Source organism: Pseudomonas sp. Leaf15 (genome assembly GCF_001421425.1).
GTDB classification, from domain to species: Bacteria; Pseudomonadota; Gammaproteobacteria; order Pseudomonadales; family Pseudomonadaceae; genus Aquipseudomonas; species Aquipseudomonas salomonii.
In genome coordinates this window covers 57,672-172,214 of the sequence record NZ_LMKI01000035.1, presented here as the reverse complement: position 1 = coordinate 172,214, position 114,543 = coordinate 57,672, and the positions used below count along the sequence as shown (strand labels likewise).

Genomic DNA, 114,543 nt, shown 5'->3' with positions numbered 1-114,543 from the left:
GATCATTGCCACTGACTTGCGGGGGGTGATCAACACCTTCAATGCCGGTGCCGAGAAAATGCTCGGGTTCAAATCCGAGGCGGTGGTGGGGCGACTGACCCTGGAAAGCCTGCATCTGGCCCATGAACTCGAAGCGCGCGCGGCCAGTTTGAGTGTGGCCCTGGGCAAGCGTATTCCGGCGAGCCAGGCGATGCTGGTGGAAAGCCCGGACAACCTGCACGAGGCGCGCGAGTGGACAGTATTGCGCGAGGATGGCAGCTACCTGACGGTGAATATGCTTACCACCGTGTTGCTGGATGACTACGGCCTGTGGATCGGGCACTTGGCGATCTACCTGGATGTGACCGAACAAAAACGCGCCTACGAGGCGTTGGCCGCGCGCGACCGCCTGCTCAAGAAACTCAGTGCCCACGTGCCAGGCGGGATCTTTCAGTTCACCCTTGAACCCAAGGGGAAGGGGCGTTTCATCTATGCCAGCGATGGTATGCGCGATATCTATGAAATCGACACGGGCGTATTGCAGCAAAACGCGGACAAGGTGTTCGAACGCATTCATCCGCAAGACGTGGAACGGGTGCGCCTGTCGATCCGGCTGTCGGCGCTGCAGTTAAGCCATTGGCGCGAAGAGTACCGGGTGGTGTTGCCGCAGCGCGGCCTGCGCTGGATTCGCGGCGAGGCCACGCCGGAGGAGTTAACCGGCGGTGGCACGTTGTGGCATGGCTATGTGTCGGATATCTCCGATCTGAAGCGGGTCGAAGAGGAGCTGCGCGCGCTGTCGATTACCGACTCGCTGACGGGCATTCATAACCGCCGTTATTTTCAGGACCGCCTCAAGGCCGAGATGCTCCGGCTCAACCGAACCAAGGGCACATTGTCGTTGATCATGCTCGATATTGATCACTTCAAACGCATCAATGATCAGCACGGGCATGCGGTGGGCGATGGGGTGTTGCAGGAAGTGTGCAAACGCATCGGCCGGCGCCTGCGCCGCACGGATGTGTTTTGTCGTTTGGGCGGCGAAGAGTTTGTGGTGCTGTGCCCGCATACCGATGCCGAGCAGGCTTATCGCCTGGCGATGGAGTTGTGGCAGTCGCTGCGCACCGAACCGATGGAGGTGGTGGGCGTGGTGACCGCCAGCTTCGGTGTGGCCAGCCGGCGGATCGATGAAGGGATTGACGGGCTGCTGCTGCGCGTGGACTCGGCGGTGTATGTGGCCAAGCAGGCGGGCCGCGACCGGGTGGAGGCCGAGCGCTTGCGCGCCTGATCGTTCCCACGCTCTGCGTGGGAATGCCTCTTGTGACGCTCTGCGTCACGCTTTGGGACGCAGAGCGTCCCAGGCTGCGTTCCCACGCGGAGCGTGGGAACGATCAGTTACAAGACGGGCGCTGCGGCTGTCAGCTTCGGCTGGCGATACAGGTCCAGCAGCACCTGATCGAGCACCGACGACGCACCCCATGGCTTCGAGTCGTTGAGGATTGCCACCACCACCCAGGTGTTGCCGTTGTTATCGCGGCTGAACCCGGCAATGGCGCGCACGGTGTTCAAAGTGCCGGTCTTGACGTGAGCCTCACCGCGCAAGGCCGTGGTTTTCAGGCGTTTGCGCATGGTGCCGTCGGTGCCGGCAATCGGCAGCGAACTGATGTATTCCGCCGAGTACGGGCCTTTCCACGCCGCTTGCAGCATGGCCGCCATTTCGCGGGCGCTGACGCGTTCGGCGCGGGACAGGCCGGAGCCGTTCTCCATCACCAGGTGCGGCGCGGTGATGCCTTTTTTCGCCAGCCACTGGCGCACCACGCGTTGCGCGGCCTTGGCATCGTCGCCATCGGCGTCGTTACGGAACTGCGCGCCCAGGCTCAGGAACAACTGCTGGGCCATGGTGTTGTTACTGTATTTGTTGATGTCGCGGATGATTTCCGCCAGGTCCGGCGAGAACGCACGGGCCAGCACCTTGGCGTCTTTGGGTACCGGCGCCTGGATATCACGGCCCTGGATGGTGCCGCCCAACTCCTGCCAGATCGCACGCACGGCGCCGGCGGTGTAGGTGGCGTGGTCGAGCAGCGACAGGTAAGTCTGCGAGCTGCAGCCATCGCCCAACTGGCCGCTGACCGTCACGGTGACACTGCCATCGGCGGCGGTGACCGGGCTGTAGCGCACATCGCCAGTGCATTGCTTGGCGTTGGAGACTTTGACCTGGTTGTCGATGCGGATGCTCGCAATCGGCGGCTCGACCGACACGATCACCCGGCCCGAGTCATTGCGGGTGACAAAACGCAGGGCCTTGAGGTTGACCAGCAGGGCGTCGGGCTTGACCAGGAACGGCTTGTTCTCGTCGTTGCCGTCGTCATTGAATTCAGGCAATTGCGGCTGGTTGAAGAAACTGCGGTCCAGCACCAGGTCGCCGGTGACTTGCTGCACGCCATTGGCGCGCAGGTCACGCATCAACAGCCAGAGTTTTTCCATATTCAGCTTGGGGTCGCCGCCGCCCTTGAGGTAGAGGTTGCCGCGCAACACGCCACCGCTGAGGGTGCCGTCGGTGTAGAACTCGGTCTTCCATTGGTGGTTGGGGCCGAGCATTTCCAGGGCTGCGTAGGTGGTGACCAGCTTCATGGTGGAGGCCGGGTTTACCGAAACATCCGCGTTGAACACGGTCGGCGTGCCAGGCCCGGTGAGGGGCAGCATCACCAACGACAGCGAAGTATTGGGTATTTTGGCTTTCTGCAGTGCCTGCTGAACATTCGGCGGCAGGCTGTTGTTGATCGGGGCGGCGGTGGCGGAAAAGGCCAGTGGTAGAAGAAAACCGGCAAGGAGTACTGAACGAAAAGAGTTGATCATAAGGAATAAAACCCTACTGCTGAGAAGGGTGAAAAAGGTGAGGGGTATGGAAGAAAATCCCTCATTGGTCACGAAAGTGTCGGCATTATGCCCCAAGGTGGATCCAGTTGTAGCTGAACGATAGCGGGTATTTCGGGTTTTTTTGCAGAGCAATGGCCGCCCGTCCCATAGAGTCGGGCAAAGGTCGGCTTAAACTGCTAAAGTGCCGGCCGTTATTACTTAAGAGGATTGTTCCAATGGCGACTAACCGTTCCCAGCGTCTGCGCAAAAAACTGTGCGTTGATGAATTTCAAGAGCTGGGTTTCGAACTGAACCTGGACTTCAAAGAAGACCTGAGTGAAGAAGCTACCGATGCTTTCCTCGAAGCATTCATCAAAGAAGCCATGGAAGCCAACGGTCTGGGCTATGTTGGCGGCGATGACTTCGGTCTGGTTTGCCTGCAGAAGCGTGGCTCGGTCAACGAAGAGCAACGCGCAGCTGTTGAAAGCTGGCTCAAAGGCCGCAGCGAGCTGAAAAGCGCTGAAGTCAGCCCACTGCTGGACGTTTGGTATCCGGAAAAGCCGATCAACGCGGCTAAGTGATACTAAAAAAACGGCGACCTTAGGGTCGCCGTTTTTTTATGCCTTGCGCCAGTTCAGAATCAGCAGCGTCAGCACCCCCGCCACAATCCCCCAGAACGCCGAGCCGATGGAAAACAGCGTCAAGCCAGACGCGGTGACCATAAAGGTGATCAGCGCCGCTTCCCGTTCCTTCGGCTCATTCATGGCGATACTCAAGCCGTTGATGATCGAGCCAAACAGCGCCAGGGCCGCAATCGACAGCACCAGTTCCTTGGGCAGTGCAGCGAACAACGCCGCCAAGGTTGCGCCGAACACCCCGGCAATCCCGTAGAACACCCCGCACCAGACGGCTGCGGTGTAGCGCTTGTTGCGGTCTTCATGGGCGTGTGGCCCGGTGCAGATCGCCGCGCTGATCGCGGCCAGGTTGATGCCGTGGGAGCCGAACGGCGCCAGCACCAGCGAGGCCAGGCCGGTGGCGGTGATCAGGGGCGAGGCGGGCACGGTGTAGCCGTCGGCGCGCAGCACGGCGACGCCGGGCATGTTCTGCGAGGTCATCGCCACCACGAACAACGGGATGCCGATGCTGATCGTGGCCGCCAGCGAGAAGTGTGGCGTGGTCCACACCGGCGTTGCCACTTCCAGATGAAAACCGCTGAAGTCCAGCAAGCCCATCAGTCCCGACAACAGTGTGCCGATCACCAGCGCGGCCAGCACGGCATAACGCGGCGACAGGCGCTTGATGATCAGATAAGTGAAAAACATCCCCAGCACCAACCCGGTGCGATGTTGCGCGGCGACGAAAATCTCGCTGCCGATCTTGAACAGAATCCCCGCCAGCAAGGCAGCCGCCAATGAGGCGGGAATGCGCTTGACCAGTTTTTCAAAGCTGCCGGTCAGCCCGCACAGCGTCACCAGCACGGCGCAGGTGATATACGCGCCAATGGCCTCGCCGTAACTCACACCGCCCAGGCTGGTGATCAGCAGCGCGGCGCCGGGCGTGGACCAGGCAATGGTGATCGGCGTGCGATAGCGCAACGATAGGCCAATGCTGCACACCGCCATGCCGATGGAAATCGCCCAGATCCACGAAGAAATCTGCGCGGTGGTCAAGCCGGCGGCCTGGCCGGCCTGGAACATCAGCACCAGGGAGCTGGTGTAGCCGGTCATCATGGCGATGAAGCCGGCGACGACGGCCGACGCAGAAGTGTCGGCCAACGGGCGCAAAGGCGCTTGGGTGGCGTCGGTCATGGAGAGGTGTTCCTTTTACCTGGGAAAAAGCGAATTCAAGCCTAAACTCAAACGTAACCACTCATTGCAATACAGCCGCCACCGCAAATAGCCGTACAGTGTGTTGGCGCACTGGGTTGTGTACAATGTGCCCTGTTTTTAGGTGATACTTGCCAGCAACACGCTGTTGACGTATTACCGTTAATTCGCCGCCGTTCTCCAAACCCGAGTGCCCATGAACGAACAGTTGCAACCTCTCAAGAAACAACCGCGAGCCGGCAAGGCCGGTCGCAGCGGAACCCAGGACGATATCGTCTACGCGCATATCTTCGAGGCGATCCTCGAACAACGCCTGGCGCCCGGTACCAAATTGAGTGAAGAAGCACTGGGCGAAATCTTCGGCGTCAGCCGCACCATCATCCGCCGCGCCCTCTCGCGCCTGGCCCATGAAGGCGTGGTACTGCTGCGGCCCAATCGCGGTGCGGTAGTGGCAAGCCCAAGTGTCGAAGAAGCCCGTCAGGTGTTTCTCGCCCGGCGGCTGGTGGAGCGGGCGATCACTGAGCTTGCGGTGCAGCACGCCACGGCTGAGCAATTGGCCGAATTGCGCCAGATGGTCAACGATGAGCGCGACAGCTTCTCACGGGGTGATCGCGGTGCCGGTATCCGCCTCTCCGGCGAATTCCACTTGAAGCTCGCCGAAGCCGCAAAGAATGCGCCGCTGATCAGCTTCCAGCGCAGCCTCGTGTCGCAAACCTCGTTGATCATCGCCCAGTACGAAAGCGGCAACCGCTCGCACTGTTCCTACGATGAGCACACCCAGTTGATCGACGCGATCGAAGCACGCGACGCAACGCTGGCGGTGAATTTGATGATGCATCACATGGATCACATCGACAGCAAGCTCAACCTCGACGAGGAAAGCGCGTCGGATGATTTGCACGCGGTGTTCTCGCATTTGCTGCAGACCAAGAAGCCAGGGCGTTCTTCAGTCAAACTGTAATTGCCTGGGACTAAAAGTGTGGGAGCGGGCTTGTGTGGGAGCTGGCTTGCCTGCGATCGCATCACCGCGGTGTACCTGATACACCTCGGTGCCTGCATCGCGGGCAAGCCCGGCTCCCACACAAGCCAGCGCCCACATTTGTTTTAGGGTGTGGCTCAGATCAACGTTGATGCACCAGCTTGCCGGCCGCGTAGGTCTGTAGAATCGTCCGGTCATCCCCCAGCGTCATCAACACAAACAACGTCTCGGCAATGTTATTGGCCTGCTTCAAGCGATAGCTGAGCAGCGGCGTAGCGTTGTAGTCCAGCACCAAAAAGTCCGCATCCGTGCCCGGCTGCAACGTGCCGATCCTGTCTTCCAGGCGCAGTGCCCGTGCACCGCCCAAGGTGGCCAGGTACAGCGACTTGAACGGGCTCAACCGCGCGCCCTGCAGTTGCATGACCTTGTAGGCTTCATTCAGGGTTTGCAGCAGCGAGAAGCTGGTGCCGCCGCCCACGTCGGTGCCCAGGCCGACATTCAGCTTGTGCTTCTCGGCCATCGGCAAGTTGAACAAGCCGCTGCCCAGGAAGAGGTTCGAGGTCGGGCAGAACGCCACGGCCGAACCGGTCTCGGCCAACCGTGCGCACTCGTCATCACACAGGTGTACGCCGTGGGCAAACACCGAGCGCTCGCCCAGCAGTTTGTAATGGTCATACACGTCCAGGTAGCCGTTGCGCTCCGGGAACAGCTCTTTTACCCACTCGACTTCCTGCTTGTTCTCGCTGATGTGCGTCTGCATGTACAGGTCGGGGTATTCGCCCAGCAGTTGCCCGGCCAGCGCCAGTTGCTGCGGGGTGCTGGTCGGCGCAAAACGTGGCGTGACGGCATAGTGCAAGCGGCCTTTGCCGTGCCAGCGTTCGATCAGCGCCTTGCTTTCCTGGTAGCCGGATTCGGCGGTGTCGGTCAGGTAGTCCGGCGCGTTGCGGTCCATCATCACCTTGCCGGCGATCATGCGCAGGTCGAGTTTCTCGGCCGCTTCAAAGAATGCATTCACCGACTGTGGGTGCACGCTGCCGAACACCAACGCCGTGGTGGTGCCATTGCGCAGCAGTTCCTTGATAAAGATACCCGCGACTTCCTCGGCGTGGGCCTTCTCGGCGAACTGGCTTTCACACGGGAAGGTGTAGGTGTTGAGCCAATCCAGCAACTGCTCGCCATAGGCACCGACCATGCCGGTTTGCGGCAGGTGAATGTGGGTGTCGATCAAGCCAGGCGTGATCAGCGCATCCTGATAATGGGTCACGTCGATGTCGGCGGGCAGGGTCGGCAGCAAATCGCTGGCGTGGCCCAGGGCGCTGATCTGGCCGTTATCGATCACCAGCAGGCCGTCTTCGAAATACTCATAGGAGGCTTCGATCCCCACTTCGGCGGGGTCGGCGATGCTGTGCAAAATGGCGGCACGGTAGGCTTTGCGAGTCAAAGGCATGGTGATCTCAATGTTTTAGATAGCTTGGCTGCGACGCGAGGCCGGCAGCAGTTTGGCAATAGGTTCGGCGCTTGCACTGTGCTGGCCGAAATTCGCGTTATAGGTGGCGATGATTTCGCCGGCGATGGAGATGGCGATCTCCACCGGCAGTTTGCCCTTCACCTCGGTGAGGCCCATGGGGCAGCGCATGCGTTGCAGGTGCGCGGTGTCGAAGCCGCGATCACGCAGGCGGTGTTCGAACTTGACCCGCTTGGTTTTTGAACCGATCAGGCCGAAATAGGCGAAGTCATTGCGCTTGAGCAGCGCGGCCGTCAGTTCCAGGTCCAGCGCGTGATTGTGGGTCATCACGATGCAGTAACTGCCCACCGGCAGGTCGGCAATTTCGTCGACCGGCTCTTCGCTGATGATTTTACGCACGCCCTGAGGGATGTGTTCCGGAAACTCTTGATCACGCGAATCAATCCAGCGCACCCGGCACGGCAGGCTCGCCAATAACGGCACCAGCGCGCGGCCGACATGGCCGGCGCCAAATACCGCGATCTGCGCCTGCACCTGGCCCATGGGTTCGAACAGCAACACCGTCACGCCGCCGCAGCATTGGCCCAGGCTGGCGCCGAGGCTGAAGCGCTCCAGATGGGTGTTCTGCTGGCCACGCACCAGCATGTCGCGGGCGATCTGCATCGCTTTGTATTCCAGGTGCCCGCCGCCGATGGTGTCGAAGGTGTGCGCGGCGCTGATCACCATTTTTGAGCCGGCATTGCGCGGCGTGGAGCCGAGCTCTTCGATGATGGTCACCAGCACGCAGGGTTCACCCTGGTTCTGCAGGTCGGCGAGGGCGCTGATCCAGTTGTTCATAGTCACCTCCAGTCAGATCGTTCCCACGCTCCGCGTGGGAATGCATACCGTGACGCTCTGCGTCACAACAGCGGACGCAGAGCGTCCAGGGCGGCATTCCCACGCAGAGCGTGGGAACGATCAAGCCAGTTCAGTCTCAACGGCTTTTGCAGCGCTCAACTGCCGCATCTGCTCACAGCCCCACAACACCCGCTCCGGAGTCGCCGGCGCGTCAATCTTCGGCTGATGGCGATAGTCGCCCAAACTCGCCACGGCATCCTTGATCGCACACCACGAAGCAATCCCGAGCATGAATGGCGGCTCGCCCACGGCCTTGGAATGGAACACCGTGTCTTCCGGGTTTTTACGGTTTTCCACCAGCTTCACACGCAAATCCAGCGGCATGTCCGCCACGGCCGGGATCTTGTAGCTGGCCGGGCCGTTGGTCATCAGCTTGCCCTTGTTGTTCCACACCAGCTCTTCCATGGTCAGCCAGCCCATGCCCTGGATAAAGCCGCCTTCGACCTGGCCGATGTCGATGGCCGGGTTCAGCGAGGCGCCCACGTCGTGAAGGATGTCGGTGCGCAACATCTTGTATTCGCCGGTGAGGGTGTCGACGATCACTTCGCAGCAGGCCGCGCCGAACGCGAAGTAGTAGAACGGCCGACCCCGCGCCTGGCTGCGGTCGTAAAAGATTTTCGGGGTCTTGTAAAAACCGGTGCTCGACAGCGAAACCTGGGCGAAATACGCCTGCTGGATCAGCGCCTCAAAGGTCAGGATCTGATCGCGCACGCGCACGTGGCCGTTGTGGAACTGCACGTCCGCTTCACTCACGTCGTACTTGCGCGCGGCAAATTCCACCAGGCGCTGCTTGATGGTTTCGGCAGCGTTCTGCGCGGCCTTGCCGTTCAAGTCGGCACCGCTGGAGGCGGCGGTTGGCGAGGTGTTGGGCACCTTGTCGGTGTTGGTGGCGGTGATCTGCACGCGGTCGATCTCGACCTGGAATATTTCAGCCACCACCTGCGCGACCTTGATGTTCAAACCCTGGCCCATCTCGGTGCCGCCGTGGTTCAGGTGGATGCTGCCGTCGGTGTAAATGTGGATCAGCGCACCGGCCTGGTTGAGGAAACTGGCGGTAAACGAAATACCGAATTTCACCGGCGTCAGCGCCAAGCCTTTTTTCAGAATCGGGCTGTGGGCGTTGTACAGGCGGATCGCTTCGCGGCGCTCGGCGTATTGGCTGTTGGCTTCAAGCTCGGCGGTCATTTCTTCGAGCATGTTGTGCTCGACGGTCTGGTAATAGTGGGTGACGTTGCGTTCGGTCTTGCCGTAGTAATTGACCTTGCGCACCGCCAACGGGTCCAGCGCCAGATGGCGCGCAATGGCGTCCATGACTTCCTCGATGGCGACCATGCCTTGCGGGCCACCAAAGCCGCGATACGCGGTGTTGGACGCGGTGTTGGTCTTGCAGCGGTGGCCGTTGACGGTGGCGTCGCCCAGGTAATACGAGTTGTCGGAGTGGAACATGGCGCGGTCGACAATCGAGTTGGACAGGTCCGGCGAACAGCCGCAGTTACCTGCCAGGTCCAGATTGATGCCGTGCAAACGGCCGCTGTCGTCAAAGCCCACGTCGTATTCGATATAGAACGGATGGCGCTTGCCGGTCATCAGCATGTCTTCGACACGCGGCAGGCGCATCTTGGTCGGCTGGCCAGTCAGGCGCGCGACCACCGCGCACAGGCACGCGGGGCTGGCGGCCTGGGTTTCCTTGCCGCCAAAACCACCGCCCATGCGGCGCATATCCACGACGATTTTATTCATCGACACGTCCAGTACTTCGGCCACCAGCTTTTGCACTTCGGTGGGGTTTTGCGTGGAGCAGTAGACGATCATGCCGCCGTCTTCGGTGGGCATTACCGAGGAAATCTGGGTTTCCAGGTAGAAGTGTTCCTGGCCGCCGATATGCAGGGTGCCCTGGATACGGTTTTTCGCGGTGGCCAGTGCGCCCGCCGAATCACCGCGTTGGTGGGTGTGGCTGTCGAGCACAAAGTGCTTGTTGCGAAAGGCCTCGACCACGTCCAGCACCGGTTCCAGGTCTTCGTACTCGATCACCGCCGCCATGGCCGCTTTGCGTGCGGTTTCCAGGTCGCGGGCGGCCACGGCCAGCACCACTTGGCCGACAAACTGCACGGTGTCGATGGCCAGCAACGGGTCGCCGGGCATCAGCGGGCCGATGTCTTTGAGGCCCGGTACATCTTCATGGGTGATGACGATGCGCACGCCGTCAAAGGCGTAGCAGGGCGCGGTGTCGATGCTGATGATGCGTGCGTGGGCACGGTCGGACATGCGCGCATACAGGTGCAACTGGTTAGGAAATTCGAGGCGATCATCAATGTACTGCGCTTCACCGCTGACGTGCTTGGCGGCGCTGTCATGCTTGACGCTGCGGCCGACTCCGGTGGTCAGGTCCTGGGCAAACAGTTCGGCGAGTTCGGCCTGGGTTTTAACGACGGCGTGATGGTTAGACATAAGCGGTCACCCGAGTCTCGATGTGCGGTGTTTGCAGTTCGATGAAGTATTTGCGCAGCAGGTTCTGCGCGCTGAGCAGGCGGTATTCCTTGCTGGCGCGGAAGTCCGACAGCGGGGTGAAATCCTGGGCGAGGGCGGCGCAGGCTTTCTCCACCGTGGCGGCGTTCCAGGTGGCGCCGACCAATACGGCTTCGCAACTTTTCGCGCGTTTGGGCGTGGCTGCCATGCCACCAAACGCCACGCGGGCGTCGGTGATCACACCGTTGTCGATCTTCAGGTTGAAAGCGGCGCACACGGCGGAAATATCGTCGTCCAGGCGTTTGGAAACCTTGTAGGCGCGGAACAGCGCGTGGCCCTTGGGCACGATGATCTTCTCGATAAACTCGCTGTCCTGGCGCGCAGTGACACGGTAGTCGATAAAGTAATCTTCCAGCGCCAGGGTGCGACGGGTGTCGCCCTTGCACAGCACGATCTGCGCGCCGAGAGCGATCAACAGTGGCGGCGAATCGCCGATGGGCGAGGCGTTGCCGATATTGCCGCCCAGGGTGCCCTGGTTTCGAATTTGCAGTGAGGCGAAGCGGTGCAGCAAATCGCCGAAGTCCGGGTATTCGTGGTGCAGCGCGCTGTAGCAATCGGACAGCGGTGTGGCCGCACCGATTTCCAGGCGGTCGTCGAACGACTCGATGCGCTTCATCTCTTCAATGTTGCCCACATAGATCATCACTGGCAGCACGCGGTGAAACTGCGTGACTTCCAGCGCCAGGTCAGTGCCGCCCGCCAGCAAACGCGCTTGCGGGTAGGCGTCGTAGAGGTCGGCCAGGTCGGCGACGGTGAGCGGCACCAGGCAACGTTTGTCACCGCTGTTGAGTTCACCGGTTTGCGTGGGCGCGATGGCTTTGAGCCGGGCGATGGTCTCGGCCTGGCGGCTGTCGAACTGATCCGCCGGCTTGTTGCAACAGGCCTGTTCGGCGGCGGCCAGAATCGGGCGGTAACCGGTGCAACGGCACAGGTTGCCGGCCAGCGCTTCATGGGCTTTCTGGCTGTCGGGGGCGTCGCTGTTCTTTTGCAGGGCAAACAGCGACATCACAAAGCCTGGGGTGCAAAAGCCGCATTGCGAGCCGTGGCACTCGACCATGGCCTGTTGCACGCTGTGCAGTTGGCCTTGATGCTTGAGGTCTTCGACGCTGATCAGTTGTTTGCCGTGCAATGACGACACAAACGTCAGGCAGGAATTGAGGCTGCGATAGCGGATCTGCTCCGCGCCTTGAGTGTCGGTGTGCAATTCGCCGACTACCACGGTGCACGCACCGCAATCGCCGCTGGCGCAGCCTTCTTTGGTACCGGATTTGCCCAAATGCTCGCGCAAATAGTTGAGCACGGTCAGGTTGGGGTCCAGGGCGTGCTCGCTACGGAGTTCCTGGTTAAGTAAAAACTGGATCACGGAAGGCCTCGCAGACTCATTATTGTTGTTAACCGCTTTGCGCCGAATCTAGTCATGTCTGACTTTTCGGTCAACGATTTTCTGACCAGGAGGTCAAGAAATTGCGATCGCAACACTTTCAATTATGGTCCAGTCTTCTGGAACCGGTGTTTTTGCTGGCTTTTGGCTTTTCAGCGTTGCTTATTTCATGCCACATTCGCGCCTGTGGGCGTAGCGCCATCAGCCAGCCAATGCGCTACACTGCCGCGCTTGTACCGATAGCAGATTTTGAAGGGAAAACATGACGTTCAAGGCGCCGGACAGTCTCGCCGAGCAAATTGCTCACCACCTCGCCGAACGTATCATTCGCGGCGAACTCAAGCCTGGGGAGCGGATCCAGGAACAGAAAGTCACGCTGGCATTGAATGTCAGCCGTGGCTCCGTGCGTGAAGCTTTGCTGATCCTCGAGCGTCGCCACCTGATCGCGATCCTGCCGCGCCGTGGCGCCCACGTCACCGAACTCACCGCGCACAAGGTGCAGAGCCTGTGCACGCTGATGGGCGAGTTGTACATCCTGCTCGGCAATTCGGTGGCTGAGGGCTGGAAGGTCCAGGCCGACATGGCGCCGTTCCTGCAGATCCAGCAACGCCTGATCACCAGTTTCGAGCGTGAGGACATACGTTCCTTCGTCGAAGAAAGCTTTAGCGTGATGCGCGCCGCGTACCCCTTCGCCAACAATCCGTACTTGCAGGAAACCGTCGAAAACCTGCAGCCGGCGATGAACCGTGCCTATTACCTGGCCCTGGACCAGCGCAAGGCGGAGATGAGTGAGTACCTGGCGCTGTTCGAGCAACTGCTCGCGGCGGTGCTCGCCCGTGACCTGCCGCAGATCCGCCAGGTGCTGTCGGCCTACTGCGAGCGCAGCAGCTCGCTGGTCATCGCTGCGTTGGCAGGCGCCTAAGCGTGCGGCTCAAGTGCATCAAACTGGCGGGGTTCAAATCCTTCGTCGACCCGACCACGGTGAACTTCCCCAGTAACATGGCGGCGGTGGTCGGGCCCAATGGTTGCGGCAAGTCGAACATTATCGATGCCGTACGTTGGGTGATGGGCGAGAGCTCGGCAAAAAACCTGCGTGGCGAGTCGATGACCGACGTCATCTTCAACGGCTCCACCAGCCGCAAGCCGGTGAGCCAGGCCAGCATCGAACTGGTGTTCGATAACTCCGATGGCACCTTGATCGGCGAATACGCGGCCTACGCGGAAATCTCGATTCGCCGCAAAGTGACGCGCGACAGCCAGAACAGTTACTTCCTCAACGGCACCAAATGCCGTCGACGCGATATCACCGATATTTTCCTTGGCACCGGCTTAGGCCCGCGCAGCTACTCGATCATCGAGCAGGGCATGATCTCCAAGCTGATCGAAGCCAAGCCCGAAGACCTGCGTAACTTTATCGAAGAAGCGGCCGGCATCTCCAAGTACAAGGAGCGCCGCCGCGAGACCGAAAACCGTATCCGTCGTACCCACGAAAACCTCGCCCGCCTGACCGACCTGCGTGAAGAGCTGGAGCGTCAACTGGAACGCCTGCACCGCCAGGCCCAGGCCGCCGAGAAGTACCAGGAATACAAGGGCGAGGAGCGCCAGCTCAAGGCGCAACTGTCGGCCCTGCGCTGGCAGGCGCTGAATGATCAGGTCGGCCAGCGCGAAGCGATCATCGGCACCCAGGAAATCAGCTTTGAAGCGCTGGTGGCCGAGCAGCGTAATGCCGACGCCAGCATCGAGCGCCTGCGTGACGGTCACCATGACCTGTCCGAGCGCTTCAATCTGGTGCAGGGGCGTTTCTACTCGGTGGGCGGCGATATTGCCCGGGTCGAGCAAAGCATCCAGCACGGCCAGCAGCGCCTGCGCCAGTTGCAGGATGATTTGAAAGAGGCCGAACGCGCGCGGCTGGAAACCGAATCGCACCTGGGCCACGACCGTACGTTGCTGCTGACGTTGGGCGAAGAGCTGGACATGCTCACGCCCGAGCAGGAAATCACCAGCGCCGCCGCCGAAGAGGCCGCCGCCGCCCTGGAAGAAGCCGAAACCACCATGCACGGCTGGCAGGAGCAGTGGGACACGTTCAACCTGAAATCCGCCGAGCCGCGCCGCCAGGCTGAGGTGCAGCAATCGCGCATCCAGCAACTGGAAACCAGCATGGAGCGCCTGGCCGAACGCCAGCGCCGCATGCAGGAGGAGCGCGCGTTGCTCGCCGCCGACCCGGAAGACGCGGCGATCATGGCGCTGAGCGAGCAGCTGGCCGAAAGTGAAATGACCCTGGAAGAACTTGAGGCCAGCGAAGAACAGCAAGTGGAGCGCCTGGAGCAATTGCGTCAGCAACTGCAGCAGGCGACCCAGGCCCAGCAGCAGTCCCAGGGCGATTTGCAGCGGCTCAACGGGCGCTTGGCGTCGCTTGAAGCCTTGCAGCAGGCCGCGCTGGATCCAGGCACCGGCACCGCCGAATGGCTGCGTGACCAGCACCTGGCCGAGCGCCCGCGCCTGGCCGAAGGCTTAAAAGTTGAAGCGGGCTGGGAACTGGCGGTCGAGACCGTGTTGGGCGCCGACCTGCAAGCCGTATTGGTGGATGATTTTGGCGGTTTCGACCTGGCCGGGTTTGCCCAGGGCGATTTGCGTTTGCTCAGCCCCGCCGTCGATGGCACGCGAGTGCCGGGCAGTTTGCTCGACAAGGTTGAGGCGGCGGTTGATCTGGCGCCGTGGCTGGGCCAGGTCAAACCGGTTGAATCACTGGAACAGGCCCTGGCCCAGCGTGGCCAATTGGGCGCCGGTGAAAGCCTGATCAGTCGAGACGGTTACTGGGTTGGCCGGCACTTCCTGCGCGTGCGTCGCGCCAGTGAGGCCGAGAGCGGCGTATTGGCCCGTGGCCAGGAAATCGTCAACCTGGGCGCCGAGCGCGAAGAGCGCGAGGCCACCCTCGAAAGCCTGGAAACCGAACTGCAAACCCTGCGTGCCACCCAGCGCCAACAAGAGACCGGCCGCGAGCACCTGCGCCGGCTGTTGCAGGACGAAGCGCGCCAGCAAGGCGAATTGAAGGCCCAGTTGTCGGCGAGCAAGGCCAAGGCCGAGCAGCTGACCCTGCGCCGCACCCGCCTCGACGAAGAAGTGGCGGAGATGGGCGAGCAGCGCGCCCTCGAACACGAACAAATCGGCGAGGCGCGCCTGCACTTGCAGGAAGCCCTCGACAGCATGGCGCTGGACACCGAGCAGCGCGAACTGCTGCTGGCCCAGCGCGACAGCCTGCGCGAACGCCTTGATCGCGTGCGCCAGGAAGCCCGTCAGCACAAAGATCACGCCCATCAGTTGGCAGTGCGCCTGGGCTCGTTGCAGGCCCAACACACCTCGACGCGCCAGGCGCTTGAGCGTTTGGAGATGCAGTCCGAACGCCTGACCGAGAAGCGCGAGCAACTGAGCCTCAACCTGGAGGAGGGCGAAGCGCCGCTGGAAGAATTGCGCCTCAAGCTCGAAGAGTTGCTCGACAAGCGCATGACCGTCGACGAAGAGCTCAAGACCGCGCAAATCGCCCTGGAAGACGCCGACCGCGAATTGCGCGACGCCGAGAAGCGCCGGACCCAGGCCGAGCAGCAATCCCAGCTGATTCGCGGCCAGCTCGAACAGCAGCGCATGGAATGGCAAGCCCTGACCGTGCGCCGCAAGACCCTGCAAGACCAGTTGTTGGAAGACGGCTACGACCTGCACGGCGTGCTCACTACCTTGACCGCCCAGGCCAACGAAAAAGACGCCGAAGAAGAGCTCGAACGCATCGCTGCGCGTATCCAGCGCCTCGGCGCGATCAACTTGGCAGCCATCGACGAATACCAGCAACAGTCCGAGCGTAAACGTTACCTGGACGCTCAGGACGCCGACCTGGTCGAAGCACTGGACACGCTCGAGAACGTGATTCGCAAGATCGACAAGGAAACCCGTAATCGCTTCAAGGATACCTTTGATCAGATTAATGGCGGTTTACAGGCGTTATTCCCGAAAGTTTTCGGTGGAGGCAGCGCCTACTTGGAACTGACGGGCGAAGATCTACTCGATACAGGGGTGACGATCATGGCGCGGCCGCCAGGCAAGAAGAACAGCACCATCCATTTGTTGTCCGGTGGCGAAAAGGCCCTGACCGCATTGGCCCTGGTATTTGCGATCTTCAAGTTGAACCCGGCGCCGTTTTGCATGCTCGACGAAGTTGACGCGCCGCTGGATGACGCTAACGTTGGACGCTACGCTCGGTTGGTTAAAGAGATGTCCCAGACCGTGCAGTTCATCTACATCACCCACAACAAGATCGCCATGGAAATGGCCGATCAGTTGATGGGCGTGACGATGCACGAGCCGGGTTGTTCGCGATTGGTGGCGGTGGATGTCGAAGAAGCGATGGCGATGGTGGACGCCTAGTGGCGAGTCGCTAGTTGTAAGCTACAAGCCGTATGTACTAGAGGCTTATAGCTTGCGACTCGAAGCTCACAGTTGGCGGCTGGTGTAAGAGATCTTCCAGGTCGCTGAAAGATGGCAAATCGACACATTTCGCGCCAACTGTGTAAAGTTATCGAAGGTCGTGCTAGTTTATTGTCAATTCCTCGTATGCGTGGGCAAAACGTCAGTCAGAACATAGAGTTGGCGCCACGTTTTAAAGCGGTTTGGACGTTGCTAAACCCCTTATTTTTCAGCATTTTTTATTAGAGGCACGGGATTACATGGAAATCGGTCTGCGCGAGTGGCTGATCGTCATCGGCATTATTGTCATTGCCGGTATTCTTTTTGATGGCTGGCGCCGCATGCGCGGTGGCAAGGGCAAGCTCAAATTCCGTCTGGACCGTAACCTGTCCAACTTGCCCGACGACGACGGCAGCGCCGAGCTGCTGGGGCCGCCCCGTGTGCTGGATACCCATAAAGAACCGCAACTGGACGAGCACGACTTGCCGTCGATGAGTGCGCCGGTGCGTGAAGCCCGCGAGCCGTCGTCCAAGCGTGGCAAGCGCGCCAGTGCCGCTGTGGCCGAGCCGCATCAGGGCGACCTGAACCTCGACGTCGACGAAGGCCCGAGCTTCAGCAGCCGTGATGATGATTTCCCCGATGAAAACGTCGGCAAGCCTGCAGCGCGCCAGTCGGTAAACGATCAGCCGGCCGCCGAAGAGGTTTTGGTGATCAGCGTGATCTGCCGCGACGCCGCCGGCTTCAAAGGCCCGGCACTCTTGCAGAACATCCTCGAAAGCGGCCTGCGTTTTGGCGAGATGGATATTTTCCACCGCCACGAAAGCATGGCCGGTAACGGCGAGGTGCTGTTCTCCATGGCCAACGCGGTCAAGCCGGGCACTTTCGACCTGGACGATATCGACCTGTTCAGCACGCCGGCGGTGAGCTTCTTCCTCGGTCTGCCAGGCCCGCGTCACCCGAAACAGGCGTTCGACGTGATGGTGGCCGCAGCCCGCAAGCTCTCCCAGGAACTCAACGGCGAGCTCAAGGACGACCAACGCAGCGTTCTGACTGCCCAGACCATCGAGCATTACCGTCAGCGCATCGTCGAGTTCGAGCGTCGCGCCCTGACACAAAAACGCTGAGGATTGGTCTTCAGCGTTGTCAGTAGAATAAGCGCACTAACATATTGAGCAGCTTCGGCTGCTCTTTTGCTTTATGAGAGAACACCCATGACCGCCGCCCACACCCGCATCCTCGAACTGCGCGCTGAACTGGATCAGCACAACTACCGTTACCACGTTCTCGACGAGCCGAGCATTCCCGACGCCGAGTACGACCGGCTGTTTCATGAGCTCAAGGCCCTGGAGGCCGAGCACCCGGAACTGGTGACGCGTGATTCACCGACGCAGCGGGTCGGCAGTGCGGCGTTGTCGGCGTTTACCCAGGTCAAGCACGAGATTGCGATGCTCAGCCTGGGCAACGCCTTCGATGAAACCACCATGCTCGAATTTGATCGCCGGGTGACCGAAGGTCTCGACCTGCCGGTGGGTGATCTGTTTGGCGGCGCGGCGGTGGAATACAGCTGCGAGCCCAAGCTCGACGGCCTGGCGGTCAGCCTGCTGTATCAGGACGGCGAGCTGGTGCGCGGCGCCACGCGCGGCGATGGCACCACGGGTGAAGACATCAGCGTCAACGTGCGCACCGTGCGCAATATCCCGTTGAAACTGCACGGCAGCGGCTGGCCGGCAACCCTGGAAGTGCGCGGCGAAGTGTTCATGTCCAAGGCCGGTTTCGAGCGGCTGAACGCCTCGCAGCTGGAAGTGGGCGGCAAGACCTTCGCCAACCCGCGTAATGCCGCCGCCGGCAGCCTGCGTCAACTGGACTCGAAGATCACCGCCAGCCGTCCGCTGGAGTTCTGCTGCTATGGCGTGACCACCGACATCAGCGACACCCATATCGGCAACCTGCAGCAACTGCAGAAGTGGGGCATGCCGATCAGCCATGAGCTGAAGTTGGCCAATGGGATTCAGGATTGCCTGGCGTATTACCGTGATATCGGCGAGCGGCGTAACAGCCTGCCGTACGAGATCGACGGCGTGGTGTTCAAGGTCAACAGCATTGCTTCCCAGCGTGAGTTGGGCTTCCGCGCCCGTGAGCCACGCTGGGCCATCGCGCATAAATTCCCGGCCATGGAAGAGCTGACCGAACTGCTCGACGTGGAATTCCAGGTGGGCCGCACCGGCGCGGTAACGCCGGTGGCGCGCTTGAAGCCGGTCAAGGTCGCCGGAGTCACCGTGTCCAATGCCACATTGCACAACATGGACGAAGTCGCACGCCTGGGCCTGATGATCGGTGACACCGTGATCATTCGCCGTGCCGGTGATGTGATCCCGCAAGTCGTCTCGGTGGTCACCGAGCGCCGTCCGGAAAACGCCCGCGCCGTGCAAATCCCGCAAAGCTGCCCGGTGTGCGGCTCCCATGTGGAGCGTACGCAACTGGTCAAGCGCAGCAAGGGCAAGGAAACCGTCAGCGAAGGCGCGGTGTACCGCTGCGTCGGGCGCCTGGCCTGTGGCGCGCAGCTCAAGCAGGCGATCATCCATTTTGTGTCGCGCCGCGCCATGGACATTGACGGCCTGGGCGACAAAACCATCGAGCAGTTGGTGGATGAAAAGCTTATCGGCTCGCCGGCTGACCTCTACAAGCTCAAATACGAGCAGATCATCGACCTGGAAGGCTTTGCCGATATTTCCAGCAAAAAGCTGATCACCGCCATCGAAAACAGCAAGACGCCGACCCTGGCGCGGTTTATCTACGCCTTGGGCATTCCGGATGTGGGCGAGGAGACCGCCAAGGTGCTCGCGCGCTCGCTGGCGTCCCTGGAGCGCGTGCAGCAGGCTTTGCCCGAAGTGCTGACGTACTTGCCGGACGTGGGCCTGGAAGTGGCCCACGAGATTCACAGCTTCTTTGAAGACAGCCATAACCAGGACGTGATTGGCGCGCTGCTGTCGCCGGATGAATGCGGCCTGCAATTGCAGGATCAGGGCGACCTGAGCGCCGAATTCGCCGCCAGCACCACCCTGGGCGGCTTGCTCGACAAGCTGCATGTACCCAGCGTAGGGCCTGGCGCCGCGCAAAAACTCGCCGACAAGTTCGTAAGCCTCGAAGGCGTGATCAAGGCAGACTGGCTGGATATGCGCCAGGCGCTGCCCGAGAAGCAGGCCAAGGCGGTGCGCGAGTTTTTTGATAACCCGGACAATGCCAACCATGCCCTGGCTATCGAGCAGCAGCTCAAAGACTTCGGGATGCATTGGCAGAGCGAGAAGAAGGTCGTCGAAGGCTTGCCGGAAGCGGGGCATACCTGGGTGCTGACCGGCTCCCTGGAGCTGATGAGCCGCGATGTGGCCAAGGACAAGCTCGAAAGCCTGGGCGCCAAGGTGGCCGGTTCCGTCTCGGCCAAGACCCACTGCGTGGTCGCCGGGCCGGGCGCGGGCTCCAAGCTGGCCAAGGCCACCGAGCTGGGCCTTAAGGTGCTGGACGAAGAGGCCTTCGTCGCTTTCCTGGCCAAACACAACATCACCGTCTGATGATCGTTCCCACGCTCCGCGTGGGAATGCAGCCCTGGACGCTCTGCGTCTGCTCTTGAACCTCGTGACGCAGAGCGTCACCGCAGGCATTCCCACGCGCGTGGGAACGATCCTTCACGGTAAATGATCTAGTCTTGGTCACCCAGGGAGAGATCGCCATGTTCCGCTACTTCGAGCAACTCAGTACGCGCATCGCCGCACCGTTCGTGGCCGGATCCTCGCGCAACAGCAAGGTGTGGCAGTGCCGCTGCGGCCAGTCGCTGTTCTTTCGCAACAGCCAGTGCCTGGTCTGTTCTGCGCTGTTGGGCTATCAACCCCAGCAAAGCCGGCTGTCGTCGTTACAGCCCGGCCCAGTCGCTGGCACATGGCTACAGGACGATAACCTTGACGCCGGCGCCTTCCGTCGCTGCGCCAACCTCGACACCCCAGCCGCCTGCAACTGGCTGATTCCGGCCCACAGCACCGCGCCGCTGTGCGTGGCGTGTAGCCTCAACCGTACCATCCCTGACCTGTCGATCCCGGAAAACCCCGAACGCTGGCGCAAAGTCGAAACCGCCAAGCGCCGGTTGGTGGCGCAACTGATCAGCCTGGGCCTGCAAGTGGTGCCCAAAAGTGTTGACGAAGACAGCGGCCTGGCCTTCGATTTCATCGGCATCGACCTTGAAGGCAACGCACCCACCACCGGCCACGCCAACGGCCTGGTCACCCTCGATATCAAGGAAGCCGACGACGCCCACCGCGAGAAAGTCCGTGTGCAAATGCGCGAGCCGTATCGCACGTTACTTGGCCATTTTCGCCACGAAGTCGGCCATTACTATTGGGATCGGCTGATTGCCAACAGCCATTGGCTTGAACCGTTTCGCCGCCTGTTTGGCGACGAACGCGCCAGTTACGCCGAGGCACTCGACCAGCATTACCAAAACGGCCCGCGCCCCGACTGGCAGCAAACCTGCGTCAGCGCCTACGCGACCATGCACCCTTGGGAAGACTGGGCCGAAACCTGGGCTCACTACCTGCATATGATGGATGCCGTCGACACCGCGCTGGGCTTTGGCATGAGCGCCCGCGAGATGGACCTGGATTACCAGCCGTTCCCGCTGGCCACGCTCTTTGAGCCCGAACACCCTGGCGGCCCGGCCTTCCTGTCGTTCGTCAACGCCTGGATCGAACTGGCCGGCATGCTCAACGAACTGTCACGCAGCATGGGCCAGCCGGATTTCTACCCCTTTGTGTTGCCGCCGGCGGTGATCGCCAAGCTGCATTTCATTCATTTGGTAATTCAGGAGGAGGGCGGCAGGGCCGATGAAGTGGTGCAAGCACAGTAATCTGCCCAAGGTGAGAGATAGGTATCTACACAATTTTTAAAGCTGCCATATTTCTCTGTGGCGAGCAGGCTTGCCCTGCGTTGGGCTGCGCAGCAGCCCCAGTGTAGACACCGAGGTACTCCTGAAAGAACGCTGAACCTGTTTTTAGGGCTGTTGCGCAGCCCAACGCAGGGCAAGCCTGCTCGCCACAACAGCCCACTTGCCACAGAAGTTGGGTAGATGCCTAGGGTGCGTTGCGCTGTGTCAGCCAACGAATGCCCCAACTGATACACCGCAATCGCGGGCAAGCCCGTCTCCCACAGGGTTCTGGCAGGTTATCGAGGTTGAGGACAAGTGCTTGAGCCCCTTGATATTTTTAATCCGGAACCAATGGTTGTAACTTCCGATGAGATCGGTACAATGGCGCGGCTTGCCGAGAGGCCAGCGTCGTTATGGTGACCCCATCGGTCCCCCCGCAACGATTACCCGTGAACCTGGTCAGAGCCGGAAGGCAGCAGCCACAGCGGGAACATTGTGTGCCGGGGTGTGGCTGGTGGGGTTGCCTCCATAACGCTCTTCCTTGTGACGCCCCTCCTGTTTCAAATCAAACACGCTTTTACTCGTTCATCTGGCATTTTTGCGCAGCGATGGCGGCTTTGTGCTGGAAAACATTCAGCGGCCTGCTAGCGTCATTCTTGTAAGCGACCCAGTGCTGGAGTAGTAAAGAAGTGATGGCACTCCCTTGATCAACAAGGATGATTGCCATGTCCAGCCTTCCAGTTTTACCCGCCATTATCAGTGCTTCAGTCGGCACCCCGGGCAAAGCGCAGAACCTGCCTGCCGATGTTCGATGCATTCAGCACCTGTTTAATCTGATTGAGCCCGCAGTGCCCTTGGTGGAAGACGGCAAGTGCGGCCCGCTGTTGTTGCAGCGCATCAGTGCCTATCAGGCGAATCGCCTGAAGGTCAGCAAACCTGATGGTGTGATTGACCCTGGCGGTCGGACGTTCAAGAGCCTGGTCGACGATGCAGGCAAAGCCACTGCCGTTGTCCCTGCCGACCCGCCGTTAATCAGCAGGCCCACCTGTGACGGTCAAATCGCCCTGACCGAGGCTGACTTTCAGAACGCGGCCGCAGTGCTGGGCAACGGTATTTCGGTGAATCTGATCAAGGCGTTCGCGACGGTCGAGTCCGGTGGGCGTTCCGGGTTCGGGCTGGCCAGGTTGCCGGTTATCGCCTTCGAGGGCCATATCTTCCGCAAGTACACTCAACATAAGTACGACAGGGCCTACCCCTTTTTGTCCTACCCCTATCTGGAAAAGGCCGGGCCGCAATGGCGGGCCAATAACAAGGATCAAGCCAAGGCCTGGCAGACACTGGTCGCTGCGTTCACGCTGGATCAGAAGGCAGCGCTGATGTCGGCGTCCTACGGCATGTTTCAGATCATGGGGTTCAACTTTGCCCTGTGTGGTTACAAAAGCGTGTTTGAGTTTGTCACCGCACAGAAACTCAATGCCAGCCAACAATTGATGGCGTTCGTCAGCTTTTGCCGCAAAACCCCTGCGTTGCTCAAGGCCATGAGGAACAAGGACTTTACCGGCATGGCGCGTCATTACAACGGCGAAGACTATGGCGACTACGACCGGCGCATCCGAAAAGCCTTCGAGGCGCTGGAACGAAAAAAATAGCCGTACCTGCTGGCTGCCTCACACCGTTGAGGTGGTCTACTGGACAAGCCAAAACCATCTTGTTAGTTTCGCGCAGCCACTTGTTTCAAGTTATGACAAGTGTGTTATGACAAGTGTGCAGCGCTGATATTGAAGTGCTATCACTTCCTTAACTAACAAGGATGTCTGTGATGAAAAGCCTGCCAGGGTTGCCCCGTCTTATCAGCGCTTCAGTGGGCGCGCCGGGTAAAGCGCGCAATTTGCCCGCCGATGTTCAGTGCATTCAGTATTTATTCAATTTGATCATTCCCAAGATGGGCTTTGCGCTGGCCGAAAACGGTAAGTGCGATGGGCAATTGGTGCAGTGCATCAGCCAGTATCAGTTCCGGCATCTCAAATATGCGCACCCCGATGGCGTGATCGACCCCACCGGCCGAACCTTCAACAGCCTGATCGAAGAAGCGGTGAAAGTGCCGGTAAAAGCCTTCCCGGCGATGCGCATTCCGAGCTTTCTCAACGCGTTTGGCAATAACGGCGGCGATGCGGTCCAGGCCACGGTCAATGTGTACCTGGAGCGCATGCGCGCGACCATCGAGGCCGAGCGGCGCAACCGGCAGCTGATGCTCCAGGCCACGTGCGATGGCGGCATGACGCTGACCGATACCGACTTTCAGAGCGCTGCCACCCAGTTGGGCAGCGGCATTTCGGTGAATATCATCAAGGCTTTCGCCACGGTCGAATCCGGCGGGCGTTCCGGGTTCGGGCCGGCCAAGTTGCCGGTGATTGCCTTTGAAGGCCACTTGTTTCGCAAGTACACCAAGCACATCTACGATCAGGCGCACCCGCTGCTGTCTTATATCTACGTGAGAAAGGCCGGGCCGCAGTGGCAGGTCAATAACAAGGACCAGACCAAAGCCTGGGAGACCATGGCCACAGCGTTTGCGCTGGACCAGGAGGCGGCATTGATGTCGGCGTCCTGGGGCATGTTTCAAATAATGGGGTTCAACTACACCTCCTGCGGTTACAAGACGGTGTTTGAATTTGCTGCCGCCCTGAAGGTCAATGCCGGTAACCAATTAAAAGCGTTTATTGGTTTTTGCAGCCAGAGCCCGGCCCTGATCAAGGCCATGAAAGATAAAGACTACGTGGCCATGGCGCGTAACTATAACGGCAAGGATTACGGTGACTACGACAGCCGTATCAAAAAGGCCTACGAAGCATTGGAAGGGAAGAAATAAGATGAGCCGTTTTCTAGCGATGAGTGTGTTGTCGTTGTGCGCCTTGGTGCCCGCGTTGGCAGGTGCCGCTGAGCTGCATTCTGGTAAATACGAGGGATTGATGCTGGCGGTCACCCCTGAGCATCAGGTCGAAGGCTACTACGCAGAAGAACTGGGCGAGGGTGTGACCCGCAGCTGCACGTTTTACCTGCAAGGCCAGCCTGAAGCGCTCACCACCTGGCTAGACAAGGCCTACCCTGGCAGCGTCGCAGCGTCCTCCGACGGCGTGACCTTGACGGTGGAGCAGGGGCGCGAGCATCCCGGTTGCATCAGCGTGCTGATGCCGGAAATCGCCACCGGCCTGGACCTGGCCCAAACGGCCAGCAAGCAATGGATCGGCCTGGTGACCGTGACGGCCGACAAGGCTTACCTGCTGAAAAAACCAGGCGCTGAAGCGGCCAAACGCGCGTATATCGTCAAGGACGATGTGGTCGGCGTGCTGGCGTTCAAGGACGGCTGGGCAGAGGTCGAATTCACCAATGCCAAAGACCATACCTACACCGGCTGGATCAGCCAAAACCAGTACGCACGCTTGGCTGCGCCGCAAGCCGACTAGCCAAACGTCTCCCGCAGCAGCCCGGCAAACGCATCCCGCGCCAGGTGGCGCTGGGTGTCTGTGTGCCAGAACAGCAGGTTGTCCACGGCCTGTAATTCCTCGAACCGGTAGGACGCCAGTTGGTTGGCCTGCTCATAGCGGGCCAGGATGCCTTCCGGCGCCAAGGCCACGCCAATTCCCGCACTGACGCAGCCGATGATCGTGCCCCAACTGGCATAGCTGGCGATGCTCGGCTTGAAGGCGTGCGGTTTGATCCAGTTCTCCAGCGCCGCGCGATACGGACAACCGGGCGGCCACACCAGCAAGGTGCGGCCTGCCAAGTCTTCGGCACTGTTGATCGGCGCGCTGGAGGCGCTGGCGATCAGCACCAGGCGTTCACTGTAGACCACGCTGTGTTCGAGCTTGGCGCGCTTGCCGCCTGAGGCCACCAGCGCCACATCGATACGGTGGTGTTGCAGGTCGTCGAGCAGTTGCGCCCAGGCGCCGGTGACCAGCTCCAGGCTGACGTCCGGGTAGCGCCGGTGGTATTCGGCCAGCAGCGGCGGCAGGCGGCCGCTGGCGCTGGATTCCACCGCGCCGATGCGCAGCGTGCCACGTGGAATCGCGTTGGCATCCACTGCGCGCTTGGATTCATCCACCAGGGCCAGGATGCGCTCACAGTAATCGAGGAAGATTTCCCCGGCGGCGCTGATGGCCAGCCCACGGCCAGCGCGAATAAACAGCGGCGTGCCCAACTCGCTTTCCAGCTGCTTGATGCGCGTGGTGATGTTGGATGGCACGCAGTGCAGTTGCAGCGCGGCCTGGGCCACGCTGCCGGTTTGGGCCACGGCGCGCACCATTTTCAGTTGGGCCAGTTCCATTGCTCAGTTCCAATGATTTCAGAAGTCAGAAACGCTTAATTGTCCTGCGCCTTGCGCGGCTCAAGACTGACGGTATTCCTTCTCAGTATCTGGATGCCGTCGATGAATGCCCCGTCACCCGTAAAGCTTACGCTAGTCATCGCTGGCGTGATTCTCTGTTGGGCCTATTCGCCGATTGGCGTGCACATGGGGCTGCACAGCTACAGCCCCGGCCAATTGGCGCTGCTGAGGTTTTTGATCGCCTCGGTGTTCATGGGCGGCATCGCCCTGGCGGCAGGCATCGGCCGGCCGCGTGTGCGGGATTTGCCTTGGTTGATGGTGTTGGGGTTTTTCGGCGTGTTCCTGCACCACACCAGCCTCAACTACGGGCAACAGTGGGTGACGGCGGCGGCATCGAGTGTGCTGGCGCAATCGGCGCCGCTGTTCAGTGTGGTAATCGCGTTTTTCTGTTTGAAAGAACGGGTCAGCCTCTGGCGTTGGGGCTGCGTCTTGCTCGGCTTGTTCGGTGTGCTGGTGGTGATCTGGCGCGATCATGGCGTCGGTGATATCGACCCGCGCGGCTTGCTGATCCTGCTGGCTGCCGTGTCGTGGAGCGTGTATTTCGCCATCCAGAAGCACTACGCCCATCGCTACAGCCCACTGACCATGGCGTGCTACATGGTGTGGGCGGGCACCTTGATGCTGTGCGTGAACCTGCCGGGCTTGCCGGCTGCCGTGGCCCAGGCGCCGTTGCCGGAGAACCTGTCGGTGCTGGTATTGGGGATTTTTCCCAGCGCCCTGGCGTACCTGGCCTGGGGTTATGTACTCAAGCACGTGGACGTCAGCCGCGCCTCGGTGGCGATGTACCTGATTCCGCCGGTGGCCATGCTGATGGCGTCGACCCTGCTGGGCGAGCACATTGCCCTGCAAGTGATACTGGGCGCGGTGATCGTGCTGGCCAGTGTCGCCGCCATCAGCCTTGAAGGGCGCTGGCGCTCAATCGCTCAGGCTGAACGCGCGCAGCCGGTGGCCGTCGAGGTCCTCGGCGACAAAGGTGTAGCCGAAGTCCAGGTGGGTCGGTGACTGGATGATGGTCGCGCCGCGTTCTACCCACTGAGCGTGCAGGGTGTCCACGGCGGCTGGGTCCGCCAGCGAAAAACCGACCTCACCGCCGCCGCCGGTGAGGTGGGCCGCAGGCTCCACGGTATGACGCGACCACAGCCCCAGCTTGACGCCGTTGTCGAGAATGAACAGGGCGAACGTCGGGTTCAGCTCCACGGGCGGCTTGCCCAGCAGGCGGCTATAGAAGTTGGCGCTGGTGGCCGGGCTGTCGACGTAGAGCAAAAAGTAATGGGCGACGGTGTGCATGCAGGCTCCTTGAGAGCGGGCGGTTAAGGGAGCCCAGTCTATGGCGCGGCACTGTCAGTTTTTGTCAGGAGTGTTCTTGTCAGGAGAGCTTTTGTAAGGAGTGCGCAGCGGTCGCGCATTTTCCCCGGTGTACAGTTTGATCAGGTCGTCGATCTCGCCCGACATTTTCATCCGTAGCAGCGTGCGCAAGATTCGTTGCACCGGCACGTTCGGGTCATTGCGCACGATGCAGCCCAGGTTTTGCTCGTCGATCACCGCGACGTTGTGCAGCCGCAGGCTTGGGGGCACTTTCAGGTTGAAACGGTCCAGGGTCCATTCGTTGATCACGGCGTATTCGAAGCGCGCAGCCACCAGCTTGTGCAGCACCAACTCCTCGCTGCGCGAATCGTCGCGGGTCAGTTGGCCGCTGGCGAACAGCGGTTCGAGCACGGCATAGCGGTAGTTGAGCACCGTGCCAATGGCCTGGGGTGCCAACGTGGCCACCTGAACAGGCGGCGCGTGGGCACTGGCCAACACATTGCGCTGCACCATCAAGGGCACGCTCCAGGTGTAGTCCCCGGACAGGTTGCCGAGCCAATCCTGGGCGACATAGCAGCGCACATCGACCTCACCGCGCTCCATGGCACTGGCCAGACGTGCCCGCGCCAACACATGGAACTCGGCCGGGCGCCCGACCTGGGTGGCCAGGCTCAACATCAAGTCATACAAAATGCCCTGGGTGGGCTGGTCGCCCTCTATCTGGGCCATGGGCATTGCCCAGCTGTCGGAAACCGCAAAGCGCAACGGCGCGGGCGCCGCAAGGCTAACTACGGAAATCATCCATAAAGCGCCCAGGACTACGCGCATACACTCTCCGGGTTCAGGCCTTTGTGGGGCCATTCAGGAGAGCTTAGTCAGATTAGACGAGCGTGCCGGATGCAATTTCCCCCTTGCTCCGCTAGCATTACCGGCTTCCGCTTCCCAGTTGCGACGGTTTTCGATGAGTTATCAGGTTCTTGCACGTAAATGGCGCCCGCGCTCGTTCCGCGAAATGGTCGGCCAGACCCATGTGCTCAAGGCTCTGATCAATGCCTTGGACAGCCAACGGCTGCACCACGCCTACCTGTTCACCGGTACTCGCGGGGTCGGCAAGACCACTATCGCGCGCATTATTGCCAAGTGCCTGAACTGTGAAACCGGCATCACGTCGACACCCTGCGGCACCTGTTCGGTATGCCGCGAGATCGACGAGGGGCGTTTTGTCGACCTGATCGAGATCGACGCCGCGAGCCGCACCAAGGTCGAAGACACCCGCGAGCTGCTCGACAATGTGCAGTACGCGCCGAGCCGTGGGCGCTTCAAGGTCTACCTGATCGACGAAGTGCACATGCTCTCCAGCCATTCCTTCAACGCACTGTTGAAAACCCTGGAAGAGCCGCCGCCCTACGTTAAGTTCATCCTGGCCACCACTGACCCGCAGAAACTTCCTGCAACGATTTTGTCGCGGTGCCTGCAGTTTTCCCTGAAAAACATGACGCCCGAGCGCGTGGTCGAGCATTTGACCCATGTGCTCGGCGTCGAGAACGTACCGTTCGAAGACGACGCGTTGTGGCTGCTTGGCCGCGCTGCCGATGGTTCGATGCGTGACGCCATGAGCCTCACCGACCAGGCTATCGCCTTTGGTGAAGGCAAGGTTATGGCCGCGGATGTGCGCGCCATGCTTGGCACGCTGGACCACGGTCAGGTGTTCGACGTGCTGCATGCGCTGATCGAAGGTGACGCCAAGGCGTTGCTCGAAGCCGTGCGCCATTTGTCGGAGCAAGGCCCGGACTGGAATGGCGTGCTCTCGGAAATCCTCAATGTGCTGCACCGCGTGGCCATCGCCCAGGCATTGCCCGAAGGTGTCGACAACGGCCATGGCGACCGCGACCGCGTGTTGGCGCTGGCCCAGGCGTTGCCGGCCGAAGACGTGCAGTTTTATTACCAGATGGGCCTGATCGGTCGCCGGGATCTGCCTCTGGCGCCAGACCCGCGCGGCGGCTTTGAAATGGTCTTGCTGCGGATGCTGGCCTTCCGGCCCGCCGACTCGGCAGACGCACCGAGACAGCCGCTAAAGCCAGTGGGGATCAGCCAGGCCACAGTTGATTCCGCCAAACCAGTGGCTGGCGCGGCGGTAGTCGCGCCAGTAGTTGCTGCACCTGCACCTGCGCCGACGCCCGAGCCTGTGGTTGCCGCGCCGGTGATCGAACCCGCGCCGGTGGTTGAGCCTGAACCTGCTCCCGCGCCGGTGGTTGACCTGCCCTGGAACGATCCGGTAGACGCAGAAGCTGAACCTGAGCCTGAACCTGAAGTCGAGCAAGTGCCCGCCGTGGAACCCGTGCTGGAAACCACCGGCGAGCAGCCCGAGCTGACGCCGATGCCCACGCCGACCCCGGACAGCGCGGTCCCTGACGCGCCGGAATGGGTGTCGGCGCCGGTCCCCGAGCCGACTGTTGCGCAGGTGGACGCCGCTACGCCGGGTATCGACCTCGATGACGAGCCGCCGCTGGACGAAGATTACATCGAGCCGGACATGGATTCGGCCTACAGCTACCTGGACGACCTGGCCAGCGAGCACACCGCCGAGCCGGCCCCCGAGCCCGAAGCGGAACCCGCTGCCGCCCCGGCCACCGGCCTGGCGTTGCAATGGTTGGAATTGTTTCCTAAATTGCCAATCTCCGGCATGACCGGCAGCATCGCTGCCAACTGCACCTTGATTTCCATCGAGGGCGACCACTGGCTGTTGCACCTGGACCCGGCCCACAGCGCCTTGTTCAACGCGACCCAGCAACGCCGACTCAACGATGCGCTGAACCAATACCATGCACGCACGTTGACCATCGCCATCGAACTGATCAAGCCGGAGCAGGAAACCCCGGCCCAGGCGGCGACTCGTAAGCGCATCAACCGTCAGCGTGAGGCCGAAGACTCGATCCATGGCGATCCGCTTATCCAGCAGTTGATGCAACAGTTCGGTGCAGTGGTGCGTCACGATACTATTGAACCTGTCGAAGCCCCGGTGCCCCAAGCGTCATAAAACCGGGCTACTAATTGATTGATCCACGTACTTTGAGGTGATTCCCATGATGAAAGGTGGCATGGCCGGCCTGATGAAGCAGGCGCAGCAGATGCAGGAAAAGATGGCCAAGATGCAGGAAGAACTGGCCAACGCCGAAGTCACCGGTAAAGCCGGTGGCGATATGGTCAGCGTGGTGATGACCGGTCGTCACGACATCAAGCGCGTAAGCATCGACCCAAGCGTTTTGCCAGGCGTGGGCGAAGATGACCTGGAAATGCTCGAAGCGCTGTTCGCCGCGGCCGTCAACGACGCCGTGCGCAAGATCGAAGCCAACAGCCAGGAAAAAATGGGTGGCGTCACCGCCGGCATGCAACTGCCGCCGGGCATGAAGCTGCCGTTCTGATTGTGCAGCGTTAGCTAGACTCAAATGCCAGGCATCGCGCCTGGCATTTTTGTTTGTGGTGTGATCGTTCCCACGCTCTGCGTGGGAATGCCGCCCCAAGACGCTGCGCGTCTAATATGAACCCTGACACGGCACGCAGGGTCTGCACCCTATACCGAAAGATTCGTTAAAGGAGCCCCTCATGCCTCAAGAACCCATTCTTAACCAGCGTATTGTCCTGGTCTCGCGCCCGCAAGGCGCGCCGACACCGGAAAACTTTCGCCTGGAACGCGTGAACCTGCCGGAATTGGCAGATGGCCAGGTGCTGCTCAAAACCCTGTACCTGTCCCTCGATCCCTACATGCGTGGGCGCATGAGTGACGCGCCGTCCTACGCAGCTCCGGTGGAAATCGACGAAGTGATGACCGGTGGTGCTGTCAGCCGTATCGAGCAATCGCGTAACCCGAAATTCGCAGCGGGTGATCTTGTGGTGGGTTCCACCGGCTGGCAGAGCCATAGCATCTCAGACGGAAACAACCTGATCCCGCTGCCCAAAGGCCTGGCCAGCCCCTCGATGGCGCTGGGTGTATTGGGTATGCCTGGCATGACCGCGTACATGGGCCTGATGGATATCGGCCAGCCCAAGGCCGGCGAAACCCTGGTGGTGGCGGCTGCCTCCGGCGCGGTGGGTTCGGTGGTCGGGCAGGTGGCCAAGCTCAAGGGTTTGCGCGTGGTGGGTATTGCCGGCGGCGCGGACAAGTGCCGCTACGTGGTCGATGAGCTGGGCTTTGACGCCTGTATCGACCACAAGAGCGCCGATTTTGCCCATGAGCTGGCGTTGGCCTGTTTCAAAGGCGTGGATATCTACTTTGAAAACGTCGGCGGCAAAGTCTTCGACGCCGTGCTGCCGCTGCTCAACCCCAAGGCACGCATTCCGCTGTGCGGCCTGATCGCCGGTTACAACGCCCATGAAGCCCCCAGCGGTCCTGATCGGCTGCCAGCACTGCAACGTACCTTGTTGACCAAGCGCGTGCGCATCCAGGGTTTTATCGTGTTCGACGATTATGGCGATCGCCAGCCCGAATTCCTCAGCGCCATGGCGCCGTGGGTGCGCGACGGCAAGATCAAGTTCCGCGAAGACGTGGTCGATGGCCTGGAACAGGCACCCGAAGCCTTTATCGGTTTGCTCGAGGGGCGCAACTTCGGCAAGTTGGTGGTGCGCGTCGCGCAGTATTGAGCATTTGACGCTAATCCGAGGCGCGGGTATAAACCGCGTCTCGTTGTTTTGTCGGACCCTTCGCCCATGAGCTTTAGCCCCCTGATTCGCCAACTGATCGACGCCCTGCGCACTTTGCCGGGCGTGGGCCAGAAAACCGCCCAGCGTATGGCGCTGCAACTGCTGGAGCGTGATCGCAGCGGCGGCACGCGGTTGGCCCAGGCCTTGAGCCAGGCCATGACCGGCGTGGGTCACTGCCGCCAGTGCCGCACCCTGACCGAAGAAGACCTGTGCCCGCAATGCGCGGACCCGCGCCGCGACGACACGCTGCTGTGTGTGGTGGAAGGGCCGATGGACGTGTACGCCGTCGAGCAGACGGGCTATCGCGGGCGCTACTTCGTGCTCAAGGGGCACCTTTCGCCGCTTGACGGCCTGGGGCCGGAAGCCATCGGCATCCCGCAACTGGTGACGCGCATTGAAGAGCAGGGCACGTTTACCGAGGTGATTCTGGCAACCAACCCGACGGTGGAAGGCGAGGCGACCGCGCATTACATCGCCCAGTTGCTGACCAACAAAGGCTTGATCACCTCGCGTATCGCCCATGGCGTGCCGTTGGGCGGCGAGCTGGAATTGGTGGATGGCGGCACGCTCGCGCATTCGTTTGCCGGTCGCAAGCCGATCGCGCTCTAAAATGTGGGAGCTACAGATCGTTCCCACGCTCTGCGTGGGAACGCCGTCATGGACGCTCTGCGTCCGCTCTAAAGTAGTGACGCGGAGCGTCACGGGATGCATTCCCACGCAGAGCGCGGGAACGATCAGGCTAAATCTCGCTGCACTTGATAACCAAGCAAGCGCTTGGTAAGTTCTCTCCACCTCACCGTGGAGCTTGCCGATGTCTGCCTATCAGGACTACTTCGACCCCAGCCACCAATTGGTCCGCGACAGCGTGCGCCGTTTTGTCGAGCGCGAGATGTTGCCGGGCATCGAGCAATGGGAGGAGGCCGAGGGCTTTCCCCGCGAGCTGTACCTCAAGGCGGGCGCGGCGGGGATCCTGGGCATCGGCTACCCCGAAAGCCTGGGCGGCAGCCACGAAGGCGACCTGTTCGCCAAGGTCGCCGCCAGCGAAGAGTTGATGCGTTGCGGTTCGGGTGGCGTGGTCGCGGGCCTGGGCTCGCTGGATATCGGCCTGCCGCCTGTCGTCAAATGGGCGCGGCCGCAGCTACGTGAGCGTGTTGCGCCTCAAGTGCTGGCCGGTGAGAAGATCATCGCCCTGGCCGTCACCGAGCCCGGTGGCGGCTCCGATGTGGCCAACCTGCAAACCCGCGCTATTTTAGATGGCGACTTTTATCGCGTCAGCGGCAGCAAAACCTTTATCACCAGCGGCGTTCGCGCCGACTTCTATACGGTGGCCGTGCGCACCGGCGGGCCGGGCTTCGGCGGCATCAGCCTGTTGCTGATCGAAAAACACACGCCAGGGTTCACCGTCGGCCAACCGTTGAAGAAAATGGGCTGGTGGGCGTCGGACACGGCTGAGCTGTTCTTCGACGATTGCCGAGTACCTGTGGGCAACTTGATCGGCGTCGAGAACATGGGCTTTGCCTGCATCATGGGCAACTTTCAGAGCGAACGCCTGGCGCTGGCACTGATGGCGAACATGACCGCGCAGTTGGCCCTGGAAGAAAGCCTCAAGTGGGCGAGCCAGCGCGAAGCCTTCGGCAAACCCATCGGCAAATTCCAGGTACTCAAGCATCGGCTGGCGGAAATGGCCACCGCAGTGGAAGTCTCCCGCGAGTTCACCTACCGCCAGGCAGCGAAGATGGCGGCCGGCAAGAGTGTGATCAAGGAGATTTCCATGGCCAAGAACCTGGCCACGGATACGGCGGATCGGGTGACCTATGACGCTGTGCAGATTCTGGGTGGCCAGGGGTATATGCGTGGCAGCCTGGTGGAGCGGCTGTATCGGGATAACCGCATTCTGTCGATTGGCGGTGGTACCCGTGAGGTGATGAACGAGATCATCAGCAAGCAGATGGGATTGTGATGTGGGGTGTCCTTGAGGGCCTCTTCGCGAGCAAGCCCGCTCCCACACTTGGAATGCAAATCAAAATGTGGGAGCTGGCTTGCCTGCGATAGCCATAGGTATCTACACAACTTTTGAAGGCCGCCAATTTCTCCTGTGGCGAGCAGGCTTGCCCTGCGTTGGGCTGCGAAGCAGCCCCAAACCCAGTCGCTNCATAGGTATCTACACAACTTTTGAAGGCCGCCAATTTCTCCTGTGGCGAGCAGGCTTGCCCTGCGTTGGGCTGCGAAGCAGCCCCAAACCCAGTCGCTGAGTTCTTTCAGGAAAATTGCAGTGCCTTTACTGGGGCCGCTTCGCAGCCCAACGCAGGGCAAGCCTGCTCGCCACAACAGCCCACTTGCAACAGACTCCGTGTTAACCGGTTGTGTAGATACCTATGNACTGGGGCCGCTTCGCAGCCCAACGCAGGGCAAGCCTGCTCGCCACAACAGCCCACTTGCAACAGACTCCGTGTTAACCGGTTGTGTAGATACCTATGCTGCGATAGCGCCGGCCCAGGCAACTTTTAAACTTCGGTCAACCCAAACTGCGTCAGGCAGAACGTCGCAATGCCCATATCCTGCAGACGTTGCGAGCCACCCAGCTCCGGCAGGTCAATGATCGCCGCCGCTTCGAAGATCTTCGCGCCCATACGCCGTACCAGGTTTGCCGCGGCAATCAAGGTGCCGCCGGTGGCGATCAGGTCATCGAACATCAGCACCGAGTCGCCGTCGCACAGGCTGTCGGCATGCACTTCGAGAAAGGCCTCGCCGTATTCGGTCTGGTAACCCTCGGCCAGCACGTCAGCCGGCAGCTTGCCCTGTTTGCGGAACAGGATCAGTGGTTTGTTCAACTGGTAGGCGATGATCGAGCCGATCAGGAAGCCACGGGCATCCATCGCGCCGATGTGGGTAAAGTCGGCCTCGACGTAACGCTGGGCAAAGCTGTCGGCCACCAGGCGCAGGGCGCGGGGCGATTGGAACAGCGGGGTAATGTCACGAAAGATCACCCCAGGCTTGGGGAAGTCGATGACGGGGCGGATCAGGGATTTGATGTCGAACGAATCGAAGGTCATCGTCGAAGAGTCCTGGGAGCGGAAAACGGACTCGAAGTATACCTGCGGCCTTGCCGATTGGCGCGGCCGCAAGCGTGCGCTTCAGACTTCCAGCGAGCCCCCGGCCAGCGCGCAGAGCTGGATCGGGTCGAGGATATGCACTTCCTTGCCTTCGGCGGCAATCAGCTCGTTTTGCTGGAAACGGGTAAACACGCGGGACACGGTTTCCACCGCCAGGCCCAGGTAATTGCCGATTTCATTGCGCGACATGCTCAGGCGGAACTGGTTGGCCGAGAACCCTCGGGCACGGAAGCGCGCCGACAGGTTGACCAAAAACGTGGCGATGCGCTCGTCGGCGGTTTTCTTCGACAGCAGCAACATCATCTGTTGGTCGTCACGGATCTCGCGGCTCATCACCCGCATCAACTGGCGGCGCAGTTGCGGCAGCTGCAGGGCCAATTCATCCAGGCGCTCGAAAGGGATTTCGCACACCGAGGTCGTCTCCAGGGCCTGGGCCGACACCGGGTGAATCTCGGTGTCCATGCCAGACAACCCGACCAGTTCGCTGGGCAGGTGGAAGCCGGTGATCTGCTCCTCGCCGCCGTCGCTCAGGCTGAAGGTCTTCAGCGCGCCCGAACGTACTGCATAGACAGAATCGAATTTGTCGCCCTGGCGAAACAGAAACTCGCCTTTTTTCAGCGGGCGACCGCGTTTAACGATTTCGTCCAGCGCTTCCATGTCTTCCAAATTCAATGAAAGTGGCAGGCAGAGGGGGGCCAGGCTGCAATCCTTGCAGTGAGCCTGGCTGTGAGCGCGCAGTTTAACTGGCTCGGACATTTCTTAAATCCTTGTGGGAAAACACACATAAGACGTAAGGGTAACGCACCGAGGGTGGCTGAGGCCAGCGTGTACAAAAAAGCAGCAACGGTATAAAGCTCTTTGTATCGGTGCCGATACACAGGTGTCTCTCTATGAGCTGGAGCTCAGATCATGTCAGTCAGCACTGTCTCAAACCCATCGATCAACGTTGCAACGGTATCGGTCTGGAAGGCCGCCGATGCGGCCAGGGATAAAGACGCCGCGTCCAAGGCCGCTACCGAGGACAAGCCCGCTGAACCTAATGCGGCTGAAGGTGTGAAGGTGGTCATTTCCGGCGCGGGGATGGGCATGGCTTCGGCTGAGAAATCCTCCAATAGCGATATTGATGAAAGCAATCTGAAAGACAACATCAAACAGTTGCTGAAGATGATCCGCGAGCTGAAAAAGCAGCTTGCCGAAAAGATGGCTCAGCTCTCGGCAGCCATGAATGACACCACGTTGACCCCGCAAGCACGCCAAGCCAAAGTGGCGGGTTTGCAGGGCGACGTGGCGACGATACAGGCCGGTTTAATGACCGCCCAATCACAACTGGCCAAATCGCTGAAAGATGAGTCGCCTGAAGCTCAGATGGAAGCCATGAGCCTGATGGCGAAATAAAGCCCTTAGATCACCCGCGAGAATCGCTGCCTGTTCTGGTGCTCCAGGTAGGCATCGAACACCATGCACACCGAGCGCACCAGCAAGCGGCCGGCCGGCAATACGCGAATACCGTGGGCATCCAGTTCGATCAGGCCATCGGCGGCCATTGTCTCCAGCTGTGGCCATAGTTCGTCGAAATAGCCGCGAAAATCGATGTTGAAAGCCTGTTCGATCCGCTCGAATGCCAGGCTGAAATTGCAGATCAACTGCTGAATCACTTCCCGGCGCAAACGATCATCCGTGGTGCAGACCAAGCCACGGCTGGTGGCCAGTTGCGCCCCGGCGAGGGCGTTCTGGTAGTGATTGAGGTCACTGCTGTTCTGGCAATACAGGTCGCCGATCTGGCTGATCGCTGAAACCCCCAGCCCAATCAAATCGCAATGCCCGTGGGTGGTGTAGCCCTGGAAGTTACGCTGCAGCGTGCCTTCTTCCTGAGCCACGGCCAGCTCGTCATCCGGCAGGGCAAAGTGGTCCATGCCGATGTAGCGGTAGCCGGCACGGGTCAACTGTTCGATGGTGGTTTGCAGCATCAGCAGCTTTTCTGCCGGCGAGGGCAACTCGTCGGTGTTGATGCGCCGCTGCGGCATAAAGCGCTCGGGCAGGTGCGCGTAGTTGAACACCGACACGCGATCCGGTTGCAGGTTGATCACCTCTTCGACGGTGCGCGCAAAATTCAGCGGCGTTTGCTTGGGCAGGCCGTAGATCAGGTCGATATTGATCGAGCGAAACTGCAGGGTGCGCGCCGCATCGATCACTGCACGGGTTTCTTCCAGGCTTTGCAGGCGGTTGACCGCACGCTGCACCTCGGGGTCCAGGTCCTGCAGGCCGATGCTTACGCGGTTGAAGCCCAGTTCGCGCAGCAACCCCATGGTCGCCCAGTCGGCTTCGCGTGGGTCGATCTCGATGCCATAGTCACCGGAATCATCATCGAGCAAGTTGAAGTGCTGGCGCAGGCGCGTCATCACCTGGCGCAGTTCGTCGTGGCTGAGAAAGGTCGGGGTGCCGCCGCCGAAGTGCAGTTGCTCCACGGGCTGTTTCGGGTCGAGGTGGCAGGCCACCAGCTGGATTTCCTGCTCCAGGCGTTGCAGGTAGGCCTGGGCACGGCCACGGTCCTTGGTGATGACCTTGTTGCAGGCGCAGTAGTAGCAGATGTTCGCGCAAAACGGCACATGCACATACAGCGACAAGGGCCGTACGGCCTTGCGGCTGTCGCGCAGGGCGTGGAGCAGGTCGAAGGTGCCGACCTGGCTGTCGAATTGTACGGCGGTGGGGTAGGACGTGTAGCGCGGCCCCGCCAAGTCGTAGCGGTGAATCAGATCTGTGTCCCAACGAATGGCGTCGAGCATGCGGGCGGTCCCCCGGATTGGCTAGTGGGCCGAGTCTAGGGGCGCGCCGCAGGTGCCATCTTGATTTGCATCAACGGGGAGCGGCGCTATGCCACATGGCGATTTAATGGCCCATTAGCCAGTGTTGATGCGGGCCTGGCAGCGTCCAAACCCCAAACACAATCACCAGCATGCCACCGGCCACACGCACGCTGCGTTTGCGCAGCAGCGCGGTGACACGTTCTGCCGCCAAGCCGGTGGCCAGTAGTACGGGCCAAGTTCCAAGCCCGAAGGCCAGCATCAGCAAAGCACTGTCCAGCGCATTACCCTGGCTCGCCGCCCACAGCAGCGTGCTGTAGACCAACCCACATGGCAACCAGCCCCACAGCGCGCCCAGCAGCAATGCGCGTGGCAGGCTGGACACCGGCAGCAAACGGTTGGCGACCGGCTGTATAGAGCGCCACAGGCCGCGCCCCAGGCTTTCGATACGGGTGAGGCCGCTCCACCAGCCCGCCAGGTACAGGCCCATGCTGATCAGCAACAACCCGGCGAGCACGCGCATGAACATCGCCGCCGGGCTGTTGGCCACTGCCCAGCCGGCCAGGCCGATCAGTAACCCGGCGGCGGCGTAGCTGAGGATGCGCCCCAGGTTGTAGGCGAGCAGCAGGCGAAAACGGCGGCTGCGTTGTTCTTTGGGGATTGCCAGGGTCAGCGCGCCCATCAGCCCGCCGCACATGCCCAGGCAATGGCCGCCGCCCAGTAGCCCGAGGATCAAGGCCGAAACCAGCAGTGGCGCCAGCTCAAGCATGGGGCGGGTCTTTGGGCGGTTGCTCGGCCCGGTTGGCTTCGTCGACGCCCGCCAAGTGGTTCGGGTCCTGGTCGTCGAACAGCACGCTGTGGGCCGGGCCATCGAGGTCATCGTACTGACCGCTGTCCACCGCCCAGAAGAAAATGTAAATGGCCACGCCGACTAACAGCAGCGCCGCCGGAATCATCACGTAAAGAGCTGGCATCGGTACTCCAGGCCCACGCGGCTCAAGCCGGCAGCGGGCGGGTTACTAGGGTGGCACTGCTTACTTGCGGGCTCGGCAGGCGAGTCAGGCGCAAGGCGTTGAGCACCACGGTCAACGAGCTGAGCGACATGCCGATCGCGGCCCAGATCGGCGTGATCCAGCCGAGGGCGGCAAACGGCAGCATAAGGCCATTGTACAGCCCGGCCCACAGCAGGTTTTCGATGATTACCCGCCGTGTACGTCGCGCCAGGGTAAACGCCTGCACCAGCGCGTCGAGGCGGTTGGAGAGCAGCACGGCATCGGCGCTGGTTTTTGCCAGGTCGGTGGCCGAGCCCATCGCCACGCTGATATCGGCGGCGGCGAGCACCGGCACATCGTTGACGCCGTCGCCGAGCATCAGCACCTTGCGGCCTTGCTGGTGCAACTGTTGCAGCACCTGCAGTTTGTCGTCGGGGCGCAAGCCGCCCTTGGCCTCGTCGATCCCCAGCTCCAGCGCGACACTGGCGACCATCGGCGAGCTGTCGCCCGACAAGAGCAGCGTGCGCCAGCCTCGCGCTTTGCACGCGGCCAGCAGGGCGGGCGCATCGCTGCGCAGGCGGTCATCGAGCACGAACCAGGCGAGGGCGCCTTCATGATCGCCCAGCAGCAACCATTGGCCTGCTTCGTCCGGCGAGGCGGGAATCGCGCAGCCGCTTAATTGGCACACAAAGCCCGGCTGGCCGATGCGCAATTGATGCTCGCCCACACGACCTTCCAGGCCTAAGCCTGGGAAACTCAGGACTTCCTCGGCGGCCAGCGGCGCACGCCCGAAGGCGCGGGCAATCGGGTGCTCGGAGCGGTTTTCCAGCGCGGCGGCGAGGCCCAGGCAATCGTCGCTGTTCAACGAGCTTAAAGGGCGGATGGCACGCAGGGCCAGGCGGCCTTCGGTGAGGGTGCCGGTCTTGTCGAAAATCACCGTGTCGATCTGGTTCAGGCCTTCCAGCACGTGGCCGCGGGTCAGCAGCAACCCGAGTTTGTGCAGTGTGCCGGTGGCGGCGGTGAGCGCGGTCGGTGTGGCCAGCGACAACGCGCAGGGGCAGGTTGCCACGAGCATCGCCAGCACAATCCAGAACGCCCGTGATGCGTCCAGCTCCCACCACAGCAGGCCGATCAGCGCGGCCGCGATCAGTGAGCACAGCAGAAACCATTGCGCAGCGCGGTCGGCGATTTGCGCCAGGCGCGGTTTCTCGGCCTGAGCACGTTCCAGCAGGCGCACGATGGCAGACAAGCGGGTGTCATGCCCCAACGCGCGCACCTCGACGGTCAGCGCCCCTTCGACGTTGAGTGTGCCGGCGGTGACCGCATCGCCGACGTTACGCGGCTGCGGCAGGTATTCGCCGGTGAGCAGCGACTCGTCAATGCTCGACTGGCCGTCAAGAATCACTCCATCGGCCGCCAGCACGGCACCTGGATGCACCAGCACCCGGTCGCCCACGGCCAATTCGCTGAGCAGGATGCGCTCGCTCTGACCGTCGCCTTTAAGCCGTAAGCATGAAGCGGGCAACAGGTTGACCAACTGCGCGGTGGCGGCGGCGGTGCGTTCCCGCGCCCGGCGCTCCAGGTAGCGCCCGGCGAGCAGGAACAGCGCGAACATGCCCACCGCGTCGAAGTACAACTCGCCAGTGCCGGTGATGGCCGTCCAGATACCCGCCAGGTACGCGCCGCCAATCGCCAGGGACACCGACACATCCATGGTCAGGTGGCGCGTACGCAGGTCGCGCAGAGCGCCTTTAAAGAACGGCGCACAGCTGTAGAACACGATGGGCGTAGTCAGAAACATCGCCACCCAGCGCAGGATTACGTGCAGCTCCGGGCTCAGGTCGATATTGAATTCCGGCCAGGTGGCCATGGTCGCCATCATCGCCTGGAACCACAGCAGCCCCGCCACGCCCAGTTGGCGCAAGGCTCGGCGGTTTTCGCTGGCCAATTGTTCGGCGGCGCGATCGGCCTGGTAAGGGTGGGCGGCATAGCCGATATGGCGCAGCTCGCTGAGCACCTGGCTTAGCGGCAATTGGCCGTCGGCCCAGCGCACGTGCAGGCGGTGGTTGGACAGGTTCAGTCGCGCCTCGGCCACCGCCGGCAGGCTGCGCAGGTGTTTCTCGATCAGCCAGCCACAGGCGGCGCAGCTGATGCCTTCCATCAACAGGGTGGCTTCGGCCAGATCGCCCTCGTGACGCACAAAGGGTTTTTGTACGTCGACGCGGTCGTACAGCGCCAGCTCGTCGACCAGTTGCACCGGCAACGCCTCGGGGTTGGCCGAGGCTTCGCTGCGGTGTTGGTAATAGCTTTCCAGTCCACCGGCCACAATCGCCTCGGCCACCGCCTGGCAGCCTGGGCAGCAGAGTTCGCGGCGCTCGCCGAGGATGTCGGCGGTGAACCGGCTGCCGGGCGGGACGGGCAGGGCGCAGTGGTAGCAGGGGGTTGGGCTGGTCATGGTTCAATTCCACAGATCGTTCCCACGCTCTGCGTGGGAACGCCTCGCTGGACGCTCCGCGTCCGCTGTTGTGACGCAGAGCGTCACTGGCTGCATTACCACGCGGAGCGTGGGAACGATCAAGCTACTTTTTCAGGTCTTCGGCACCCTGCAACGGTTCATCACCCAACAGCAAGTCCTTGTCGTGGCTGACCTCTTCTTCTTCGAACAGGCGCCAGGTCTTGTCGCCCTCTACGCCGAGCAGTTCCACAAAGCGCCGGCCCTCTACCTTGTCGGTGACCTGGCCGATGTAGCGGCCTGGTTCGCTGTCGCTGCGGGTGAGGTTGATCTTGCGATCCTTTTCCGGCTGGGTCGGGGAAATCAGGTTCAGCTCAAGGGTATTGGGGTTGCTGTAGCCGGTGAGTTGCAGTTCGACTTCACCGGTGAGTTCGTCCAGGTGCAGCTTGCCGCGCAATTGCAGGGTCTGGGCCAGCCGCTCACGGTCCAGGGAGCGGTTGATGCCTTTGCCGGCCTCGTAGTAGTTGTCGTTGACCAGGTTGTCCGGGTTCTTCACCGCAATGGTCACCATGGACAAGGTCAAGGTCACCGAGCAGGCCAGGATCCCGATGATGATCCAGGGCCAGAGGTGCTTGTACCAAGGGCTTGCGGCAGTAGCTGCGGGCATTGTTGTGCTCTCTTTTAATTAGCGGACTTGTGGGCCGATGAATCGGCTCTTGGCTTCAATGTGGACGCTGTCGTCATCGGCATCCCTGAGGATGAATTTCACCTCGTTGGTGCTCGATGGCAGTTGCTCAGGGGCGCTGGACAGCTCTACCGGCATGCTGAAGATTTCCCCGGCGGCGACCTTGATCTCGCGGCGGCCTTGCAGCTTGAGGTCGGGCAGGCCCGAGGCGTCGAGCACGTAGGTGTGGTCGCGCTGGTCCTTGTTCATGATCTTCAGGCTGTAGACGTTTTCGATGCGGCCTTCGGCGTTTTCGCGGTACAGCACGCGGTCCTTGCTGACGTCGAAGCCCACCAGCGAGCGCATGAAAAATGCGCCGGCCAACAGGCCGATCATCGCCAGCAGCACCAAGGCATAACCGATCAGGCGCGGGCGCAGCTTATGGGTTTTCTGCCCGGACAGGTTGTGCTCGGTGGTGTAGCTGATCAGGCCGCGTGGGTAGTCCATTTTGTCCATGATGTTGTCGCAGGCGTCGATACAGGCGGCGCAACCGATGCACTCGATTTGCAGGCCGTCGCGGATGTCGATGCCGGTGGGGCACACCTGCACGCACATCGTGCAGTCGATGCAATCGCCGAGGCCCTGGGCTTTGTAGTCGACCCCTTTTTTACGCGGGCCACGCACTTCGCCACGGCGCGGGTCGTAGGACACGATCAAGGTGTCTTTGTCGAACATAACGCTCTGGAAACGCGCGTACGGGCACATGTAGATGCACACCTGTTCGCGCAACCAGCCGGCGTTACCGTAGGTCGCCAGGGTGAAGAAACCGACCCAGAAATACGACCAGCCATCGGCCTGGCCGGTGAAGAAGTCGAACACCAGTTCGCGAATGGGCGAGAAGTAGCCGACGAAGGTCATGCCGGTGGCAAAGCCGATCAACAGCCACAGCGTGTGCTTGCTGAACTTGCGCAGGAATTTGTTGGCGCCCATCGGCGCCTTGTCGAGCTTGATGCGCTGGTTGCGGTCGCCTTCGGTGACCTTTTCGCACCACATGAAAATCCACGTCCACACACTTTGCGGGCAGGTATAACCACACCACACGCGCCCGGCGTACACGGTGATAAAGAACAGGCCGAACGCGGCAACGATCAGGATGCCTGACAGCAGGATGAAGTCCTGAGGCCAGAAGGTCGCGCCAAAAATGAAGAATTTGCGTTCCGGCAGGTTCCACCAGACGGCCTGGTGACCACCCCAGTTCAGCCACACGGTGCCGAAGTAGAGCAGGAACAAACCGGCGCCACCGAGCATACGCAAGTTGCGGAACAGGCCGGTAAAGGCGCGGGTGTAGATTTTTTCGCGCGAGGCGTAGAGGTCGACAGTGCTGCTGGCGTTTTTGGCAGGCGGTGTAACGTCATGTACCGGTATTTGGTTGCTCATCATTGCATCCCACGGCGGTGGAGATTTGCCTCGGCCAGTACGTGCCAACCGGGGTCAAAAATAGGCTGTTGCAGTGGCGTAATGATACGCCTGCGATGCTGCTCAACGGGTGCGACCTTTGGTCGCGTTGGGGGAAATCAATTGATGGTATATGTGATCTGGATCAATTGACTTGGCAAGTATGGACGTTTTTTGCCGATAGGCAGGTCATTCGTCCCATGGGTTAAGCAATGGAACCCCGCTGGACTTGAAGTCACTGACGTTGCGCGTCACCACGGTTAGCCCGTGCACCAGAGCAGTTGCGGCAATCAACGCGTCACTTTCGTTGGCCTGGTCCGGCACATGCAGATGGGCGCAACGCAGTGCAACGGCGGCATCTACCGGCAGTATCCTGGCATCGAACGCTGGCATCACATGGCGTTTGAGCCATGTACGCAACACTTTCCCTTGGGCCGGGTCGCGGCGTTCCATGCGCAGTACACCGGTTTCCAATTCCTTCAGGGTAATGGCCGAGATGAACATGCGCGCAGCGATAACACTTTTTGCCCAGGCCACTACTCCGGCGTCGGCGTGGGGTTTACGTAGTTCGGAGATTACGTTGGTGTCGAGTAAATACATCAAGAAAGGTCCACGGGGCGGTGAGTGATCACGGCACGTTCGGTTTCGAAGTCGATTTCGGCCGCTTCCGGCATCACCAGCAGGTCAACGATATTGGCATTCAGACCTGTCAGTTTCTGGTATTCCTCAATGCTTAGCAGTACATGGGCAGGCTTGCCGCGATCGGTGATAAAAACCGGGCCTTTACTGGCGGCTTTTTTGGCACCGCTTGTGTCTTGATTGAATTCACGGCTGGAAATGGTGGTGATGGTCATGGGGTATTCCCCTTCGGCAAATTTAATGTAGTAACGTTACTACTTTGCGTCGACGCGCAGCAAGTGCAAGGTTCCGAATGGTCATGCGCTGCAATCGCCCCAGCCCGGCAGAAAAAAAGCCCCGCACTGCGGGGCTTTTTCGTTGCCGGGAGCTTACTGCTCCTCAGCCTGCTTATCCCCATGGGACAGGCTGTAAACATACGCCGCCAGCAAATGCACCTTGTCATTGCCTTGCAGCAATTCCTGCGCTGGCATCTGGCCTTGACGGCCATAACGAATGGTCTGCTGCAATTGCGCGAAGCTCGAACCGTAGATGAATGCACCCGGGTGGGTCAGGTCCGGCGCGCCCATTGCTGGCGTGCCTTTACCGGCCGGGCCGTGGCAGGCCACGCAGTTGGCGGCGAAGAGTTTCGCGCCGTTGGCCACATCGGCCTTGGTGCCTTCCGGCAGTTTGCGGCCATCGAGGTTGGTCACCACAAAGCCCGCCACGTCGGCCACGCCTTGTTCGCCAATGACCTCGGCCCAGGCCGGCATCACCGCGTGGCGGCCTTTCATGATGGTTTCCTTGATGGTGGCCGGCTCGCCACCCCAGCGCCAATCGGCGTCGGTCAGGTTGGGGAAACCATAGGCGCCCTTGGCGTCGGAGCCGTGGCACACCGAGCAGTTGGAGGCGAACAGGCGGCCACCCATCTTCAAGGCTTGCGGGTCTTTGGCGACGTCTTCAATCGGCATTGCAGCGAATTTGGCGAAGATCGGGCCGAACTTGGCGTCCGACTTGGCCATTTCCTTTTCCCATTCGTGCACGCCGGTCCAGCCGGTCTGGCCGTTGGCGAAGGGGGTTTGCTTGTCATTGTCGAGGTAGTTGTAGCCCGGCAGCAGGCCTTTCCAGTTGCCCAGGCCGGGGTACAGCGCCAGGTAGCCAAGGGCAAAGATGATGGTGCCGACAAACAGCATGAACCACCATTTTGGCAGCGGGTTGTCGTACTCCTCGATGCCGTCGAACGAGTGGCCGACGGTCTCGTCCGTCTGCTCGGTGCGCTGGCCCTTGCGGGTCGACAGCAGCAGCCAGGTCAGGGCGAAAATGGTACCCAGACTGAGGACTGTGACGTACAGACTCCAGAACGTAGTCATTCTTTGTTACTCCTAGAAGCTTGCTCGACGTGCTTGATGGCCTCGGGATCATCTGCAAAGGGCAGCATGGTCGCGTCGTCAAACTCCGACTTGCGGCGCGGGCTGAACACCCACAGCGCCAGGCCGACAAAGGCCACCATCACCACAACGGTGCCCAGGCCACGAATCATCCCGATATCCATGAAGATCACCGTTTGCTTTTGATGATGGTGCCAAGGCCTTGCAGGTAGGCCACCAATGCGTCCATTTCGGTCTTGCCCTTCACGGCAGCGGCGGCACCGGCGATGTCTTCATCGGTGTAGGGCACGCCCAGTGTGCGCAGGACTTCGAGCTTCTTGGCGGTGTCCTTGCCGTCGAGCTTGTTTTCCACCAGGAACGGGTACGCCGGCATTTTCGACTCAGGCACCACGTTGCGCGGGTTGTACAAGTGCGCGCGCTGCCAGTCATCGGAGTAACGCCCGCCGACACGGGCCAGGTCCGGGCCGGTACGTTTGGAGCCCCACAGGAACGGGTGGTCCCACACGCTTTCACCGGCCACCGAGTAGTGGCCGTAGCGTTCGGTTTCGGCACGGAACGGGCGGATCATCTGCGAGTGGCAACCCACACAGCCGTTGGCGATGTAGACGTCGCGGCCTTCGACTTCAAGGGCGGTGCGCGGCTTCATGCCTTCGACCGGCTTGTTGGTCACGTCCTGGAAAAACAGCGGAACGATCTGGGTCAGGCCGCCGATACTCACGGCGATGACCATGAAGAAGGCCAGCAGGCCGATATTCTTCTCGACTACTTCATGCTTCATCAGTGAGCTCCCACAACGGCGATCTTGGCGGCGGCTTCGGCTTCTACCGGGTCGGCGGCACGCACGGTGCGCCAGACGTTGTAGGCCATCAGGAACATGCCGGAGGCAAAGAAGGCACCGCCCAGGGCGCGCACGATGTAACCCGGATGGCTGGCTTGCAGCGCTTCGACGAAGGAGTAGGTGAGGGTGCCGTCATCGTTGATGGCACGCCACATCAGGCCCTGGGTGATGCCGTTGACCCACATCGAGGCGATGTAGAGCACGGTACCGATGGTCGCCAGCCAGAAGTGCGCGTTGATCAGGCCAACGCTGTGCATCTGTGGGCGGCCGAACAGTTTGGGGATCATGTGGTACAGCGCGCCGATGGAAATCATCGCTACCCAGCCCAGGGCGCCGGCGTGTACGTGGCCGATGGTCCAGTCGGTGTAGTGGGACAGCGAGTTGACCGTCTTGATGGCCATCATCGGGCCTTCGAAGGTCGACATGCCGTAGAACGCCAGCGATACCACCAGAAAGCGCAGGATCGGGTCGGTGCGCAATTTATGCCAGGCGCCCGACAGCGTCATCATGCCGTTGATCATGCCGCCCCAGCTTGGCGCCAGCAGGATGATCGACATGGCCATGCCCAACGACTGCGCCCAGTCCGGCAGTGCGGTGTAGTGCAGGTGGTGGGGACCGGCCCAGATGTACAGGGTGATCAGTGCCCAGAAGTGCACGATGGACAGGCGATACGAGTAGATCGGGCGTTCGGCCTGCTTGGGCACGAAGTAGTACATCATCCCCAGGAAACCGGTGGTGAGGAAAAACCCCACGGCGTTGTGGCCGTACCACCACTGGATCATTGCGTCGGTCGCCCCGGCATAGGCCGAGTAGGACTTGAACCAGCTCACCGGCAAGGAGGCGTGGTTGACGATGTGCAGCATCGCCGTCACCAGGATGAACGCACCGTAGAACCAGTTGCCCACATAGATGTGCTTGGTCTTGCGCTTGACGATGGTGCCGAAGAACACCACGGCGTAGGTCACCCAGACGATGGCGAGCAAAATCGCGATCGGCCATTCGAGCTCGGCGTATTCCTTGGTGGTGGTGTAGCCCAGCGGCAGGGTGATGATGGCGCCGAGGATTACGGCTTGCCAGCCCCAGAAGGTGAAGGCGGCGAGGCCATCGGAGATCAGTCGCGTCTGGCAGGTTCGCTGCACGACATAGTAGGAAGTGGCAAATAACGCACAACCACCGAAGGCGAAAATCACCAGGTTGGTGTGCAGCGGGCGCAGGCGGCCGAAGGTCGTCCATGGCAAACCGAAATTCAATTCCGGCCACACCAGTTGCGAGGCGATAAACACCCCGAGCCCCATGCCAAGGATCCCCCAGACCACCGTCATGATGGCGAACTGGCGGACGACCTTATAGTTATAAGCAGTCGGACTGATTGCTGTGCTCATTCTAAGGTTCCACGGTTTAGGTTTTTTTATAGGTAAAATCGGCCGCAAGTATGTAGAAAGCGAGGGGCCATTGCAACGCAATGACTGACCTGTATCAATGCGTTCCGAGCCAGATTCTGCGCCCTTTCCATGTTTTGCGTAGGGACAAAATCGGAAATGGAAAGCTGATCGAGTGGACAGGAATTTTCAGGGCCGCAACGAATACCGTCGCGTAGGCCAGGATTGGTCCACTGTGGGAACAAGCGTAGACCCGAAAGTGAGGAGGGGAAAGTTGGACTTGGGAAGGGTGCGACACTTGGCCGCGTAATGTCGAGAACGAACGCTGAACCTGTGGCGAGGGAGCAAGCTCCCTCGCCACAGGTCAGTTACTCAGGTTGGCTTTCTGGCGTTGCGCCATCAGCGTTATGGGACAGGCTGTACACGTACGCCGCCAGCAGGTGCACCTTGTCATTGCCTTGCAGTACCTCCTGCGCCGGCATCTGACCTTGGCGACCATGGCGGATAGTCTGCTGCAACTGGGCCAGGCTGGTGCCGTAGATAAAACCGGCAGGCTCGGTCAGGTTCGGCGCGCCCATGGCCTCCATGCCGTGGCCTTGTGGGCCGTGGCACGCCACGCAAGTGGTGTTGAACGCGGCCTGGCCGGCCGCGAGGTCGGCGGTGGTGTCGGCCGGTAATGGCAGTTTGGCCAAGTCATGCCGCACATAAGCGGCGACGTTCTTCACGCCGTCTTCACCGAGGATTTCACCCCAGGCCGGCATCGCCGCATGGCGCCCGCTCATGATCGTCGCCTTGATCGCTTCAGCCGAGCCGCCCCAGCGCCAGAGGTTGTCCGCCAGGTTCGGGAAACCATACGCGCCCTTGGCATCCGAGCCGTGGCACACCGCGCAGTTGGAGGCGAACAGGCGCCCACCCATTTTCAGCGCCTGCGGGTCTTTGGCCACTTCTTCCACCGGCATTGCCGAGAATTTGGCGAAGATCGGCCCGAACCTGGCATCAGCCCTGGCCATTTCCTTGTCCCATTCCTTGGTCTGGGTCCAGCCGTCTTCATAGCCCGGCAACACGCCTTTCCAGTTGCCCAGGCCCGGGTAGAGGATCAGGTAGCCGACCGCAAACACCAGAGTGCCGGCGAACAGCATGAACCACCACTGGGGCAGCGGGTTGTCGTATTCCTCGATGCCGTCGAAGGCATGGCCCATGGTCTGGTCAACGCTGCCTTTGGTTTCGCCCTTGCGGGTGCCGACCAACAGCCAGGTCAGCCCGATCAGGCTGCCGAGGGTCAATACGCAGATCCATGTACTCCAAAAGGTAGTCATGGCTGGGTGCTCCTTGTTGCAGGCTCTTCTTGAGCGTCGGACGGGGATGGTTCATCGGCAAACGGCAGCAGGCGGGCCTGCTCGAAGTCCGCGTTGCGCCGGTTGTTGAACACCCATAGCGACAGGCCGATAAAGGCGATGGCGACCACCAGCGTGCCAAGGCCGCGGATGGTGCCCGCATCGAATTCAAATCCCATGGCTCACCTCTTGCTCTTGATGGCAGTGCCGAGCACTTGCAGGTACGAAACCAGCGCGTCCATCTCGGTCTTGCCCTTGAGGCTGGCGACGGCGCCACTGATGTCGTCGTCGGTGTACGGCACGCCGAGGGTGCGCATCACCTTCAACTTGGTCTCGGTGTGGCTGCTGTCGACTTGGGCTGTAACCAGCCACGGGTAGGCCGGCATTTTTGACTCCGGTACCACGTTGCGCGGGTTGTACAAGTGCGCGCGGTGCCAGTCGTCCGAGTAGCGTGCGCCGACGCGTGCCAGGTCCGGCCCGGTGCGCTTGGAACCCCACAGGAACGGGTGGTCCCACACGCTTTCACCGGCTACCGAGTAGTGGCCGTAGCGCTCGGTTTCGGCGCGGAACGGGCGGATCATCTGCGAGTGGCACTGCACACAGCCTTCGCGGATGTAGATATCGCGACCTTCCAGCTGCAGTGCGGTGTAGGGCTTCATGCCTTCCACCGGTTTGTTGGTGACGTCCTGGAAGAACAGCGGGACGATCTGGGTCAGGCCGCCGATGCTCACGGCGAGCACCATGAGTAGCATCAACAGGCCGACGTTCTTTTCAATCGTTTCGTGTTTCATCATCGACTCCTCAGGCCATCTGCGCCGCAGCGGTGACTTCGGCAGGTTGCGCCGAGCGCACGGTGCGCCAGGTGTTGTAAGCCATCAGCAACATGCCGCTGAGGAAGATCGCACCGCCCACCAACCGCACGATGAAGCCAGGGTGGCTGGCCACCAGGGTTTCGACGAAGGAGTAGGTCAAGGTGCCGTCTTCGTTGACCGCACGCCACATCAGGCCCTGGGCAATGCCGTTGACCCACATCGAAGCGATGTAGAGCACGGTGCCGATGGTGGCCAGCCAGAAGTGCGCGTTGATCAGGCCAAGGCTATACATCTGCTCGCGGCCGAAGATTTTCGGGATCATGTGGTACAGCGCGCCGATGGAAATCATCGCTACCCAACCGAGGGCACCGGCGTGTACGTGGCCGATGGTCCAGTCGGTGTAGTGGGAGAGGGCGTTGACCGTCTTGATGGCCATCATCGGCCCTTCGAAGGTCGACATGCCGTAGAAGGCCAGGGACACCACGAGGAAGCGCAGAATCGGGTCGCTGCGCAACTTATGCCAGGCGCCCGAGAGGGTCATCATGCCGTTGATCATGCCGCCCCAGCTGGGTGCCAGCAGTACCAGCGACATCACCATGCCCAGCGACTGTGCCCAGTCCGGCAGCGCGGTGTAGTGCAAGTGGTGGGGGCCGGCCCAGATGTACAGGGTGATCAGCGCCCAGAAGTGCACGATGGACAAACGATAGGAATACACCGGACGTTCGGCCTGCTTGGGCACGAAGTAATACATCATCCCCAGGAAGCCGGCGGTGAGGAAAAAGCCTACCGCGTTATGCCCATACCACCATTGCACCATGGCATCCGTCGCACCGCCGTAGAGGGAGTAGGACTTGGTCAGGCTGACCGGGATTTCCAGGTTGTTGACGATATGCAGGATGGCCACGGTGATGATGAACGCACCGAAGAACCAGTTGCCCACGTAGATGTGCTTGGTGTTGCGCTTCATCACCGTGCCGAAGAACACGATGGCGTAGGCCACCCAGACAATGGTGATGAGGATGTCGATCGGCCATTCCAGCTCGGCGTATTCCTTGGAGCTGGTGTAACCCAGCGGCAGGCTGATCGCGGCCAGGAGGATGACCAACTGCCAGCCCCAGAAGCAGAACGCGGCGATTTTCGGTGCGAACAGCTGGGTTTGGCAGGTGCGTTGCACCGAGTAAAAGGAGCTGGCGAACAGCGCGCAGCCACCGAAAGCAAAGATCACTGCGTTGGTGTGCAGCGGGCGCAAACGGCCGAAGCTGGTCCAGGGCAAATCGAAATTGAGTGCAGGCCAAACCAATTGGGCGGCGAGAAAAACCCCGAGCCCCATGCCGACGATGCCCCACACCACCGTCATAATGGCGAATTGGCGGACCACCTTGTAGTTATAGGCGGTACTTAAAGTAGTGTTCATGGTTCCCCATCCACGGTTCAACCCAAGCAAATGCGGCACTTGGGCTGGAGTTATAGGCAGACTAAAAAGCGAGGCAAGCATGGGCAAAGAGCACAAGGCCAGTATTGACGGGGATCAATGGGCGCAGTGTGTGCGCGAGTGCGGCTGGTTGTGGGATGCGGCGACCGCGGCTAGCGCACGCGAACCGGTGACGCTGATCCTGGCCCACGGCGCCGGTGCGCCGATGGACTCATCCTTCATGAATGACATGGCTGCACGCCTTGCCGGGCATGGCGTGAACGTGTTGCGCTTCGAGTTTCCCTACATGGCTCAACGCCGCGTGGACGGCGGTAAACGCCCGCCGAACCCTGCGCCGAAACTGCTCGAATGCTGGCGTGAGGTGTATGCCGAGGTGCGACGTCATGTCGCTGGGAAATTGGCAGTTGGCGGCAAGTCCATGGGCGGGCGCATGGCCAGTTTGTTGGCCGATGAGCTGGGGGCTGATGGGCTGGTGTGTTTGGGTTATCCGTTTTATGCGGTGGGCAAGCCGGAAAAACCTCGGGTCGAACATCTGGCCGGCTTGAAGGCGCCGACGTTGATTGTGCAGGGCGAGCGCGATGCGCTGGGCAATCGGGCGGCGGTGGAGGGGTATGCGTTATCGCCGAGCATCGAAGTGATGTGGCTGGTGGCGGGGGATCATGATTTGAAGCCGTTGAAGGCTTCGGGGTTTAGTCATGAGCAGCATTTGGAGGCGGCTGCGGTGAAGGTGGCTGGGTTTCTTTGATCGTTCCCACGCTCCGCGTGGGAATGCAGTCCTGGACGCTCTGCGTCCGCTTTTAAAGCCGTGACGCAGAGCGTCACAGGAGGCGTTCCCACGCAGAGCGTGGGAACGATCTGTATCAGCGGTTAAAACGTTCTACCAGCGAATACTGGGTATTGGCTGTATGCGTCAGCTCTTCACTCAACTGCGCCGAGTTCATCGCCTGCTCCGAGGTCTGGTCCGCCAACAGCGCAATCGTGCTGATGTTACGGCTGATCTCTTCGGCCACTGCGCTTTGCTCTTCGGTTGCGGCGGCAATCTGCGTCGTCATGTCGGTGATATTGGCCACCGCCTCACTGATGCCCACCAACGCCTGATCCGCCTCCATCACCCGCGCCACACCTTCTTCAGCCTGGCGATGCCCGGCGTCCATGGTTTGCACGGCCGCCGCTGCGGTGTGTTGCAGCTTGGCGATCAGCGTATGGATCTGCCCGGTGGACTCGGCGGTGCGCTGCGCCAGTTGGCGAACTTCGTCAGCCACTACCGCAAAACCTCGGCCCATCTCACCGGCGCGCGCCGCTTCGATGGCCGCGTTCAGTGCCAGCAGGTTGGTCTGGTCGGCAATGCCTTTGATCACATCGACCACGCCGCCGATTTCATCGCTGTCCTTGGCCAGTTGGGTGACGGTCACACCCGTCTCGCCCACGGCCACCGACAGACGCTGGATCGCTTCGCGGGTTTCCCCGGCGATGTCGCGGCCGCGGCCGGTCAGGCGGTTGGCTTCCTGGGTAGCATCCGCCGTGCGCTGTACGTGGCTGGCGACTTCCTGAGTGGTCGCGGCCATCTGGTTGACCGCCGTGGCCACCTGTTCGGTCTCGACACGTTGGCGTTCCAGTCCGCTGGAGCTGTTATGCGCCAAGGTATTGGACTGCGCCGCTTGGTCGTTCAGGTGTTCAGCCGTGTCCTGCAAACGTGTCAGACAGGTCTTCAGGCGCGCTTCCTGGCTGAGGATCGACATCTCCAGCCGCGCCTGCGCGCCTCGGCTGTCGGTGTACATCTGCGCGATCAACGGGTCAGACGTGGTCTGTTCGGCCAAACGCAGCAAGCGCTTCAGGCCGCGCTGCTGCCAGCTCAGCCCCAACAGACCCAGTGGCACCGACAGGCCCGCCGCCAGGGCAAAGCCCCAGTGGGAGTTAAGCGATGCACCGATCATGAAGCTCAGCTGGCTGACCAGGATAAACGGCAGCCAGTCCTGCAGCACCGGCAGCCACTTGTCGCGCTGCGGTACGGCCGACTTGCCCTGGTTGATGCGTTGATAGAGCGCTTCGGCCCGGCGGATCTGCTCGGCGGTGGGCTTGATGCGCACCGATTCGTAGCCGATCACCTGGTTGCCATCGAAGACCGGTGTCACATAGGCGTTAACCCAGTAGTGATCGCCGGTCTTGCAGCGGTTCTTGACGATGCCCATCCATGGCAAGCCTTGTTTGAGCGTGGACCACATGTGCGCGAACACCGCCGACGGAACATCCGGGTGACGCACCAGGTTGTGCGGCGCTCGGACCAATTCGTCGCGGGTGAACCCACTGATTTCGACAAAAGCGTCGTTGCAGTAGGTAATGACCCCTTTGGCATCCGTGGTGGAGATCAACCGTTGCTGAGCGGGGAAGGTACGTTCGCGCTGGGTAACGGGTTGGTTATTACGCATGGTTGTTCAATCCGCAAGGCTTTCAGGGGTTATCGGCGCTTGCGGGCTTTTATTTAACTTATTTTTGCAATAATCAGCCGGCCAGCATCGGGTAGGTAAACAAGCCGAAGTGAAGCAGGTTCAGCCCGAAGTGCGTGGCGATTGCCGCGCCCAACCCGCCAAAGCGATACGCCAGGCCATAACCGACCCCGGCGATGCTGGCCAGCAATACCCAGTGCCAACCCGCGCCCATGTGCACCAAACCGAATAACAGCGAGGCCAGCAGCAGTGCCACATTCTCGCCGTAAGGCAGGTGTTTGAAGCGCTTGCTCAGGCCGCCCTGGATGTAGCCACGAAACAACGCCTCTTCAACCAGGGTCACCAGCAGCAGGTTGTTCAATACCCACAGCCACGCCTGTTCCGGCCATTTGGGCGCCCAACTGACCATCCCCAGCAACATTGCGCCGCCGAGCGCCGCGACTGCCGTCAGGGTCAAGGCCAGCGCCGCCACGCAGATCGACAGGCGCAATGACCTGCGTGCCACGATCCAGGGGCAGGCCAGCAGCAGCCAGAAGCCGATCAAGGGTTTGTCCTGGTTGAGGTACATCGAGAACGGCACCGAATCAGGCGTAAAGCGTTGAGGCGCGATGCCACGGCCGTTGTAGAAACCTGGCAACCAATGCATCGCCAGGCCCAGAGCCAGTACGATAAACAAGCCGTGCCCGAGGTAACGCGCCCACGGGTTGCGTTGCTGGCGCACGGCGTAACCTGCGATCAGCAGCATGACCACGGAGACCGCCGCCAGCATGCCCAGTTGCCCGTAGGTCAGGGCCAGTACATAGCCAATGGAAAGCAGCACGAGGTACAGCCAGGGCAGAGCAATCATGTGAAATCCTTGAAAAAATCCGGCCAGCATTATAACGACCGGTTTTCGTTGCCGGCATGAAAACTCCGCCACGCAAAACGCTTGGGTGAAGTGATTGCAAAATCGGTTGGCGGCTGGTTATAGTTCACGCGTCTTTATCCCTTCAAAAAGATCAGCACATGCCAGCTTCCCAGCGCATAGCGGTAGTCGATTCAGCGGTCAACGCTGTGGTCGTGCCGTGTGGGAACAAGCAGCCTGCGCAGATCAGTCACTATCCCCCACCTGTCAGTCGCACGCCGGTGTACGCAGTCGTATCACCGCCGGGTGTTGGCATTTCGGGCTGATCAGCGAATCGCTGTTCCCGTCTGCCCGCCTGAAAAAAAACCATTGAATCTCAGCGTCTGCTGAATCGGCTTTTTTTGCCTGATGACAGGTGGTAACCATGTCTGTTTTTTCGAAACAATCCGTGGCCGCGGCGGCCTCGACGAGTCTGTTTGTCCTGCTGTGGAGCAGCGGGGCGATTTTCTCCAAGTGGGGCCTGGCCCATGCTTCACCCTTTGCCTTCTTATTGATCCGTTTCGCCATCGCCCTGGCGGGCCTGGTGATCCTGGTGCCGATCCTCAAGCTGAAACTGCCGCGCCCCGGCAAACCCATGCTGTACGCGGCGGCGACCGGCCTGGTGTTGTTGGGGGCGTATCAGATTTTCTACCTGCTGGCGCTGGACCTCAAAGTCACGCCTGGGATGATGGCCACCATCATGGGCGTGCAGCCGATCCTTACGGTGGTGCTGATGGAGCGTCAGCGCTCGCTAAGCCGATTGTTCGGCCTTGGGCTGGGGTTGGCGGGGTTGATCATGGTGGTCTATCAGGGCATCGGGCTGTCGGGTATGTCCTTGGCCGGGATGCTGTTCGGCTTGCTGGCGCTGGCCAGCATGACGCTCGGTTCGATCATGCAAAAACGTATCACCGATAACCCGTTGGGCACGCTGCCGGTGCAGTACGTGGCGGGGCTGCTGCTGTGCGCGGTGTTTGTGCCGTTCCAGACGTTCCACTTTGAGCAAAGTGCCAGCTTTTATCTGCCGGTGCTGTGGATGGGCCTGGTGGTGTCTTTGTTGGCGACGCTGCTGCTGTATCGACTGATCGCGCGTGGCAATCTGGTGAATGTCACCAGCCTGTTTTACCTGGTACCGGCGGTAACGGCAGTGATGGATTATCTGATCTTTGGCAATCGGCTGGCGCTGTTGAGCGTGTTGGGGATGGGGTTGATCGTTGTTGGGTTGGGGTTTGTGTTTCGCAGAAGCTGAACTATGCACTGAGCATTGAATGGCGAGCTGACTGCAACCGACCAAGGTGAATGCTCCATCGAAGTACAGCTAATAGAAGTGTTGCACCTAACAGGTGCAACACCTCGCTGTAGAGCGTTTGAGGAGCGCTGAGTGGTCGACCATTGGTCACACGCAGGATTGCTCTTACAGACCAATGCTGTAATAATTCCGACCTTATTGTGGCCTATATCCTACCTCCCTGCAGGATATGTAGTACGCTCGCAAAGGGATATTGTGTCTATATTCGCATCGCGCAGTCTTTCTAATACTCTCCCGAATGACGTTAGCCTGGCCAACGTTGCGGTGCTGATGTGCTCGTACAATGGTGAGGCGTTTCTTGCAGAACAGCTCGACTCCATTGAACGGCAGAGTCATTATGGCTGGAGATTATTCATCTCCGATGATGGTTCCAAAGATGGCTCGCCAGCGATTTTTCAGCAGTACTGTAATCGTTGGGGCAGCGACCGTTTAAGCGTGGTGTCTGGCCCTCAGAAAGGCTTCGTGGCAAATTTCCTCTCGTTGACTTGTCGTTCTGAGATTCAGGCGGATTATTTTGCCTGGTGTGATCAGGACGATATTTGGAACGACGACAAACTGCAGGTCGCTGTCGACTGGTTGCAAAGCCAGCCTTCGAATGTGCCAGCACTTTATTGCGGTCGGACTAAGTTGGTAGGCGATTCTGGCGCTGCGCTTGGTTTTTCGCCACTTTTCGCGCTACCTCCACATTTCTCGAATGCATTGGTCCAGAGCATTGCGGGCGGCAATACCATGGTTTTCAACCAGGCCGCGCGCGAACTGATCATCGAGGCCGGTGCGGATGTCGTTGTGCCCTCCCATGACTGGTGGGCCTATCAACTCGTTACGGGTGCGGGAGGCGTCGTTCACTACGATCCCGAGCCGAGAATGCAGTACCGCCAGCATGATGAAAATCTGATTGGCAGCAACTCCAGCTGGGCAGCACGTCTGATTCGGCTGCGGATGATCTTTCAAGGACGTTTTTACGAGTGGAACGAACAGAATATTCGAGCACTCGAAGCCATGGAGCATCGTCTTTGCGAAGAGCATCGAACGACCCTCGCACGCTTTAAAGGCGCACGGAGTCAAACGTTATTTAGACGAGTGCTGGGGTTCTGGTCCGCCGGTTTGTATCGGCAGACGTTTATGGGGAACCTCGGGCTAATTTTTGCAACATTACTGAAAAAGATCTGACTCAATGACTATCTTAGTAACCGGCGGTGCTGGCTTTATCGGTGCAAACTTCGTATTGGACTGGGTAGCTCAGACAGATGAGCCGGTCATTAACCTGGATAAGCTGACGTACGCCGGCAACCTGGAGAACCTCAGCTCGCTCGAGGGTGACAAGCGCCATGTGTTCGTCCAGGGCGATATCGCCGATACCCAACTGGTCCAGCGTCTGCTCGCAGAGCACCAGCCACGCGCGATCCTGAACTTCGCTGCCGAGTCGCACGTCGACCGTTCTATCCATGGCCCGGAAGACTTTATCGAGACTAACGTCGTCGGTACTTTCCGTCTGCTGGAAGCGGTACGTGCCTACTGGAAAGGCCTGGAAGGCGATGCGCAGCAGTCCTTCCGTTTCCTGCACGTATCGACCGACGAAGTCTATGGCTCCCTGGCCAAGGACGATCCGGCGTTCACCGAAACTCACCAGTACGAGCCAAACAGCCCTTACTCGGCGAGCAAGGCCGCGAGTGACCATCTGGTCCGCGCCTATCACCATACCTATGGTCTGCCGGTGCTGACGACCAATTGCTCGAACAACTATGGTCCGTACCATTTCCCGGAAAAACTGATTCCGCTGATGATCGTCAACGCACTGGCCGGCAAAGCGCTGCCGGTGTACGGCGACGGTCAGCAAATTCGTGACTGGCTGTACGTAAAAGACCACTGCAGCGCCATCCGTCGCGTACTGGAAGCCGGTACTGTGGGCGAGGTCTACAACGTCGGTGGCTGGAACGAGAAGCCGAACCTGGATATCGTCCACACCGTATGTGCGTTGCTCGACGAGCTGCGCCCTCAAGCGGAAGGCAAGCCTTATAGCGACCAGATCGCTTACGTGACCGATCGCCCGGGCCATGACCGCCGCTATGCCATCGACGCGCGCAAACTGGAGCGTGAGTTGGGTTGGAAACCGGCTGAGACGTTCGAAACCGGTATCCGCAAGACCGTCGAGTGGTACTTGGATAACCAGGATTGGGTCAGCAATATCCAATCCGGCTCGTACCGCGAGTGGGTTGAAAAGAACTACGCCGAGCGCACGGCATGAAGATCCTTCTGCTTGGCAAAAATGGCCAAGTGGGATGGGAACTCCAACGCAGCTTGGCCCCTTTGGGCCAAGTGCTTGCGCTCGACTCCAAAAGCCAGGACTACTGCGGCGACCTCAGCGACCTGCAAGGCCTGGCCGCGACGGTGCAGCGCTTTGCGCCTGACGTGATCGTCAACGCTGCCGCCTACACCGCCGTCGACAAGGCCGAAAGCGAGCCTGCCCAAGCCCTGCGTGTGAACGCAGAAGCCCCGGCAGTGCTGGCCGCCGAAGCACTGAAGCTGAATGCGTTGCTGGTGCACTATTCCACCGACTACGTGTTCGCCGGCACTGGCGACACGCCCTGGCTGGAAAGCGACCCGGTCGGCCCGTTGAGCGTCTATGGTTCGACCAAGCTGCAAGGCGAGCAGGCCATCCAGGCCAGCGGCTGTGCGCACCTGATCTTGCGTACCAGCTGGGTCTACGCCGCGCGCGGTAACAACTTCGCCAAGACCATGCTGCGCCTGGCCAGCGAACGTGACAGCCTGAACGTGATCGACGACCAGTTTGGCACGCCGACCGGCGCCGACCTGCTGGCCGACATCACCGCCCACGCCATCCGCACGCTCGGTGTGAACCCGCAATTGAGCGGGGTTTATCACCTGGCAGCAGCGGGCGAGACCACCTGGCACCGTTATGCCCGCTTCGTGCTTGAACAGGCGCAAGCGGCTGGCGTGCAGCTCAAGGTCGAACCGGCAAACGTAGGCGCGATCACCACCGCCGCGTACCCCACGCCCGCCCAGCGCCCCGGCAACTCCCGACTCAACACTCAAAAACTGCAGAATGCCTTCTCACTGCGCTTGCCTCAATGGCAGGACGGCGTGGCACGGATGCTCGTAGAAATTCTAGAGAAATGAACATGCTTAAACGTAAAGGAATTATTTTGGCCGGCGGTTCAGGCACCCGCCTGCACCCAGCAACCCTGGCAATTTCCAAGCAATTGCTGCCGGTCTACGACAAGCCGATGATCTACTACCCGCTGACTACGCTGATGCTGGCGGGTATTCGCGACATCCTGATCATCTCCACGCCGCAGGACACCCCGCGCTTCGAGCAACTGCTGGGTGACGGCAGCAAGTGGGGCTTGAACATTTCGTATGCCGTGCAGGCTTCACCGGATGGCTTGGCGCAGGCGTTCATCATTGGCGAAGATTTCATCGGTAATGATTTGTCTGCCCTGGTGCTGGGTGACAATATTTATCACGGCCATCATTTTGATCAGTTGCTCAAAAGCGCAATGGTCCGCGAGGAAGGCGCGAGCGTCTTTGCTTATCACGTGAACGATCCGGAGCGCTATGGCGTGGTGGAGTTCGATAAACAGGGCAAGGCAATGAGCCTGGAAGAGAAACCACTCAAGCCGAAATCGAACTACGCGGTCACCGGGCTGTATTTCTATGATCAGCAAGTAGTTGATATTGCCAAAAGCATCAAGCCTTCGCCTCGTGGCGAATTGGAGATCACAGACCTCAATCGCGTTTACATGGAACGAGGCAGTCTTTCTGTCGAGATCATGGGGCGGGGTTATGCCTGGTTGGACACCGGTACTCACGAGTCTCTTCTTGAAGCAAGTCACTTTATCGCCACTCTGGAGCATCGCCAGGGTCTTAAAGTTGCCTGCCCTGAAGAAATTGCGTTCCGTCAAAAGTGGATCGATGCTGAGCAACTGGAACGTCTGGCGGCACCACTGGCCAAAAACGGTTACGGGCAATACCTCAAGCGGCTGTTGAGCGAGACCATTTACTAATGAAAGCAACACCGTTAGCTATTGCTGAAGTAGTGCTATTCGAACCCAAGGTATTCGGCGACGATCGGGGTTTTTTCTTCGAAAGCTTCAACCACCAACAGTTCGAAAGCGCTATCGGTCGTCCTGTGCAATTTGTCCAGGACAACCATTCGCGATCGGCAAAGGGTGTGTTACGCGGGCTGCATTATCAAATCCAACAGGCCCAAGGGAAGTTGGTACGTGTGGTCCAAGGCGAAGTATTTGATGTGGCTGTGGACCTCCGTCGTAGCTCCGCGACTTTCGGCAAATGGGTTGGGACCTATTTGTCTGCCGAGAACAAACACCAGCTATGGGTGCCGGAAGGCTTCGCACATGGCTTTGTTGTACTCTCTGAGACGGCGGAGTTTCTCTATAAAACCACGGATTACTACGCTCCTGAGTATGAGCGTAGTATTCGTTGGAATGATCCCGCGCTGGCTATTGATTGGCCATTTGAGGGGGATGTTATATTGGCTTCAAAGGATTCAAGTGCCAAGCTTCTTGGCGAAGCTGATGTCTTTGTATAATGACGGAAAATGCTGCCCTTCTCTTTCGTAGTCGACTGAGGCCAGTCTACTCGCGCAATGCAAGTAGATGAGCTCCTACGCTCCTGGCCGTTTACAGGTAATTCTGTAATAGGCCAGGCAGGAGTTAGGGTGCTTGAAAACATCCGTCGTCAGTGGTTAACAGTTGGGAACAGTGCACGATGATCATCCCAATCTGCGCGACCTTCTTTAACTTGAATAAGTTGACCTGGCACTTTATATGCCGCGATTCCCATTGATACGGATTGCTCGAATTCTTTTCGAGATATAGGAATTGAGCATTTTAATACTGCCTTGCCTTGGCAGTATTTTTTTAGTGGAAAATCGCCAACGTTGAAAATAATTTTTTGACTTGAATCGTTCAAATGAATAGCGAAGTTGAGGTCTTCCTGTGTTTCGGAAGTAAGTGTTATTTCAGCAACTTTGTGCCGATCTTCTGTATCTGAAGATTCAAATTTTATGCTTGATATGTGTGTGCCATCAATAAAGGTAACATTGCCATCCACGACGTTCGCTTTTTCAATAGATAACATTGAGTAAATCATACCCGTCGCCATCGCAACGGTTGCAAAGGCTGGAATAATCCAATACTTATTCATGCTTAAAACCTATTTAGATGCAGGGTGGTAACTGCAATGATAAGTAACGCTGCGCAGGCGGATGCCGCATAATTATAACTGGATTTGAAATTCACAGCGGTAGACGGGTGGCGCCGGTCATAGGCATTCATAATGAAATGACGGCAGGGGTCTTCGACACCTTTATAAAGTAGGACTGAGGAAAATAAGGCGACTAGCCAAAACGCGGCATAGCCAACGAGACCATAGAGTTTGATGCTTTCTGTATAGGGTTCAATAAACGTAATTATAATCGCATGGACTAAATAGAGTGAAAAACTGATCTCGCCCAGAAAAACCATCGGTTTGGTGGACAGTAGCTTGCCTATAGGTCCTTTGCTAAGTGCGAAAACGAGAATCAGCAAACCCCAGATAAGCCAAATACCCTCGCGTTGGAAGTAGTAGCCTGCTGCGGTGCCAAATATACCGGCGATTCTCGCAGGGTTACCGGCCAACAGCATTCCCACCACGACTAAGCCGAGTGACATGATTTCCAAGTACAACCATCCGAAAGCGTTGGTCTTGAATTCATGAATGGCTGGCGTCATGAAAACTTTAGCCAGAAAAATACCGAACATAAATTCGAACGCGCGAACTAATGGATTGAAATACAGCGTCCCCAGCAGGCTGACCCCGTTGTAGTCGTCAGAAGATTTTAGCTCAAGTGAGTTGCCAGCCCAAATAAACGCCGCAACGATAATCGTTGCACCGAAGAATAGCTTGGCCCAATGTTTGCTCCATAGTCCAATCAACATAGGGAATAGAAGGTAAAAGAACATCTCATTGGAGATGCTCCATGCTACTCCGTTAAAAGACAGTGCCCAAAGTTTTAAAGGAATCCAGGACTGTACGAGTGTCAGGTTTGAAATCAAACGCAGTGCGCCAGTTTCGCCGCCAAAATAGACAGTACGATCAAAATGAAATATCAAACCGATCCAGATTATGCAGGTGACAAGGTGAAGTGGCCAGACTCGTGCAAAACGCGCCACCAGAAATCGCTTGATCGACCCATCTTTTGAGAAGTCCCTGTAGTTGTAGGCTAATATGAACCCGCTTAGTACAAAAAAGAACGAGACGCCTTGGCCCAGAGGAGCGGCTTCTGCGATCCCAAATGATCCGAAAATAGGGTGCGCGTGTGTAAGTACAATCATCGCCGCAGCGAAAAACCTGAGGGACGTCAGCGCGTCCAATTTGTGCTTAACGATCACATGTATTACCTGAAGGAGTGAGGGAGGTTATCGTATCGCTATCGACACTGAATTTAAAGGACTGCACCACATCCCAGTTCATTGAGTTGGAAGTGGGTGAGTCTGGTTGAATACTTATATAGAGAGTGCTGATTATGCTGATTGGCATACTTCTATCTCGGATAAATCTGCGGAGGGGACGTAAGTCCCGCAAGTTTAAGCTCGCGGGGAGTTACGTACCTTACTCAGCGTGAGGTTTTTTGTCGATCTGGCTCAGGTACCACTCAATAGTGCTGGTAAGCCCGTCTGCCAGATTGTGTTGAGCGGACCAGCCCAATTCCTGTTCGGCTAGGCTGCAGTCCAACACGTTCACGGGTACGTCGAAGGGGCGACCGGGTTTGTACGTGCGCTCAATCGGTTTGTTGACGATTTTCTCAATAACATTAATAAGCTCATTCAACGAAGTGCCTGTGCCGGAACCCAAATTGAAAACTTGATGTTTGCCTGTATAGCGCAATGCTTTGACGAAAGCGTCGGCGAGATCTTTGATATAGATGTAATCACGGGTCACGCTGCCGTCACCCCATATCTCGATGGGGTTGTTGGCTACCGCCCGATTGATAAAGGCAGCTACTGCGCCTTGCGCGGTCTCGATACGCTGACGCTCTCCATATGGATTGGCAACCCGTAAGGTAATAGGCTCGATGCCGTGAAGTTGGCTATAGAGATATAAATATTTTTCGATAGTCAGCTTGCTGATACCGTAAGACACTTCCGGTTCAGTGGGGTGGGTCTCAGGAATCGGCATCTGATGTGGGCGACCGTAAACAGTTCCGCCCGACGAAATAAACACAATTTTCTTGATGTTTAGCTCAACCATGGAGTCGAGCATATTCAAGGTGCTGACGACATTGGTTTGAATGTCGTAAATGGTATCTTCGTTGGAAGACTTGGGCAGGGTGGTGGATACCAGATGAAGTATCCCGTCGGTGCCTTCCATGGCACTGTGAAGATTGTGCTTGCTCTGGAAGTCACCGGTGATCCACTCAACCGATTCGTCGTCCGTAAATTTGCGGTAAGGCTCCACACGGGGGCGCTCAAAAATACGCAGGCTGTGCCCTTCTTTCAGCAGTTGATCCGCGATTGTGGAACCAATAAAACCGCCGCCACCAAAAATTACATATTTCATAAAATCTCCGTTTTTTCATGAGGCCTTTTAATCAGCCCTATATACGCTTTGTCCAGAGCATTGGCGTATATTTTTAAGGTAGAGCCTGCAACTCTTGGCGTTCGATGTAGGCCAGTGGTTCCAGGCTTGAATGCGTTGAGGTGGTTTTTCAATACCTGAGCGAGTGCATGACTGTTACCTGCTGGGAACAATTCAACAGCGTCTTCGCTATTGAGGTACTCCGTGATGCCGGTGACGTCACTGGCGATTACAGGAAGGCCGCTTGCTAAGGCATTCAGGAGTACCAAGGGTGCGTTTTCTCGCCAAATTGATGGGATGACAAGAGCGTCGAGATCGGCCATGACGTCACCGATCAAATCGGGGGCGAAGGTGCCGGCAAAATGAACCCGCTCGTCTTCTGCGCACTGTGCCCGTAGTGAAGCTACATAGTCTGGATAATGTTCGGTATCGCCGTAGATTCGGATGTCGATATTTTTGTTGTCGATCATCTTGATGGCGTCCAGCAACACATGGCAACCTTTATGGGTTATTAGCGTGCCTATAAAGCCAATGGTATAGCTGCCTGACTTCGAGTGCTCCCTGAGTATCAGTTCCTGCGTAATGACAGGAGGTTCGACCGCGTACTTGAGCGGTTGTATTTTTCTTCCTGAAATTTGATTGGCTTCGAGCAAGGATTCAATTGACTGCGTCGGCGGCAGGATCAAATCTGTTTTTGATAGATAGTCAGTAATAATTGACTTGCGACTTTTTAGATCGATATACATTCTTCGATATCGAGCCAGCCTTGAAAGCGGGAGATGTGAGAGGATCTGGAAGAGTAAAGCAATCATCTTTGCGGGTACTATTTTTACCGAGTCCACCAATACTCTCTTATTGGTATTCATCAGAAGATGCTTCAGGCAATTTCCCGCTTGGCTGGCCGGGCCATTGCACTCCGGAGTTCCCCAAGGTTTCAGCAGCTGACAGGTCCTGCACGTCAGCCAATAATCGGTAGGCGTAAATACAGTGGGTATATTGCGCTTAAGGCAGGATTGCAAACACGACAAGGTCAGATTTTTAAAATGAAAAAAATGTACTAGGTCTGGTTCAAATGATTCAAGTATCGCCTCAAACTCGGGCACAATATTTTGATTGTCATACTCCTCCACGACCGTCTCGGCTGTGAATTGCCCTTGTCTATAGGGCGTCCAAATGCGATGGACGGTAAAACCTTGAAACTCATAGCTATCGCTGGAATAGAGCTGAGCTTGCGTCAGGGCGCCCGTCACCACATGCACGTCATAGCCAAGGCTACGCAGCGCCTTAGCGGTAGATAGAGTGAGCACTTCGGTGCCAGCACTGAACGTCGGAAAAAACTGATGCACGCAAAGCAGAATGCGTGGGGCGCTGGAGGGCAAGGATAAGCTGCTCATATGGCCTCAGAGGAAATCGCCATTTACGGCCCTTGCCTTGAATACGGGGTCGACGGAAGGAAAAGCATGCTGCGTGATAACGTACTTCATTTTGGCCACAGCCTGCCATCAAACCTTGCGCGGTGTTGATGGCAGTCGTCGGTTCAATAATCAGACGCCATACATGGCAAAGGTTTCCTTGGCCATCGTTTCCGGGGTCCGGTCATAATTTGTGGTAGAGGACATGCCATAGAGCGTGGCCGGCGCCAACACCAGGCTGGACAGTTTTTTATACAAGTCGTCGGCACTTCCTCTGGCAAACGCTAACCCGTTGACGCCTGGTTCGAGGAACTCGGTCATGCCTTGTACATCGGAAACGAGCACAGGGGTGTGCGTCGCCAATGCATTGAGCAATACCAGTGGGCTGTTTTCGTACCATTTTGACGGCACGACGAGCAGGTCAAGATCCTTCAGGATATCGACCATGTCACCTTTGTCAAAGGTGCCTAGGAATTCGATGTCGCCACCCGCTGCTTTCGCTTTGAGGTCAGCCATGTAGGCAGGGTCCTGATCCGCCGGACCGTATATCTTCAAGCGCGCAGAATTTTTCGGCAGCCGTTGGAAGGCGTCTACCAACAGGTCCGTGCCCTTGTGGGGAGCGATCTGACCGATAAAGCCTATGGTCGGGACATGATCGGACGAACGCGTAGGCTTGGCCGTACGATCAATATCAATGCCGAACCAGAGTGCGTGCATAGGCACTTTTACTTCGTTGGCCAGGTAGGCTTTTTTCAGAAACGCCGTAGGCGCGACGGCCCCTTTGTAGCCCTGGTTATAAAGCGAAATCAGTGTATCGGGGCGGCGTGCAATGTCTTCAATAGTGCCGTCAATTTCACCATTTTTGAGCCCTGGCATTTTGCGCAAGAACGTAGCTGACGTTGCAATGACCTTTGCTGCCGTGGCTGATTTGGCATACCCCATCCAGCCCCCAACCTTGCCGCGGGCAGCTTCTTTTATGTAGCAGGCGACACAGTTGGATCGGCTCCGGGACGGGCCCGCGCAGAGCGCGCCATCTGCGGCTTCCAGTTTGTTGTTGAGACAAAAGCCAAAGAAGTCGGTGAATGTGGCGTAGGTAGGAATACCCAGCGCCGTTGTCGCTTCGAGCAGCACAGAGGTGTGATTGATCAAGTGCGTGACATGTACGATATCTGGTTGCAGCTCAGACAGCAGCGACTTAAGAATTTCGCGCATTTCCGGCTGATAGTACGTCTCTTTGATACGGCTGTGCGGAACCTTGTTCTTGTCCAGGCAGATAACCTTAATGCCCTCATACTCAAAATGAGAGAGAAGATTTTCTGTTGCCGGCTCGCCCTGAAAAATCGCGCTCACGACAGTTACGTCATGGCCCCAGGCAGCATAATTTTTCGCCAGCTCCAGGGTATAAGTTTCCGTCCCATAGAAATGGTCGGGGAAGAAACAATGTACAAAAAAGACGATTTTCATTTTTTCTTTTCAACCATGATGTCGCTGTAAATATTCTGATAACCCTTAATCATTGCTTGAATAGAGAAATTATTCTGGGCTCGTTTTCTGTGGAGTTCAGCGATTTTCAAGCGACGAGTATCATCTTCAAGCAACGACACGATGATATCGGACAGCGCATCAGAGTTGCCTGGCGGTGCGAGCAGAGAATCGTCTTCAACGATTTCTCCAATAGCGCCGATATCGAAACCCACCACTGGCACACGCATGTTCATCGCAAATGGGCTGACCTGGCCGAAGCTTTCCTTCCAGACGGGGGCGACGAAAATCTTCATGCGGTCGTAAATGGCAGGCAGGGTGTCATAAGGCACGTAACCGGTGAACTCAAAGTTTTCCGCAACACCGGCCTCTTCGGTAGCCTTCATAAAAGGCTCCATCAGGCTGCCTCCACCCACGATCAATACTTTGATCGATGGCTTTTTCTGGGCGGCGAGAATGAAAGGCATAATGGATTCGGAGTTGAGTTTGTCGCCCTCAAGGCGGTAAACCATACCGATACAGTCTTCCTTAGGCTTGCGGCTATTACGCGACTGGAACATGGCGAAGTCAGAGCCGGGGTAAACCGTGACGTGGTTGGATTGCTCTTTCCCGAATACACGTCTTACGTAATCGCTGACGTACACGTAGCGTTTGATCGCTTCCGAATAGTAGGGTGCAACTGGGGTGTTGATGTTTTGAATGACAGGGATGCCCATCACCTCGGCTGCCTTTACTGCCTTCGCATACCATGGCTCATCACAGTCACCCCAATAGTGCATGTGGATAAAGTCGGGTTGAATGTCTTTAAAGAGATTTACGAACGGTGTTTCATCGTCGGGGAAGCGAACTTCTTCAACGGGGATTCCAACATATGCCGCTGGTTGAGGGGCGTAGCTGGTGACTATCCTCTGGTCGTACTTTCCGCCCAGATATTCATAAATATCGACTACTAATCGTGATGAGCCGCCGGTCATAAAGTTAGCAATGACATGCACCACAACCGGCCGGGCCGCGGCCAGTTTCTTCGGCTGTTTTACCAGATAGCCGGTCTCAGGAGTCGTACTGATGGCGGTACCCACTCGTTGATTACGCAACCGTTGTACCGCTGGGAGCAGTGCAACACGCAGTCGGTTTCTCAGTGCGGACGGCATGACCAGGCTACCACTCAGGTAGATGATTTTAGCTATACCTCGTAGTGATACGGGGCGTGCCGCGATCGCATCTCGCCAGCGCAGCAGTCGAGTTTGGCGCAATTGGTTAAAGCGAGATTTTTCTTGCTCGATCGCATGAGACCAATTTTTTTGTTCTTCCGATAATTGCACCGCGGATCGTTCCAGCTGTTCCTTCAGTGAGTTGATGACATTATCCTTTTCGTTAATCGCCGCGTTGAGACGATTAACTTCCGTGCTCAGCTCATCTAGCTGAGAGTCATTCTGGCGGATTTGCAAATTGGCCTCGAAAATTTCCTGGTGAGTGTTGGCAAGCAATGAGTCTTTTTCCAACAGCATGAGGTTGAGCTGTTCAACCTCCAGCCCTTGTTCGCTCAATTGGTGTTTCTTATCCTCGCAATGAACGTTGAGCCGGGATATTTCCCGACCGGTCTCATTAAGTAGCAAGTCTTTTTCGACAATCACCTCATTCAAGCGGTTTAGCTCAAGCGCCAATTCGTTAAGGTGATTGTCTTTTTGCTCATACTGTTCGTTAAGGTGGGAAAGGGTGTCGCCCAGCTCGCTGAGACGCGAATCTTTCTCTGTCATCATCAGTTGCAGACGGTGTACCTCTGCGCCGAGTTCGCCAAGCTGAGTACTTTTTAATTCACTCTGTTCACTGAAACCAACGATTTCGCTGCCCAATTCACTGAGGCGTAAGTCTTTCTCTGTAATCATCAATTGCAGGCGGTGCACCTCGGTGCCGAGTTCGCCTAGTTGGGTACTCTTTAATTCATACTGTTCACTGAAGCTGGCAATTTCGTTGCCGAGTTCGTTGAGACGAGAGTCTTTCTCTGTAATCATCAGTTGCAGGCGGTGCACCTCAGTGCCGAGTTCGCCTAGCTGGTTGCTTTTTAATTCATTCTGTTCACTGAAAAGAGCAATCTCACTGCCCAGCTCATTGAGGTAAGCGTCTTTTTCGGTCAACAGCAGGTTCAGTCGATGGATCTCGACGCCCAGCTCATGGAGCTTGGATTCCTTGTGACTGGTTGTTGAGCTTAGCGAGGCAATTTCCTGACCAACTTCATTCAGGCGCAGGTCTTTTTCAACAATTACATGATCCAGGTGGTTGAGTTTTTGACCGATCTCATTCAGCAAGCTGTTTTTAGACTCGATCAATAAATTCAATCTTTGTAGTTCCAGGCCAGACTGGTTGAGTTTCTGGTCTTTTTCTACGGTGTGGCTATAAAACGCATTTACTTCGCGCTTCGCCATTTCAGACACTTCACCGATTAAAATGTCTTTGTTAATCAGGATTTTATTCAGACGATCAATTTCAACGCGCATCTTATCGAGCTGGCGCAGCTGCGAAATCCGATCTCGTTTTAGTTGGTGCCACCATTGTGGAGTTTTCTGCTCGGCATTTTCTACGTACCTCAAGGCATACGAGCAGGAGGTAGCATACTCAACGATAGCGCCTAGTTCATACAGGCCAAAGTCGCTTGGGTTTTCCAGCGATCCGTAGGCCGCTTTCCAATCGAGTTTCAATGCCGCTTCGGCTGCGATTAAGCCCTGTTGCCAGTAGTCTATAGCGGCCTGAGTGTGAGAGCGGCCGGACTCTATCAGCCCGAGATTCAAGAATGCATGAATCTGTTTGGTGATGAGCGTTGGGCTGTAATCGGCACAGTCGAAGGCAGTGCAGGCTACGTAATAAGAGATAGCTTTTTGGCTCTCACCGTATTTTTGCCAGAGCTGCGCAAGCAGATAGCAGAGGGAGACCTGCCATCTTAGTTGCTGAGGCGTTGAAGCGGTCTCATTCAGATAAGGCTGGCACTGCTCTTCAAAGAGCTCAACATCAAGCCAGCCACATTCAGCGCTGTCGTACAGCTGATAACCCGACACGCATAGCGCCGCGCCCTGGTCTGGTGTGGTCGCTGGGGCCTCCAGTGCTACCTGCTTGCTGAGGGCGCTGAGCAGTTGGGCATTACTGATGCGATGCCCGATCGTGACCATACCTTTGACCAACCAAGGGTTGTCGTATTCTTCGAATCGCGTTACGTGCCATTCCGGGTTCTCCGGATACTGGTCATAGGTTGTTTCTGTGTAAGGCACATCAGCGCCTTCACTCGGTGCTTTCATTCCGACCAGCAAGCTCCACTCGCATTCTGGGTCGTCTGTGGCGAGTGTGTCGACGCTGGTTTGGAAAAGTTGGCGTGTGCCCACCGCCCATTGTTTGTTTTTCTTATATTGATCGGCTGTTTGCCCGAACGCAGCCTCCACCAAAAAGTGCTGTTGTGTTTCCTGGAGGATTTTTTCCCATGTGTAGACATGAAAGTGAAAGGGGTTGGGGTCTTCTCCGGTCTCATCGGACCAGTCCCTGGGAACGGACAACACGATGCGCCCAGCGGGCGTAAGCACCCTATGGAACTCTGCCATCAAGGCTTTCGGATCCTGTACGTGCTCCAAGGTCTCAAAAGACGTGACCAAGTCGATCGAGTTGTCAGGGATATCAAAGAGTGCTTCTGGAAGCCACCCTTCTTTGAAACTCAGGTGGGTCGACTGTGCGGCGAAGTTTAGCTTGGCGTATTCAATAGCGTATTCGCTGCCGTCAATACCCAACACGCTAGCGGCATCAGAGCACTTGCGTAAAAGGTAGGAGCCGTAACCCAGCCCACATGCAGCGTCGAGCACGCGATCGCCCGGACGTATATAGCGGCTGGCTAAAACGTAGCGAATGATATGAGCATCAGAGCGACTACCTGGCTCACGGGTCATATCCATGTGCAAGTCGCGTTCTTCGACCAGCGCAGTCAATGGGTACTTAAGTGCGGCCTCGTTGGGGATTTTCTCCAGCGGGATCGCGACCTTGCCTTGTTCCTCTTGAAGCGCCTGGTAGTCGTTTACTCTGTAGTAAGCCGCGTGCTTACGCATCCCAGCTTGAAAAAACTGAGCTTCACAGTCTTTGCGAAACGCTGAAGCCTGCGAGGGTTCCGGATGGTCCAGATACAAAAACACGTTAGCATTGGAGACGCGAATAATCTCTTCTATAAAACGCGTCTCCAGAACGCCCGGTTGAGGGAGTTCGGTGACCAAAACAGTGTTGAACTGGTCGTTGGCGAACGGAAACTGCTCACCTTCAAGCTGTTGAAAACGACCGTTTAGCCGGTGTGCACAATAGTCAGTTCGGGCGGGATCTAGTCCCAAGCTGATGACTTGAATACCGCTGGCTAAAAAATACTGAATAAGGGGCAGGTCAGAAAGACCTATATGCAAAAGCGGGCCGTTACCGCAACTCCCAAGCAGCTGCTCGGCAACTTTGGACATTTCATCGGACGACATGAAAATGGGTGCGCGGGTTGAGCTGTATTCAATAAGATCAGCAGAATTCAAAGTCATCTGTTCAACCCTTAATCGAAATGGCTTTCATGCGGAGGTCCATTACACCGCCAAAATGGTATTCACGAGGCTTGGTCGCAATCGAGAAAAAAGCAGCCTCATCGCGCCAGTGAATGATGCGCTGCTCTGCGTAATAAGGTTTACCTTCGTGCGAAATGGCCGCCTGGACCTCATAAAGGTTTACACCAAGGCTGCAGACAAATTCGAAATCTACGGTGAATGTTTCGCCTGCGGAGAAACTCTTACCCCAAAAGTACTCGCCCTCGCAGAGGTTCGCATCAATAGCCATGTCCTGATTCAACGTGCCCCAGGAGTAAATTTTCACGCCTTCTTTGTTGCGCAACCGGATACCGACGTTGAGGTTGCTAAGGTCTGAGTGACTGACGCACTCTACGCGTAGCACTGCGGTCTCAGTAGGGTAGAAAACTTGTTTCTCCGCGCCGTCCGTGTCGAGTACTTTGACCGAAATGACTTCTGCGTCAAAATTGCCGAATGAGAACTTGTCAGGGGCTTTGCCCTTGACGGATGGCGCTGCCTGAGTCTTGTTTGAAACAACCTTCGTCAGGTGCGCAAGGTAGGCACTTTCTTGGGCGTGCAGATCTCTCCGGTAATCCAGAATGACTTCTGCCGAAGGCCCAGCGCTTTGAATTCTGCCATTGGACAGGAAAATTGCGCGTTGGGTGAGTGTGCGTACCGACTCCTCATCATGGGATACAAAAAGCAGAGTAGTGCCACTGCTGGTCAGCATTTCGATGCGTTCGTAACAACGCTTCTGAAAGAGGGCGTCACCGACAGCAAGCGCCTCATCGACGATCAGGATGTCCGGTTTCAGGTTAGCCTGTACGGAGAACGCCAGCCTAACGAACATGCCACTGGAGTACGTTTTTACGGGCTGATCGATAAACGTACCGATATCGGCGAAAGAAAGAATGTCATCCATCAATTCATCGGTTTGTTGGCGGTTCAAACCGTGAATAGCACAATTCAGGTAGACGTTTTCACGACCGCTGAAGTCTGGATTGAAGCCAGACCCGAGTTCCAGCAAGGCGGCAATCCTTCCGTTCACATTTACTGTGCCAGAGGTGGGGGTTAACGTTCCGCAAATAATTTGTAGCAGCGTTGATTTGCCTGAACCGTTCTTGCCAATGATGCCGACCGATTCGCCGCGTGCGATTTCAAAGTTAATATCGTTAAGCGCCCAAAATTCTTTGTGCGTCTTCAACGAGGGTAGAAACATTTGCAACAGACGATCTTGAGCTTTTTCATACATGTTGAAACGCTTGGACAGACCGCTGACACTGATAGCAACATCGTTAGAGTACATCTGCGAAACCTGCACGAGTTTTTTGAAAGAAGGCGTAGCCCAAGGCGCAAGTGATAACTCCAATCCCGAAGCTTATTGCCAAGCTGTGCCAGTCTGGTAGTTGTCCAAATAGCAAGGTCGCTCTTCCGTTTTCAATAATGGCTGTCAGTGGGTTCAGATACAGCCAGCCTTGATACTGTTCAGGCAGTGCCGATATAGGGTAAAAAACCGGCGATAAAAAGAGTAGCGCCGTCACAGCCATGCCGGTAATTTGCCCGATGTCTCTGATATAAGTACCGAGCGCAGCCAGTAACCATGAAATGCCCATCATCATAAATACCAGTGGTACTATAATTATCGGGAAGTATAAGGCCGTCAGCGGGACTGTATGATTGAAAAATAGCTGAGTGGCGAGCAGTACGCTTAGGCTAACGGTAAAGTGAAACAAGGCATTCAGTACTGAGGTCATAGTCAGCACTTCAATAGGGAATACCACTTTTTTGACATAGTTGACGTTGCTCAGAATCAGCTTGGGTGCCGAGTTGATGCATTCTGCACAGAAGCCATGGATGATCAGTCCGGCGAATAGCACGAGCGCGAAGTCGACTTTTGACTCAGAACCCAAGCCGGCGCCCCAGCGTGCCTTGAAGACTGTCGAAAATACAAATGTATAAATGGTGAGTAGCAGAAGCGGGTTGATAAATGACCACGCCACGCCCATGACGGAGCCACGATAGCGCGAGGAAATTTCTCGTTGGGTCAATTGGAATATCAACTGACGATGTCTAAAACCACTTTTCAGCATCTGCCAAGGGGAAAGTGGTTGAGCGGTATGCATTTCCATTAGTTGATTCTAACCTGATGTAAATTTAGAGCGTATTGCTGAATACGGTCATTGATAGAATAGGATTGACCATCGTCCACTACTACTTGTTCAATAAAAACGGTATCGGGTATTTGAATGGACGGTGCTTTCATAGCAGATGCTTTCTCTTCATCCGGGAAATTGGGTTTGGGCAGGTATTCAGCAATTAAGAATGAAAAGCGGGTGCAGAGCAGCGTGCGTCCCATAAACTGACCTTTGTCGAGTGCCAAAGGGAGGGGCGATGATTTCTGCAGGCGTCTGATTGGGCCTTTTGACGCTGCCTCTCCAGATCTTGACGTTATGGTGTTCATCGAGATTTTTTTGCTTTGGCGGACTCATTCAGACGTTGCTCGGTCGTGTCAAAAAGCGGTACCGATGTCGGCTAAAGCTTCAAAGCGTAGAGTTTAGCTTTATTGGCATTTTGGGACTAGCGATAATTTCTTGTGGCCATTCGTCTGGTCCATGGGCCAGTAAGCAGAAGCGCTCGTGCCTAAATTTTGCAACGCTAAGCACCTTGGTGCACGCAAACCTCAGGTGAGATGAGGCTCTGCACCCTCCGATCGATTTCGTCCGCCGGCAGTCTTACGGCAGCTCCTTCCTTTAATCCACATGCTGCAGTGATCCGACAGGTGGCTGTCCTAGCGAAGGATAAACTCAGGCGGTTGTGTGTCAAAGGCCGGTAATAAAGCTTCCCAGGTCTTGAGATCAACGGGGCGGTGGAAATTTAATTCGACGAGGGGTGGGCAAGGAGATGCGGGCGAGAGTGTGTGGCCTTTGGGGTGAGCGCGCAGGCGTTTTCGTTGCTCACTTGCTCTACCAAAGCTGGTTGTACAAAGTTATGATGCTGGCCCGTCAAAATGCCGGCCTATAGAGTGTAGAAAAGGCTATGCGAATGATGCTTTCGAATTCATAGGACCTCTGTCCTTGGAGCGGCCGTTAGTGACTTTGGTGTTCATGCTTCGGGTCAGGCTGTTGATAGACGGTAATAGCCGCGTCAGTTGTCCGTATGGTAGGTCGTAGAAGTCATCAAGCATTGGTAGCCAATTCGGTAAAATCTTTTTATTTAAGAGCCGTATTTGTTGCTATCACACTGCCTTTCCTCGGGTGGGGTTGTTGTAATGCCCCCAGGGATAGTCGCAGCGTGCCTCCTCTATAACGTGTGTTTGTGGCTACTGAATTGTTGTATCCAACTGAATTGAAAAGGAACGTAGCATGAGCAAATTTTGGATTATTCCTGCGGTAGCGGTTGCTGCAATCGTAGCTGGCATCATTTACACGTCGACCGCTACGCAAAGTCCAGTGGCGTCCAAAAAAACTGTATTCGCCGATGGTACGACCATCTCGGATCTGCGTTTCGACTCAACCGATTCGTTGGATAAGCATAAGCTTGCTGTGATGAAGGTGGCCCGCGGCAAGGAGAGTGGTCTGTCGTTTGCGGTTCACTTGAATGATGACAAGCAAGCTATTGCGGAAAATGTGGGTGATTTTGAGTTGGCTAAATTTTGTACGGGTACCGACGTATTGACCTGTTCCATTCCGCTCTCCCTGAGTGGTTTCGAGCACTCCAAATCGCTGGGCGTTGTCGCTTACAGCACGCCAGGCGTTCAATTGGTAGTAAAGGAAGGCCGTTCGGACTGGGATGGTCATCGCGCTATCTTCCCAACGAACTGAGATAGGGCTTGCTCGGGATACCAGGCCTGAGCATTCTGCATGAGCTCAAAAGCGTCAATTTTGAAGCACTGGTCCAGTTTCGTTGCTGCTTAGGCCGCGATTAGAAGTGACGAGGCGGATACTGATCCGCCTCTGAACTGTTCGCGGGTAGCAATTCATTACCGCCGCCTTGATTCATTGGGTCGACGTTTCAGGTCTAAAGCAAGCGGCAATCGCTGTATTGATTCGCCCGAACCTTTACCCGAACTTTATAAGTCAGCTGCGATTAAATGTTTGGAGGCTAGCCTTTTTATTCCTTGCGTTGTCCAGCTTCCCCACCCGCAACACCAACCACAACGCCCCCCCAATCAACACCCCGCCATACAGATGTGCCATCGACAACGGTTCATCCAGCAACAACGCCCCCCACAACACCCCAAACGGCGGAATCATAAACGTCACGGTCATCGACTTCACCGGCCCAATCGATGACAGCAAGCGGAAGTACAGGATGTAGGCAAACGCCGTACACACCAGCCCCAACCCCAGCAACGATGACCATACCTGCCAGCCGCCCCAACTCGCCGGTGGATGGCTGATGGCGCTGTAGGCAAAGAACGGCAGTAAGAACAGGGTAGCGCCGAGCATGCTGCCCAGCGCCGAAAGCCGGCTGTCCAAGCCACCGCGCTGATCGAGCCAGCGCCGCGCCAGGAACCCGGCAAAGCCGTAGCAGGTGGTGGCCAGCAGGCAGGCCATTGCGCCCATCAACAAGTCCATATCGAAGGCTACCGGCCCGGCACGGGTCAGGATTCCTACGCCAAACAGGCCCAAACACACACCTGCGATTTTAGAAGGCGTCAGGCGCTCACTGAAGAACAACCCGCCGATCAACACGCCCATCAGCGGCGTGGTGGCGTTGAAGATCGCCGAGTAACCCGCCGGCAGCACCTGGGCCGCCACCGAGTACATGGTGGCGGGAATGCCGGAGTTGATCACGCCGAGCAGCAGCACGGTCTTGAACTTGCCCTGGAAGTCCCAGTTCACGCGCATCATCGTGAGGATCACCAGCAACCCGGCGGCGGCGATCGACACGCGAAAAAACGCAGTCGGCACCGTGCCGATTTCCGGCGCGATGATACGCATGAACAGGAAGCTCGCGCCCCAAATGGCAGCCAGCCCCAATAGGTACAGGGTGTCGACAGGTCTCACGGAACACTCCTACATCAATAAGGCGGCGAGTGTTGCCCAGTGGACTGCGCGACACAATCGCTAATTACAGGACAAACCGCGTGACCATGCCGTTGAGGTCCACCGCCAGGCGTGACAGCTCCTGGCTGGCTGCCGAGGTCTGGGTGACACCGGCGGCGGTCTGGGTCGACAGGTCGCGAATGTTCACCAGGCTGCGGTCGACGTCGCGGGCCACCAGCGCCTGTTGCTCGGCGGCGCTGGCGATCACCAGGTTGCGTTCGCTGATCTGCGAGATGGCCGCGGTGATTTTTTCCAGTGCGCTGCCGGCGCTGTTGGCTCGCTGCAAGGTCTGGCCGGCGTGCTCGGCGCTGCTGTTGAGCGCTTCGACGGTGCCTTGGGTGCCTTGCTGGATCCCGTTGATCATCTGCTCGATTTCTTCGGTGGAGTCCTGGGTGCGTTGCGCCAGCGAGCGTACTTCGTCGGCCACCACTGCAAACCCACGCCCGGCCTCGCCTGCGCGGGCGGCTTCGATGGCGGCATTAAGCGCCAGCAGGTTGGTTTGCCCGGCGATGCCGCGAATCACTTCCAGTACTTTACTGATGTCCTGGGCCTGCACCGCCAAGCCTTCGGCCTTGCTGGACGCGCCGAGCACTTCGTCCACCAGGTTCTGGATCGAGCTGATGGTTTCGCTGATCTGGTAATGACCGTGCTTGCTGTCTTCGTCGGAGGCCGTGGACGCCTCGGCGCTGGACACTGCATTGGCCGCGACTTCGTCCACCGCCGCGCTCATCTCGTTAACGGCGGTGGCGGCCTGTTCGATCTCATCGTTCTGCGCTTGCAGGCCACGGGTGCTCTGCTCCATCACCGAACTCATCTCTTCAGCGGCGGAGGCCAGTTGCTGCGCCGACTCGCTGATGCCATGAATGGTGGTGCGCAACTGATCCTGCATGGTGGCCAGGGCCGTCAGCAATTGCGCCGGTTCGTCGCTGCCTTTGACCACGATGGGCTGGCTCAAATCGCCACCGGCAATGCTGCGCGCCACGGCCAGCGCCTGGCCCAGCGGGGCGGTGATGCTGCGGGTCAGCAGCCAGGCGAGCAACAAGGTCGCGATCAGTGCACACAGGATGATCAGGCCGACCACCCACTGCGCGCGGGTGTACATCTGCGCCGCCGCGTCCGCTGCGGCTTCCACGCCTTGCTGATTGAAGGTAATCATGTCTTCCAGGCTTTTATTCAAGACCGTGCCCTGTGGGCCGATGCGTGTGTTGAGCAGGTCGATGGCGTCTTGCTGCTGGTCCTTGTCGACCAGCTCCATCATCTGGCTGACGATGCTGTTGTAGGTGTTCACATCGCTGTTGAGTTGCTTGAGCATGGCGCGCTCTTCGTCGCTGCTGAGCAGGTCGGTGTGATGCTCAAGCAGGGTGCTGAGTTCGTTGCGCTGGCGGGCGATCAGGCTTTTGCTGTTGTCGCGGATCCTTGATTCGTCGGTGGTCGCCATGCGCATTGACTCCAGGCGGATGCCGGCGATGCAGGCTGCAGCGTCGTGGATATTCTCGATGCTCGGCATCCACGACTCTTCCATCACCAACGCGCTTTCGCGCAGCTTGGCCATCTGCCCCAGGCCAAACATTCCGACGATCACCAGCATGCTGGCCAACACCCCGAAACTCAGGCTGGCGCGCAAACCGATCGGCATATTCCTCAATGACATCTTAGTGCTCCTTTGGCGATTTGAACCGGTTCCCGGGTCGGTCTTCAGACCTTGTAAGGGTGGGAAAGGGCGCGCTGTATATCAAAGTGCCATCAAGGTAGTAATCGGGGTTTCCCCTAAGCGGTGTCGAGGTTGTTACATCAGTTGTGAATTCACAGGCGGGTACGCTTTGCGCTCGGCTTGGGCAGGGCCACGCAGTTCCAAGCCTGTAGCGGTGAGTGGGGTGACTTTTTGGTGCGTTTATTGACCGAGTGGTCTACTTATTAAAACTGAAACTAAATGTACAAAACACATGATGTTGTACAGTCAGGCCGTGCAAATCATCCTTCTCCTGCCTCGATTCACTGGCTAAGCTCAGGCATCCAGATACCCGTTCGAGGTTTCCCGCATGTCGCCATCCGCCCCTGCCATTGCCCGCATGATCCTCGATGGCTTCGACGATTACCGTGAGCACTTTCGCCAGATCACCGACGGCGCCCGCGAGCGTTTCGAAACGGCTCAGTGGCAGCAAGGGCAGGCGGCATCGGCGGCGCGGATCAATTTGTATGAAGAGAAGGTCGCTGAAGTCACGGCGCGTCTGCGTGCCCACTTCGATGAGGCGGCGTTGCTGGCAGTGGACGAGTGGCCATTGGTTAAAAGCGCGTACATCGGCCTGATCGATCTGCGTTTTGACGATGAGCTGTCCGAGACCTGGTACAACTCGATCTTCTGCGGGCTGTTCAGCCATGACCTGATCAGTGACGGCTGCATGTTCATCCACACCACGCGGCCGAGCCTGCGCCGGGCGCGTGCGGCGCAAACCCACACCTATCAACCTGCGGGCGACCTGGCGGCGACGCTGGCGCAGATCTTCGCCGATTACCGCTTCAGCGAAGCCTACGCCGACCTCGATGGCGACCTGCGCCGCCTCCAGGCGCAGCTTCGCGAAAATCTGCCGGATTGGGTATGCAAAGACCCGCAGCTGAGTATCGAGCTGTTTTCATCGGTGCTTTACCGTAATAAAGGTGCCTACCTGGTCGGGCGCATTTTTACCCGTGACGAGCAGTGGCCCCTGGTGATCCCGTTGCTGCACCGCGAAGGGCGCGGCATCCAGATCGATGCACTGATCACCGACGAAGCCGATGTGTCGATCATCTTTTCCTTCACACGCTCTTACTTCATGGTCGATGTGCCGGTGCCGGCGGAGTTTATCGGCTTTCTCAAGCGCATCCTGCCCGGCAAGCATATTGCCGAGCTGTACACCTCGATTGGTTTCTACAAGCACGGCAAATCGGAGTTCTACCGCGCGCTGATTAACCACCTGGCCACCACCGATGATCAATTCATCATGGCGCCCGGCGTGCGCGGCATGGTCATGAGCGTGTTCACGCTGCCGGGTTTCAACACCGTATTCAAGATTATCAAGGACCGCTTTTCGCCGTCGAAAAACGTCAACCGCGCCACGGTGATCGAGAAGTACCGGCTGGTTAAAAGCGTTGATCGGGTGGGGCGCATGGCCGACACCCAGGAGTTTGCCGACTTCCGTTTTCCCTTGAGCAAATTCGAGCCCGAATGCCTGGCCGAGTTACTGGAAGTCGCCGCCGGCACGGTGCAGGTGGAGGGCGATACGGTACTGATTCGCCACTGCTGGACCGAGCGGCGCATGACCCCGCTCAACCTCTACCTGGACAACGCCAACCCCGCCCAGGTGCGCGAAGCCCTGGAAGACTATGGCCTGGCCATCAAGCAACTGGCGGCGGCGAACATCTTCCCCGGCGACATGCTGCTGAAGAACTTCGGCGTCACCCGTCACGGTCGTGTGGTGTTCTATGACTATGATGAAATCTGCTTCCTCACCGAAGCCAACTTCCGCCACATCCCCGCACCGCGCACGCCCGAAGATGAAATGGCCTCGGAGCCCTGGTACTCCATCGGCCCGCTGGACGTGTTCCCGGAAGAGTTCCCGCCGTTCCTGTTCGCCGATGCCGGCCAGCGCAAGCTGTTCGACGAGTTGCATGGCGAGTTGTACAACGCCGACTACTGGAAAGGCCTGCAGGAAGCGATTCGCGCCGGCAAGGTGATTGATGTGTTTCCGTATCGGCGCAAAGACCCGCTGTAAACGCCTATACCGTTTGGGAGGAGGCTGGCACCCGATAGCCATAGGAATTTAACAACGTCTGAGCGAAGTGGGCTGTTGTGGCGAGCAGGCTTGCCCTGCGTTGGGCTGCGCAGCGGCCCCAAAAACAGACTCAGAGTTCTTTCAGGAGTATCTCGGTGTCTACAATGGGGCTGCTGCGCAGCCCAACGCATGGCAAGCCTGCTCGCCACAGAGGAGCGTGGGTTAAGACAGTTGCTCCCACATTTGATCCGGTTTACTTAGCCGTCTGCCAGATCAGCTGCTTTTCTGCCACACTTGCCGGCCGTGCATAAATAGACGACCTGCAAAGTACCTGATGACTGACCAAGCGCCCGCTATCGACCAACTGCTCAAAAACCTCGATCACGCCATGCTCGCCGACCGCCACCGCTTGCGGCGCCAGTTGCTTGAGCTGCGCAAGAAGCCTGACGAGGAGAAGCTGGCGCAGTGGGTCACGCGTATGCAAGCGTCCTGCGCCCAGGTCACCGCGCGGCGCGCCAGCCTGCCGGTGATTCGCTATGACGACAGCCTGCCGATCGCGGCCAAGCGTGACGAGATCAAAGAGGCGCTAAACAAGCATCAGGTGCTTATCATTGCCGGCGAAACCGGCTCGGGTAAAACCACCCAGTTGCCGAAGATCTGCCTGGAGATCGGTCGCGGCCAGTACGGCCTGATCGGCCACACCCAGCCGCGCCGGATTGCTGCGCGCAGCGTCGCCAGCCGGGTTGCCGAAGAGCTTGCTACGCCATTGGGCGCGTTGGTCGGCTATCAGGTGCGTTTCGAAGATCAGAGTGACTCCAACACGCTGATCAAGCTGATGACCGACGGCATTTTGCTGGCGGAAACCCAGAACGACCGTTATCTGGAACGCTACGACACCATCATCGTCGACGAAGCCCACGAACGCAGCCTGAACATCGACTTCCTGCTCGGTTACCTGAAAACCCTGTTGCCGCGTCGCCCGGACCTTAAAGTCATCATTACTTCGGCGACCATCGATCTGGAGCGCTTTTCCAAGCACTTCGACGATGCGCCGATTGTCGAGGTCTCGGGTCGTACCTTCCCGGTCGACACCTGGTATCGCCCGCTGACGCTGGAGCAGGACGAGGAGGGCAACCGCGTCGAGGATGACTTGACCGTCGACCAGGCGATTCTCGCCACCCTCGATGAAATTGCCGCCTATGAGCGCAGTGAACGCCGCAGCCCCGGCGATGTGCTGGTGTTTTTACCGGGTGAACGCGAGATTCGCGACGCCGCCGACATGCTGCGCAAGGCCCAGCTCAAACACACTGAAATTCTGCCGCTGTACGCGCGCCTGTCGCCGGCCGAACAGCAGCGGATTTTCCAGTCCCACCCAGGCCGCCGCGTGGTGCTGGCGACCAACGTCGCGGAAACCTCGCTGACGGTGCCGGGCATTCGGTATGTGATCGACAGCGGCACCGCGCGCATCAGCCGCTACAGCTACCGCGCCAAAGTGCAGCGCCTGCCGATCGAGGCGATTTCCCAGGCCAGTGCCAACCAGCGTAAAGGCCGCTGCGGCCGGGTCGAGCCGGGCATTTGCATTCGCTTGTACAGCGAAGAAGATTTTATCGGCCGCCCGGAATTTACCGACCCGGAGATCCTGCGCACCAACCTCGCCGCGGTGATCCTGCAGATGCTGCACTTGCGCCTGGGCGAAATCACCGACTTCCCGTTTATCGAGCCGCCGGATGGCAAGGCGATCAGCGACGGTTTCAACCTGCTGCAAGAACTCTCGGCGGTGGACCGCAACAGCCAGCTCACGCCACTGGGCCGCCAATTGGCGCGCCTGCCGGTGGACCCGCGCATGGGCCGCATGTTGCTCGAAGCGGCCAAGCTCGGCAGTTTGCAGGAAGTGTTGATTGTGGCCAGTGCCATGTCGATCCAGGACCCGCGCGAGCGTCCGCCGGAGCGCCAGCAAGCCGCCGACCAGGCCCACGCGCAGTGGAAGGATGCCGACTCTGACTTCGCCGGGCTGGTCAATCTGTGGCGTGGCTTTGAAGAGCAGCGCCAGGCACTGACCGCCAGCCCGTTGCGTAACTGGTGCCGCAAGAACTTCCTGAATTACCTGCGCCTGCGCGAGTGGCGTGACTCCCATCGCCAGTTGAGCCTGATCTGCCGCGATATGCAGCTGACGGTCAACAAGGAACCGGCCGACTTTGCGAAACTGCACAAGGCGGTGCTGTCCGGCCTGCTCAGCCAGATCGGGCAGAAGACCGAAGACGGCGATTACCTCGGCGCACGGCAGCGGCGCTTCTGGATTCACCCGTCTTCGGGCATCGGCAAAAAGCGTCCGCAATGGCTGATGGCCGCCGAACTGGTGGAAACCACCAAACTGTATGCGCGCATGGTCGCCAAGATCGATGCCGACTGGATCGAGCCGCTGGCCGGGCACCTGATCAAGAAAAACCACTTCGAACCGCACTGGGAAAAGAAGCGCGGCCAAGTGGTGGCGTTTGAGCAGATCACCCTGTTCGGGCTGATTGTGGTCGGGCGTCGGCCGGTGCATTACGGGCCGATTGACCCGGTGGTGTCCCGCGAGTTGTTTATTCGTGAAGGGTTGGTACGCGGCGAGATTCAATCCCGCGCCAAGTGCCTCACGGCCAACCAGCAACTGCTGGAACAGCTCGATGAGCTGGAGGCCAAGGCCCGTCGTCGTGACATTCTGGCGGATGAAGAAACCCTGTACGCCTTCTATGACGCGCGCTTGCCGGCAGAGATCCACCAGACCGCCACGTTCGACAGCTGGTACAAGGTCAACAGCCAGAAAGACCCGCAACTGCTGATCATGCGTGAAGAAGACGTGCTGGCCCGCGAGGCCAGTGAAGTCACCGCCGCGCATTACCCGGACACGCTGCATTTGGGCGACCTGGAACTGGCCCTGAGTTACCACTTTGAACCCAACCATCCGCGTGACGGCGTAACCCTGCGTGTGCCGGCGCCGCTGTTGCCGGCGTTGCCGCCGGAGCGTCTGGAGTGGCTGGTGCCGGGTGTGATCGAAGCCAAGTGCATCGCGCTGGTGCGCAACCTGCCCAAGGCGCTGCGCAAGAACTTTGTGCCGGTGCCGGATTTCGTCAAGGCCGCCCTGCAACGTATCGAATTTGGTCAGGGCTCGCTGCCTCAGGCGCTGGGCCGCGAATTGCTGCGCATGACCGGCGCGCGGGTCAGCGATGAGGCCTGGGCCGAGGCGGCGCAGCAGGTGGAAAGCCACCTGAAGATGAACCTGGAGGTGGTTGACGGCCAGGGCAAGTTCCTGGGCGAAGGCCGCGATCTGGCCGAGCTGACCGCACGTTTCGCCGAGGCCAGCCAGGCCGCATTGGCCGTGCCGCAGACTGCGAAAAGCCAGCAGCCGGTGGAAGCCAAGGTATTTGCCGCCGTGGCGGAAAAGACCCAGCAAAAGATTGCCGGCCTGTCGATGACGGTGTATCCGGCCCTGGTCGAAGAAAACGGCACGGTCAAGGAAGGGCGTTTTTCCACCGCCGCCGAAGCCGAGTTCCAGCACCGTCGTGCCTTGCAGTGCCTGCTGATGCAGCAACTGGCGGAACCGGCAAAATTCCTGCGGGGCAAACTGCCCGGTTTGACCGAATTGGGCCTGATGTACCGCGAGCTGGGGCGCATTGATGCACTGGTGGAAGACATTCTATTGGCCAGCCTCGACACCTGCGTGCTAGAAGGCGAAGCCAGCCTGCCGCGTGACGGTGCCGGTCTCGCTGCATTGGCCGAACGCAAGCGCGGCAGTTGGGCCGAGCACGCCGAGCGCCTGGCGCGCTTGACCCTGGACGTGCTGAAACTCTGGCATGGTTTGCAGAAACGCTTCAAAGGCAAAATCGACCTGGCCCAGGCGGTGGCGTTGAACGACATCAAACAGCAGCTCAGCAACCTGGTGTACCAAGGTTTTGTGCGCGAAACCCCGGCGCAGTGGTTCAAGGAATTGCCGCGCTTTCTCAAAGCCATCGAGCTGCGCCTGGAGAAACTGCCGAGCCAGGTGCAAAAAGATCGCGTGTGGAGCACTGAGCTGGGCGGCTTGTGGGCGCAGTACCAGAACCGCCTGAACAAACACGCCCAGGAAGGCAAGCGCGACCCGCAGCTCGAACTCTATCGCTGGTGGTTGGAAGAATACCGGGTGTCGCTGTTTGCCCAGCAGTTGGGCACCAAGGTGCCGATTTCCGATAAGCGTTTGAGCAAGCAGTGGAGCCTGGTCGAGGCCTGAGTGCTTCCTCGATCCTCCAGGCAACGCCCAACCCCTGTGGGAGCTGGCTTGCCTGCGATGGCATCACCACCGTTTGGCTGATACACCGCAGTGTCTGCATCGCAGGCAAGCCAGCTCCCACAATGGATTGCGGGGGTTAATCCTGGGGATGGCGCCAAATGCGCGAGGTTGTGGCAAACTTCGCAGTCATAAAGACCGGTAACGCCGCGAGACGCTGTGGCGCCATGGGATAAAGCGTTGCCAGTTTGATGCCCGCTGGAGGGCATCGAACGACTTAAAGTTTGGTACGACGGTACCAATTTCTTCTCTGCCTGACAGATTTAGAGGAACGACCGTGCATAACGTCGTCATCAGCGGCACTGGCCTGTACACCCCGGCCAACAGCATCTCCAACGAAGAGCTGGTGCAGTCTTTCAATGCTTACGTGCAACAGTTCAACAGCGATAACGCCGCGGCCATCGAGCGCGGTGAGGTGCAGGCGCTGACCGAGTCGAGCGCGGCCTTTATCGAGAAGGCTTCAGGCATCAAGAGCCGCTTTGTGATGGACAAGGACGGCATCCTTGACCCGCAACGCATGGCCCCGCGCTTGCCCGAACGCAGCAACGACGAGTGGTCGGTACTCTGCCAGATGGCCATCGGCGCCGCCGAACAAGCCCTGCAGCGCGCCGGCAAGACCGCCGCCGACATCGATGGCGTGATCGTCGCCTGCTCCAACCTGCAGCGCGCCTACCCGGCCATCGCCATTGAAGTCCAGGAAGCCCTGGGCATCCAGGGGTTTGGCTTCGACATGAACGTGGCGTGTTCCTCGGCCACCTTCGGCATCCAGAACGCCGCCAACAGCATCCAGCTGGGCCAGGCCCGGGCGATCCTGATGGTCAACCCGGAAGTCTGCACCGGCCACCTGAATTTCCGCGACCGCGACAGCCATTTCATCTTCGGTGATGCGGCCACGGCGGTGATCCTCGAGCGCGCGGATCTGGCGACCTCCGAGCACCAGTTCGACGTGGTCAGCACCAAGCTGCTGACCAAGTTCTCCAATAACATCCGCAACAACTTCGGTTTCCTCAACCGTACCGCCGAAGAAGGCATCGGCGCGCCGGACAAACTGTTCGTGCAGGAAGGCCGCAAAGTCTTCCGTGATGTCTGCCCGATGGTTGCCGAATTGATCGGTGTACATCTTGAAGAAAACCAGCTGAACGTGACCGACGTGAAGCGCTTCTGGCTGCACCAGGCCAACCTGAGCATGAACCACCTGATTGTGAAGAAACTGCTGGGCCGCGAAGCCTCGGTGGAAGAAGCGCCGGTGATCCTTGATACTTACGCCAATACCAGCTCGGCAGGTTCGGTGATTGCGTTTCACACCTACCAGGACGATCTGCCCAAGGGCTCGGTTGCAGTGCTCAGCTCGTTCGGCGCGGGTTATTCGATTGGCAGCGTGATCCTGCGCAAGCGCTGATCCTGTGGGAGCTGGCTTGTGGTGTGACTGATCCACCGGGGTGCCTGCATCGCAGGCAAGCCAGCTCCCACATCGACCGTATTCCAAGGTAATTTGAGGTAAACAATGGCAGCAGCCGACGACGCGCACCTGCTTGAACGGCTGCTCAAGGGCGAGCAGCGGGCCTACAAGGAACTGGTCACCACCTACCAGAGCGCCATGCGCGCGGTCGCCTATGCCATTGTCGGCCAGCGCCACGCCGACGAAGTGGTGCAAGACGCCTGGCTGTCGGTGGTGCGCAACCTGGCCAAGTTCGAAGGGCGCTCCAGCCTCAAGACCTGGCTGCTGACCATCACCGCCAACTCCGCCAAGGGCCGCTACAAACAGAATCGACGGGAAGTATTGCTCGATGATTTGCCTTCGCCCCACGGCACTATTGGTGATGACCGCTTCGTCCCCGACGACGGCCACTGGGCTGTTGCGCCTTACGCCTGGCACCAGGACACCCCGGAGGCCTTGCTGACCGAGGATGAGCTGCGCAAGTGCCTGGAGCATACAATCCTGAGTTTGTCGGAGCTGCAAAGCAGCGTGCTGGTGCTGCGAGAACGCCAAGGCCTGGAGTTGGAGGAAATTTGTAATCTTCTGACCCTCTCGCTCTCCAATGTTCGTGTGCTGTTGCATCGAGCACGGCTTAAAGTCTTCGCCACGGTGGAGCATTTTGAGGAAACGGGCGAATGTTGACCTGTAAGGAACAAGTGGCGCGGTCCAGTGACTACCTCGATGGGCAATTGACCTTTCGAGAGCGTTTGCTGGTGCGTCATCACTTGATGTTCTGCCCTAACTGTCGGCGATTTATTCGTCAGATGCGCCTGATGCAGGCGACGTTGAAGATCATGCCGCAGGAGCCGGTAAAGGATGTTGATGCACTGGCTGATCGGCTGGTGGCCGAAAGGCTCAAGGATCAGTAACGGCGGGAAGAGCCAGGCTCGCGTGGGTGAGTCGAACGGATGATGGGGATCGACCCACCCACGCAAGGCTGTTGAAACCCCCTCGGGCCGTCCTGGCCCAAGGGTTATTGCACACACATTTAGAACTTGGCTTCAGCATCCAGCTGCAGGGTGTTGGTGTTGGCATCACGCTGCGTGCGGCTGGCGTAGTCAGCCTTGGTCAGGAAGTACGTGGCGCCGAGGGCGAAGTTCTTGTCGATGTCGTAGCTGACTTTGAGCTTGTGACCGCGCGAACCGGTGGTGCCGTTGGCGAAGTCCGAATCGGTGAACGCGCCAACCACTGCATCACGTTGCGTATCGCGGTAGTTGTAGTCCAGGTTGAAACCGAACACCTTGGACTTGGCACCGATCAACCAGGCGGTGTCCTGGTCGGTCACTGCATCGTTGTTTTTCACGTACTGGCCATAGAACGCCAAAGGCACGGCCAGGCCGCCGATGTCGGCTTGGGCAAAGCCTTCATACAGGCGGAATTCGTTGTTGGCCGAGTTGCCGTTGACCGCCAGCGCGCACGGCGTGGTGGTAGTTGTGCAGCGGCTGTCCTTGTCGTTCTGGTAAGCGTAGACGCTGCCGCCCAGGGTCATTTTCAGGTTGTCGGTGAGCGAGAAGCGCGTGCCCAACTGGCCGGACGTCAGGCGCAGGTCATGGCGAAATTGCACGCCGTCGCCGTCCACGTTGTCCTTGAGGTTGTAGTTACCCAGGCTGCCGAACAGCTCGGCGCTGCCGCCCAATGGGTACTTGTAGGTGACGGCCAGGCCTTCAGGGTTGATGTCGCTATCCCAGATCACGTCGCCCATGTTCACCCACGGTTGCAGCATCTTGCCGCCGATCACGTGCAGGTTCTTGATCTGGTCCGGGTGGTAGTCGATGTAGCCCAGGTCCAGCCAGATCGACTTCTTGTCGAAGTAGTTGTCCTGGTCCTGGTTAGTCGAGCGCGCATCGTCGCTGCTGCCGGTGGCCACGCGGATGCCGGTGTCGACCTGGGAGTTGATCTCGGTGTAGGCGCCCAGGCGGGCACGGATGCGCTGACGGTCTTTGTCGCGGCCGCCGTTGTTGGATTCGCCCTGGATCTTCACGGTTTCCTGACGGAAGCGCACATCACCCTTGAGTTGGGTGCGCGCGGCCCAGGCCAGCTTCTGATCGAAGACGCTGAGGTCGTTGGTTTTTTTCGCGGTGGCCGCGATCTGCTCGTTGGTCTCTTGTTGAGCTTGCTGTGCGATCTGCTTTTCTTTCTGGTCCTTGGCTAATTCCGTTTGCAGTTCAGTGTACTGCGCAGCGGTGATCTGGCCGTTGGCCTTGAGCATGTCGAGCAATTTAGCGTCGACTGCAGCGCTGGCCGGAACGCTCAGGGCCAGCAACAGGCCGCCACACAGGGCCGCCGCAGTTTTAGTGGAAGCAAGACGCATATCAATCTCCGAAAGTGAGGAGGGATGGCAAACCATCCAGGACACAACCGACCGATGACGGACGGAAAATAGCCGCCTGGTAGAACCAGGCGCTCTAAAAACAGGCGTCAGTATCACGATCGTTTATGACGGAGTAGTGGCTAAGTGATTTCACCTAGATGACAAATTATTTAATCTGGAACTAATTGTTTCCAGGTTTGTCACGCTCGTTTCGAGGTGTGCCTGGCGCCGCGATAGGCGATACTCGCCAGGCTTTCACGCCAAGAAACAGAGAGGATGCCGATGCCGCTGCAACGCCTGGACAAGCTGTCTGCAATCGCCCCGCACGTCTGGGATGCGCTGGTGCCGCAGGCCCAACCCTTTGTGCGGCATGCCTTTCTCAGTGCGCTGGAAGACAGCGCCAGCCTGGGCCCGCAGTCCGGTTGGCAGCCCGAGCATTTGCTGCATTGGGAAGGCGAACGACTGGTGGCAGCCCTGCCCAGCTACCGCAAGTGGCACTCCTATGGCGAGTACGTGTTTGATCACGGCTGGGCAGACGCTTGCGCGCGCGCGAGCATCGAGTACTACCCCAAGTTGCTGACGGCCGTGCCGTTCAGTCCGGTGAGTGGCCCGCGCTTGCTGGCCAGGAATGCCGAGGACGGGTTTGAACTGCTGGGCAGCCTGCCCGGTTATCTGGAAATCGAAGGGCTCTCCAGTGCCCATATCAACTTCACCGACCCGTTGGCCGATGCCGCATTGGCTGGGCAGGCAGGTTGGTTGCAGCGCCTGGGCTGCCAGTTTCACTGGCAAAACCGCGGTTATCGCGACTTCCAGGACTTTCTCGATGCCTTGAGTTCACGCAAGCGCAAACAGATGCGCAAAGAACGCGAGCAAGTGGCCGGGCAGGGCATCGATTTTGAATGGTTGCAAGGCCATGAGTTAAGCGAGGCGCAGTGGGATTTTGTCTACGCCTGCTACGCCAACACCTACGCGGTGCGTCGCCAGGCACCCTACCTGACCCGCGCCTTTTTCAGCCTGCTGGCCGAACGTATGCCCGAGGCGATTCGCGTGGTGCTGGCCAAACAAGGCACACGCCCGGTGGCCATGGCCTTCAGCCTGATCGGTGGCGACAGTTTCTACGGCCGCTACTGGGGCTGCCTGGCCGAGTTCGACCGCCTGCATTTTGAAACCTGCTTCTACCAGGGCATGGACTACGCCATCGCCCACGGCCTGCAACGTTTCGACGCCGGCGCCCAGGGCGAACACAAGTTGATTCGCGGCTTTGAGCCGGTGATCACACGGTCATGGCACTACCTGCGCCATCCCGGTTTGAAGAATGCCGTCGAAGACTTCCTCGAACGCGAGCGGGTTGGGATTCTGGCGTATGCCGAAGAGGCGAGGGCAGCCCTGCCTTATCGGCAGGGCTGACTCCGAGGCCACAGACGTTGATCAATTAGTGTGGGAGCTGGCTTGCCTGCGATTGCGGTGCGCCAGATAACCGATTCGTTACTGACGGTGCGCTATCGCAGGCAAGCCAGCTCCCACACTGTTTCGCGGTGTGTTTTTAATCGATGCCGACGAACCCACCCGTCTGGTGCTGCCACAACCTGGCATACAAGCCACCATGGGCCAGCAATTCGGCATGGCTGCCGGTCTCGGCGATCTGGCCTTTTTCCAGCACTACCAGGCGGTCCATGCGCGCGATGGTCGACAAGCGGTGCGCAATCGCAATCACGGTCTTGCCTTGCATCAGCGTTTCAAGGCTTTCCTGGATCGCCGCTTCCACTTCCGAATCCAGCGCCGACGTCGCTTCGTCCATGATCAGAATCGGCGCGTCCTTGAGCAGCACTCGCGCAATGGCAATGCGCTGGCGTTGCCCGCCCGAGAGTTTCACCCCGCGCTCGCCCACGTGTGCATCCAGCCCGGTGCGGCCTTCGGCATCCGACAACAGCGGGATGAACTCATCGGCGCGGGCTTTGTGGATGGCGGCGTTGAGTTCTTCATCGCTGGCATCCGGTTTGCCGTACAGCAAGTTGTCACGGATCGAGCGGTGCAGCAGCGAGGTGTCCTGGGTGATCATGCCGATCTGTGCCCGCAAGGACTCCTGGGCGACTTCGGCGATGTTCTGGCCGTCGATCAGGATGCGCCCGCCTTGCAGGTCGTACAGGCGCAGCAACAAGTTGACCAGGGTTGATTTGCCCGCGCCGGAGGGGCCGATCAGGCCGATTTTCTCACCGGCCTTGATCTGAAGGTTCAGGCCGCCAATGATCCCGCTCTTTTTGCCATAGTGGAAATCCACCTGCTCGAAACGCACTTCGCCGTGGGGCACTTGCAGGCGTGGCGCGTTTTCACGGTCGGTCACGGCCAGCGGCGCCGCGATGGTTTTCAAACCATCCTGCACCATGCCGATATTTTCGAAGATGCCGTTGACCACCCACATGATCCAGCCGGACATGTTGACGATACGGATCACCAGGCCTGTGGCGAGGGCGATGGCGCCCACCGAAATCAGTGACTGCGTCCACAGCCACAACGCCAGGCCGGTGGTGGTGACGATCAGCACGCCGTTCAAGGTGCAGATCACCACGTCCATGCTGGTGAGCACGCGCGCGGCCAACTGGGTTTTTTCGGTCTGCTCGATGATCGCTTCCTTGGCGTACTCCTGCTCATTCTGCGTATGAGCGAACAGCTTCAAGGTGGTGATGTTGGTGTAGCCGTCGACAATGCGGCCCATCAATTTGGAGCGCGCCTCGGAGGAAATCACCGAGCGTTCTTTCACGCGAGGCACGAAGTAACGCAACGCAAGGCTGTAAAGAATGATCCAGGTGATCAGCGGGATCATCAGGCGCCAGTCCGCCTCGGCAAACAGCACCAGGGCGCTGATGGCGTAGATCGACACATGCCAGATGGCTTCCGCGGTCGCCACTGCCGAATCGCGCAAGGAGTTGCCGGTTTGCATGATGCGCTGGGCAATGCGCCCGGCGAAATCGTTCTGGAAGAAGTTCAAGCTCTGCTTGAGTACGTAGCTATGGTTCTGCCAGCGGATCAGGCTGGTCATGCCGGGGTTGATGGTCTGGTGCACCAGTAAGTCATGCAGGCCATTGAAGATCGGGCGCAGCAGCAGGGCAACCACGGCCATCCAGATCAGCTCGGCGCTGTGAATCTGGAAGAAGTTGGCGGGCGGCGTGCCTTGGGCCAAATCGATAATGCGGCTCAGGTAGCTGAACAATGCCACTTCGATCAACGCGCCGATCAGGCCGACCACCAGCAAGGCGGCAAAACTTGGCCACACCTGGCGCAGGTAGTAGAGGTAGAAGGGCAGGACTTTATCAGGAGGGGCGGCGCTGGGAGCGTCGCGGAAAATGTCGATCAGTTGTTCAAAGCGACGATAGAGCATTCAGTCTGACGCCCGCGTTGCGGGCTCTCCTTTCAAATGCGCACGCGGCGTTGTGGGCCGCGTGCGGAGCTTGCTGCGGACCTCAGTCGATGCGCTTGGCCGACTTGATCACAACAGGATCGATTGGCACGTTCTGCATGCCTTGCTTGGTAGTGGTTTGCGAGTTGACGATGACGTCGACAACGTCCATGCCCTTAACCACTTTGGCGAACACGGCATAGCCCGCATCACGGCCTGGGTCGAGGAAGGCATTGTCAGCCACGTTGATGAAGAATTGGCTGGTGGCCGAATTTGGATCGTTGGTACGTGCCATCGACAAGGTGCCGCGAACGTTATGCAGGCCGTTGCTGGCTTCGTTCTTGATCGGTGCTTCGGTCGGCTTCTGCGACATCTGCGCGGTGAAACCGCCGCCCTGGACCATGAAACCCGGGATCACGCGGTGGAAAATGGTGTTGGTGTAGAAGCCTTTGTCGACATAGGCCAGGAAGTTCTTGGTACTGATCGGCGCCTTGACCGGGTCCAGTTCGATTTCAATGTCGCCATTGGTGGTGGTGATCAGGACGTGAGGGGCCTTGGCAGGCTCAGCAGCCATCAGGTTGGCTGCGAACAATACGGAGCCGGCAAAGAAGGCGATTTTTTTCAGCATGGGTCAGTGATCCTGGGTAGTGGTTTCGACTGTCTTTAGAAAATCGAGCAAGGTCGCGTTAAAGACTTCGGGTTGGTCCAAGGGCGTGGCATGGCGGGAATCCTCGATCACCACCAGCCGCGCATCGGGCAGCAGTTTTACATAGTTTTCTTTCTGCGCCACGGGGGTGTAGTCGTGGTCGGCGCTGATGACCAGGGTAGGACAGGTAATTCTGGAAAGTTGTTCCTGTACGCCCCAGCCGACAATCGCATCGAAGCTGGCGAGATAAGCACGTTTGTCGTTTTTTGCCCAGCGTTCGGCCATTTTGCGCCGCAGGTCGGCTTGCTCGGGTTTGGGGAACAGCCGATCGCCGAGGGCCTTGCCAATGGTGGACAGGCTGAGCACGCGCGCCAGGCTCCAGCGCTTGGCCCATTGCCAGTAATCATCGGCGCTGCGCACCTTGACCTCGGGCGCGCTGTTGACGATGCACAGGCTCTTGACCTGAGCGGGGTCGTCCACGGCCAGCTGGAATGCGATCATGCCGCCCATGGATAAACCCACCACATGGGCGGGCGGCAGGTTCAGGTGTTCGATCAACGCCACCAGATCGAAGGTAAAACCCTGGATGCTGTAGCGTTCGCGGGGTTTGTCGGAGCGACCGTGACCGCGTATATCCACCACGATCAGGCGGTAATGCCGGGCCAGGACCGGAATCTGCAGTTCCCAATCCTGGCTGCTGGAGCCCAGGCCGTGGATCAGGATCAGCGGAGCGCCGTGACCGTATTCCTCGTAATGCAGGCTGCAGCCTTCGTGGTCGAACCAGGCCATGGGTGAACTCCGTCTCAGGCTTGCTGGGGGGCGGCGAAAGGTGCGTCCAGGGGAGCGGTGTCGAAGGTGCGCAACAAATCGATAAGAATCTGCGTGGCCGGCCCCAGGGGTTTGTCTTTGTTCGAGTACAGGTAGAACGTCGGGTTGCGGCTGCCGCCCTTTTCCAATGGCAGCTGCTTGAGCAGGCCATCCTTGAGTTCGCGTTCGATCAGGTGTCGGGGCAACCAGGCGAAGCCCAGGCCGCTGCTGACGAAGGTGGCGGCGGTGGGCAAGCTGCCGACGGTCCAGCGCTGTTCGGCGCCGAGCCAGCCGACGTCGCGCGGCTGCTGGCGGCCAGAGTCACGGATCACCACTTGCATCTGGCTTTCCAGGTCCTGGAAGCTCAACTCGCGGTTCAGGCGATGCAGTGAGTGGTCGGGGTGGGCCACAGCGATAAATTCCACGTCGCTCATTTCGGTGCCCAGGTAGCCTGGAATGATGAAGCCGCTGATGGCCAGGTCCGCCATGCCATCCATCAACAGCTCTTCAACGCCCGACAGCACTTCTTCACGCAGGCGCACGCGGCAGCCACGGCTTTGCGGCATAAAGGCGGTGAGCGCGCGCACCAGGCGTGCATTCGGGTAGGCGGCGTCCACCACCAGGCGTACTTCGGCTTCCCAGCCCTGTTCCATATGATGGGCGAGGTCTTCCAGTTGGCTGGCGTTTTTGACCAGTTGCCGCGAGCGGCGCAACAGCACTTCACCGGCCTCGGTGAGCACGGCCTTGCGCCCATCGATGCGCAGCAATGGCACGCCGAGCTGGTCTTGCATGCGGGCCACGGTGTAGCTCACCGAGGACTGCGAACGGTGCAGTGCTTCAGCCGCCTGGGCGAAGCCACCGTGGTCGACCACGGCCTGCAGCGTGCGCCATTGATCGAGGGTAACGCGGGGCGCTTTCAAGATGAGCTCCTCTTGTCCTAAGCTGGCGGTCCTTATTGGAGACTGCCGAATGAGAAAATTCTGTTGTGTGTTGCTGGCGCTGCTGCCGATGAGCGCGTTTGCCTATTCCACCGACGTTACTAAAAAGATCGAGGGCGTGAGCATTGACTACACGGCGTCCGACGTCGACAACGACATCAGTTCCATACAGCTGAATAACTACGGCCCCAATGACGCGGTGTGCTCGGTAACCTTCACCAACGGCCCGGAATCGCCGCGTCGTCGAACGGTCATGGTGCCGGCAGGTAAAAGCACCAACACCACGGTCAAATTCACCCGCTCGATTATCAAGATGCGTATCGCCCTGGCGTGCGCCCCAAAATAACGCGGCAGCGGAGCATGCCCACAGCAATACTCCGCTTATAAACAAATTTATAGATGGGTTATAGCAGTTTTTTACGCTTTTTTATCGAATTGGCTCTGTCTAATCTTCACTCCATCGCCTTACAGCATTTACAGATGGAGCCTACCCAGCCATGTCCAATGTTCTGATCATCGAAAGCAGCGCCCGCCAGCAGGATTCGATCTCCCGCCAGCTGACTCAACAGTTCATCAGCCAATGGCAGGCCGCCCACCCGGCGGATCAAATCACTGTGCGTGACGTGGCCCTCAACCCGGTCCCGCACCTGGACGCCAACCTGCTCGGCGGCTGGATGAAACCCGCCGACCAGCGCAGCGGCGTCGAACAGGCGTCCCTGGACCGCTCCAACGAACTGACCGACGAATTGCTCGCTGCCGATGTGCTGGTGATGGCCGCGCCGATGTACAACTTCGCCATTCCCAGCACCCTTAAAGCCTGGCTGGACCACGTGCTGCGCGCCGGTGTGACCTTCAAGTACACCGCCACCGGCCCACAGGGTCTGCTGATTGGCAAGCGCGCCATTGTGTTGACCGCCCGCGGTGGCATCCACACCGGCGCCACCTCCGATCACCAGGAACCTTACCTGCGCCAGGTCATGGCGTTTATCGGGATTCATGACGTCACTTTCATTCATGCCGAAGGCGTGAACCTGAGCGGTGACTTCCAGGAGAAGGGCATCAACCACGCCAAAGCGCTGCTGGCACAGGTCGCATAACGCTTTAATCGTCACATAATCGCGCGGTGTTTATATCGCTCCACGCAAACCCTTCAAGTACGCGTATCGAACCTCCCTTTGCACTTGTTGCTCCTGAGTGCTCCTGCCCGACTGCCGCTATAGCGAGGTCGGGTTTTTTTTTGCCTTGAGTTTCAGTAAACGCCGAAAACCTTTAATGTCCCGCCCATTCGAAACGAGGCGCGCATGGGCTACTTACTGGTTGTCACCCTGATTCAGGCATTTTCCTTCAGCTTGATCGGCGAATACCTCGCCGGTCACGTCGACAGCTACTTCGCCGTGCTGGTGCGCGTGGTATTGGCCGGGCTGATCTTCATCCCGCTGACCCGCTGGCGTTCGGTGGCACCACCCTTCATGCGCGGCATGTTGCTGATCGGTGCGCTGCAGTTCGGCGTGACGTATGTGTGCCTTTACTTGAGCTTTCGCGTACTTACGGTGCCGGAAGTATTGCTGTTTACCATCCTCACGCCGTTGCACGTGACCCTGATTGAAGATGCGCTTAACCGCCGTTTCAACCCGTGGGCATTGGTTGCTGCGCTGGTGGCCGTGGGCGGCGCGGCCGTGATTCGCTTCGACCAGATCACGCCGAACTTCCTGATGGGCTTCCTGCTGCTGCAACTGGCCAACTTCACCTACGCCGCCGGGCAGGTGATGTACAAGCATTTGGTGGCGCGTTATCCGAGCGATTTGCCGCATTACCGGCGCTTTGGCTACTTCTACCTGGGCGCCTTGATCGTGGTGCTGCCGGCGTTCTTGCTGTTCGGTAAAACCAACTTTTTGCCCGAAGCGCCGCTGCAGTGGGGCGTGCTGGTGTTTCTCGGGCTGGTCAGCACCGCGCTGGGCATGTACTGGTGGAACAAAGGTGCCTGCCTGGTCAACGGCGGCACATTGGCAGTGATGAACAACCTGCATGTGCCGGTGGGGTTGCTGCTGAACCTGCTGATCTGGAATCAGCACGAGCCGCTGGGGCGGTTGGCGTTGGGTGGGTTGGTGATTCTGGGGGCGGTGTGGGTCAGTCGCTTGGGTGTGCGCAAGGACGCGATCCACCGCTGAGGTTAGTGTGGGAGCGGGCAAGCCCGCTCCCACAGGGAATGGATGGCGTTAGGCAGATTCGTTTTCCAGGGCTGGCAAATGACTGGCCCCCAATACCGCCGGCAACACGCCCGCGCGCAAATCATTGCCACTCGGCTGCTGATACAGGCTCAAGCCAAACTCCGGCAACACCGCCAGCAAATAATCAAAGATATCGCCCTGGATGCGCTCGTAATCCGCCCACGCCGTGGTGCGCGTGAAGCAGTAGATCTCCAGCGGCACGCCTTGGGCAGTGGTTTGCATCTGGCGCACCATGCAGGTCATGTTCGGCTGGATGTCCGGGTGGCTTTTCAGGTACGCCAGGGCGTAGGCACGGAAGGTGCCGAGGTTGGTCATGCGGCGGCGGTTGGCCGACAGTTGCGCGCTGTGGCCCTGGGCTTCGTTCCAGGCCTTGAGTTCGGCCTGCTTGCGGCTGATGTAGTCGGTGAGCAGGTGTACCTGGGTCATGCGCACTTCTTCGTCGTCGCGCAAAAAGCGCACGCCGCTGGCGTCGATATACAGGCTGCGCTTGATACGGCGCCCGCCGGACGCCTGCATGCCGCGCCAGTTCTTGAACGACTCCGACATCAGGCGCCAGGTCGGGATCGAGACAATGGTTTTGTCGAAGTTCTGCACCTTGACCGTGTGCAGGGTGATATCCACCACGTCACCGTCGGCGCCGACCTGGGGCATCTCGATCCAGTCGCCGACCCGCAGCATGTCATTGCTGGTCAGCTGCACGCTGGCCACAAACGACAGCAGCGTGTCCTTGTACACCAACAAAATCACGGCCGACATGGCACCCAAACCGGAGAGCAGCAACAGCGGCGAACGGTCGATCAAGGTGGCGACGATGATGATCGCGGCGAACACGAACAGCACCATCTTTGCCAGCTGCACATAGCCCTTGATCGAGCGGGTGCGGGCATGTTCGGTGCGCGCGTAGATATCCAGCAAGGCGTTGAGCAGGGCGCTCACGGCCAGCGTCATGAACAGGATGGTGAACGCCAGCGCCACATTGCCGATAAACAGAGTGGCAGTCTTGCTCAGGTCGGGCACCAGGTACAGGCCGAACTGGATCACCAGCGAGGGCGTCATTTGCGCCAGGCGGTGGAAAACTTTGTTATGCCGCAGGTCATTGAGCCAGTGCAGCGCCGGTTGCCGGCCGAGCAGTTTGATGGCGTGGAGGATGAGGTAACGCGCTACCCGTCCGACCAGTAAGGCGACTACCAGTAATATCAGCAAACCCAGGCTGGAATGCAGCAGTGGGTGTTCATCGAGGGCGCCCCAAAGGTCTTGGACGTTGAGCCAGAGCTGTTTGATATCCATGGGTAAAACCGATTCTTCTGTAAGACAACACGGGCCGATTAGAGCATTTATGTGCAACAAAGTTGGTTTTGTGGACAAATCTGCTGACAAAAAAGCAGCTGATTAGCGCCATTCGCGTAAAGAAACTCGGTTTGAGCGCCCGAAACCGTTACCCTATGCAGCTGATATTTTGTATTTCTTCGAGGTAGCACCCGTGTTTTCCCAATTCGCCCTGCACGAACGCCTGCTCAAAGCCGTGGCCGAGCTTAAATTTGTCGAGCCTACGCCTGTGCAAGCAGCGGCCATCCCGCTCGCGCTCCAAGGGCGTGACCTGCGGGTGACGGCGCAAACCGGCAGCGGTAAAACCGCCGCTTTCGTCTTGCCGGTGCTGAACCGCCTGATTGGCCCGGCCAAAGTCCGCGTGAGCATCAAGACCCTGATCCTGCTGCCGACCCGCGAGTTGGCCCAGCAGACCTTGAAAGAAGTGGAGCGCTTTTCGCAGTTCACCTTCATCAAGTCCGGCATCATCACCGGCGGTGAAGACTTCAAGGTCCAGGCCGCCATGCTGCGCAAGGTGCCCGACATCCTGATCGGCACCCCAGGCCGGATGATCGAGCAACTCAACGCCGGCAACCTCGACCTCAAGGAAGTCGAAGTGCTGGTGCTCGACGAAGCCGACCGCATGCTCGACATGGGCTTTGCCGACGATGTGCAGCGCCTTGTGGCCGAGTGCGTCAACCGTCAGCAGACCATGCTGTTCTCCGCCACCACCGGCGGTTCGACGCTGCGCGACATGGTTGCCAAGGTGCTGAACAACCCTGAGCACTTGCAGGTCAACAACGTCAGCGACCTGAACGCGACCACGCGTCAGCAGATCGTGATGGCCGACCACAACGTACACAAAGAACAGATCCTGAACTGGTTGTTGGCCAACGAGACCTATCAGAAGGCCATCGTCTTCACCAACACCCGTGCAGCAGCCGACCGCATCTATGGTCGTCTGGTGGCGCAGGAATACAAGGCGTTCGTGCTGCACGGCGAGAAAGATCAGAAGGACCGCAAGCTGGCCATCGACCGCCTCAAGGCTGGCGGCGTGAAGATCCTGGTCGCCACCGACGTTGCCGCCCGAGGCCTGGACGTGGATGGCCTGGACATGGTCATCAACTTCGACATGCCGCGCAGCGGCGACGAGTACGTACACCGTATTGGCCGTACCGGGCGTGCCGGCAACGATGGCCTGGCCATCTCGCTGATCTGCCACGGCGACTGGAACCTGATGTCGAGCATCGAGCGCTACCTCAAGCAGTCGTTCGAGCGCCGCACCATCAAGGAAGTCAAAGGCACCTACACCGGGCCGAAGAAGGTCAAGGCGTCGGGCAAGGCCGTTGGCGTGAAGAAGAAAAAGACCGACGCCAAGGGCGACAAGAAGAAAACCGGCGCCAAGTCGCCGACCAAGCGCAAGATCGCCAACCGGCCGAAGACCGACAACCTGTCGCTCGTCAGCAAGGACGGCATGGCACCGCTCAAGCGCCGCAAGCCAGAAGCGCCGGCTGCCGAATAAGGCCGCTGATATGAAAAAAACGGACGCTGTCCGGTTTTTTTATGCCCTCAGTTGATCGTTCCTACGCTCTGCGTGGGAATGCCGCCAGGGGCGCTCCGCGTCCCGTTGTGATGGTTAATTCTTTGCTTTGGCGGCCGCCTCATCCAGCTCCTTGAGGCGCTGGTCAATCAGTTGGCACTTGTCCGGCAGGTCCGCGCTGGCGGTTTCCAGGTTCATGTGTTGCAGCTCATCGTTGATTTCCTTGGCCTTGGCCGGGTTTTGCTGGGTCAGCCGGGTCACTTCCTTGGCCAGTTGTTCGCGTTTGGCCGTGGCCTCTTCCGGCGTGCAGGCCCAGGCAGGCAGGGCGCTCAGCAGGGTGGCGGCGATAGCCAGGTTCATCAGGCTTTTCATGGTCGGACCTCCTTGGCAGTGATGTTCAGTTGAGGGGGCGAACGTCTGGAAAGTTCAGAGAAATGACGCTCGTCTATTCGGGTGAACGGCCAGTGCACGGTCGTGTCATTACCTCTAACGGGCCACCTTTTAATCTGCCCGCAGGAGGAATCAGGATGACGACTTACAACTGGGATCTGATCGAGCGACTGCTGCATGAAGTGCAGAACGGCGAAGGCAGCTTTGCGCCGCGCAAATACGCCGAGCAGGAAGCGGCCGAAAAGGCCACGGCGGGCGAATCCACCGGTAACCTGGACGCGTTGAAAAAGACCGCCGCCGATTACGAAGCGCTGTTGTTCAAGCGGGGTTTCATTGAATCGCGCCCGGAAGAAGAGGGCGGCAATGGTGAGAACTTCATCCTCACGGCGCTGGGCGCGCAGTTGCTGGCCCTGATCGACAGCTCAATCCCGGGCAATGATCACCCGCGCCAGGTGCTGGACGAGCAGGCCGACGCGCTGGACCCGGCGACGTTCGCCGAGGTGGCTTCCAAGGCGCAGATTGCGTAATAAGGCACACCCCAGACCAAAATGTGGGAGCGGGCTTGCTCGCGAATACAGTGTGTCAGTCAATAGATTCATCGACTGATTCACCGCATTCGCGAGAAAGCCAGCTCCCACATTTTAAATCGAGGCGGCCTTGAGGCATTTGAGGGCCTGGAAGTCACTGCGAACCTTGCCGATTTTTTGTGTGAGTGTCTGGCGCTGCTGCGCCGTGCTTTCGGCCATCAGGTCGATGATCAGGCCACGCGCAGCGGCTTCGGTCTGTGCATAGGCGGTGCGGTATTGCGGGGTCCACAGGCTCTCGCGGTCGACCAGCAGCTGTTGGATTTTCTGTGGGAAGTCAGCGCTGTGACGCTGCTGCAAGGCGTCGATAAATTGCGCCTGCCAATGGGCGCGATTACCGATCCACTCCTGATTCTGTTCACCCAGCGCGATTGACCACGCCGTCACCCGGTTCTGCTGGCTGGGACTCAACGGCCCCATCCACGCAACCAGGCGTTTGCTCATGCGCTCGGCGCGCTCTTTGATCTGCTGAGCCAGTGGCGGTTTGAGGTATTCGTCCTGGCGCTTGCGCAGGTCTTTGGCCAGCGCATCACCCATGTCTTTGACTTGTTGATCATCCAGGCCCTGCAGCAACTGGATGGCTGACGGCGTGATCTCGCGGGCCACTTCAGCGATCGCCTGCTTGGCTTCGACGGTGCGCGCTTGCAGCGCGGCGTCGGTGATCTGGTTGTTGTCGACCATTTGTTGCAGGCGATCCAGCCAGTCCAGGTAGCCCGGCAGTTGGGTGGTGCAGTGCCAGGCCAGATGTTCCTTGAGGGTGCCATTGAACCAGCTCTTTTGCCCGGCGTTCATGTCCAGGTAGTCGTTGAGGGTCCAGGGGATGATCACATCAAGGTTGCGGTAGGCCAGGCCCACGCGATTGCAGCCGGCGAGCACCAGGCTCAACGTCAGTAAAACCACCAGTAATTTGAGCCGACGCAGCATGGGCGTGTCCTTGCGCAGGGAGGGTTCATGTATGTGAACCTGCGCGGGGCGCGACAGTTCAGCCCATCAATAAAACGACCGTGCGGCCTTTAAGGTCAACAGGCCGTCGCATTGCGAATTGTGTCCGGAGTAGGCCGAGCAATCCCCGCCACTGAGGCTGGAACCGCTGTAGATCAGGTCCAGGTCCACGCCTTTCCAGGCGCGGGAGAACTGCACCGACCAGTCGCTGAAGCTGCTGATGGTGCCGCCTTCTACCGCCGCCGGCGTGCCGAGTTGGTGGGTGGTGTATTTCATGCTGACGCCGATGCCGAACGGCTGCGTACCGCCGAGGTCGGCAAACAGCGTGCTGTCCTGGCGATCCGGGTCGTTGCTGAACGACACGCCGAAGCGATTGCCCAGCAGGTTCAGGCCGCCGTAGAACTCCTGGCTGTCGAGCGGGCTGAGCTTGGGGTAGCTGTAGTGGATCATGCCCACTTCGTAGCCCAGGGTCTGGTCGAAGGGGCGCTTGAAGCCCATGTAGGAGTCGACTTCGAGGTTGTTGGCCGAGGACAGGCCCATATTCGGCGAAAACTGGCCGAAATACAGGCCGCTGTCGTGGCTCAGGTCCAGGCCGCCGTGAAAGGAATCGCTGCCCGGCGAGGTGGGCTTGACCAAACCCTGGGCCATGCTGCGGCTGGGCGTGGTGCCCAATTTGAGGTCGAAGTCACCCAGTTCACGCTGAAAAATCTGCGCGTGTGCAAGAGGGCTTGCCGCAAGGGCAGCGATGAGAAACAAGCAGGGCTTGAGCATGCTTCACTCCATGAAAAGCGAGGAGCAGTTACGAAAAAATCGGACAGATGCCCGTGCTAGACGGGTGCAAGCATACCGGCGAATGCTTCGCGGTGAGCCCCGTTCGTCGATTAGCGCATCAGGAGAGGTAGCAGGAGGGTGTTTCAGACTCTAGTCCTGGCGCCTTGGAAGGCAAGACGCTTAGGAGCTAGATGCGACGCGCGGGTATTACTTTTTGCCCAGGCTGATCTGCTTGGACGGGCCGAAAGTCTGGCCGCTCACGCCCTTGGCAATTTGCTGGATTTCACCGCCGGACTTGAGGAAAGCAGCAATTTGGCTGTTGATCGATTCGCTGGTTTCAACGGCGGGAGCTGGCTTTGCTTTGCTATTGGATGCTTTTACGCGCATGGCGGCCACTAACCTGTAGAAAATTAACTTGGCCAGGCATCGTACAGGAAATACTTGACAATTGCTTGGCAAATATCCCATGGGAATTACGCGAGCCGCTGTAATTGGCCAAAGTTCGACCTTTAAATAAACCGCTAACTTACTGTTTTAACTCGAAACCACAGGGTTTGCTCGGCTGCTGGCCACCGGCAAAATTCGATCGATTGATCAGACGAGCGGGGCGGTGCCATTACCAGGCCACGTTGGCCCGCGATTTTTCAGGCGCACGCGCGTGGCGGGCCCAACTCGGGTAGAATGCCGCCCACGTAACGAAGGTATCTGGAAATGGCTTTAGTCGGGCGCTACAACAGCTTGCAAGTGGTTAAACACACTAACTTTGGTTTGTACCTGGATGGTGCGCAAGATGGCGAAATCCTCTTGCCTAATCGGTATATCCCCAAAGATATTCCCAGTGAAGATGAAGACTGGCTTAACGTTTTCATTTATCTGGACAGCGATGACAAACTTATCGCGACGACTGAAAAGCCGAAAGTTCAAGTCGGCGAATTCGCCAGTTTGAAAGTCGTCGAAGTCAACAGCATCGGCGTATTCCTCGACTGGGGTTTGCCAAAAGACCTGTTGCTGCCGTATTCGGAAGAAAAACGCCAGTTGACCGCCGGTGAATACTGCGTGGTGCACGTCTACCTCGACAAGCACACCAAACGCATCACCGCCACCGCGCGACTTGACCGCTACCTGGATAAGACGCCTGCCAACTACCAGGTGGGCCAGGAAGTCGACCTGCTGGTGGCCGAAGCCACCGACATGGGTTTCAAGGCGATCATCAACAACAAGCACTGGGGCCTGATCCACAAGAACGAAGTGTTCAAGTTCCTGCGCCCGGGCAAGGAAGAGAAAGGCTTTATCAAAGAGATCCGCGCCGATGGCAACATCAGCCTGAGCCTGCAGCCGGTCGGCCAGGAAGCGGCCTCCAGCCTCAACTCGAAGATCCTCGCCAAGTTGCGTGAAAACAACGGCAGCCTGCCGGTCAGCGACAAGAGCGACCCGGCGGTGATCAGTAATTTGTTCGGTGTCAGCAAAGGCAACTTCAAGAAGGCCATTGGTGCGCTCTACAAGCAGGGCCAGATTGTGATTCACGCCGATCGCATTGAACTAAGCTGATCGCGTTTTGCTCTTCTGTAGGTGCCGCTCGGCGCCTACAGAGGCTGCAACCATGACCCGCAAACTATGCTTCGCTTACCTCGGCACCTTACTCGCGTTTCTGGTGCTCGACGGCCTCTGGCTCGGCGTCTTCATGGGCCCGACCTACAAATCCCTGCTCGGCGCGCTGATGCTTGATCAGCCCCGCTGGCTGCCCGCCGTGCTGTTTTATCTGCTGTATGCGCTCGGTTGCGTGGTGTTCGTGGTCCTGCAAAGCGCCAGTTGGCAACGAGCAGCACGCCTTGGCGCTCTGCTCGGCCTGGTGGCCTACGGCACCTATGACCTGAGCAACTGGGCCACGCTGCAAGGCTGGTCAGCCGGGTTGGCACTGATGGACATGGCCTGGGGCACCTTCCTCACGGCGGTCTGCTGCAGTGTCGGCTATCTGTGTGCACATCGGGTGCAGCGTTGATTGTGTACAGGATTAACCTGCACCGTTGCTGAGCACAACCCCCGCCTATAGGCCCTCACAAACCCCTTTGCAACACCGTTTTAGAGAGATTGTGTGCCATTGGCACGCATTCTGCTGAATGCCTCGTATACAAACCATGCCGCCTCCCGTATGCACACCGTTACGGCAGCGCAGGCCGGTATTTCGAGGAGCCAAGCGATGACCGAACAATTGCCCAAAGGCTACAGCCCGCGCCTGTACAACCAGGACCTCGGGCCGCTGCCGCAAAAGTGGACCTGGTACAACATTTTCGCCTTCTGGATGAGCGACGTGCACAGCGTCGGCGGCTACGTGTTCGCCGCCAGCCTGTTTGCCCTTGGGCTGGCCAGTTGGCAGGTGTTGATCGCCTTGCTCGCCGGCATTTGCATCGTGCAGCTGATTGCCAACCTGGTGGCCAAGCCGAGCCAGCAAGCGGCGGTGCCATACCCGGTCATCTGCCGGCTGGCATTTGGCGTGTTCGGGGCGAATATTCCGGCGGTGATTCGTGGTTTGATCGCCGTGGCCTGGTACGGCATCCAGACGTACCTGGCGTCGAGTGCCTTGATTATCGTAGTGCTGCGCTTTTTCCCGCAGATGGCGGTGTATGCAGAGCCGCATTTTGCGGGCCTGTCCTACCTGGGCTGGTTTGGTTTCCTCAGCTTATGGACGCTGCAGGCAGCCGTATTCTGGGCCGGCATGGAATCCATCCGCCGCTTTATCGACTGGGCGGGGCCAGTGGTCTATGCGGTGATGTTTGCCCTGGCCGGCTGGATCGTATGGAAGGCGGGTTGGGCGAATATCAGTTTCACCCTGGCGGAAAAATCCCTGTCGGGCTGGCAGGCGTTTGGCCAAGTGATTGTGGCGACGGCGCTGGTGGTGTCGTACTTCTCCGGGCCTACGCTCAATTTCGGTGATTTCAGCCGCTACTGCCGCAGCATGCACGACGTGCGACGCGGCAATTTCTGGGGGCTGCCGGTTAACTTCCTGGCGTTCTCGCTGGTGACTGTCGTGATCGTTTCGGGCACCTTGCCGGTGTTTGGCGAAATGTTGCATGACCCCATCGCCACGGTTTCACGCATCGACAACAGCATGGCCGTGCTGCTCGGCGCCTTTGCCTTTGTGACCGCCACAATCGGCATCAACATTGTCGCCAACTTCGTGTCACCGGCGTTTGATTTCGCCAACGTCGCGCCGAGCAAGATCAGTTGGCGCGCCGGCGGGATGATCGCCGCCGTGGCCTCGATCTTTATCACGCCGTGGAACCTGTTCAACAACCCGCTGATGATCCACTACACCCTGGATATCCTCGCCGCGTTTATCGGGCCGCTGTTCGGGATTTTGATCGTGGATTTCTACCTGATCAAAAAGCAGAAAATCGACGTGGACGCCTTGTTCGACGACAGCCCGAACGGCCGTTATTACTACGATGGCGGCGTGAACTGGACCGCTGTCAAAGCCTTGGTGCCGGCGACGCTGGTGGGCGTCGCGATCACCTTCACGCCCGCGTTGCAGGGCATGGCCAATTTCGCCTGGTTCACCGGGTGTTTCCTGGGAGGGCTGTTTTTCCTGGCACTGGCACGGCGTGAGCAGGTTCGTGCGCCAACGTCGCTGGTTGCCGGTTGATCAACACCGCACCTGCCACCACCAAGCCGCAACCGGCAATGATCAAGGCCGGTTGCAGGCCACCGCTCACGTGGCTGCTCACCGAGGCCAGTAATGGGCCGCACAATTGGCCAATAGCAAAACTGGCGGTGAGCAGCCCGGTGCTGCGCTGGTAGCCGTGGGGTGCCACCTCGCGCAAACGCGCCATCACCAGTTGCATGCACGCCAGGAACGGCGCACCACACAGCAACACACCCAGCGCCAGGCCCCAGCCATTGCCCAGCAGGCAGGCGAATACCCCGACCGCTTGCAGCCACAAGGTCGTCATCAGCCAGCGGCGGGTGGTGTTCGGGTCCTTGCGACGCAGGCTCGCGACCACCACACCCAGCGCCGCCGACAAGCCAAAGCACGGCCAGAACAGGTCGGCTTGCCAGGCGCCTTTGAACTGCGCGCTGGCCATCTGCGACAAGAAGGTTGCAGGGATAATGTAGCCCAGGCCGTACAAGAAGTAGATCCAGCACAGGTGCGCGATGCTGGCGTTGCTGCCCGCGCGGGTGGCATGGGCCACCGCGGCGGTCGGTTTCGGTAAAAAGGGCAGGATGGCCAGCAACATCATCAATGCCACCACGCCATAGACCAGCCACAAGGTCGCAGAGTCTTCGCCCAGGAGATTGGAGCCCAGTGCCAGCAACCCGGTCAGCAGAATCCCCAAGCCCGGCCCGGCAAACACCAATGCCCCCAAACGTGGACGCCCGGTAGCAATCGCCAGCGGCTGGCTCAGACTGGTGATCATCACCAGCGCCCAGGCGCTCGCCACGCCGGTGCCAAAGCGCAGCAGCAAATGCGGCCAGAACCCATGCGCCCAGTACGACCCCAGGGTCAGCAGCACGCACAGCCACAGCCCGCCATACAAACGCCCTTTTATATGGTGATGGCTGCGGGCGAAGATCGAGTCCACCGCGCCGACGAAATAGCCCAGGTAGTTGGCGGCGGCAATCAGGCCGGCGCCGGTCAGGTCAATCTGCCCCTCGCTGAGCAAATGCGGCATCTGCGGGGTGAGGGCGAAGCGCCCAATGCCCATGGCCATCATCAGGGCGATAAAGCTGGCGGTTAAGCGAATCAGCGGTGACATAGGCGGGTTTCCTACGGGGAAGCGAATGACCTGTAGGCTAAAGCGGATTGACTTTCTGTAAAAATGAATAATAGTGAGTGACTTGTTCAGTTTTGGAGAAAGTTATGGAGTTCAGTCAATTGCGCATCTTCCAGGCCGTGGCGGAAGAGGGCTCCATCACCCGCGCGGCTGAGCGCCTGCATCGAGTGCCCTCGAACTTGTCCACCAGGCTCAAGCAAATGGAGGAGCAACTTGGCGTCGAGCTGTTCGTGCGTGAGCGCCAGCGTTTGCAGCTTTCTCCTGCGGGCAAAGTGCTGCTGGACTACAGCACCCGTCTGCTGGCGCTGCATGATGAAGCCCACGGTGCGGTGCAGGGAGGGCAACCGGCGGGCGATTTTGTGCTGGGCAGCATGTACAGCACGGCCGCAGTGCATTTGCCCAAGTTGCTGGCGCGCTATCACAAGGCGTATCCGATGGTGAACCTCCAGGTGCAATCGGCGCCCAGCGGCGAGTTGCTAGAGGGTTTGATCACCGGGCGTCTGGACGCGGCCTTTGTGGATGGCCCGATAACGATCGCGACGCTGGACGGCGTGCCCCTGTGCGAAGAGCGTCTGGTGATCATTTGCGAGGCGGATCACCCGCCCGTGCGTGGCCCCCAGGATGTCGCCGGCCGTTCGGTGTTCACCTTCCGACGCAGCTGCGCCTACCGCGCGCGCCTGGAAACCTGGTTTTCCCACGAGCGTGTGGCCATGGGGCGTGCCATCGAGATCGAGTCTTACCAAGGCATGCTCGCCTGCGTGATCGCCGGTTCCGGCGTGGCATTGATGTCAGAATCGATGCTTGACAGCCTGCCAGGCAAGGACAGCGTGTCCGTTCATCCGTTGACCGGGCCTTTTGCCACTGCCACCACCTGGTTGATGTGGCGCAAGGGCATGCTCGGCGCTAACCTCAATGCATGGATCGATCTGCAACAAGAGGGCAAGGCCGATTTCCTGCAAGACACGCGCGCGATTGCTTGAACGATCCGTCAGGATTCGGATCAATCCTGTAATAGTTCGTTGTGGTTTCGTTCAAGCATTACGTAAGACTTAGAGCTACTATCACTGTAGGAAAAGGCGACAGAACTCCCGCCTAGCCGCATTACCCTCAAAGGGGGCAACCATGAAAGAGAAAATTCAAAACTGGCTCCACGACCTCGGCGTTGCGCTGGGCCTGATTGAACCGCCACTGCAGCCGATACCGATTCGCACGGATGACGAGCAGCGTCGTCCGCGTCGCCGCTAAGCTCAGGTAGCAACAGATTTTAGAATGTGGGAGCGGGCTTGCCCGCGATAGCGGTGTATCAGTCGATAAAACTTGACTGACACACCGCTATCGCGGGCAAGCCCGCTCCCACAGTTGTTTTGTGCAAGGCAAAAAAACGGGCGCGACATCCGACGTCGCGCCCGCTGAAGAAACCGCTTTAAATCCCGTTACCTGTCAAATGGCCCGAGCTACCGAAGCCTCTGGCCGGCGCGACAACAAGCTCACCAACACAAAACTCACCAGCCCAATCGCCAGGCTGTAGTAGATCGGCGTGTTCGCGTCCAGGCCGTCCTTGAACATAAACACCAGCGCCGTCACAAAGCCCAAGGTCATGGAAGCAATGGCGCCGGAGGTGGTGGCGCGTTTCCAGAAAATCGCGCCCATCAGCGGGATCAGCATGCCGCCCACCAACAGGTTGTAGGCCAGGGTCAGGGCGCTGATCACGTCGTTGACCACCAGCGCGATACCCAGCACGGCGATACCGGTCAGCATCGTAAACAGACGGTTGATGTTCAGGCTCGATTGCTTGCCGCCGCGCAGGCGTGGCAGCAGGTCTTCGGTCAATACAGTGGACGCGGCGAGCAGGCCGGCGCTGGCGGTGGACATCATCGCGGCCAGTGCGGCGGCGATCACCAGGCCGCGAATGCCGTCGGGCAGCGAGGCTTTGACGATGGCGGCGAAGGCGTTGTTGACGTTGTCCAGGTTCGGCAGCAGCACATGCGCGGCCATGCCGATCAGGGCACAGGCCAGGCCGTAGAGGATGCAGTAGAAACCGGCGAACGTGCCTGCGTACTGAGCGACCTTTTCGTCACGGGCGGTGAACACGCGTTGCCAAATGTCCTGGCCGATCAGGATGCCGAAGAAGTAGATCATGAAGTAGGTGATGATCGTGTCCCAGCCGATTTCGGTGAAGCTGAAGTTCGACGCCGGCAGCTTCGCCACCAGTTGATCCCAGCCGCCGACGCGGTACAGGCAGATCGGCAGCAGGATAAACATCAGGCCGACGGTCTTGATCACGAATTGCACGATGTCGGTCAGGGTCAGCGACCACATGCCGCCGATGGTTGAGTACACCACCACCACGCCACCGCCGAGCAGCACCGACACCCAGAACGGCAGGCCGAACAGTACTTGCAGCACGGTGCCGATGGCCAGGATCGAAGTCACGCCGATCATCAGCGCGTAGGCCAGCATGATCACCGCACTCGCTTGGCGGGCCATGGGGTTGTAGCGTTTTTCCAGCACCTGGGTGACTGTGAAAATCTTCAACTTGAGCAGCGGCTTGGCCAGGAACAGGTTCAGCGCGATGATCCCCGCGCCCAGTGCGGCGCACAGCCAGAAGCCGGAAATGCCATGCACATACCCCAGGCGCACGGTGCCGACGGTGGATGCACCGCCCAATACCGTGGCGGCCATGGTGCCCATGTACAGCGACGGGCCCAGGTTACGACCGGCCACCAAATAGTCTTCGTGGGTCTTGGCGCGACGCATGCCGTAATAGCCGAGCACGAGCATGCCGGCGGCGTAGATGAGTACGACGAATAAATCCAAAGCCATGACGGCGAGTCTCCGATTATGGTTTTTATGGGCGATCAGGCGGCTTGTTGCAGCGCCGGGTTAACGTGCGAATCCGTGCGCCGGCTGCGAGGGTCGGCCGGGCCATAAACCGAAGCCGGTTCCGGGAACACACGCAGCAAGCTCAGGTACACCACCGACGCCAGCCCCAGGGTCACTGGCAGGCTGATATCGATGCCTTCGGCCAGGTTGCCCAGCGGCCCGACAAATTGCCCCGGCAGGTTGACGAAGCACAGGCCCACCACTGCGCTCGGGATCCAGGCGCCCAGGCCGCGCCAGTTCCAGCCGTGGCTGAACCAGTAGCGCCCGCCGGTTTCACCGCGGGTGAACACCTGCAAGTCGTCCGGGCAGTAGAAGCCGCGGCGCACGATCAGGCCGATGATCATCATCACCATCCACGGCGTGGTGCAGGTGATGATCAGCACAGCGAAGGTCGACACGCTTTGCACCAGGTTGGCGGCGAAACGTCCGATAAAGATGAAGGCAATCGACATCACCCCGATCAGCAACGTGGCCTTGACCCGCGACAGCAAGCGCGGGAACACGCTGGACATGTCCAGCCCGGTGCCATACAGCGAGGTGGTGCCGGTGGATATGCCGCCGATCACCGCAATCAGGCACACCGGCAGGAAGAACCAGCTCGGTGATACGGCCAGCAAGCCGCCGACGTAGTTGTTGGCCGCGATGTAGTCCGGCGCCTTGATCGCCACGATGGTCGCGGTGGCCAGGCCGAACAGGAATGGGATCAAGGTGGCGATCTGCGCCAGCACCACCGCCAGCATGATGCGCATTTTCGGCGTTTCACGCGGGATGTAGCGCGACCAGTCACCCAGGAACGCGCCGAAGGAAATCGGGTTGCTCATGGCCACCAGCGCCGAGCCGATGAAGGCCGCCCAGAAACCAGCCTGGCCCATGGCGACGGTGCCGGCGAAGTGGCTGTCGAACGCTGGCGCGAACGCGAAGATGCCCAGCAGAAACAGCAGGCTCGCCGCCCACACCGCAATGCGATTGACCCACAGCATGAAGCGAAAGCCGTAGATGCACACGGTCAGTACCAGCAGGGCAAACAGGCCGTAAGCCAAGCCCAGCGTCAGGTCGGTTTCCGGCAGGCCAATCAGACGTTTCGCACCACCGACCAGCGCGTCACCCGAACTCCACACCGACAGTGAGAAGAAGGCAATCGCCGTCAGCAGCGACAGAAACGAGCCGACAATGCGCCCATGCACACCAAAGTGCGCACCGGAAGACACGGCGTTGTTGGTGCCATTGATCGGCCCGAACAGGCCCATGGGCGCCAGGATCAGCGCGCCCACCAGCACCCCCAGCACAATCGCCCAGACGCCGGCCTGGAACGACAAGCCGAACAACACCGGAAACGAGCCCAGCACGGCGGTGGCAAAGGTATTGGCACCGCCGAAGATCAGGCGAAACAGATCCCTGGGCCCGGCGGTACGTTCGTGGTCCGGGATCTGTTCGACCCCGTTGGTTTCTATTTTGCGAATACTGTTTTGGTTGTTTTTATTATTCATGATCAGCTCCGATCACATTGGCTAAGGGGGCGGCAGCCCTTCCGGCATAGCGGACAAATGTTCGTGACAGGCCAGCCACAGGCCTTGTTGTTCTAGGTGAGACGCTTGCCGTTTGAAGACAATGGTCTCGCGCTCCTGGCTAAAAAATTGCTCCCCGTTCATGCGCAGCTCGGTGGCCACGTCATGAATAAATATCGCCACGTCGCCCAGCAGGCTGACCACGGCATTGCTTGAGCTGCAGGACAGCACCTCAAACCCCTCGTCCGCGCGCCAGCTGTCCCACAACGCCTGGTAGGCATCGCGATTGAGCAGTGGCTGGGGCAGGGTGTAGAACACGAAGCTGGCATCGGCGGTGAACGCGTCGAAGTAAGCCTCGCGGTCATTCGCGGCGAAGGCCGCCACCAGGTCGGCGGCGGCTTTCAATACCTCATGGGCGCTCATCAGCGGTGCGCCACGCCGGGCAGTACGCAGAGCATCTCGTACAGCAGGTTGGCGCCGAGCAGCGAGGTGTTGCCGGTGGTGTCGTAAGGCGGCGAAACTTCTACCAGATCGCAACCAACCAGGTCGAGGCCCTGGCAGCCACGGATGATCTCGATCGCCTGGATGGTGGTCAGCCCGCCGATTTCCGGGGTGCCGGTGCCGGGCGCCCAGGCCGGGTCGATGCCGTCGATATCAAAGCTCAAATACACCGGGCCGCCGCCGACTTTTTCACGCACTTCGGCCATCAGCGGCGCGAGGGAGTGGTGCCAGCACTCTTCGGCCTGGACCACACGGAAGCCCTGTTTGCGGCTCCAGTTGAAGTCTTCGGCGGTGTAGCCCTGGGCGCGCAGGCCAATCTGTACGACGCGGTCGCAATCGAGCAGGCCTTCTTCCACGGCGCGGCGGAAGGTGGTGCCGTGGGCGATTTTCTCACCGAACATATGGTCGTTGACGTCAGCGTGGGCATCGATATGCACCAGCCCGACCTTGCCGTGCTTTTTGTGGATAGCGCGCAGGATCGGCAGGGTGATGGTGTGGTCGCCGCCCAGGGTCATCGGAATTACGTCGTGCTCAAGGATCTCGTCGTAGGCTTCTTCGATGATGCGCACGGCGTCGAGCAGGTTGAAGGTGTTGATCGCCACGTCGCCGATGTCGGCAACCGACAGCGAGTCGAACGGTGCGGCGCCGGTGGCCATGTTGTAAGGGCGGATCATCACCGATTCGGCGCGGATTTCACGCGGCCCGAAGCGGGTGCCGGCGCGCAGCGAGGTGCCGATATCCAGCGGCACGCCGACAAAAGCGGCGTCCAGGCCCTTGGCCGTTTGCAGGTGGGGAAGTCGCATCATGGTGGCGATGCCGGCGAAGCGCGGCATTTCGTTGCCGCCCAGTGGTTGGTGAAAAATCTTGTCCACGGGAGTGCCTCATCGTTGTTTTGTTTATTAGGGGCCGATTCTGCGAAAAGCCGGTGGCGGGAAGAATCGGCAGAGGCAAATACTTAGTTCAGATTTTTCTAAACTAATGCTTGGGTTAAACTCGGTTCAAATGTGGGAGCTGGCTTGCCTGCGATGGCGGCGTTGGATTTACGGTTGCTATCGCAGGCAAGCCAGCTCCCACAGGATTTTGGTGTTCCGCGGAGAACAAATGGCCAACGCCTTGCCCGACCTGAAACTCCTGCGCATCTTCGTCAGCGTCGTGCGGCACCAGGGTTTTGCCAATGCCCAGCACGAACTCAACCTGTCGACGTCGGCCATCAGCACCTACATGAGCCAACTCGAATCGGCCCTGGGCCTGGTGCTGTGCCATCGCGGCCGGGGCGGGTTCAGCCTGACCAGCAAAGGCGAGCTGTTCCATCAGGAAACCTTGCGTCTTTTAGGTGAGCTCGAAGGCTTCGAACAATACGCCGCCGCCCTCAAAGGCGAACTGCGCGGCACCCTCAAGCTGGGCGTGCTGGACTCCACCGTCAGCGACAAGGCCTTGCCGTTCGCCGAAGTGATCGGCGCCTACAGCCTTGAACACCCGGCCGTGCACCTGCATCTGTCGGTGATGAGCCCTTACGAGCTGCAACTGGGCGTGCAGGACAACCGCCTGGACCTGGCCATCGGCGCGTTCTCCAACCGCATGAGCGGGCTGATCTACATGCCGCTGTACCGTGAACAGCACTGGCTGTATTGCAGCACACGGCACCCGTTGTTCAACGAACGGCGCATCCCCGAGCAGGTGATCACCCAGCAGCGTATGGTCGGCCGAGGCTATTGGAGCCAGGCCGAACTGGCGCGGCATGGTTTCAAACACAGTGCGGCCACCGTGGAAAGTATGGAAGCCCAGTTGATCCTGGTGCTGTCCGGTGCCTACATCGGTTACCTGCCCGAGCACTACGCCCAGGCCTGGGCCGACAAGGGCGACCTGCGCGTCTTGCTGCCGGCAACCTTCGGCTACCAGGCGCCGTTCTCGATGATCATGCGCCGAGGCCGCAGCCGCGAACCGCTGATCCAGACTTTCCGCGATCTGCTCAAAGCGCAGCTCAACCAGGCCTGATAAACCATGTCCAGACCCCAATGCCCTCGCTGCCTCAGGCCCGCCACTCACTGTCTGTGCGCGCTGATCCCCAGCCTCGACAGCCGCACCCGCATCTTGCTGTTGCAGCACCCGAGTGAGGTCAATCACGCGCTCAATACCGCGCGCCTGGCGGCGTTGGGCTTGAACAATGCGCAGTTGGTGGTGGGCGAGGTGTTTGACGACCTGGCCACGCTATTGAGCCCGCCGGGTTATCAGGCACGCCTGCTGTTCCCGGCGGACGATGCCGAGCCGTTGCAAACCTACACGCCGAGCGATCAACCGCTGTTACTGGTGGTGCCCGATGGCACTTGGCGCAAGGCGCGCAAGCTGCTGCACCTCAACCCGCTGTTGGCGGCTTTGCCGCGCGTGACCCTGGCGGGCGAACGCGTCTCGCGTTATCGGTTGCGCAAGGCACCCGGCCCGGGCGCGTTGTCGACGGTGGAAGCGATCGTGCAAGCACTGCAGGTACTCGAAGCCCCGACTTCATTCGATGCGTTGCTCAAGCCTTTCGACGCATTGATCGAAGGTCAGATTGCGGCGATGGGGGAGGCGGTCTACCAGCGTAATCACGTAGAGGCTACATAGCTACCGCCCGGCGTAAGCGCCGTTGAATAGGCTCGTCATTTATCACACTCCCCGAGGGGAAAAATGACAGAGCCTGACGTGACACCCCCAGCCCCGGATACGTTATCTGCGTATATCGAGGAACAACAAGCGCAAGGGCCGCTGATGTCTGGCGCCGAGTGGTCCATGACGCGCGTCCTGATGCCTTTGCGCAAGACCCTCGAGCGCTTTTACGGCTGCCTCGATGTGCAACAGCAACAAGACTACGTCCGTTTGCAAAAGGCCTGCATCCGCGCACAAAGCACTTTCGAAGCGGCCATTGATCAACTCGGTGCCGAGCTTGAAGCCACCTCGTTGTCGACGCTGACGGCAGCGCTGAAAAAACTCGCCGGTAAAGAGGTCGATCCCAAGGTCGCCCGTATCCATACCCGTTACGTGAAACCGGCTGATACATCGACGCCGAACGACCCGGCCCTGAGGGTTCCCCGCGCTGCGGATGACCGCGTAGACAGCCCGGGGCTGTCCGGCGTCACGCTGTGGGAGGCCGCGTGCATGAACTACAGCGGTTTGTCGGGATGGGGGTTTCCGGGGCATGTCAGCCTAGAGGAGGCCAGCTACCTGGATTCGAATGTCGGCATCAGCGCGGCGGATTTTATCGACTTGGTGCGCGACCTCGATCTTGGCACCCTGTTGCGCAAGCGCCTGGATAGTGCGCTGCAGAGCTCCACACGATTGGGCGCGCAGGTAATGGCGCTGGCAACCGCAGAGCTTGAATTCGCGCTGATAGAGGCCTTGAGGAACACCGACCGAAGCCGCGTTGACCGGGAAAAATACCAGGCTGTGGTGAGTGCGTTGTCAGACGAGTCGCTTTGGGGGGTTACCCAGGAAGTGAAAATGTTCATTCCCCATGGCCCGGACAATACCAATGGGACCGAACGCTATGGCCTGCTCGGCGTCTACACCGACCTGCCAAGAGGCGACTACCTGAGCATTCCTTATGTGACTTTTTCGGTCAAAGACTGCAAAGGTGTGTTCAGCTATTTCCCCGACCGGCCGGGTGGCGCCCTCAGGCACTACGACAAATTTTCGGAGGCGTCCAAAGAGTTTTACGTCGGCTTCAAGGCGCTCCATACGCGTAAAGAAATGGGGTGGTTGTATCAGTCCATGTCGCTGCCGGACTATGCGCGCTTGAGCGCCAGGTCAGCCAAAGAACGCATGCCGGAGGGGCTAGATGCCTTTGCCCGGTTCTTGTACCGGT

The 114,543-nt window shown here is 59.0% G+C and carries 101 protein-coding genes and 1 other RNA gene (2 of these 102 running past the window's edge); 46 read left to right on the top strand and 56 right to left on the bottom strand.

From position 1 onward, the window contains the following. On the top strand, positions 1 to 1,264 hold the 3' portion of the coding sequence (locus ASE80_RS26605; RefSeq protein ID WP_056861553.1) for a sensor domain-containing diguanylate cyclase. It extends 1,121 nt beyond the left edge of the window; 1,264 of the gene's 2,385 nt are visible here — the last part of the coding sequence; its start codon lies off the left edge, out of view; its stop codon occupies positions 1,262 to 1,264. A gap of 107 nt (positions 1,265 to 1,371) precedes the next feature. On the opposite strand, the gene dacB is transcribed toward ASE80_RS26605, so the two are convergent. Further along, positions 1,372 to 2,832: a D-alanyl-D-alanine carboxypeptidase/D-alanyl-D-alanine endopeptidase gene (gene dacB, locus ASE80_RS26600; protein WP_056861552.1), complete on the bottom strand. Its 1,461-nt coding sequence runs from the start codon at positions 2,830 to 2,832 to the stop codon at positions 1,372 to 1,374. A gap of 236 nt (positions 2,833 to 3,068) precedes the next feature. Here dacB and ASE80_RS26595 point away from each other — a divergent pair, with 236 nt between their 5' ends. After that, the gene (locus ASE80_RS26595; RefSeq protein WP_017134776.1) at positions 3,069 to 3,413 is read left to right on the top strand and encodes a YggL family protein; all 345 of its coding nucleotides are present in this window, start codon (positions 3,069 to 3,071) and stop codon (positions 3,411 to 3,413) included. 36 nt (positions 3,414 to 3,449) lie between these two features. Here ASE80_RS26595 and ASE80_RS26590 read toward each other — a convergent pair whose 3' ends face one another. Then, the gene (locus tag ASE80_RS26590; protein WP_017134777.1) at positions 3,450 to 4,640 is read right to left on the bottom strand and encodes a benzoate/H(+) symporter BenE family transporter; all 1,191 of its coding nucleotides are present in this window, start codon (positions 4,638 to 4,640) and stop codon (positions 3,450 to 3,452) included. Positions 4,641 to 4,854: 214 nt separating this feature from the next. Between ASE80_RS26590 and ASE80_RS26585 the strand changes: the two genes are divergently transcribed. Further along, entirely contained in the window at positions 4,855 to 5,619 is a 765-nt protein-coding gene (locus tag ASE80_RS26585; protein WP_017134778.1) for a GntR family transcriptional regulator, read from the top strand. A gap of 160 nt (positions 5,620 to 5,779) precedes the next feature. Here ASE80_RS26585 and guaD read toward each other — a convergent pair whose 3' ends face one another. From guaD to xdhA, 4 genes are all read right to left on the bottom strand, one after another. Beyond that, a complete protein-coding gene (guaD, locus tag ASE80_RS26580) occupies positions 5,780 to 7,084 on the bottom strand; it encodes a guanine deaminase (protein ID WP_056861551.1) in 1,305 nt (434 codons plus the stop codon). 15 nt (positions 7,085 to 7,099) lie between these two features. Further along, the gene (xdhC, locus tag ASE80_RS26575; RefSeq protein WP_056861550.1) at positions 7,100 to 7,939 is read right to left on the bottom strand and encodes a xanthine dehydrogenase accessory protein XdhC; all 840 of its coding nucleotides are present in this window, start codon (positions 7,937 to 7,939) and stop codon (positions 7,100 to 7,102) included. 120 nt (positions 7,940 to 8,059) lie between these two features. Then, the gene (gene xdhB, locus ASE80_RS26570; protein WP_056861549.1) at positions 8,060 to 10,447 is read right to left on the bottom strand and encodes a xanthine dehydrogenase molybdopterin binding subunit; all 2,388 of its coding nucleotides are present in this window, start codon (positions 10,445 to 10,447) and stop codon (positions 8,060 to 8,062) included. Further along, positions 10,440 to 11,888, bottom strand: a complete 1,449-nt coding sequence (gene xdhA, locus ASE80_RS26565; RefSeq protein WP_056861548.1) for a xanthine dehydrogenase small subunit — start codon at positions 11,886 to 11,888, stop codon at positions 10,440 to 10,442. The genes xdhB and xdhA overlap by 8 nt, the downstream gene beginning before the upstream one ends. Before the next feature lie 280 nt (positions 11,889 to 12,168). Between xdhA and ASE80_RS26560 the strand changes: the two genes are divergently transcribed. The 6 genes from ASE80_RS26560 to ffs all read left to right on the top strand — a co-directional run bounded on the left by ASE80_RS26560 (position 12,169) and on the right by ffs (position 21,787). Then, entirely contained in the window at positions 12,169 to 12,828 is a 660-nt protein-coding gene (locus tag ASE80_RS26560) for a GntR family transcriptional regulator (protein ID WP_056861547.1), read from the top strand. Positions 12,829 to 12,830: 2 nt separating this feature from the next. After that, a complete protein-coding gene (gene smc, locus ASE80_RS26555) occupies positions 12,831 to 16,319 on the top strand; it encodes a chromosome segregation protein SMC (protein WP_056861546.1) in 3,489 nt (1,162 codons plus the stop codon). Between the two features lie 299 nt (positions 16,320 to 16,618). Continuing rightward, a complete protein-coding gene (gene zipA, locus ASE80_RS26550; protein WP_056861545.1) occupies positions 16,619 to 17,482 on the top strand; it encodes a cell division protein ZipA in 864 nt (287 codons plus the stop codon). A gap of 87 nt (positions 17,483 to 17,569) precedes the next feature. Next, complete coding sequence (gene ligA, locus ASE80_RS26545) at positions 17,570 to 19,924, top strand: NAD-dependent DNA ligase LigA (protein WP_056861544.1); 2,355 nt, start codon at positions 17,570 to 17,572, stop codon at positions 19,922 to 19,924. A gap of 158 nt (positions 19,925 to 20,082) precedes the next feature. Next, positions 20,083 to 21,249: a zinc-binding metallopeptidase family protein gene (locus tag ASE80_RS26540; RefSeq protein ID WP_056861543.1), complete on the top strand. Its 1,167-nt coding sequence runs from the start codon at positions 20,083 to 20,085 to the stop codon at positions 21,247 to 21,249. A gap of 441 nt (positions 21,250 to 21,690) precedes the next feature. Then, positions 21,691 to 21,787, top strand: an RNA gene (ffs, locus tag ASE80_RS30510) — signal recognition particle sRNA small type. A gap of 57 nt (positions 21,788 to 21,844) precedes the next feature. Here the strand turns inward: ffs and ASE80_RS30965 are convergent. Next, entirely contained in the window at positions 21,845 to 21,994 is a 150-nt protein-coding gene (locus tag ASE80_RS30965; protein WP_156376424.1) for a hypothetical protein, read from the bottom strand. Between ASE80_RS30965 and ASE80_RS26535 the strand changes: the two genes are divergently transcribed. From ASE80_RS26535 to ASE80_RS26525, 3 genes are all read left to right on the top strand, one after another. Then, on the top strand, positions 21,993 to 22,916 hold the full coding sequence (locus ASE80_RS26535) for an N-acetylmuramidase family protein (protein ID WP_056861542.1): 924 nt from the start codon (positions 21,993 to 21,995) through the stop codon (positions 22,914 to 22,916). The two genes, ASE80_RS30965 and ASE80_RS26535, sit on opposite strands and share 2 nt — an antisense overlap. Before the next feature lie 170 nt (positions 22,917 to 23,086). Further along, a complete protein-coding gene (locus ASE80_RS26530; RefSeq protein WP_056861541.1) occupies positions 23,087 to 24,133 on the top strand; it encodes an N-acetylmuramidase family protein in 1,047 nt (348 codons plus the stop codon). 1 nt (position 24,134) lies between these two features. After that, positions 24,135 to 24,728: a hypothetical protein gene (locus ASE80_RS26525; RefSeq protein WP_056861540.1), complete on the top strand. Its 594-nt coding sequence runs from the start codon at positions 24,135 to 24,137 to the stop codon at positions 24,726 to 24,728. On the opposite strand, the gene ASE80_RS26520 is transcribed toward ASE80_RS26525, so the two are convergent. Then, complete coding sequence (locus tag ASE80_RS26520; protein ID WP_056861539.1) at positions 24,725 to 25,588, bottom strand: LysR family transcriptional regulator; 864 nt, start codon at positions 25,586 to 25,588, stop codon at positions 24,725 to 24,727. The genes ASE80_RS26525 and ASE80_RS26520 overlap by 4 nt on opposite strands. Before the next feature lie 102 nt (positions 25,589 to 25,690). On the opposite strand from ASE80_RS26520, the gene ASE80_RS26515 reads away from it, so the two are divergent. Beyond that, positions 25,691 to 26,650 carry a DMT family transporter gene (locus ASE80_RS26515; protein WP_056861538.1) on the top strand — a complete coding sequence of 320 codons (960 nt, stop codon included), beginning with the start codon at positions 25,691 to 25,693 and terminating at the stop codon, positions 26,648 to 26,650. On the opposite strand, the gene ASE80_RS26510 is transcribed toward ASE80_RS26515, so the two are convergent. Further along, positions 26,564 to 26,935, bottom strand: coding sequence for a VOC family protein (locus ASE80_RS26510; protein ID WP_056861537.1), 372 nt, complete (start codon positions 26,933 to 26,935; stop codon positions 26,564 to 26,566). The genes ASE80_RS26515 and ASE80_RS26510 overlap by 87 nt on opposite strands. 54 nt (positions 26,936 to 26,989) lie before the next feature. Continuing rightward, positions 26,990 to 27,781 (bottom strand): substrate-binding periplasmic protein, encoded by a 792-nt coding sequence (locus tag ASE80_RS26505; RefSeq protein ID WP_056861536.1) that lies wholly within the window; start codon positions 27,779 to 27,781, stop codon positions 26,990 to 26,992. Between the two features lie 133 nt (positions 27,782 to 27,914). On the opposite strand from ASE80_RS26505, the gene dnaX reads away from it, so the two are divergent. The 5 genes from dnaX (at position 27,915) to ASE80_RS26480 (ending at position 33,611) form a co-directional block, all read left to right on the top strand. Continuing rightward, positions 27,915 to 29,990 carry a DNA polymerase III subunit gamma/tau gene (gene dnaX / locus ASE80_RS26500; RefSeq protein ID WP_056861535.1) on the top strand — a complete coding sequence of 692 codons (2,076 nt, stop codon included), beginning with the start codon at positions 27,915 to 27,917 and terminating at the stop codon, positions 29,988 to 29,990. 46 nt (positions 29,991 to 30,036) lie between these two features. Beyond that, positions 30,037 to 30,375 (top strand): YbaB/EbfC family nucleoid-associated protein, encoded by a 339-nt coding sequence (locus ASE80_RS26495; protein ID WP_003175481.1) that lies wholly within the window; start codon positions 30,037 to 30,039, stop codon positions 30,373 to 30,375. Positions 30,376 to 30,556: 181 nt separating this feature from the next. Next, positions 30,557 to 31,591, top strand: coding sequence for an NADP-dependent oxidoreductase (locus ASE80_RS26490; RefSeq protein WP_056861534.1), 1,035 nt, complete (start codon positions 30,557 to 30,559; stop codon positions 31,589 to 31,591). A gap of 66 nt (positions 31,592 to 31,657) precedes the next feature. Then, complete coding sequence (gene recR / locus ASE80_RS26485; RefSeq protein WP_017134798.1) at positions 31,658 to 32,260, top strand: recombination mediator RecR; 603 nt, start codon at positions 31,658 to 31,660, stop codon at positions 32,258 to 32,260. Positions 32,261 to 32,462: 202 nt separating this feature from the next. Then, the gene (locus ASE80_RS26480; protein WP_056861533.1) at positions 32,463 to 33,611 is read left to right on the top strand and encodes an acyl-CoA dehydrogenase family protein; all 1,149 of its coding nucleotides are present in this window, start codon (positions 32,463 to 32,465) and stop codon (positions 33,609 to 33,611) included. A gap of 544 nt (positions 33,612 to 34,155) precedes the next feature. Here the strand turns inward: ASE80_RS26480 and ASE80_RS26475 are convergent. Together ASE80_RS26475 and fnr are read right to left on the bottom strand one after the other, a co-directional pair. Beyond that, the gene (locus ASE80_RS26475) at positions 34,156 to 34,704 is read right to left on the bottom strand and encodes an adenine phosphoribosyltransferase (protein ID WP_056861532.1); all 549 of its coding nucleotides are present in this window, start codon (positions 34,702 to 34,704) and stop codon (positions 34,156 to 34,158) included. A gap of 81 nt (positions 34,705 to 34,785) precedes the next feature. Then, entirely contained in the window at positions 34,786 to 35,520 is a 735-nt protein-coding gene (gene fnr / locus ASE80_RS26470) for a fumarate/nitrate reduction transcriptional regulator Fnr (RefSeq protein WP_056861531.1), read from the bottom strand. Positions 35,521 to 35,673: 153 nt separating this feature from the next. Between fnr and ASE80_RS26465 the strand changes: the two genes are divergently transcribed. Continuing rightward, a complete protein-coding gene (locus ASE80_RS26465) occupies positions 35,674 to 36,159 on the top strand; it encodes a hypothetical protein (protein ID WP_056861530.1) in 486 nt (161 codons plus the stop codon). Positions 36,160 to 36,164: 5 nt separating this feature from the next. Here the strand turns inward: ASE80_RS26465 and hemN are convergent, their stop codons facing one another. From hemN to ccoN (ASE80_RS26385), 16 genes are all read right to left on the bottom strand, one after another. Continuing rightward, on the bottom strand, positions 36,165 to 37,547 hold the full coding sequence (gene hemN, locus ASE80_RS26460; protein ID WP_056861529.1) for an oxygen-independent coproporphyrinogen III oxidase: 1,383 nt from the start codon (positions 37,545 to 37,547) through the stop codon (positions 36,165 to 36,167). 103 nt (positions 37,548 to 37,650) lie between these two features. Further along, positions 37,651 to 38,334 (bottom strand): sulfite exporter TauE/SafE family protein, encoded by a 684-nt coding sequence (locus ASE80_RS26455; RefSeq protein WP_056861528.1) that lies wholly within the window; start codon positions 38,332 to 38,334, stop codon positions 37,651 to 37,653. Continuing rightward, positions 38,327 to 38,539: a cbb3-type cytochrome oxidase assembly protein CcoS gene (gene ccoS / locus ASE80_RS26450; RefSeq protein ID WP_017134806.1), complete on the bottom strand. Its 213-nt coding sequence runs from the start codon at positions 38,537 to 38,539 to the stop codon at positions 38,327 to 38,329. Before ccoS ends, ASE80_RS26455 begins: the two co-directional genes overlap by 8 nt. Before the next feature lie 22 nt (positions 38,540 to 38,561). After that, a complete protein-coding gene (locus ASE80_RS26445; protein WP_056861527.1) occupies positions 38,562 to 41,012 on the bottom strand; it encodes a heavy metal translocating P-type ATPase in 2,451 nt (816 codons plus the stop codon). 124 nt (positions 41,013 to 41,136) lie between these two features. Next, positions 41,137 to 41,676, bottom strand: a complete 540-nt coding sequence (locus tag ASE80_RS26440; protein ID WP_056861526.1) for a FixH family protein — start codon at positions 41,674 to 41,676, stop codon at positions 41,137 to 41,139. An 18-nt stretch (positions 41,677 to 41,694) separates the two neighbouring features. Further along, a complete protein-coding gene (gene ccoG / locus ASE80_RS26435; RefSeq protein ID WP_056861525.1) occupies positions 41,695 to 43,110 on the bottom strand; it encodes a cytochrome c oxidase accessory protein CcoG in 1,416 nt (471 codons plus the stop codon). Positions 43,111 to 43,317: 207 nt separating this feature from the next. Further along, on the bottom strand, positions 43,318 to 43,728 hold the full coding sequence (locus ASE80_RS26430; protein WP_056861524.1) for a type II toxin-antitoxin system VapC family toxin: 411 nt from the start codon (positions 43,726 to 43,728) through the stop codon (positions 43,318 to 43,320). Next, on the bottom strand, positions 43,728 to 43,982 hold the full coding sequence (locus tag ASE80_RS26425; protein WP_056861523.1) for a type II toxin-antitoxin system Phd/YefM family antitoxin: 255 nt from the start codon (positions 43,980 to 43,982) through the stop codon (positions 43,728 to 43,730). Before ASE80_RS26425 ends, ASE80_RS26430 begins: the two co-directional genes overlap by 1 nt. 153 nt (positions 43,983 to 44,135) lie before the next feature. Further along, positions 44,136 to 45,113 (bottom strand): cytochrome-c oxidase, cbb3-type subunit III, encoded by a 978-nt coding sequence (gene ccoP / locus ASE80_RS26420; RefSeq protein ID WP_056861522.1) that lies wholly within the window; start codon positions 45,111 to 45,113, stop codon positions 44,136 to 44,138. Beyond that, positions 45,110 to 45,295, bottom strand: coding sequence for a CcoQ/FixQ family Cbb3-type cytochrome c oxidase assembly chaperone (locus tag ASE80_RS26415; RefSeq protein ID WP_005790274.1), 186 nt, complete (start codon positions 45,293 to 45,295; stop codon positions 45,110 to 45,112). Before ASE80_RS26415 ends, ccoP (ASE80_RS26420) begins: the two co-directional genes overlap by 4 nt. 5 nt (positions 45,296 to 45,300) lie before the next feature. Continuing rightward, complete coding sequence (gene ccoO / locus ASE80_RS26410) at positions 45,301 to 45,909, bottom strand: cytochrome-c oxidase, cbb3-type subunit II (RefSeq protein WP_056861521.1); 609 nt, start codon at positions 45,907 to 45,909, stop codon at positions 45,301 to 45,303. Continuing rightward, complete coding sequence (gene ccoN / locus ASE80_RS26405; RefSeq protein ID WP_056861520.1) at positions 45,909 to 47,351, bottom strand: cytochrome-c oxidase, cbb3-type subunit I; 1,443 nt, start codon at positions 47,349 to 47,351, stop codon at positions 45,909 to 45,911. Before ccoN (ASE80_RS26405) ends, ccoO (ASE80_RS26410) begins: the two co-directional genes overlap by 1 nt. Before the next feature lie 365 nt (positions 47,352 to 47,716). Continuing rightward, a complete protein-coding gene (ccoP, locus tag ASE80_RS26400; RefSeq protein WP_056861519.1) occupies positions 47,717 to 48,664 on the bottom strand; it encodes a cytochrome-c oxidase, cbb3-type subunit III in 948 nt (315 codons plus the stop codon). Next, positions 48,661 to 48,861: a cbb3-type cytochrome oxidase subunit 3 gene (locus ASE80_RS26395; RefSeq protein ID WP_056861518.1), complete on the bottom strand. Its 201-nt coding sequence runs from the start codon at positions 48,859 to 48,861 to the stop codon at positions 48,661 to 48,663. The genes ccoP (ASE80_RS26400) and ASE80_RS26395 overlap by 4 nt, the downstream gene beginning before the upstream one ends. 3 nt (positions 48,862 to 48,864) lie before the next feature. Continuing rightward, positions 48,865 to 49,473, bottom strand: a complete 609-nt coding sequence (gene ccoO, locus ASE80_RS26390) for a cytochrome-c oxidase, cbb3-type subunit II (RefSeq protein WP_034108140.1) — start codon at positions 49,471 to 49,473, stop codon at positions 48,865 to 48,867. A gap of 10 nt (positions 49,474 to 49,483) precedes the next feature. After that, the gene (gene ccoN, locus ASE80_RS26385; protein ID WP_056861517.1) at positions 49,484 to 50,908 is read right to left on the bottom strand and encodes a cytochrome-c oxidase, cbb3-type subunit I; all 1,425 of its coding nucleotides are present in this window, start codon (positions 50,906 to 50,908) and stop codon (positions 49,484 to 49,486) included. A 79-nt stretch (positions 50,909 to 50,987) separates the two neighbouring features. Here ccoN (ASE80_RS26385) and ASE80_RS31210 point away from each other — a divergent pair, with 79 nt between their 5' ends. Continuing rightward, positions 50,988 to 51,671 carry an alpha/beta family hydrolase gene (locus ASE80_RS31210; protein WP_056861516.1) on the top strand — a complete coding sequence of 228 codons (684 nt, stop codon included), beginning with the start codon at positions 50,988 to 50,990 and terminating at the stop codon, positions 51,669 to 51,671. Positions 51,672 to 51,786: 115 nt separating this feature from the next. Here the strand turns inward: ASE80_RS31210 and ASE80_RS26375 are convergent, their stop codons facing one another. Together ASE80_RS26375 and ASE80_RS26370 are read right to left on the bottom strand one after the other, a co-directional pair. After that, entirely contained in the window at positions 51,787 to 53,352 is a 1,566-nt protein-coding gene (locus ASE80_RS26375) for a methyl-accepting chemotaxis protein (RefSeq protein ID WP_056861515.1), read from the bottom strand. 73 nt (positions 53,353 to 53,425) lie between these two features. Then, positions 53,426 to 54,217 (bottom strand): CPBP family intramembrane glutamic endopeptidase, encoded by a 792-nt coding sequence (locus ASE80_RS26370; protein WP_056861514.1) that lies wholly within the window; start codon positions 54,215 to 54,217, stop codon positions 53,426 to 53,428. A 421-nt stretch (positions 54,218 to 54,638) separates the two neighbouring features. Between ASE80_RS26370 and ASE80_RS26365 the strand changes: the two genes are divergently transcribed. The 6 genes from ASE80_RS26365 (at position 54,639) to rfbC (ending at position 60,129) form a co-directional block, all read left to right on the top strand. After that, on the top strand, positions 54,639 to 55,499 hold the full coding sequence (locus ASE80_RS26365; RefSeq protein ID WP_056861513.1) for a DMT family transporter: 861 nt from the start codon (positions 54,639 to 54,641) through the stop codon (positions 55,497 to 55,499). Between the two features lie 255 nt (positions 55,500 to 55,754). Beyond that, a complete protein-coding gene (locus ASE80_RS26360; RefSeq protein ID WP_082463685.1) occupies positions 55,755 to 56,729 on the top strand; it encodes a glycosyltransferase family 2 protein in 975 nt (324 codons plus the stop codon). 4 nt (positions 56,730 to 56,733) lie between these two features. Next, on the top strand, positions 56,734 to 57,804 hold the full coding sequence (gene rfbB / locus ASE80_RS26355) for a dTDP-glucose 4,6-dehydratase (protein ID WP_056861511.1): 1,071 nt from the start codon (positions 56,734 to 56,736) through the stop codon (positions 57,802 to 57,804). After that, a complete protein-coding gene (rfbD, locus tag ASE80_RS26350) occupies positions 57,801 to 58,697 on the top strand; it encodes a dTDP-4-dehydrorhamnose reductase (RefSeq protein ID WP_056861510.1) in 897 nt (298 codons plus the stop codon). The genes rfbB and rfbD overlap by 4 nt, the downstream gene beginning before the upstream one ends. A gap of 2 nt (positions 58,698 to 58,699) precedes the next feature. Next, entirely contained in the window at positions 58,700 to 59,584 is an 885-nt protein-coding gene (rfbA, locus tag ASE80_RS26345) for a glucose-1-phosphate thymidylyltransferase RfbA (protein WP_056861509.1), read from the top strand. Further along, positions 59,584 to 60,129 carry a dTDP-4-dehydrorhamnose 3,5-epimerase gene (gene rfbC, locus ASE80_RS26340; RefSeq protein WP_056861508.1) on the top strand — a complete coding sequence of 182 codons (546 nt, stop codon included), beginning with the start codon at positions 59,584 to 59,586 and terminating at the stop codon, positions 60,127 to 60,129. The genes rfbA and rfbC overlap by 1 nt, the downstream gene beginning before the upstream one ends. 149 nt (positions 60,130 to 60,278) lie before the next feature. Here rfbC and ASE80_RS30955 read toward each other — a convergent pair whose 3' ends face one another. From ASE80_RS30955 to ASE80_RS30950, 9 genes are all read right to left on the bottom strand, one after another. Next, positions 60,279 to 60,746 (bottom strand): hypothetical protein, encoded by a 468-nt coding sequence (locus ASE80_RS30955; RefSeq protein WP_133257308.1) that lies wholly within the window; start codon positions 60,744 to 60,746, stop codon positions 60,279 to 60,281. A gap of 2 nt (positions 60,747 to 60,748) precedes the next feature. Further along, entirely contained in the window at positions 60,749 to 61,972 is a 1,224-nt protein-coding gene (locus ASE80_RS26335; protein ID WP_056861507.1) for an acyltransferase family protein, read from the bottom strand. A 220-nt stretch (positions 61,973 to 62,192) separates the two neighbouring features. Further along, positions 62,193 to 63,140: an NAD-dependent epimerase/dehydratase family protein gene (locus ASE80_RS26330; protein WP_056861506.1), complete on the bottom strand. Its 948-nt coding sequence runs from the start codon at positions 63,138 to 63,140 to the stop codon at positions 62,193 to 62,195. Further along, positions 63,137 to 64,552: a glycosyltransferase gene (locus ASE80_RS26325; protein ID WP_056861505.1), complete on the bottom strand. Its 1,416-nt coding sequence runs from the start codon at positions 64,550 to 64,552 to the stop codon at positions 63,137 to 63,139. Before ASE80_RS26325 ends, ASE80_RS26330 begins: the two co-directional genes overlap by 4 nt. 150 nt (positions 64,553 to 64,702) lie before the next feature. Further along, positions 64,703 to 66,034: a glycosyltransferase family 4 protein gene (locus ASE80_RS26320; protein WP_056861504.1), complete on the bottom strand. Its 1,332-nt coding sequence runs from the start codon at positions 66,032 to 66,034 to the stop codon at positions 64,703 to 64,705. After that, positions 66,031 to 70,596, bottom strand: coding sequence for a glycosyltransferase (locus tag ASE80_RS26315; protein ID WP_056861503.1), 4,566 nt, complete (start codon positions 70,594 to 70,596; stop codon positions 66,031 to 66,033). The genes ASE80_RS26320 and ASE80_RS26315 overlap by 4 nt, the downstream gene beginning before the upstream one ends. Positions 70,597 to 70,600: 4 nt before the next feature. Next, complete coding sequence (locus ASE80_RS26310; protein WP_056861502.1) at positions 70,601 to 71,920, bottom strand: ABC transporter ATP-binding protein; 1,320 nt, start codon at positions 71,918 to 71,920, stop codon at positions 70,601 to 70,603. Further along, positions 71,910 to 72,743, bottom strand: coding sequence for an ABC transporter permease (locus ASE80_RS26305; protein WP_056861501.1), 834 nt, complete (start codon positions 72,741 to 72,743; stop codon positions 71,910 to 71,912). Before ASE80_RS26305 ends, ASE80_RS26310 begins: the two co-directional genes overlap by 11 nt. Beyond that, positions 72,743 to 73,075, bottom strand: a complete 333-nt coding sequence (locus ASE80_RS30950) for a hypothetical protein (RefSeq protein ID WP_133257307.1) — start codon at positions 73,073 to 73,075, stop codon at positions 72,743 to 72,745. The genes ASE80_RS26305 and ASE80_RS30950 overlap by 1 nt, the downstream gene beginning before the upstream one ends. A gap of 901 nt (positions 73,076 to 73,976) precedes the next feature. On the opposite strand from ASE80_RS30950, the gene ASE80_RS26300 reads away from it, so the two are divergent. Next, positions 73,977 to 74,435, top strand: a complete 459-nt coding sequence (locus tag ASE80_RS26300; RefSeq protein ID WP_056861500.1) for a hypothetical protein — start codon at positions 73,977 to 73,979, stop codon at positions 74,433 to 74,435. Between the two features lie 255 nt (positions 74,436 to 74,690). Here ASE80_RS26300 and ASE80_RS26295 read toward each other — a convergent pair whose 3' ends face one another. After that, positions 74,691 to 75,623, bottom strand: a complete 933-nt coding sequence (locus ASE80_RS26295) for a DMT family transporter (protein WP_056861499.1) — start codon at positions 75,621 to 75,623, stop codon at positions 74,691 to 74,693. Positions 75,624 to 75,687: 64 nt separating this feature from the next. Further along, on the bottom strand, positions 75,688 to 77,250 hold the full coding sequence (locus tag ASE80_RS26290) for a methyl-accepting chemotaxis protein (RefSeq protein ID WP_371920500.1): 1,563 nt from the start codon (positions 77,248 to 77,250) through the stop codon (positions 75,688 to 75,690). 451 nt (positions 77,251 to 77,701) lie between these two features. On the opposite strand from ASE80_RS26290, the gene aceK reads away from it, so the two are divergent. The 5 genes from aceK to ASE80_RS26265 all read left to right on the top strand — a co-directional run bounded on the left by aceK (position 77,702) and on the right by ASE80_RS26265 (position 86,060). Next, a complete protein-coding gene (gene aceK, locus ASE80_RS26285; protein ID WP_056861497.1) occupies positions 77,702 to 79,411 on the top strand; it encodes a bifunctional isocitrate dehydrogenase kinase/phosphatase in 1,710 nt (569 codons plus the stop codon). A 334-nt stretch (positions 79,412 to 79,745) separates the two neighbouring features. Next, the gene (gene hrpA / locus ASE80_RS26280; RefSeq protein WP_056861496.1) at positions 79,746 to 83,657 is read left to right on the top strand and encodes an ATP-dependent RNA helicase HrpA; all 3,912 of its coding nucleotides are present in this window, start codon (positions 79,746 to 79,748) and stop codon (positions 83,655 to 83,657) included. Positions 83,658 to 83,991: 334 nt separating this feature from the next. Next, complete coding sequence (locus tag ASE80_RS26275; protein ID WP_056861495.1) at positions 83,992 to 85,113, top strand: beta-ketoacyl-ACP synthase III; 1,122 nt, start codon at positions 83,992 to 83,994, stop codon at positions 85,111 to 85,113. 105 nt (positions 85,114 to 85,218) lie between these two features. Then, positions 85,219 to 85,833: an RNA polymerase sigma factor gene (locus ASE80_RS26270; protein WP_016973332.1), complete on the top strand. Its 615-nt coding sequence runs from the start codon at positions 85,219 to 85,221 to the stop codon at positions 85,831 to 85,833. Next, positions 85,827 to 86,060, top strand: a complete 234-nt coding sequence (locus ASE80_RS26265) for an anti-sigma factor family protein (RefSeq protein WP_056861494.1) — start codon at positions 85,827 to 85,829, stop codon at positions 86,058 to 86,060. Before ASE80_RS26270 ends, ASE80_RS26265 begins: the two co-directional genes overlap by 7 nt. Positions 86,061 to 86,179: 119 nt before the next feature. On the opposite strand, the gene ASE80_RS26260 is transcribed toward ASE80_RS26265, so the two are convergent. Beyond that, entirely contained in the window at positions 86,180 to 87,502 is a 1,323-nt protein-coding gene (locus ASE80_RS26260; protein WP_017134842.1) for a putative porin, read from the bottom strand. 282 nt (positions 87,503 to 87,784) lie between these two features. On the opposite strand from ASE80_RS26260, the gene ASE80_RS26255 reads away from it, so the two are divergent. Further along, positions 87,785 to 88,909, top strand: a complete 1,125-nt coding sequence (locus tag ASE80_RS26255) for a GNAT family N-acetyltransferase (RefSeq protein WP_056861687.1) — start codon at positions 87,785 to 87,787, stop codon at positions 88,907 to 88,909. 136 nt (positions 88,910 to 89,045) lie between these two features. Here the strand turns inward: ASE80_RS26255 and ASE80_RS26250 are convergent, their stop codons facing one another. The 4 genes from ASE80_RS26250 to ASE80_RS26235 all read right to left on the bottom strand — a co-directional run bounded on the left by ASE80_RS26250 (position 89,046) and on the right by ASE80_RS26235 (position 93,269). Further along, positions 89,046 to 90,878, bottom strand: a complete 1,833-nt coding sequence (locus ASE80_RS26250; RefSeq protein ID WP_056861493.1) for an ABC transporter ATP-binding protein — start codon at positions 90,876 to 90,878, stop codon at positions 89,046 to 89,048. Between the two features lie 82 nt (positions 90,879 to 90,960). Then, a complete protein-coding gene (locus ASE80_RS26245) occupies positions 90,961 to 91,524 on the bottom strand; it encodes a peptidylprolyl isomerase A (RefSeq protein WP_016979352.1) in 564 nt (187 codons plus the stop codon). Between the two features lie 3 nt (positions 91,525 to 91,527). Next, the gene (locus ASE80_RS26240) at positions 91,528 to 92,331 is read right to left on the bottom strand and encodes an alpha/beta fold hydrolase (RefSeq protein ID WP_056861492.1); all 804 of its coding nucleotides are present in this window, start codon (positions 92,329 to 92,331) and stop codon (positions 91,528 to 91,530) included. A 14-nt stretch (positions 92,332 to 92,345) separates the two neighbouring features. Beyond that, positions 92,346 to 93,269, bottom strand: coding sequence for a LysR family transcriptional regulator (locus ASE80_RS26235; protein ID WP_017134847.1), 924 nt, complete (start codon positions 93,267 to 93,269; stop codon positions 92,346 to 92,348). A 49-nt stretch (positions 93,270 to 93,318) separates the two neighbouring features. Between ASE80_RS26235 and ASE80_RS26230 the strand changes: the two genes are divergently transcribed. The 3 genes from ASE80_RS26230 to ASE80_RS26220 all read left to right on the top strand — a co-directional run bounded on the left by ASE80_RS26230 (position 93,319) and on the right by ASE80_RS26220 (position 95,455). After that, positions 93,319 to 93,633 carry a hypothetical protein gene (locus ASE80_RS26230; protein WP_056861491.1) on the top strand — a complete coding sequence of 105 codons (315 nt, stop codon included), beginning with the start codon at positions 93,319 to 93,321 and terminating at the stop codon, positions 93,631 to 93,633. Between the two features lie 151 nt (positions 93,634 to 93,784). Beyond that, a complete protein-coding gene (locus tag ASE80_RS26225; RefSeq protein ID WP_056861490.1) occupies positions 93,785 to 94,384 on the top strand; it encodes an FMN-dependent NADH-azoreductase in 600 nt (199 codons plus the stop codon). A gap of 204 nt (positions 94,385 to 94,588) precedes the next feature. Continuing rightward, positions 94,589 to 95,455, top strand: a complete 867-nt coding sequence (locus ASE80_RS26220; RefSeq protein WP_056861489.1) for a carboxylate/amino acid/amine transporter — start codon at positions 94,589 to 94,591, stop codon at positions 95,453 to 95,455. A 48-nt stretch (positions 95,456 to 95,503) separates the two neighbouring features. Here ASE80_RS26220 and ASE80_RS26215 read toward each other — a convergent pair whose 3' ends face one another. Next, entirely contained in the window at positions 95,504 to 96,802 is a 1,299-nt protein-coding gene (locus ASE80_RS26215; RefSeq protein ID WP_056861488.1) for a mechanosensitive ion channel family protein, read from the bottom strand. 193 nt (positions 96,803 to 96,995) lie between these two features. Between ASE80_RS26215 and ASE80_RS26210 the strand changes: the two genes are divergently transcribed. Further along, on the top strand, positions 96,996 to 98,342 hold the full coding sequence (locus ASE80_RS26210) for a DEAD/DEAH box helicase (protein WP_026013512.1): 1,347 nt from the start codon (positions 96,996 to 96,998) through the stop codon (positions 98,340 to 98,342). Positions 98,343 to 98,456: 114 nt separating this feature from the next. Here ASE80_RS26210 and ASE80_RS26205 read toward each other — a convergent pair whose 3' ends face one another. Further along, complete coding sequence (locus tag ASE80_RS26205; RefSeq protein ID WP_056861487.1) at positions 98,457 to 98,732, bottom strand: hypothetical protein; 276 nt, start codon at positions 98,730 to 98,732, stop codon at positions 98,457 to 98,459. A 155-nt stretch (positions 98,733 to 98,887) separates the two neighbouring features. Here ASE80_RS26205 and ASE80_RS26200 point away from each other — a divergent pair, with 155 nt between their 5' ends. Then, entirely contained in the window at positions 98,888 to 99,277 is a 390-nt protein-coding gene (locus ASE80_RS26200; protein ID WP_017134854.1) for a hypothetical protein, read from the top strand. Positions 99,278 to 99,391: 114 nt separating this feature from the next. On the opposite strand, the gene ASE80_RS26195 is transcribed toward ASE80_RS26200, so the two are convergent. The 3 genes from ASE80_RS26195 to ASE80_RS26185 form a co-directional block, all read right to left on the bottom strand. Further along, a complete protein-coding gene (locus ASE80_RS26195) occupies positions 99,392 to 100,258 on the bottom strand; it encodes a DUF6279 family lipoprotein (protein ID WP_056861486.1) in 867 nt (288 codons plus the stop codon). Positions 100,259 to 100,324: 66 nt separating this feature from the next. Next, positions 100,325 to 101,047: a TorF family putative porin gene (locus tag ASE80_RS26190; RefSeq protein WP_056861485.1), complete on the bottom strand. Its 723-nt coding sequence runs from the start codon at positions 101,045 to 101,047 to the stop codon at positions 100,325 to 100,327. Between the two features lie 207 nt (positions 101,048 to 101,254). Further along, the gene (locus tag ASE80_RS26185) at positions 101,255 to 101,434 is read right to left on the bottom strand and encodes a hypothetical protein (protein ID WP_003193095.1); all 180 of its coding nucleotides are present in this window, start codon (positions 101,432 to 101,434) and stop codon (positions 101,255 to 101,257) included. A 324-nt stretch (positions 101,435 to 101,758) separates the two neighbouring features. On the opposite strand from ASE80_RS26185, the gene ASE80_RS26180 reads away from it, so the two are divergent. The 3 genes from ASE80_RS26180 (at position 101,759) to ASE80_RS26170 (ending at position 104,687) form a co-directional block, all read left to right on the top strand. Then, entirely contained in the window at positions 101,759 to 102,595 is an 837-nt protein-coding gene (locus tag ASE80_RS26180; protein WP_028617391.1) for a CvfB family protein, read from the top strand. Positions 102,596 to 102,647: 52 nt separating this feature from the next. Beyond that, a complete protein-coding gene (locus tag ASE80_RS26175; RefSeq protein WP_056861484.1) occupies positions 102,648 to 103,046 on the top strand; it encodes a DUF2177 family protein in 399 nt (132 codons plus the stop codon). Between the two features lie 198 nt (positions 103,047 to 103,244). Beyond that, positions 103,245 to 104,687 (top strand): NCS1 family nucleobase:cation symporter-1, encoded by a 1,443-nt coding sequence (locus ASE80_RS26170; RefSeq protein WP_056861483.1) that lies wholly within the window; start codon positions 103,245 to 103,247, stop codon positions 104,685 to 104,687. On the opposite strand, the gene ASE80_RS26165 is transcribed toward ASE80_RS26170, so the two are convergent. Continuing rightward, positions 104,599 to 105,798 (bottom strand): MFS transporter, encoded by a 1,200-nt coding sequence (locus tag ASE80_RS26165; RefSeq protein ID WP_056861482.1) that lies wholly within the window; start codon positions 105,796 to 105,798, stop codon positions 104,599 to 104,601. The genes ASE80_RS26170 and ASE80_RS26165 overlap by 89 nt on opposite strands. Positions 105,799 to 105,902: 104 nt before the next feature. On the opposite strand from ASE80_RS26165, the gene ptrR reads away from it, so the two are divergent. Next, positions 105,903 to 106,796 (top strand): putrescine utilization regulator PtrR, encoded by an 894-nt coding sequence (gene ptrR / locus ASE80_RS26160; protein WP_056861481.1) that lies wholly within the window; start codon positions 105,903 to 105,905, stop codon positions 106,794 to 106,796. Between the two features lie 142 nt (positions 106,797 to 106,938). Next, positions 106,939 to 107,061, top strand: a complete 123-nt coding sequence (locus ASE80_RS31625; RefSeq protein WP_017134862.1) for a PA1414 family protein — start codon at positions 106,939 to 106,941, stop codon at positions 107,059 to 107,061. A gap of 195 nt (positions 107,062 to 107,256) precedes the next feature. Here ASE80_RS31625 and ASE80_RS26155 read toward each other — a convergent pair whose 3' ends face one another. The 4 genes from ASE80_RS26155 to speB are packed head-to-tail and all read right to left on the bottom strand — an operon-like array spanning position 107,257 to position 111,577. After that, positions 107,257 to 108,639: a sodium:solute symporter gene (locus ASE80_RS26155; protein ID WP_056861480.1), complete on the bottom strand. Its 1,383-nt coding sequence runs from the start codon at positions 108,637 to 108,639 to the stop codon at positions 107,257 to 107,259. Positions 108,640 to 108,674: 35 nt separating this feature from the next. Continuing rightward, positions 108,675 to 110,186: a purine-cytosine permease family protein gene (locus tag ASE80_RS26150; RefSeq protein WP_056861479.1), complete on the bottom strand. Its 1,512-nt coding sequence runs from the start codon at positions 110,184 to 110,186 to the stop codon at positions 108,675 to 108,677. A 21-nt stretch (positions 110,187 to 110,207) separates the two neighbouring features. Beyond that, positions 110,208 to 110,627: a YybH family protein gene (locus ASE80_RS26145; protein ID WP_056861478.1), complete on the bottom strand. Its 420-nt coding sequence runs from the start codon at positions 110,625 to 110,627 to the stop codon at positions 110,208 to 110,210. Beyond that, positions 110,627 to 111,577 carry an agmatinase gene (gene speB / locus ASE80_RS26140; protein ID WP_056861477.1) on the bottom strand — a complete coding sequence of 317 codons (951 nt, stop codon included), beginning with the start codon at positions 111,575 to 111,577 and terminating at the stop codon, positions 110,627 to 110,629. The genes ASE80_RS26145 and speB overlap by 1 nt, the downstream gene beginning before the upstream one ends. A gap of 229 nt (positions 111,578 to 111,806) precedes the next feature. Between speB and ASE80_RS26135 the strand changes: the two genes are divergently transcribed. The 3 genes from ASE80_RS26135 to ASE80_RS26125 all read left to right on the top strand — a co-directional run. Continuing rightward, on the top strand, positions 111,807 to 112,700 hold the full coding sequence (locus tag ASE80_RS26135; RefSeq protein ID WP_017134867.1) for a LysR family transcriptional regulator: 894 nt from the start codon (positions 111,807 to 111,809) through the stop codon (positions 112,698 to 112,700). Between the two features lie 6 nt (positions 112,701 to 112,706). Then, entirely contained in the window at positions 112,707 to 113,306 is a 600-nt protein-coding gene (locus ASE80_RS26130) for a tRNA-uridine aminocarboxypropyltransferase (RefSeq protein ID WP_056861476.1), read from the top strand. Between the two features lie 63 nt (positions 113,307 to 113,369). Next, a protein-coding gene (locus ASE80_RS26125) for a dermonecrotic toxin domain-containing protein (protein WP_056861475.1) crosses the window boundary here: on the top strand, positions 113,370 to 114,543 show its beginning. The gene runs 4,778 nt beyond the window's last position; 1,174 of the gene's 5,952 nt are visible here — the first part of the coding sequence; its start codon is at positions 113,370 to 113,372; the stop codon falls past the right edge of the window.

Excerpts from the sequence above, each read along its gene's own strand:
- ccoN (WP_056861520.1), bottom strand. The coding sequence starts at position 47,351 with ATGAGCACAGCAATCAGTCCGACTGCTTATAACTATAAGGTCGTCCGC.
- ASE80_RS26270 (WP_016973332.1), top strand. The coding sequence starts at position 85,219 with ATGGCAGCAGCCGACGACGCGCACCTGCTTGAACGGCTGCTCAAGGGC.
- ASE80_RS26155 (WP_056861480.1), bottom strand. The coding sequence starts at position 108,639 with ATGGCTTTGGATTTATTCGTCGTACTCATCTACGCCGCCGGCATGCTC.
- ASE80_RS26230 (WP_056861491.1), top strand. The coding sequence starts at position 93,319 with ATGAGAAAATTCTGTTGTGTGTTGCTGGCGCTGCTGCCGATGAGCGCG.
- ASE80_RS26190 (WP_056861485.1), bottom strand. The coding sequence starts at position 101,047 with ATGCTCAAGCCCTGCTTGTTTCTCATCGCTGCCCTTGCGGCAAGCCCT.
- ASE80_RS26430 (WP_056861524.1), bottom strand. The coding sequence starts at position 43,728 with ATGTATTTACTCGACACCAACGTAATCTCCGAACTACGTAAACCCCAC.
- ASE80_RS26225 (WP_056861490.1), top strand. The coding sequence starts at position 93,785 with ATGTCCAATGTTCTGATCATCGAAAGCAGCGCCCGCCAGCAGGATTCG.
- ASE80_RS26300 (WP_056861500.1), top strand. The coding sequence starts at position 73,977 with ATGAGCAAATTTTGGATTATTCCTGCGGTAGCGGTTGCTGCAATCGTA.
- ASE80_RS26150 (WP_056861479.1), bottom strand. The coding sequence starts at position 110,186 with ATGAATAATAAAAACAACCAAAACAGTATTCGCAAAATAGAAACCAAC.
- ASE80_RS26370 (WP_056861514.1), bottom strand. The coding sequence starts at position 54,217 with ATGATTGCTCTGCCCTGGCTGTACCTCGTGCTGCTTTCCATTGGCTAT.
- ASE80_RS26205 (WP_056861487.1), bottom strand. The coding sequence starts at position 98,732 with ATGAAAAGCCTGATGAACCTGGCTATCGCCGCCACCCTGCTGAGCGCC.
- rfbD (WP_056861510.1), top strand. The coding sequence starts at position 57,801 with ATGAAGATCCTTCTGCTTGGCAAAAATGGCCAAGTGGGATGGGAACTC.
- ASE80_RS26260 (WP_017134842.1), bottom strand. The coding sequence starts at position 87,502 with ATGCGTCTTGCTTCCACTAAAACTGCGGCGGCCCTGTGTGGCGGCCTG.
- ASE80_RS26240 (WP_056861492.1), bottom strand. The coding sequence starts at position 92,331 with ATGGCCTGGTTCGACCACGAAGGCTGCAGCCTGCATTACGAGGAATAC.
- ASE80_RS26445 (WP_056861527.1), bottom strand. The coding sequence starts at position 41,012 with ATGACCAGCCCAACCCCCTGCTACCACTGCGCCCTGCCCGTCCCGCCC.
- ASE80_RS26415 (WP_005790274.1), bottom strand. The coding sequence starts at position 45,295 with ATGGATATCGGGATGATTCGTGGCCTGGGCACCGTTGTGGTGATGGTG.
- ASE80_RS26365 (WP_056861513.1), top strand. The coding sequence starts at position 54,639 with ATGTCTGTTTTTTCGAAACAATCCGTGGCCGCGGCGGCCTCGACGAGT.
- ASE80_RS26215 (WP_056861488.1), bottom strand. The coding sequence starts at position 96,802 with ATGGATATCAAACAGCTCTGGCTCAACGTCCAAGACCTTTGGGGCGCC.
- hemN (WP_056861529.1), bottom strand. The coding sequence starts at position 37,547 with ATGCTCGACGCCATTCGTTGGGACACAGATCTGATTCACCGCTACGAC.
- ccoG (WP_056861525.1), bottom strand. The coding sequence starts at position 43,110 with ATGAGCAACCAAATACCGGTACATGACGTTACACCGCCTGCCAAAAAC.
- rfbC (WP_056861508.1), top strand. The coding sequence starts at position 59,584 with ATGAAAGCAACACCGTTAGCTATTGCTGAAGTAGTGCTATTCGAACCC.
- ASE80_RS26475 (WP_056861532.1), bottom strand. The coding sequence starts at position 34,704 with ATGACCTTCGATTCGTTCGACATCAAATCCCTGATCCGCCCCGTCATC.
- ASE80_RS26505 (WP_056861536.1), bottom strand. The coding sequence starts at position 27,781 with ATGCGCGTAGTCCTGGGCGCTTTATGGATGATTTCCGTAGTTAGCCTT.
- ASE80_RS26530 (WP_056861541.1), top strand. The coding sequence starts at position 23,087 with ATGAAAAGCCTGCCAGGGTTGCCCCGTCTTATCAGCGCTTCAGTGGGC.
- recR (WP_017134798.1), top strand. The coding sequence starts at position 31,658 with ATGAGCTTTAGCCCCCTGATTCGCCAACTGATCGACGCCCTGCGCACT.
- ASE80_RS26490 (WP_056861534.1), top strand. The coding sequence starts at position 30,557 with ATGCCTCAAGAACCCATTCTTAACCAGCGTATTGTCCTGGTCTCGCGC.
- ASE80_RS26480 (WP_056861533.1), top strand. The coding sequence starts at position 32,463 with ATGTCTGCCTATCAGGACTACTTCGACCCCAGCCACCAATTGGTCCGC.
- ASE80_RS30965 (WP_156376424.1), bottom strand. The coding sequence starts at position 21,994 with ATGGCAATCATCCTTGTTGATCAAGGGAGTGCCATCACTTCTTTACTA.
- ASE80_RS26175 (WP_056861484.1), top strand. The coding sequence starts at position 102,648 with ATGACCCGCAAACTATGCTTCGCTTACCTCGGCACCTTACTCGCGTTT.
- ptrR (WP_056861481.1), top strand. The coding sequence starts at position 105,903 with ATGGAGTTCAGTCAATTGCGCATCTTCCAGGCCGTGGCGGAAGAGGGC.
- ASE80_RS26515 (WP_056861538.1), top strand. The coding sequence starts at position 25,691 with ATGAATGCCCCGTCACCCGTAAAGCTTACGCTAGTCATCGCTGGCGTG.
- dnaX (WP_056861535.1), top strand. The coding sequence starts at position 27,915 with ATGAGTTATCAGGTTCTTGCACGTAAATGGCGCCCGCGCTCGTTCCGC.
- ASE80_RS31625 (WP_017134862.1), top strand. The coding sequence starts at position 106,939 with ATGAAAGAGAAAATTCAAAACTGGCTCCACGACCTCGGCGTTGCGCTG.
- zipA (WP_056861545.1), top strand. The coding sequence starts at position 16,619 with ATGGAAATCGGTCTGCGCGAGTGGCTGATCGTCATCGGCATTATTGTC.
- dacB (WP_056861552.1), bottom strand. The coding sequence starts at position 2,832 with ATGATCAACTCTTTTCGTTCAGTACTCCTTGCCGGTTTTCTTCTACCA.
- ASE80_RS26185 (WP_003193095.1), bottom strand. The coding sequence starts at position 101,434 with ATGCGCGTAAAAGCATCCAATAGCAAAGCAAAGCCAGCTCCCGCCGTT.
- ASE80_RS26145 (WP_056861478.1), bottom strand. The coding sequence starts at position 110,627 with ATGAGCGCCCATGAGGTATTGAAAGCCGCCGCCGACCTGGTGGCGGCC.
- ASE80_RS26245 (WP_016979352.1), bottom strand. The coding sequence starts at position 91,524 with ATGCTGAAAAAAATCGCCTTCTTTGCCGGCTCCGTATTGTTCGCAGCC.
- ASE80_RS26135 (WP_017134867.1), top strand. The coding sequence starts at position 111,807 with ATGGCCAACGCCTTGCCCGACCTGAAACTCCTGCGCATCTTCGTCAGC.
- aceK (WP_056861497.1), top strand. The coding sequence starts at position 77,702 with ATGTCGCCATCCGCCCCTGCCATTGCCCGCATGATCCTCGATGGCTTC.
- ligA (WP_056861544.1), top strand. The coding sequence starts at position 17,570 with ATGACCGCCGCCCACACCCGCATCCTCGAACTGCGCGCTGAACTGGAT.
- guaD (WP_056861551.1), bottom strand. The coding sequence starts at position 7,084 with ATGCCTTTGACTCGCAAAGCCTACCGTGCCGCCATTTTGCACAGCATC.
- xdhC (WP_056861550.1), bottom strand. The coding sequence starts at position 7,939 with ATGAACAACTGGATCAGCGCCCTCGCCGACCTGCAGAACCAGGGTGAA.
- ASE80_RS26310 (WP_056861502.1), bottom strand. The coding sequence starts at position 71,920 with ATGTACTCTAACGATGTTGCTATCAGTGTCAGCGGTCTGTCCAAGCGT.
- rfbB (WP_056861511.1), top strand. The coding sequence starts at position 56,734 with ATGACTATCTTAGTAACCGGCGGTGCTGGCTTTATCGGTGCAAACTTC.
- ASE80_RS26535 (WP_056861542.1), top strand. The coding sequence starts at position 21,993 with ATGTCCAGCCTTCCAGTTTTACCCGCCATTATCAGTGCTTCAGTCGGC.
- ccoP (WP_056861519.1), bottom strand. The coding sequence starts at position 48,664 with ATGACTACCTTTTGGAGTACATGGATCTGCGTATTGACCCTCGGCAGC.
- ASE80_RS26520 (WP_056861539.1), bottom strand. The coding sequence starts at position 25,588 with ATGGAACTGGCCCAACTGAAAATGGTGCGCGCCGTGGCCCAAACCGGC.
- ASE80_RS26290 (WP_371920500.1), bottom strand. The coding sequence starts at position 77,250 with ATGCTGGTGATCGTCGGAATGTTTGGCCTGGGGCAGATGGCCAAGCTG.
- ASE80_RS26315 (WP_056861503.1), bottom strand. The coding sequence starts at position 70,596 with ATGACTTTGAATTCTGCTGATCTTATTGAATACAGCTCAACCCGCGCA.
- ASE80_RS26330 (WP_056861506.1), bottom strand. The coding sequence starts at position 63,140 with ATGAAATATGTAATTTTTGGTGGCGGCGGTTTTATTGGTTCCACAATC.
- ASE80_RS26180 (WP_028617391.1), top strand. The coding sequence starts at position 101,759 with ATGGCTTTAGTCGGGCGCTACAACAGCTTGCAAGTGGTTAAACACACT.
- ASE80_RS26375 (WP_056861515.1), bottom strand. The coding sequence starts at position 53,352 with ATGCGTAATAACCAACCCGTTACCCAGCGCGAACGTACCTTCCCCGCT.
- ccoO (WP_056861521.1), bottom strand. The coding sequence starts at position 45,909 with ATGAAGCATGAAGTAGTCGAGAAGAATATCGGCCTGCTGGCCTTCTTC.
- ASE80_RS26265 (WP_056861494.1), top strand. The coding sequence starts at position 85,827 with ATGTTGACCTGTAAGGAACAAGTGGCGCGGTCCAGTGACTACCTCGAT.
- xdhB (WP_056861549.1), bottom strand. The coding sequence starts at position 10,447 with ATGTCTAACCATCACGCCGTCGTTAAAACCCAGGCCGAACTCGCCGAA.
- ASE80_RS26585 (WP_017134778.1), top strand. The coding sequence starts at position 4,855 with ATGAACGAACAGTTGCAACCTCTCAAGAAACAACCGCGAGCCGGCAAG.
- ASE80_RS26560 (WP_056861547.1), top strand. The coding sequence starts at position 12,169 with ATGACGTTCAAGGCGCCGGACAGTCTCGCCGAGCAAATTGCTCACCAC.
- ASE80_RS26130 (WP_056861476.1), top strand. The coding sequence starts at position 112,707 with ATGTCCAGACCCCAATGCCCTCGCTGCCTCAGGCCCGCCACTCACTGT.
- ASE80_RS26455 (WP_056861528.1), bottom strand. The coding sequence starts at position 38,334 with ATGCTTGAGCTGGCGCCACTGCTGGTTTCGGCCTTGATCCTCGGGCTA.
- ASE80_RS26540 (WP_056861543.1), top strand. The coding sequence starts at position 20,083 with ATGTTCCGCTACTTCGAGCAACTCAGTACGCGCATCGCCGCACCGTTC.
- ASE80_RS26440 (WP_056861526.1), bottom strand. The coding sequence starts at position 41,676 with ATGCCCGCAGCTACTGCCGCAAGCCCTTGGTACAAGCACCTCTGGCCC.
- fnr (WP_056861531.1), bottom strand. The coding sequence starts at position 35,520 with ATGTCCGAGCCAGTTAAACTGCGCGCTCACAGCCAGGCTCACTGCAAG.
- ASE80_RS26395 (WP_056861518.1), bottom strand. The coding sequence starts at position 48,861 with ATGGGATTTGAATTCGATGCGGGCACCATCCGCGGCCTTGGCACGCTG.
- ASE80_RS26220 (WP_056861489.1), top strand. The coding sequence starts at position 94,589 with ATGGGCTACTTACTGGTTGTCACCCTGATTCAGGCATTTTCCTTCAGC.
- ASE80_RS30950 (WP_133257307.1), bottom strand. The coding sequence starts at position 73,075 with ATGAACACCATAACGTCAAGATCTGGAGAGGCAGCGTCAAAAGGCCCA.
- ASE80_RS26250 (WP_056861493.1), bottom strand. The coding sequence starts at position 90,878 with ATGCTCTATCGTCGCTTTGAACAACTGATCGACATTTTCCGCGACGCT.
- ASE80_RS26170 (WP_056861483.1), top strand. The coding sequence starts at position 103,245 with ATGACCGAACAATTGCCCAAAGGCTACAGCCCGCGCCTGTACAACCAG.
- ASE80_RS30955 (WP_133257308.1), bottom strand. The coding sequence starts at position 60,746 with ATGAATAAGTATTGGATTATTCCAGCCTTTGCAACCGTTGCGATGGCG.
- ASE80_RS26200 (WP_017134854.1), top strand. The coding sequence starts at position 98,888 with ATGACGACTTACAACTGGGATCTGATCGAGCGACTGCTGCATGAAGTG.
- ASE80_RS26320 (WP_056861504.1), bottom strand. The coding sequence starts at position 66,034 with ATGAAAATCGTCTTTTTTGTACATTGTTTCTTCCCCGACCATTTCTAT.
- ASE80_RS26425 (WP_056861523.1), bottom strand. The coding sequence starts at position 43,982 with ATGACCATCACCACCATTTCCAGCCGTGAATTCAATCAAGACACAAGC.
- ccoP (WP_056861522.1), bottom strand. The coding sequence starts at position 45,113 with ATGACTACGTTCTGGAGTCTGTACGTCACAGTCCTCAGTCTGGGTACC.
- ASE80_RS26325 (WP_056861505.1), bottom strand. The coding sequence starts at position 64,552 with ATGAGCAGCTTATCCTTGCCCTCCAGCGCCCCACGCATTCTGCTTTGC.
- ASE80_RS26165 (WP_056861482.1), bottom strand. The coding sequence starts at position 105,798 with ATGTCACCGCTGATTCGCTTAACCGCCAGCTTTATCGCCCTGATGATG.
- ASE80_RS26195 (WP_056861486.1), bottom strand. The coding sequence starts at position 100,258 with ATGCTGCGTCGGCTCAAATTACTGGTGGTTTTACTGACGTTGAGCCTG.
- ASE80_RS26495 (WP_003175481.1), top strand. The coding sequence starts at position 30,037 with ATGATGAAAGGTGGCATGGCCGGCCTGATGAAGCAGGCGCAGCAGATG.
- ASE80_RS26510 (WP_056861537.1), bottom strand. The coding sequence starts at position 26,935 with ATGCACACCGTCGCCCATTACTTTTTGCTCTACGTCGACAGCCCGGCC.
- ASE80_RS31210 (WP_056861516.1), top strand. The coding sequence starts at position 50,988 with ATGGGCAAAGAGCACAAGGCCAGTATTGACGGGGATCAATGGGCGCAG.
- ASE80_RS26305 (WP_056861501.1), bottom strand. The coding sequence starts at position 72,743 with ATGGAAATGCATACCGCTCAACCACTTTCCCCTTGGCAGATGCTGAAA.
- ccoN (WP_056861517.1), bottom strand. The coding sequence starts at position 50,908 with ATGAACACTACTTTAAGTACCGCCTATAACTACAAGGTGGTCCGCCAA.
- ccoO (WP_034108140.1), bottom strand. The coding sequence starts at position 49,473 with ATGAAACACGAAACGATTGAAAAGAACGTCGGCCTGTTGATGCTACTC.
- ASE80_RS26595 (WP_017134776.1), top strand. The coding sequence starts at position 3,069 with ATGGCGACTAACCGTTCCCAGCGTCTGCGCAAAAAACTGTGCGTTGAT.
- rfbA (WP_056861509.1), top strand. The coding sequence starts at position 58,700 with ATGCTTAAACGTAAAGGAATTATTTTGGCCGGCGGTTCAGGCACCCGC.
- ASE80_RS26525 (WP_056861540.1), top strand. The coding sequence starts at position 24,135 with ATGAGCCGTTTTCTAGCGATGAGTGTGTTGTCGTTGTGCGCCTTGGTG.
- ASE80_RS26465 (WP_056861530.1), top strand. The coding sequence starts at position 35,674 with ATGTCAGTCAGCACTGTCTCAAACCCATCGATCAACGTTGCAACGGTA.
- ccoS (WP_017134806.1), bottom strand. The coding sequence starts at position 38,539 with ATGCCAGCTCTTTACGTGATGATTCCGGCGGCGCTGCTGTTAGTCGGC.
- hrpA (WP_056861496.1), top strand. The coding sequence starts at position 79,746 with ATGACTGACCAAGCGCCCGCTATCGACCAACTGCTCAAAAACCTCGAT.
- ASE80_RS26255 (WP_056861687.1), top strand. The coding sequence starts at position 87,785 with ATGCCGCTGCAACGCCTGGACAAGCTGTCTGCAATCGCCCCGCACGTC.
- ASE80_RS26590 (WP_017134777.1), bottom strand. The coding sequence starts at position 4,640 with ATGACCGACGCCACCCAAGCGCCTTTGCGCCCGTTGGCCGACACTTCT.